This is a genomic window from Paenibacillus sp. Z3-2 (assembly GCF_054161325.1).
The window spans coordinates 6,169,264-6,284,606 of sequence record NZ_CP096397.1 but is presented as its reverse complement, the minus strand read 5'-3'; the positions used below and the strand labels follow the sequence as shown (position 1 = coordinate 6,284,606).

The 115,343-nt window shown below is 48.3% G+C and carries 103 protein-coding genes and 1 pseudogene (2 of these 104 only partly in view); 71 read left to right on the top strand and 33 right to left on the bottom strand.

Annotated elements, in window-relative coordinates:
• A protein-coding gene (locus M1D71_RS28030; RefSeq protein ID WP_458124535.1) for a carbohydrate ABC transporter permease crosses the window boundary here: on the bottom strand, window positions 1-180 show its 5' end (the start). The gene continues 660 nt to the left of window position 1, outside the view; the window shows 180 of its 840 coding nt (coding positions 1-180); it begins with the start codon at window positions 178-180; its stop codon lies beyond the left edge, outside the window.
• Window positions 181-362: 182 nt separating this feature from the next.
• Here M1D71_RS28030 and M1D71_RS28025 point away from each other — a divergent pair, with 182 nt between their 5' ends.
• Both M1D71_RS28025 and M1D71_RS28020 read left to right on the top strand, forming a co-directional pair.
• The gene (locus M1D71_RS28025; protein WP_458124534.1) at window positions 363-1,148 is read left to right on the top strand and encodes an ABC transporter ATP-binding protein; all 786 of its coding nucleotides are present in this window, start codon (window positions 363-365) and stop codon (window positions 1,146-1,148) included.
• 1 nt (window position 1,149) lies between these two features.
• Window positions 1,150-2,817 (top strand): hypothetical protein, encoded by a 1,668-nt coding sequence (locus tag M1D71_RS28020; RefSeq protein WP_458124533.1) that lies wholly within the window; start codon window positions 1,150-1,152, stop codon window positions 2,815-2,817.
• Window positions 2,818-3,279: 462 nt separating this feature from the next.
• On the opposite strand, the gene M1D71_RS28015 is transcribed toward M1D71_RS28020, so the two are convergent.
• Complete coding sequence (locus M1D71_RS28015; RefSeq protein ID WP_458124532.1) at window positions 3,280-4,494, bottom strand: Leu/Phe/Val dehydrogenase; 1,215 nt, start codon at window positions 4,492-4,494, stop codon at window positions 3,280-3,282.
• 356 nt (window positions 4,495-4,850) lie between these two features.
• On the opposite strand from M1D71_RS28015, the gene M1D71_RS28010 reads away from it, so the two are divergent.
• From M1D71_RS28010 to M1D71_RS28000, 3 genes are all read left to right on the top strand, one after another.
• Entirely contained in the window at window positions 4,851-5,366 is a 516-nt protein-coding gene (locus tag M1D71_RS28010) for a DUF2179 domain-containing protein (protein WP_091012544.1), read from the top strand.
• 290 nt (window positions 5,367-5,656) lie between these two features.
• A complete protein-coding gene (locus M1D71_RS28005) occupies window positions 5,657-7,084 on the top strand; it encodes a pectate lyase family protein (RefSeq protein WP_458124531.1) in 1,428 nt (475 codons plus the stop codon).
• Window positions 7,085-7,658: 574 nt separating this feature from the next.
• Complete coding sequence (locus M1D71_RS28000) at window positions 7,659-8,147, top strand: hypothetical protein (protein WP_458124530.1); 489 nt, start codon at window positions 7,659-7,661, stop codon at window positions 8,145-8,147.
• Window positions 8,148-8,220: 73 nt separating this feature from the next.
• Here M1D71_RS28000 and M1D71_RS27995 read toward each other — a convergent pair whose 3' ends face one another.
• The 3 genes from M1D71_RS27995 to M1D71_RS27985 form a co-directional block, all read right to left on the bottom strand.
• Window positions 8,221-9,297, bottom strand: a complete 1,077-nt coding sequence (locus tag M1D71_RS27995) for a substrate-binding domain-containing protein (protein ID WP_458124529.1) — start codon at window positions 9,295-9,297, stop codon at window positions 8,221-8,223.
• Between the two features lie 139 nt (window positions 9,298-9,436).
• Window positions 9,437-10,621: a glycoside hydrolase family 130 protein gene (locus M1D71_RS27990; RefSeq protein ID WP_458124528.1), complete on the bottom strand. Its 1,185-nt coding sequence runs from the start codon at window positions 10,619-10,621 to the stop codon at window positions 9,437-9,439.
• Window positions 10,618-11,808, bottom strand: a complete 1,191-nt coding sequence (locus tag M1D71_RS27985) for an AGE family epimerase/isomerase (RefSeq protein ID WP_458124527.1) — start codon at window positions 11,806-11,808, stop codon at window positions 10,618-10,620. The genes M1D71_RS27990 and M1D71_RS27985 overlap by 4 nt, the downstream gene beginning before the upstream one ends.
• 224 nt (window positions 11,809-12,032) lie before the next feature.
• Here M1D71_RS27985 and M1D71_RS27980 point away from each other — a divergent pair, with 224 nt between their 5' ends.
• The 10 genes from M1D71_RS27980 (at window position 12,033) to nikE (ending at window position 23,126) form a co-directional block, all read left to right on the top strand.
• Window positions 12,033-13,346 (top strand): ABC transporter substrate-binding protein, encoded by a 1,314-nt coding sequence (locus tag M1D71_RS27980; RefSeq protein ID WP_100528225.1) that lies wholly within the window; start codon window positions 12,033-12,035, stop codon window positions 13,344-13,346.
• Window positions 13,347-13,537: 191 nt separating this feature from the next.
• On the top strand, window positions 13,538-14,425 hold the full coding sequence (locus tag M1D71_RS27975; protein WP_017691677.1) for a carbohydrate ABC transporter permease: 888 nt from the start codon (window positions 13,538-13,540) through the stop codon (window positions 14,423-14,425).
• The gene (locus tag M1D71_RS27970; RefSeq protein WP_458124526.1) at window positions 14,422-15,261 is read left to right on the top strand and encodes a carbohydrate ABC transporter permease; all 840 of its coding nucleotides are present in this window, start codon (window positions 14,422-14,424) and stop codon (window positions 15,259-15,261) included. Before M1D71_RS27975 ends, M1D71_RS27970 begins: the two co-directional genes overlap by 4 nt.
• A 229-nt stretch (window positions 15,262-15,490) precedes the next feature.
• Window positions 15,491-16,528: a glycoside hydrolase family 130 protein gene (locus M1D71_RS27965; RefSeq protein ID WP_458124525.1), complete on the top strand. Its 1,038-nt coding sequence runs from the start codon at window positions 15,491-15,493 to the stop codon at window positions 16,526-16,528.
• Window positions 16,529-16,728: 200 nt separating this feature from the next.
• On the top strand, window positions 16,729-17,670 hold the full coding sequence (locus tag M1D71_RS27960) for a glycoside hydrolase family 113 (RefSeq protein ID WP_458127371.1): 942 nt from the start codon (window positions 16,729-16,731) through the stop codon (window positions 17,668-17,670).
• 295 nt (window positions 17,671-17,965) lie between these two features.
• Window positions 17,966-19,597 (top strand): nickel ABC transporter substrate-binding protein, encoded by a 1,632-nt coding sequence (nikA, locus tag M1D71_RS27955; RefSeq protein ID WP_458124524.1) that lies wholly within the window; start codon window positions 17,966-17,968, stop codon window positions 19,595-19,597.
• Window positions 19,598-19,656: 59 nt separating this feature from the next.
• Entirely contained in the window at window positions 19,657-20,601 is a 945-nt protein-coding gene (gene nikB / locus M1D71_RS27950; RefSeq protein WP_458124523.1) for a nickel ABC transporter permease subunit NikB, read from the top strand.
• The gene (gene nikC / locus M1D71_RS27945; RefSeq protein WP_458124522.1) at window positions 20,598-21,428 is read left to right on the top strand and encodes a nickel ABC transporter permease subunit NikC; all 831 of its coding nucleotides are present in this window, start codon (window positions 20,598-20,600) and stop codon (window positions 21,426-21,428) included. The genes nikB and nikC overlap by 4 nt, the downstream gene beginning before the upstream one ends.
• A gap of 39 nt (window positions 21,429-21,467) precedes the next feature.
• Window positions 21,468-22,274 (top strand): nickel import ATP-binding protein NikD, encoded by an 807-nt coding sequence (gene nikD, locus M1D71_RS27940; RefSeq protein ID WP_458124521.1) that lies wholly within the window; start codon window positions 21,468-21,470, stop codon window positions 22,272-22,274.
• Between the two features lie 51 nt (window positions 22,275-22,325).
• Window positions 22,326-23,126 (top strand): nickel import ATP-binding protein NikE, encoded by an 801-nt coding sequence (gene nikE / locus M1D71_RS27935; protein ID WP_458124520.1) that lies wholly within the window; start codon window positions 22,326-22,328, stop codon window positions 23,124-23,126.
• A gap of 148 nt (window positions 23,127-23,274) precedes the next feature.
• Here the strand turns inward: nikE and M1D71_RS27930 are convergent, their stop codons facing one another.
• A complete protein-coding gene (locus M1D71_RS27930; RefSeq protein ID WP_458124519.1) occupies window positions 23,275-23,853 on the bottom strand; it encodes an NAD(P)H-dependent oxidoreductase in 579 nt (192 codons plus the stop codon).
• A gap of 114 nt (window positions 23,854-23,967) precedes the next feature.
• On the bottom strand, window positions 23,968-24,561 hold the full coding sequence (locus tag M1D71_RS27925; protein ID WP_458124518.1) for a TetR/AcrR family transcriptional regulator: 594 nt from the start codon (window positions 24,559-24,561) through the stop codon (window positions 23,968-23,970).
• A 170-nt stretch (window positions 24,562-24,731) separates the two neighbouring features.
• Between M1D71_RS27925 and M1D71_RS27920 the strand changes: the two genes are divergently transcribed.
• The 12 genes from M1D71_RS27920 to M1D71_RS27865 all read left to right on the top strand — a co-directional run bounded on the left by M1D71_RS27920 (window position 24,732) and on the right by M1D71_RS27865 (window position 35,122).
• Window positions 24,732-25,715 (top strand): phosphotransferase family protein, encoded by a 984-nt coding sequence (locus M1D71_RS27920; protein ID WP_458124517.1) that lies wholly within the window; start codon window positions 24,732-24,734, stop codon window positions 25,713-25,715.
• 18 nt (window positions 25,716-25,733) lie between these two features.
• Window positions 25,734-26,732, top strand: coding sequence for a glycosyltransferase (locus M1D71_RS27915; protein WP_458124516.1), 999 nt, complete (start codon window positions 25,734-25,736; stop codon window positions 26,730-26,732).
• A gap of 54 nt (window positions 26,733-26,786) precedes the next feature.
• A complete protein-coding gene (locus tag M1D71_RS27910; protein ID WP_458124515.1) occupies window positions 26,787-27,071 on the top strand; it encodes a hypothetical protein in 285 nt (94 codons plus the stop codon).
• A 113-nt stretch (window positions 27,072-27,184) separates the two neighbouring features.
• Window positions 27,185-27,346, top strand: a complete 162-nt coding sequence (locus M1D71_RS27905) for a hypothetical protein (RefSeq protein ID WP_017691697.1) — start codon at window positions 27,185-27,187, stop codon at window positions 27,344-27,346.
• A gap of 98 nt (window positions 27,347-27,444) precedes the next feature.
• Complete coding sequence (gene abc-f / locus M1D71_RS27900; RefSeq protein ID WP_458124514.1) at window positions 27,445-29,526, top strand: ribosomal protection-like ABC-F family protein; 2,082 nt, start codon at window positions 27,445-27,447, stop codon at window positions 29,524-29,526.
• 406 nt (window positions 29,527-29,932) lie between these two features.
• Window positions 29,933-30,400 (top strand): hypothetical protein, encoded by a 468-nt coding sequence (locus tag M1D71_RS27895; RefSeq protein WP_458124513.1) that lies wholly within the window; start codon window positions 29,933-29,935, stop codon window positions 30,398-30,400.
• The gene (locus tag M1D71_RS27890; protein ID WP_458124512.1) at window positions 30,400-30,684 is read left to right on the top strand and encodes a hypothetical protein; all 285 of its coding nucleotides are present in this window, start codon (window positions 30,400-30,402) and stop codon (window positions 30,682-30,684) included. The genes M1D71_RS27895 and M1D71_RS27890 overlap by 1 nt, the downstream gene beginning before the upstream one ends.
• 4 nt (window positions 30,685-30,688) lie before the next feature.
• A complete protein-coding gene (locus M1D71_RS27885; protein ID WP_458124511.1) occupies window positions 30,689-32,068 on the top strand; it encodes a glutathionylspermidine synthase family protein in 1,380 nt (459 codons plus the stop codon).
• Window positions 32,050-32,454: a DUF350 domain-containing protein gene (locus tag M1D71_RS27880; RefSeq protein ID WP_458124510.1), complete on the top strand. Its 405-nt coding sequence runs from the start codon at window positions 32,050-32,052 to the stop codon at window positions 32,452-32,454. The genes M1D71_RS27885 and M1D71_RS27880 overlap by 19 nt, the downstream gene beginning before the upstream one ends.
• Window positions 32,455-32,700: 246 nt before the next feature.
• A complete protein-coding gene (locus tag M1D71_RS27875; RefSeq protein WP_366347657.1) occupies window positions 32,701-33,648 on the top strand; it encodes a nucleoside hydrolase in 948 nt (315 codons plus the stop codon).
• Between the two features lie 160 nt (window positions 33,649-33,808).
• Window positions 33,809-34,138, top strand: a complete 330-nt coding sequence (locus tag M1D71_RS27870) for a PadR family transcriptional regulator (protein WP_458124509.1) — start codon at window positions 33,809-33,811, stop codon at window positions 34,136-34,138.
• A 6-nt stretch (window positions 34,139-34,144) separates the two neighbouring features.
• Window positions 34,145-35,122, top strand: coding sequence for a permease prefix domain 1-containing protein (locus M1D71_RS27865; RefSeq protein ID WP_458124508.1), 978 nt, complete (start codon window positions 34,145-34,147; stop codon window positions 35,120-35,122).
• Window positions 35,123-35,190: 68 nt separating this feature from the next.
• Here the strand turns inward: M1D71_RS27865 and M1D71_RS27860 are convergent, their stop codons facing one another.
• Entirely contained in the window at window positions 35,191-35,670 is a 480-nt protein-coding gene (locus M1D71_RS27860; protein WP_458124507.1) for a heme-degrading domain-containing protein, read from the bottom strand.
• Window positions 35,671-35,897: 227 nt separating this feature from the next.
• Between M1D71_RS27860 and lspA the strand changes: the two genes are divergently transcribed.
• From lspA to M1D71_RS27790, 14 genes are all read left to right on the top strand, one after another.
• Entirely contained in the window at window positions 35,898-36,389 is a 492-nt protein-coding gene (gene lspA / locus M1D71_RS27855; RefSeq protein ID WP_458124506.1) for a signal peptidase II, read from the top strand.
• A gap of 309 nt (window positions 36,390-36,698) precedes the next feature.
• On the top strand, window positions 36,699-37,889 hold the full coding sequence (locus M1D71_RS27850) for an ABC transporter substrate-binding protein (RefSeq protein ID WP_458127370.1): 1,191 nt from the start codon (window positions 36,699-36,701) through the stop codon (window positions 37,887-37,889).
• 24 nt (window positions 37,890-37,913) lie between these two features.
• Complete coding sequence (locus tag M1D71_RS27845; RefSeq protein ID WP_036606633.1) at window positions 37,914-38,780, top strand: carbohydrate ABC transporter permease; 867 nt, start codon at window positions 37,914-37,916, stop codon at window positions 38,778-38,780.
• Complete coding sequence (locus tag M1D71_RS27840; RefSeq protein WP_458124505.1) at window positions 38,780-39,607, top strand: carbohydrate ABC transporter permease; 828 nt, start codon at window positions 38,780-38,782, stop codon at window positions 39,605-39,607. The genes M1D71_RS27845 and M1D71_RS27840 overlap by 1 nt, the downstream gene beginning before the upstream one ends.
• A 334-nt stretch (window positions 39,608-39,941) precedes the next feature.
• A complete protein-coding gene (locus M1D71_RS27835) occupies window positions 39,942-41,702 on the top strand; it encodes a sensor histidine kinase (protein ID WP_458124504.1) in 1,761 nt (586 codons plus the stop codon).
• On the top strand, window positions 41,692-42,480 hold the full coding sequence (locus M1D71_RS27830) for a response regulator transcription factor (protein WP_458124503.1): 789 nt from the start codon (window positions 41,692-41,694) through the stop codon (window positions 42,478-42,480). The genes M1D71_RS27835 and M1D71_RS27830 overlap by 11 nt, the downstream gene beginning before the upstream one ends.
• A 120-nt stretch (window positions 42,481-42,600) precedes the next feature.
• Window positions 42,601-43,920, top strand: coding sequence for an extracellular solute-binding protein (locus tag M1D71_RS27825; protein ID WP_458127369.1), 1,320 nt, complete (start codon window positions 42,601-42,603; stop codon window positions 43,918-43,920).
• A 38-nt stretch (window positions 43,921-43,958) separates the two neighbouring features.
• Window positions 43,959-44,840, top strand: coding sequence for a carbohydrate ABC transporter permease (locus M1D71_RS27820; protein WP_458124502.1), 882 nt, complete (start codon window positions 43,959-43,961; stop codon window positions 44,838-44,840).
• A 54-nt stretch (window positions 44,841-44,894) separates the two neighbouring features.
• Window positions 44,895-45,758 (top strand): carbohydrate ABC transporter permease, encoded by an 864-nt coding sequence (locus M1D71_RS27815; protein ID WP_458127368.1) that lies wholly within the window; start codon window positions 44,895-44,897, stop codon window positions 45,756-45,758.
• A 232-nt stretch (window positions 45,759-45,990) separates the two neighbouring features.
• The gene (locus M1D71_RS27810) at window positions 45,991-47,400 is read left to right on the top strand and encodes an MATE family efflux transporter (RefSeq protein ID WP_145324756.1); all 1,410 of its coding nucleotides are present in this window, start codon (window positions 45,991-45,993) and stop codon (window positions 47,398-47,400) included.
• 177 nt (window positions 47,401-47,577) lie between these two features.
• Entirely contained in the window at window positions 47,578-48,474 is an 897-nt protein-coding gene (locus tag M1D71_RS27805) for a helix-turn-helix transcriptional regulator (RefSeq protein WP_458124501.1), read from the top strand.
• A gap of 389 nt (window positions 48,475-48,863) precedes the next feature.
• A complete protein-coding gene (locus M1D71_RS27800) occupies window positions 48,864-49,574 on the top strand; it encodes a response regulator transcription factor (protein ID WP_458124500.1) in 711 nt (236 codons plus the stop codon).
• Window positions 49,571-51,085: an ATP-binding protein gene (locus tag M1D71_RS27795; protein WP_458124499.1), complete on the top strand. Its 1,515-nt coding sequence runs from the start codon at window positions 49,571-49,573 to the stop codon at window positions 51,083-51,085. The genes M1D71_RS27800 and M1D71_RS27795 overlap by 4 nt, the downstream gene beginning before the upstream one ends.
• 58 nt (window positions 51,086-51,143) lie before the next feature.
• Window positions 51,144-52,250 (top strand): TolB family protein, encoded by a 1,107-nt coding sequence (locus M1D71_RS27790; protein ID WP_458124498.1) that lies wholly within the window; start codon window positions 51,144-51,146, stop codon window positions 52,248-52,250.
• A gap of 51 nt (window positions 52,251-52,301) precedes the next feature.
• Here the strand turns inward: M1D71_RS27790 and M1D71_RS27785 are convergent, their stop codons facing one another.
• Window positions 52,302-55,517, bottom strand: a complete 3,216-nt coding sequence (locus M1D71_RS27785; RefSeq protein WP_458124497.1) for an InlB B-repeat-containing protein — start codon at window positions 55,515-55,517, stop codon at window positions 52,302-52,304.
• 413 nt (window positions 55,518-55,930) lie between these two features.
• On the opposite strand from M1D71_RS27785, the gene trhO reads away from it, so the two are divergent.
• The 7 genes from trhO (at window position 55,931) to M1D71_RS27750 (ending at window position 63,467) form a co-directional block, all read left to right on the top strand.
• Window positions 55,931-56,818, top strand: a complete 888-nt coding sequence (gene trhO / locus M1D71_RS27780; RefSeq protein ID WP_458124496.1) for an oxygen-dependent tRNA uridine(34) hydroxylase TrhO — start codon at window positions 55,931-55,933, stop codon at window positions 56,816-56,818.
• Window positions 56,819-56,830: 12 nt separating this feature from the next.
• Window positions 56,831-57,478 (top strand): helix-turn-helix transcriptional regulator, encoded by a 648-nt coding sequence (locus M1D71_RS27775; protein ID WP_145324748.1) that lies wholly within the window; start codon window positions 56,831-56,833, stop codon window positions 57,476-57,478.
• 368 nt (window positions 57,479-57,846) lie between these two features.
• Window positions 57,847-58,896 (top strand): ABC transporter substrate-binding protein, encoded by a 1,050-nt coding sequence (locus M1D71_RS27770; RefSeq protein WP_458124495.1) that lies wholly within the window; start codon window positions 57,847-57,849, stop codon window positions 58,894-58,896.
• Between the two features lie 173 nt (window positions 58,897-59,069).
• Complete coding sequence (locus M1D71_RS27765) at window positions 59,070-59,930, top strand: ABC transporter permease (RefSeq protein ID WP_440131299.1); 861 nt, start codon at window positions 59,070-59,072, stop codon at window positions 59,928-59,930.
• Window positions 59,931-59,932: 2 nt separating this feature from the next.
• Window positions 59,933-60,727 carry an ABC transporter ATP-binding protein gene (locus M1D71_RS27760; RefSeq protein WP_036606660.1) on the top strand — a complete coding sequence of 265 codons (795 nt, stop codon included), beginning with the start codon at window positions 59,933-59,935 and terminating at the stop codon, window positions 60,725-60,727.
• A 145-nt stretch (window positions 60,728-60,872) separates the two neighbouring features.
• Window positions 60,873-62,051 (top strand): winged helix-turn-helix domain-containing protein, encoded by a 1,179-nt coding sequence (locus M1D71_RS27755; RefSeq protein WP_458124494.1) that lies wholly within the window; start codon window positions 60,873-60,875, stop codon window positions 62,049-62,051.
• A gap of 69 nt (window positions 62,052-62,120) precedes the next feature.
• Window positions 62,121-63,467, top strand: coding sequence for an MFS transporter (locus M1D71_RS27750; protein ID WP_458124493.1), 1,347 nt, complete (start codon window positions 62,121-62,123; stop codon window positions 63,465-63,467).
• Window positions 63,468-63,505: 38 nt separating this feature from the next.
• Here M1D71_RS27750 and M1D71_RS27745 read toward each other — a convergent pair whose 3' ends face one another.
• Genes M1D71_RS27745 through M1D71_RS27725 form a run of 5 tightly spaced genes read right to left on the bottom strand, consistent with a single transcriptional unit; the run spans window position 63,506 to window position 68,178 of the window.
• Window positions 63,506-63,865 carry a hypothetical protein gene (locus M1D71_RS27745; RefSeq protein WP_458124492.1) on the bottom strand — a complete coding sequence of 120 codons (360 nt, stop codon included), beginning with the start codon at window positions 63,863-63,865 and terminating at the stop codon, window positions 63,506-63,508.
• A gap of 6 nt (window positions 63,866-63,871) precedes the next feature.
• Window positions 63,872-64,543: a class I SAM-dependent methyltransferase gene (locus M1D71_RS27740; RefSeq protein ID WP_458124491.1), complete on the bottom strand. Its 672-nt coding sequence runs from the start codon at window positions 64,541-64,543 to the stop codon at window positions 63,872-63,874.
• Window positions 64,540-65,892 carry a glycosyltransferase family 4 protein gene (locus M1D71_RS27735; RefSeq protein ID WP_458124490.1) on the bottom strand — a complete coding sequence of 451 codons (1,353 nt, stop codon included), beginning with the start codon at window positions 65,890-65,892 and terminating at the stop codon, window positions 64,540-64,542. The genes M1D71_RS27740 and M1D71_RS27735 overlap by 4 nt, the downstream gene beginning before the upstream one ends.
• Window position 65,893: 1 nt before the next feature.
• The gene (locus tag M1D71_RS27730) at window positions 65,894-66,889 is read right to left on the bottom strand and encodes a glycosyltransferase (protein WP_458124489.1); all 996 of its coding nucleotides are present in this window, start codon (window positions 66,887-66,889) and stop codon (window positions 65,894-65,896) included.
• Window positions 66,886-68,178 carry a tetratricopeptide repeat protein gene (locus M1D71_RS27725; RefSeq protein ID WP_458124488.1) on the bottom strand — a complete coding sequence of 431 codons (1,293 nt, stop codon included), beginning with the start codon at window positions 68,176-68,178 and terminating at the stop codon, window positions 66,886-66,888. Before M1D71_RS27725 ends, M1D71_RS27730 begins: the two co-directional genes overlap by 4 nt.
• Before the next feature lie 169 nt (window positions 68,179-68,347).
• Here M1D71_RS27725 and M1D71_RS27720 point away from each other — a divergent pair.
• Window positions 68,348-68,440 (top strand): annotated as a pseudogene (locus M1D71_RS27720) (cytochrome ubiquinol oxidase subunit I); the annotation flags it as partial.
• A 148-nt stretch (window positions 68,441-68,588) separates the two neighbouring features.
• Here the strand turns inward: M1D71_RS27720 and M1D71_RS27715 are convergent.
• From M1D71_RS27715 to M1D71_RS27705, 3 genes are all read right to left on the bottom strand, one after another.
• Window positions 68,589-69,548 (bottom strand): MraY family glycosyltransferase, encoded by a 960-nt coding sequence (locus M1D71_RS27715; RefSeq protein ID WP_145325010.1) that lies wholly within the window; start codon window positions 69,546-69,548, stop codon window positions 68,589-68,591.
• A 117-nt stretch (window positions 69,549-69,665) separates the two neighbouring features.
• Window positions 69,666-70,481, bottom strand: a complete 816-nt coding sequence (locus M1D71_RS27710; RefSeq protein ID WP_458124487.1) for a hypothetical protein — start codon at window positions 70,479-70,481, stop codon at window positions 69,666-69,668.
• 58 nt (window positions 70,482-70,539) lie between these two features.
• Window positions 70,540-70,779 (bottom strand): ArsR/SmtB family transcription factor, encoded by a 240-nt coding sequence (locus M1D71_RS27705; RefSeq protein WP_458124486.1) that lies wholly within the window; start codon window positions 70,777-70,779, stop codon window positions 70,540-70,542.
• Between the two features lie 238 nt (window positions 70,780-71,017).
• On the opposite strand from M1D71_RS27705, the gene M1D71_RS27700 reads away from it, so the two are divergent.
• Entirely contained in the window at window positions 71,018-71,407 is a 390-nt protein-coding gene (locus M1D71_RS27700) for a nuclear transport factor 2 family protein (RefSeq protein WP_458124485.1), read from the top strand.
• Between the two features lie 227 nt (window positions 71,408-71,634).
• Here the strand turns inward: M1D71_RS27700 and gntK are convergent, their stop codons facing one another.
• The 4 genes from gntK to M1D71_RS27680 form a co-directional block, all read right to left on the bottom strand.
• Window positions 71,635-73,185 carry a gluconokinase gene (gntK, locus tag M1D71_RS27695; RefSeq protein WP_458124484.1) on the bottom strand — a complete coding sequence of 517 codons (1,551 nt, stop codon included), beginning with the start codon at window positions 73,183-73,185 and terminating at the stop codon, window positions 71,635-71,637.
• 265 nt (window positions 73,186-73,450) lie between these two features.
• Complete coding sequence (locus M1D71_RS27690; RefSeq protein WP_458124483.1) at window positions 73,451-74,278, bottom strand: carbohydrate ABC transporter permease; 828 nt, start codon at window positions 74,276-74,278, stop codon at window positions 73,451-73,453.
• A gap of 20 nt (window positions 74,279-74,298) precedes the next feature.
• Window positions 74,299-75,165 (bottom strand): carbohydrate ABC transporter permease, encoded by an 867-nt coding sequence (locus tag M1D71_RS27685; protein WP_091013252.1) that lies wholly within the window; start codon window positions 75,163-75,165, stop codon window positions 74,299-74,301.
• 128 nt (window positions 75,166-75,293) lie between these two features.
• Window positions 75,294-76,568, bottom strand: a complete 1,275-nt coding sequence (locus M1D71_RS27680) for an ABC transporter substrate-binding protein (protein WP_458124482.1) — start codon at window positions 76,566-76,568, stop codon at window positions 75,294-75,296.
• Between the two features lie 323 nt (window positions 76,569-76,891).
• Here M1D71_RS27680 and M1D71_RS27675 point away from each other — a divergent pair, with 323 nt between their 5' ends.
• The 5 genes from M1D71_RS27675 to M1D71_RS27655 all read left to right on the top strand — a co-directional run bounded on the left by M1D71_RS27675 (window position 76,892) and on the right by M1D71_RS27655 (window position 83,074).
• A complete protein-coding gene (locus tag M1D71_RS27675; protein WP_076329272.1) occupies window positions 76,892-77,659 on the top strand; it encodes a GTP cyclohydrolase II in 768 nt (255 codons plus the stop codon).
• Window positions 77,660-77,849: 190 nt separating this feature from the next.
• Complete coding sequence (locus M1D71_RS27670; RefSeq protein WP_458124481.1) at window positions 77,850-78,419, top strand: glycerol-3-phosphate responsive antiterminator; 570 nt, start codon at window positions 77,850-77,852, stop codon at window positions 78,417-78,419.
• Window positions 78,420-78,447: 28 nt separating this feature from the next.
• On the top strand, window positions 78,448-79,935 hold the full coding sequence (gene glpK / locus M1D71_RS27665; protein WP_458124480.1) for a glycerol kinase GlpK: 1,488 nt from the start codon (window positions 78,448-78,450) through the stop codon (window positions 79,933-79,935).
• A 407-nt stretch (window positions 79,936-80,342) separates the two neighbouring features.
• Window positions 80,343-82,001: a glycerol-3-phosphate dehydrogenase/oxidase gene (locus M1D71_RS27660; RefSeq protein ID WP_458124479.1), complete on the top strand. Its 1,659-nt coding sequence runs from the start codon at window positions 80,343-80,345 to the stop codon at window positions 81,999-82,001.
• A 68-nt stretch (window positions 82,002-82,069) separates the two neighbouring features.
• Window positions 82,070-83,074 carry a Gfo/Idh/MocA family protein gene (locus tag M1D71_RS27655; RefSeq protein WP_458124478.1) on the top strand — a complete coding sequence of 335 codons (1,005 nt, stop codon included), beginning with the start codon at window positions 82,070-82,072 and terminating at the stop codon, window positions 83,072-83,074.
• Window positions 83,075-83,169: 95 nt separating this feature from the next.
• Here M1D71_RS27655 and M1D71_RS27650 read toward each other — a convergent pair whose 3' ends face one another.
• Window positions 83,170-83,469: a winged helix-turn-helix transcriptional regulator gene (locus M1D71_RS27650; protein ID WP_026081419.1), complete on the bottom strand. Its 300-nt coding sequence runs from the start codon at window positions 83,467-83,469 to the stop codon at window positions 83,170-83,172.
• Window positions 83,470-83,892: 423 nt separating this feature from the next.
• Here M1D71_RS27650 and M1D71_RS27645 point away from each other — a divergent pair, with 423 nt between their 5' ends.
• Window positions 83,893-84,273, top strand: coding sequence for a DoxX family protein (locus M1D71_RS27645; protein ID WP_458124477.1), 381 nt, complete (start codon window positions 83,893-83,895; stop codon window positions 84,271-84,273).
• A 157-nt stretch (window positions 84,274-84,430) separates the two neighbouring features.
• Here M1D71_RS27645 and M1D71_RS27640 read toward each other — a convergent pair whose 3' ends face one another.
• The 3 genes from M1D71_RS27640 to M1D71_RS27630 all read right to left on the bottom strand — a co-directional run bounded on the left by M1D71_RS27640 (window position 84,431) and on the right by M1D71_RS27630 (window position 86,104).
• Window positions 84,431-84,949 carry an AbrB/MazE/SpoVT family DNA-binding domain-containing protein gene (locus M1D71_RS27640; protein ID WP_458124476.1) on the bottom strand — a complete coding sequence of 173 codons (519 nt, stop codon included), beginning with the start codon at window positions 84,947-84,949 and terminating at the stop codon, window positions 84,431-84,433.
• Window positions 84,950-85,055: 106 nt separating this feature from the next.
• Window positions 85,056-85,736 carry an LrgB family protein gene (locus M1D71_RS27635; RefSeq protein WP_336762773.1) on the bottom strand — a complete coding sequence of 227 codons (681 nt, stop codon included), beginning with the start codon at window positions 85,734-85,736 and terminating at the stop codon, window positions 85,056-85,058.
• Window positions 85,733-86,104: a CidA/LrgA family protein gene (locus M1D71_RS27630; RefSeq protein ID WP_145324724.1), complete on the bottom strand. Its 372-nt coding sequence runs from the start codon at window positions 86,102-86,104 to the stop codon at window positions 85,733-85,735. The genes M1D71_RS27635 and M1D71_RS27630 overlap by 4 nt, the downstream gene beginning before the upstream one ends.
• Before the next feature lie 155 nt (window positions 86,105-86,259).
• Here M1D71_RS27630 and cidR point away from each other — a divergent pair, with 155 nt between their 5' ends.
• The 4 genes from cidR (at window position 86,260) to M1D71_RS27610 (ending at window position 89,583) form a co-directional block, all read left to right on the top strand.
• Window positions 86,260-87,144, top strand: a complete 885-nt coding sequence (cidR, locus tag M1D71_RS27625; protein WP_458124475.1) for a cidABC operon transcriptional activator CidR — start codon at window positions 86,260-86,262, stop codon at window positions 87,142-87,144.
• A gap of 111 nt (window positions 87,145-87,255) precedes the next feature.
• Window positions 87,256-88,113 carry a carbon-nitrogen hydrolase family protein gene (locus M1D71_RS27620; RefSeq protein WP_458124474.1) on the top strand — a complete coding sequence of 286 codons (858 nt, stop codon included), beginning with the start codon at window positions 87,256-87,258 and terminating at the stop codon, window positions 88,111-88,113.
• Between the two features lie 77 nt (window positions 88,114-88,190).
• Window positions 88,191-88,865 carry a GNAT family N-acetyltransferase gene (locus tag M1D71_RS27615; RefSeq protein WP_458124473.1) on the top strand — a complete coding sequence of 225 codons (675 nt, stop codon included), beginning with the start codon at window positions 88,191-88,193 and terminating at the stop codon, window positions 88,863-88,865.
• A 46-nt stretch (window positions 88,866-88,911) separates the two neighbouring features.
• Complete coding sequence (locus tag M1D71_RS27610; protein ID WP_458124472.1) at window positions 88,912-89,583, top strand: GNAT family N-acetyltransferase; 672 nt, start codon at window positions 88,912-88,914, stop codon at window positions 89,581-89,583.
• 152 nt (window positions 89,584-89,735) lie between these two features.
• Here M1D71_RS27610 and M1D71_RS27605 read toward each other — a convergent pair whose 3' ends face one another.
• On the bottom strand, window positions 89,736-90,593 hold the full coding sequence (locus M1D71_RS27605; protein WP_458124471.1) for an alpha/beta fold hydrolase: 858 nt from the start codon (window positions 90,591-90,593) through the stop codon (window positions 89,736-89,738).
• Window positions 90,594-90,789: 196 nt separating this feature from the next.
• Between M1D71_RS27605 and M1D71_RS27600 the strand changes: the two genes are divergently transcribed.
• Entirely contained in the window at window positions 90,790-91,683 is an 894-nt protein-coding gene (locus tag M1D71_RS27600; protein WP_458124470.1) for a LysR family transcriptional regulator, read from the top strand.
• Window positions 91,684-91,860: 177 nt separating this feature from the next.
• Here the strand turns inward: M1D71_RS27600 and M1D71_RS27595 are convergent, their stop codons facing one another.
• Complete coding sequence (locus tag M1D71_RS27595) at window positions 91,861-93,783, bottom strand: LTA synthase family protein (protein WP_458127367.1); 1,923 nt, start codon at window positions 93,781-93,783, stop codon at window positions 91,861-91,863.
• Between the two features lie 367 nt (window positions 93,784-94,150).
• On the opposite strand from M1D71_RS27595, the gene M1D71_RS27590 reads away from it, so the two are divergent.
• From M1D71_RS27590 to M1D71_RS27580, 3 genes are all read left to right on the top strand, one after another.
• Complete coding sequence (locus tag M1D71_RS27590) at window positions 94,151-96,463, top strand: ATP-dependent DNA helicase (RefSeq protein ID WP_458124469.1); 2,313 nt, start codon at window positions 94,151-94,153, stop codon at window positions 96,461-96,463.
• A 404-nt stretch (window positions 96,464-96,867) separates the two neighbouring features.
• Window positions 96,868-98,349, top strand: a complete 1,482-nt coding sequence (locus tag M1D71_RS27585) for an alpha-amylase (RefSeq protein ID WP_458124468.1) — start codon at window positions 96,868-96,870, stop codon at window positions 98,347-98,349.
• 385 nt (window positions 98,350-98,734) lie between these two features.
• Window positions 98,735-99,283 (top strand): hypothetical protein, encoded by a 549-nt coding sequence (locus M1D71_RS27580; RefSeq protein ID WP_458124467.1) that lies wholly within the window; start codon window positions 98,735-98,737, stop codon window positions 99,281-99,283.
• Between the two features lie 72 nt (window positions 99,284-99,355).
• Here the strand turns inward: M1D71_RS27580 and M1D71_RS27575 are convergent, their stop codons facing one another.
• Window positions 99,356-100,099, bottom strand: coding sequence for an MBL fold metallo-hydrolase (locus M1D71_RS27575; protein ID WP_458124466.1), 744 nt, complete (start codon window positions 100,097-100,099; stop codon window positions 99,356-99,358).
• 203 nt (window positions 100,100-100,302) lie between these two features.
• On the opposite strand from M1D71_RS27575, the gene uxaC reads away from it, so the two are divergent.
• From uxaC to M1D71_RS27555, 4 genes are all read left to right on the top strand, one after another.
• Window positions 100,303-101,745, top strand: coding sequence for a glucuronate isomerase (gene uxaC / locus M1D71_RS27570; RefSeq protein ID WP_458124465.1), 1,443 nt, complete (start codon window positions 100,303-100,305; stop codon window positions 101,743-101,745).
• 299 nt (window positions 101,746-102,044) lie between these two features.
• Window positions 102,045-102,599, top strand: a complete 555-nt coding sequence (locus tag M1D71_RS27565) for a MarR family winged helix-turn-helix transcriptional regulator (RefSeq protein WP_458124464.1) — start codon at window positions 102,045-102,047, stop codon at window positions 102,597-102,599.
• On the top strand, window positions 102,596-104,323 hold the full coding sequence (locus M1D71_RS27560; RefSeq protein ID WP_458124463.1) for an ABC transporter ATP-binding protein: 1,728 nt from the start codon (window positions 102,596-102,598) through the stop codon (window positions 104,321-104,323). The genes M1D71_RS27565 and M1D71_RS27560 overlap by 4 nt, the downstream gene beginning before the upstream one ends.
• Window positions 104,320-106,200, top strand: a complete 1,881-nt coding sequence (locus tag M1D71_RS27555; RefSeq protein ID WP_458124462.1) for an ABC transporter ATP-binding protein — start codon at window positions 104,320-104,322, stop codon at window positions 106,198-106,200. The genes M1D71_RS27560 and M1D71_RS27555 overlap by 4 nt, the downstream gene beginning before the upstream one ends.
• A gap of 96 nt (window positions 106,201-106,296) precedes the next feature.
• Here the strand turns inward: M1D71_RS27555 and M1D71_RS27550 are convergent, their stop codons facing one another.
• On the bottom strand, window positions 106,297-106,887 hold the full coding sequence (locus M1D71_RS27550; RefSeq protein WP_458124461.1) for a hypothetical protein: 591 nt from the start codon (window positions 106,885-106,887) through the stop codon (window positions 106,297-106,299).
• A 313-nt stretch (window positions 106,888-107,200) separates the two neighbouring features.
• On the opposite strand from M1D71_RS27550, the gene M1D71_RS27545 reads away from it, so the two are divergent.
• Complete coding sequence (locus M1D71_RS27545; RefSeq protein WP_458124460.1) at window positions 107,201-108,097, top strand: diacylglycerol/lipid kinase family protein; 897 nt, start codon at window positions 107,201-107,203, stop codon at window positions 108,095-108,097.
• Window positions 108,098-108,137: 40 nt separating this feature from the next.
• On the opposite strand, the gene M1D71_RS27540 is transcribed toward M1D71_RS27545, so the two are convergent.
• Window positions 108,138-108,728, bottom strand: coding sequence for a GNAT family N-acetyltransferase (locus M1D71_RS27540; RefSeq protein WP_458124459.1), 591 nt, complete (start codon window positions 108,726-108,728; stop codon window positions 108,138-108,140).
• A 189-nt stretch (window positions 108,729-108,917) separates the two neighbouring features.
• Window positions 108,918-109,544 (bottom strand): TetR/AcrR family transcriptional regulator, encoded by a 627-nt coding sequence (locus tag M1D71_RS27535; RefSeq protein ID WP_458124458.1) that lies wholly within the window; start codon window positions 109,542-109,544, stop codon window positions 108,918-108,920.
• Between the two features lie 178 nt (window positions 109,545-109,722).
• On the opposite strand from M1D71_RS27535, the gene M1D71_RS27530 reads away from it, so the two are divergent.
• Both M1D71_RS27530 and M1D71_RS27525 read left to right on the top strand, forming a co-directional pair.
• On the top strand, window positions 109,723-111,954 hold the full coding sequence (locus tag M1D71_RS27530) for an MMPL family transporter (protein WP_458124457.1): 2,232 nt from the start codon (window positions 109,723-109,725) through the stop codon (window positions 111,952-111,954).
• Window positions 111,955-112,223: 269 nt separating this feature from the next.
• Window positions 112,224-113,177, top strand: a complete 954-nt coding sequence (locus M1D71_RS27525) for a nucleoside hydrolase (RefSeq protein ID WP_458124456.1) — start codon at window positions 112,224-112,226, stop codon at window positions 113,175-113,177.
• Between the two features lie 142 nt (window positions 113,178-113,319).
• Here the strand turns inward: M1D71_RS27525 and M1D71_RS27520 are convergent, their stop codons facing one another.
• Both M1D71_RS27520 and M1D71_RS27515 read right to left on the bottom strand, forming a co-directional pair.
• Entirely contained in the window at window positions 113,320-114,066 is a 747-nt protein-coding gene (locus M1D71_RS27520) for a DUF3105 domain-containing protein (protein WP_458124455.1), read from the bottom strand.
• A gap of 451 nt (window positions 114,067-114,517) precedes the next feature.
• On the bottom strand, window positions 114,518-115,343 hold the 3' portion of the coding sequence (locus tag M1D71_RS27515) for a hypothetical protein (protein ID WP_458124454.1). It continues 92 nt past the right edge of the window; 826 of the gene's 918 nt are visible here — the last part of the coding sequence; the start codon falls outside the window, past its right edge; it ends in the stop codon at window positions 114,518-114,520.

Here is a 115,343-nt window from a genome sequence, read left to right as displayed (position 1 = left end):
TTCCGTAAAAATACGGAATATATGTTCCAGTGTTATGGATTGCGGAAATATGGATACTTTAGCAAACAAATCAGACGATTTCTGGGTAGCAATGACGAGCATCCAATAGATCGGAAACAGCGTCCATAGGAGTAAAACCATGAAAGTTCCGTATTTTAGACTTACATTTAATCTGTTCAATCTGTTCTCCTTCCCCTCATATGTCTAGACGTCTATACGACTACTATAGATTTGATTTATTAGCTGAATATCATCGAAATATTAAGTAGTGTTAATTAAGAGAGGATTTCTGTCCCGATATCCAAACTGTGGTAAACTAGTAGAATTGTAGAAATACATAGAGATAGGAGCTGGATAACGAAGTGAGTGGAGAACAAGTACTGTCAATTGAAGGCTTGCGTATGCGGTACAACGGTCGTTATGTGCTGAACGGCATTGATCTGGAAGTGAATCGCGGAGAGATGATTAGTTATATTGGTCCGAATGGGGCTGGCAAGAGTACGACAGTCAAGATTTTACTCGGGCTGGTTGAAGGATATGTAGGCACGGTTCGAATCTTTGGCAAGGATATCGCGAACGGTGATGTGGAATATAAACGCAGAATCGGGTATGTCCCGGAGGTGGCGGAATTGTACGAACAATTAACGCCTGCGGAGTATCTGACATTCACGGGGGAATTGTATGGCCTGTCCTATGAAGATGCGGATTACAAAGCCAAGCTATTGATGGATTGTTTTGGATTGGAAAAATCATATCATTCCCGCATTGCATCCTTCTCCAAAGGCATGCGTCAGAAAGTGCTGTTGATCTCTGCGCTGCTACATGACCCGGATCTGTTGTTCCTGGATGAACCGCTCAGCGGATTGGATGCCAATAGTGTGATGGTGGTAAAGGAAATTTTGTCGCAGTTGTCAGCCAAAGGTACGACCATTTTCTATTCGTCCCACATCATGGATGTGGTGGAGAAGATCAGCAGTCGAATCGTATTGATTGCTGAAGGGCAAGTGGTAGCAGATGGTACATTCAAGCAGCTCCAGCAACAGTCCATGGAAGGCACACTGGAGGAAGTATTCAATCAATTGACGGGTTTCAATGAGCACAAAGTCATTGCTGAGCGCTTTGTATCGATTGTGCAGGAGGTGTACTGATATGGAGGAATCCTCCGACTTCCGCACGCTGAAGATCCTGGATCGCTTTCGGCCAATCATCGCTAGAACAGGGGCGGATTATGATGTGCTTCGCCTGATTTTGCGAGTGAAATTCCAGATGGATCAGCGCAGAGTGCCTACCATTTTGTCATCAAACTCAGCGAAAAAGGAGAACAAGGACGGAAATCAGTTTCTTCGTTCCCTGTGGTTGTATGGATTAATGGGACTGTTGATGGTGCCCTTTGTTGTGTGGGATACGGGGCATTTCATGCTTCAGATGGGTCTTGTGCTCGGTATATTAATGTTTATGATCATGACGTCCATGATTTCGGACTTTTCCTCTGTGCTCTTGGACATCCGGGATCGCAATATTATCATGACAAAGCCCGTTAATGGGCGAACGGTGGGGATGGCCCGAGCCATACATGCAGGTGTCTATCTATTACTGCTGACGGGTTCATTAACAGGCGTACCGCTAATTGCCGGGTTAATTACGCATGGGATCGGATTCTTCCTGATCTTCCTCGTGGACTTAATTCTGATCAACATGCTGATTCTGGTGACAACGTCTTTGAACTATCTGTTTATGATGAAGTTTCTGGATGGCGAGAAGCTGAAGGATATGATCAACATGGTGCAGATTCTGCTATCGGTTGGAATCGCGATTGGTTATCAGCTAGTGATTCGTTCGTTCAGTATTATTGACTTTGATATGGTATTCACCCCCGCTTGGTGGCAATTACTGTTGCCTCCGTTATGGTATGCGGCTGTATTTGAATGGTTGTTCACCGGAAACGGGAACGTCTGGATATACACCTTCTCTGCATTGGCTGTGGTTGTTCCCGTTGTAAGCATGGTCATCTATGTGAAGCTTATGCCTTCCTTCGAGTTGTATTTGGAGAAAATGGCACACTCGGGTCAGTCTTCCGGACGCAGACGCGGAACGTGGGATCGTTGGATCTCCAAGCTGGTCAGCCGTTCCAGAGAGGAGCAGGCTTGCTTCCGTCTATCGGCCAGCATGATGCGCAATGAACGGGAATTCAAGCTGAAGGTGTATCCATCGCTTGGTCTATCATTCGTGTTGCCTTATGTATTCTGGTTCACCGAGTTGCAATCGTCCACCTGGGCGGAGTTTAGGCAAACTTCGTTTGTATACACTTTTTACATTGTTCTGATGCTGGTTGTAACGGTTGTGGTCATGCTGAAATATTCGGGACAATACAAGGCGTTCTGGACCTTTCGCGCTGCACCGATGGCGAATGATAGCGCGTTATATAAAGGTGCGCTGAAGGCGTTCTTGTGCAATATGTTCCTGCCTGTATTTGTGGTGAATGCCCTTGTGTTCACCTGGACATTTGGGCTACGGATTCTGCCGGATATTGCGATAATTCTGCTGACCGCTATGGCGCTTATCCCGTTAGCAGGCAAGTTGTTGTTGCATAAGCCGCCATTCTCTCAATCTTTCAGTGTGGCGCAGCAAAGTGATAGCTGGTATGTATTTGCCGCCCTACCTGTGCTCGCCATGCTATGGGGAGTTCATGTCTTTTTCCGTTCGGTGTCAGGGGGCATCTGGATCTATGGCGCGATTCTGATTGTGGTCAATATGCTCATGTGGACCTTATTATATCGGGTGAAGAAGACAGCGGAGAAGAGGTCGGTCGCAGTTTAAGAATAGCGTATGATAGTAAGAGTAATAGTAAGCACGAACAAGAGGGTGCATGCAACAAGAGGAACAGTTACATGAAAACTAATGCAGTTCCTATAAATAGCGATGGAACAAAAGAGCCAAAGGGCAAGAGTATCGGAAGAATAAAGAAGAGCTAACCTTGACGTTGATGTCGAGGTTAGCTCTTTTTGATAGGTGATCTACTCCAGGGAAACCCTTGTCGTAGCGCTAACGAAACTGAGGAACGCTATCCTTCCGAAAAGTAGCCGTTTAGCTCGAAAAAGGACCAAACTAGGCAAAATAGCGTCGCTGTGATTTGTTAGATATTAGATCCATGCTAATGGGGGCAAATAGCGTTTATCCGATTCGTTAGCATGGAGTAAGGCAGAGGAGGTTCTCTTTCACCAATAGAGTAGTGGAGTATATGTTGGAGGTGTGAATATAATTTGGTGGCGGTGTGGGGATCTATTTCTGTTGGCCTGATCGGAGGATGGATTCTGCCAGCCGATCGGCTGCATCCGCTGTGGAGATTGCAGATTGCGCAGCTTCTGCGTATACCTTGCTCAGCGTGCCTGCAATCCCCGCCACGTTCTGGCGGATCAGGTCAGGCCCGGCGCCTTCCAGCTCGCAGGCGGTGGAGATGATTCCGCCTGCACCCAGCACATAATCAGGCGCGTACAGAATGCCGCGCGCCTGCATGCGGCCTGCAACCAGCTGTCGTTCACTCAGCTGGTTGTTGGCCGCCCCGGCAACGATGGAGCAGCGAAGCTCCTCCACCGTTGCCGGGGTCAGTACGCCCCCCAGGGCACAGGGGGCGAAGATCTTGCAGTCAGCGGCGTGGATATGGGCCGGATCGGCCGAGATGGCGCCGCTGAACTGCACAAGGGCACGTTGTACACGCTCCGGTACAACGTCTGCCACAATGAGCCGTGCCCCGGCTGCATGCAGGTAACGGCACAGGGCATACCCGACCTTGCCCAGTCCCTGGACGGCAACGGGAATGCCCTGCAAAGATGCAATGCCTTGCTGGTGCAGCGAGGTCACAATGCCGATGTGTACGCCGTAGGCGGTCATCTCGGCAGTGAAGTCATCCTGCGCCCCAAGTGAACCGATGGTGTCCGTCACATGTGTGGTCTCCATACGGATCTGGTCCATGTCTGTCGCCGTTGTACCCAGATCAAGACCGGTCACGTACCGCCCGTTCAGCCGCTCCAGACAACGTCCCAGTGCACGGAAGCGCTGCGCCCGCCTGGATACGTCATTATCCAGGCTTTTATCTTTATCAAATGTCACCTGATCAGCAGCGACTTTCCGTTCAGAGGCAACGCGCTCTTGCTGCTCTACCTCTAAGTCTCCAGCGACATGCTCAACGCTCGGAGACCCGTGACTACCTTGATCCGGTTTTGCATTCTTCGCAAAAGGTACATCCCATAGGACCACTTTTCCACCGCCGTACGGTAGTCCAGAGATTGCATTTTTGTACGTCATGCCTTTGGCAAGCTTTACGGCATCCCGAACAGCTTCATCTTCGGACGCATACGTCCAGTAACGGCATCCGCCCAGCGCAGGTCCAAGGGCCGTGCTATGAATGGCAATGACTGCCCTCAATCCACTATCTGCATCATGGCAAAAAATGAGTTCCTCCATGCCTTCCCGCTCCATCTCCTGCCATAACTGCATGACGGTACCCCCTTCTGTTTTGACCCATCCAACCTGGTTCTAATCTGGTTCTAACCTGCTATCTTGCGCGATCGTGCTCGGCTATATGATGATATAACATATTCACAGCCATCGGTTTTCGACCCTGGGACCTCCGCCGGGTTGATAATCGGTACAAACGGTTCTATAATGGCAGTTCCGGCATGCCTGAGAGCAGAAAATGCCTACGGATTTACATTCAACCGTTTAGAATGAGGGTATAACGTCCAATGATGGAGATAGAGCGAACGTACAGGAAGCATGGAAGAAACGAAATCGTTGAGGATATGCAGCAGAGGGCCGAGTTAGCTGTGAAGGCCAGGAAAGAGGGATTGTGATTGTTTAAAATATTGGTATTTATCTTTTTGATCCAGATTGTATACGTATCGGCTTATACATTACGGATGATTCTGACACTCAAAGGACAGAAATATATCGCCGCACTGATCAGCATGGGTGAGATTGTGATCTATGTGCTCGGTCTGAATCTGGTGCTCAAGTATCTAACCCAACCTTCTGCCCTGATCGTCTACGCGGTAGGTTATGGGCTCGGTGTGTTACTCGGGGCCTGGATCGAAGAGAAGATTGCCCTCGGTTACGTTACCGTTAAAGTAATCTGTAACCAGATGGGAAGCAACGTTGCGAATGCCCTGCGGGACAAAGGCTACGGCGTTACGGCCTGGGTGGGTAGTGGACGTGACGGAGATCGGCTCGTGATGGAGATTCTGGCGAAACGAAAAAACCAGAAACTGCTCTATCAGACGATTCTCAGTCTGGACCCCAAAGCATTTGTCATCACCGTAGAGCCCAAACAGTTCCATGGCGGCTTCTGGACACGTTCCATTAAAAAGTAAAATCGAGCAGGTCTGCAGCAGATGCAGTCCTGCTTTTTTGGTTTCATCCCATCCGACATTTTCTAGTTGCCTCGACGTATCCCTGAAACCTCACTCCCCAAGTTAACTCCGTACGATTCAAGGTTGCTTATAGTACAATCCCTTGCTGTACCAGCCATTCCCGCCTACATGTGAGATAGGGATTATTGTTGTAATCGCTTTCAAAATATACATTGAGAACATGTCCTTCGTAACACGGCATGGCAGCGATGGGCGAATGTAATCATTATATTTCGGGAGGAATGGAATCGATGAAAATCAAATTTCGAAGTTTATGCAGCACAGCCTTGGCTCTAACGCTGGGGTTAACTTTATTGTCCGGACCGGCAAATGTGCAGGCAGCGGGCAACGCAGAATACAATCTCACAGGCTTCTCCCAAGGAAACGCAGGTGGCGGGATCATCAGTGAATCGAACACAGCCACGTATAAGAAAGTGTATAATGCGACCGATCTGGCGTTGGCTCTGAAAAAGAACTCCGGTGTCAAAGTCGTTGAGATCATGAACGATCTGAATCTGGGATGGAATGAAATTCCGAGCGCAGCGCAGACTTCTCCTTTTGCCAAGCATAATGATGCGCTGACGCATCCCGTTTTGAAACAGACAGGTGTCAGCAAACTCACGATTGACGGTTTCAATGGACTCACCATTTTCTCCGCTAACGGTTCCAAAATCAAACATGCTGCGATCAGCGTGAAACGAAGCTCGAATGTCATCATCCGCAACCTGGAATTTGATGAGTTATGGGAATGGGATGAATCTACCAAAGGCGACTATGACAAGAACGATTGGGATTACATTACCCTGGAAGAGAGCAGCAACGTATGGATTGACCACTGCACATTCAATAAAGCTTATGACGGACTCGTCGATTCGAAAAAAGGAACCAGCGGCGTGACCATCTCCTGGTCCCTCTTCAAAGGGGATGACGGCAGCTCAAATAGCTGGGTTACCCAGCAGATCAATGAATTGGAAGCAAACAAGGCTTCCTATCCCATGTACAACTACCTGCGCAGCAGTGCGGTTGGTCTCAGCAAAGCAGACATTATCGCTATCTCTGGACCGCAGAAGAAAGGACATCTGGTCGGTTCCACCAGTCTGGAGTCGGCTAACGCCAATCTGTCCATGACGCTGCACCATAACCTGTACAAGGATATTCAGGACCGGATGCCACGTCTCCGCGGAGGTAACGCACATGCCTATAATATTGTGATGGATGCAACCGGAGCACGTGCCGCCAAAGCCAAAATCACCACCGCGATGTCAACAGCGATTGCGTCCAAAGGCTATAAGTTCGATATCATTGGCAATGGGGCAATCTCCACAGAGAGCGGAGCCGTATTGATCGAGAATTCAGTCATCAAGGATGTTCTGTATCCTGTTCGCAACAATCAGACTGATCCCGCCGATGCCAACTATACTGGCAAAATCAGAGTGACCGATACCATGTATTCTCTCGATGGAAGTTCGCTCCGAGGCAGCAGTGATACATCCGGCAGTCCGCTTGCACCGATCCCGGCCGTGGTAAAATCCTTCTCCTGGAACGGCTTCACGTCACTCCCTTACAACTATCAGGTGGATGACCCATCCACGCTGAATGCACGTCTCACCGCTTCCAATGGCGCAGGTTCTGGTAAATTGACCTGGTCCAAGGATAATTGGTTGAAGACAAGTTATTAGACGATGATGTGATTTAAATTCTGAGAACAAAGTGAGGGGGCATCAGAGTAACCTGTTGCTTTTTCATTCTTCAAACAAAGAAAAGAGTGCTCCTGCAGCTACGATAGCCGGGAGTACTCTTTTTATATGAATCAACCCCATAAACAGTTTGGCGGCCGTTTGAAGAATGATTTCTTGTAAGGGTGAATCATTTACAGCATGTTTTGGTCTTCCGGGTGAACGTTGTAAATCCGTTATTCATCTTGATTACCTCTGTGAGTAATTTATGCAAATTATCCATTTATACGAATTCACCTTGTAATTTTACTTACCGGTAAATATAATCTATTAGATTAGAACAGCCGTTTCTGTCTGATAGGGCTGGATATAGGGATGGTGAAGCAGCTTGGATGTATGGATATACTTCGCACTTACTCTTGTTTATTTGATACTTGTTATTCGGATGACCGTCGTTTTGACCCAGAGGAAGCAATGGCTGTCGTATTCCAGTTTTCAGTTATTCGTAGCGTTCAGCTTGGCATATGATAATGGAATTCTTGCTCTAGGTAATATAATAGGGGAAGGGGAACCGCTAATGGTTCTCAATAGCCTTCGATTTTGGCTACATGCCTTTGCTACCCCTACCCTTATTCTTGTGAGCTACCATATCTTGCGTAGTTCAGGTGCCAAGTTTGCGAATAACAGTATAACGAATGTGGCAGCATGGCTGATAACACTGGGTCTGGTTTTCTACCAGATTGCAGGCTTTACTATATCCGAGGTTAAAAATCTCACTGTTATAGAAGAGTATGGAGTACTGAGATATATGGCAGAAGGTCATGGAGGTCCGCCGGTGATGGTTATCATCGTGGGGATTGTACTCTTATTTGTTAGTCTGATCGTTCTTTTTAAACATAAATGGGTATGGCTGTTTGTTGGGACTGCATTATTGTTTGTAGGGCAGTTAATCTCCCTGCCAGTGGAAAGTGGAACTTTAACCAATGTGTATGAGCTGATCCTCATCCTCTCGATTTGGAGAACGACTACATTTTTGATGGATTCAACAGATCGTCGCCGTCCTTAAGCCCCGATGCATCAGAAAAGACTGGCCTGTAAGATAGAGGCCAGTCATCTGTGTTCATTTATTTCATTTTAATTCAGATATCCATGGTATCTGATGAGGCAGACGCAGCACTTACCGATTCACGATAGATGATGTTGCCTTTCACGTGTACACGGCCGAAACTGCGGTTCGGGTTGTCGATCTTCTTGAGCATGGACTGAACTGCCGTGCGCGCCATCTGTTCCACATCCACTTCGACGGTTGTCAGCTTGGGATCGGAGAGCATGGCATAGATATCATTATCAAAACCAACAACAGAGCATTGGCCTGGTACCTGAATATCCATGGAAGTCAGTTTTTGAACCAGTAGATGAGCGACCTGATCACAGTTGCATACAAAGGCCGTTGGCAGTTGCTCGGGCAGGTCGATCTCAATAAACGTACCCCGTTCATCCCGATCATCCAGAACCAGATCCGGATTCATCGGCAACCGATGTTCCAGTAAAGATTTGTAATATCCGAGGAACCGGTCCTGAATGCTGCTCGTGGAATACAGGTTCCCCACGTAAGCAATGTTACGGTGGCCCTGCTGAACCAAATAGTTCGTCAGCTCATAGGCAGCGTAGAAGTTATCGGTAACGACGGAATCGATGTCCGAATGTTCATCGTAGAAGTCGAGAAACATCTTGGGAACATCCATTGATCGCACCAATTCAATATACTCTTTGCTGATCTGTCCGAGCACAATGAAACCATCAACCTTGTTATCGCTGTATAGCTTGGGAAGCGTTAACTCTTCCTCATCCTCCACATTCAGAATGTGCAGAATGCCGTAGTAGCCCTGTTCCTCCAGATGTTTGGTGATACGCTGGAACACGCGTACATAGAACGACTGCGTAGGCCCGGTAAAACGCTCCGGGATAATTACGCCAATATTATGGGTTAAGCCTTCCTTCATGGAACGGGCAGCAGCATTATACCGGTAGCCCATTTCAACAGCAAGCACTTTAATTTTTTCCTTTAATTCGCCACTCACGCCATCTTTATCATTCAATGCTTTCGAGACGGTCACACTGCTGACCCCGAGCCTGTCGGCGATATCCCGCATGGTGATATTGTTCTTCAGTATGGTCGCCTCCTTCAAGCCGGTATAGGCACAATGTGCTGTCATTATGATGAGCGCTTTCTCCATACATAATAACAATCCATATCAGTATACATCGTTACCAACTTGGAATAAAGCCATTCTGACTGTTGTTTCGCTATTTTCAGCATATTTCAGGTTTGCATGAAAGGTTGCTATAGCGATGTTATGTCAATTGTTTCTGTAAAAGCTTCTCATTCTGTTCTATCAGCTGACCCCGCTGGCTGGCACAGTCCAGGGAACGATATGGATCAGCCGGTGTATTGAACGTATAATCGACTAGCTTTTCCAGCGTGGTTGTTGCCACATGACAGCGGGTATCACTGGATGCGTAATAGATAAAGACCTCATTATTTTCGTTGACTACGGCACCATTGCAGAAAATAACATTGGATACATCGCCTACACGCTCATCGTCATAAGGGGCAATGAAGTGGCCGCCCGGCTTGGCGATAATACGCGCCGGATCATTCAGATCCGTAGCGAAGGTGTATAACACATAACGCAGGCCTGCCGCGGTGTTCCGAACCCCGTGAGCAATGTGAATCCAGCCACGATCCGTCTTGAGCGGAGCAGGGCCCTGGCCATTTTTGACCTCATAGACCGTATGATATTGCCGTTCGTCGATAATCGTCTCTTCATGAATGACCGGGTTCAAGATATCCTCACACAGACCGAAGGCAATTCCGCCGCCGCTGCCTGTGGAGATGAATCCGTCCTGTGGACGGGTGTAGAAGGCATACTTTCCATCCACGAATTCCGGGTGCAATACGACATTGCGCTGTTGAGGGGAATTCGTTGTTATGTTGGGCAACCGTTCCCAGCTTGTGAGATCTCGTGTCCGAACCAGTCCTGCCTGTGCCACTGCGCTGGACGTGTCAAATGCAGGTGCTTCCGGGTCTTTGCGTTCCGAGCAATAGATGCCATAGATCCAGCCATCCTCATGTTGAACCAAGCGCATATCATATTGATTGGTTTCATCCGCATCAATATCTTCCCAGACTAATGGTTTACCTGTAAATCGGAATCCGTCGATGCCATTGTCACTCTCGGCGAGCGCGAAGATCGATTTGCGATCCAATCCTTCGGTACGAATAACCATGACGTATTTGCCATTGAAATAGATGGCTCCCGGATTCAGCGTCGCATTAATGCCCAGACGCTCCATGAAATGCGGGTTGGTCGTCTCATCCAGATCGAATCTCCAATGCAGCGGTACATGATGGCGAGTGATTACCGGATATTGATACCGATCATATACGCCGTTGTAGAAGGAAGAATTGATCTCATTGGGGCGAGTAAGCAGCTGCTCCTGTTTCTCCAGTAACTCCTTGTATTTCGGGTGTATCATTCTGATCCCATCCTCTCGATTAGTTCAATACAGAATCTGCTATTGTGATACGGACATTTCCACGGTCCGGCAATTTCGCTCTGATCCGGTGTGCCGTTCCCATCAACCGACCAGTACCATTCCCCACCAGCGCGCTGATCTATGATGTTTTCTTTCGTATAGCTCCACAGGCGTTCCACTCTCTCCAGAAACAGTGGATCACCTGTACGCTGATATGCATTATAGAAACCGACCATCGCCTCGGCTTGAACCCACCAAATTCGCTTCTCATCGATATGTTCACCTTCTTGTTCATTTAGCAGGGAACCATCAGCATTCACGGCTACATTGGAGATGTTATAGGCAATATCTGTTACCATCGCTGCATACTCCGGATGTTGTTCCAGCCCCAACACTTTTAACGTTTCGTCGATCAGCCAGCTGGCTTCAATGTCATGTCCGAACGAGCGCAGATCGATGATGGATTCCCACTGTTTGTTGAAAAATACCCCGAGAAACTTGGTGTCTTGGTCATACACGCGTTCATACAAAATTCCGAGCAGGCGTCCCAGTGCCGCCTTCACTTGTTGATCCGGCCACACTCGATAGAGCGTGGTGTAGGCCTCCAGCACATGGATATGCGTATTCATTGTGTAGTCCGCAATAACCCCATTTTCGCTCAGCATTTCATTGGGCTGTTCCTTCCATGTGCGATCAAATTGTTCCTTGTACGCAGGTAGTTCGGCATCCAGACCTTTGTCCTCGATCAGAGCAAAAAGCGTTTTTGCAAGTTCCAATGCAGAAGCATCCCCGGTAGCGCGATAGTACTCACTGAGTGAGTACACGCCGAATGATTGCGTATACACATGTTTGCTCGTGTCCAGCGCTTCCCCTGTGTAATCTACCATCCAGTACATGCCGCCATATTCGCTATCCATCACATGATCGGCGAGAAAACGGTATGCATGTTCAGCGTGCTCGCGCCATCTCTCGTTTCCGGTAACCCGATACGCTGCTGCAAAAGACCAGAGTTGCCGTGCCGTGGCGATCCCGCCTTTGGGTGCCTGTTGATTAACCTGAAGATCATTGCCGACCCAGCCGTAGAATCCACCGTGGGTTGTATCTTTGAGGTTGGACCAGAAGGGTAAAATCTGCTTTTCCCAATGTTCCTTCATCTCAGATTGGAGCTGGGTTGTTTTGGTATTCATAAGTGAGCACTCCTTCAGAATGTTACATCAATCTCAATCCGTTAAGTTAACGGTAACCTTATAAAACAATATTAGTGCTCAGAAAAACAGATGTCAACGAATTACCTCGCAATTTTTATTGTTAGGTTATAAATAAATGAATTGACAGGTAAGCGTTACCATAATAGAATTCATTTTGTAACCTTAACGATAACTTAACGAATTTAAGAAAGGGGTCGAAACAATTGAGAAAAAACAAAGGTTGGATGATGTTGCTGACGATGCTGCTCATCACTTCGCTACTTGCTGCATGTTCATCCGGAGGTGGATCTTCGCAGGCAGGGGAGGAGATCAGTACAGATCCGGCAGATATCAAAGGTGAAATAACCGTTCTGACGCAACGGACAGATATTGTGGATACCGTGTTCAAAGACTATGCTGCAGAATTCAACAAGGAATACCCCGATGTAAAAGTAAACTTTCAGGCGCTGGCCGACTACGAAGGACAAGTGAAAATCCGTATGAGCACCAAGGATTATGGTGATGTACTGATGATCCCGACCAGTGTTCCGATCGCAGATATCCCGGACTTTTTCGAGCCGCTCGGCACGTACGATGAATTGAAAGACAAATACACCGCCATTGAAGAACGCATGGTGGATGGTCAGGTCTACGGTATCCCTACCGTAATTACGTTCTCCGGAATCATTTATAACAAACAGGTCTTCAAAGACGCAGGCATTATGGAAGTTCCAAAAACACCGGAGCAATTCCAGGCTGCACTTCAATTGGTCAAAGACAATACAGATGCGGTTCCGCTTTACACCAACTATGCATCTGGCTGGGCATTAACCCAATGGGAATCGGATCTGCCAACAGTTGCAGGCAGTGTGGATTACGTTAACGTGGACCAACCGAACACAGATGAGAACTTTGTGCCTGGTCAGCCGCACTACGAACTATATAAGGTGCTCTATGATGCAGCCAAGAACGGTCTAATCGAGAAAGATCCAACGACAACGGACTGGGAAAGCTCCAAAGCGGATCTCGCCAAAGGCAAAATTGCTACGATGGCACTGGGCTCTTGGGCGATCACACAGATCCAAGGGATGACGGATACTCCGGACGACATCGGATTCTTACCTTTCCCAACCAATGCAAGTGAGGTTGTGGTTCCGCTCTCCGCAGACTATAACATCGGCATGAACGTGAACAGTGAGAACAAACCTGCTGCCAAAGCCTGGATTGACTGGTTCCTGGCGAAATCGAACTACGCAGTTGAACAGGGCGGCGGTATGGATGCAGACAAGAATGCTGAATTGCCACCGATTTTGGATCAATATAAAGATGTGAAATTCTCCACGCTTACACCTGCCAAAGAAGGTCAAGAAGGGCTGGTTGACAAGATTGATAACGAAGGCGAAATCGGTCTCTGGCAGCCTGACTTCAAGAAACGCATTATCGAAGCAGGTATTGGGAACCGCAAGGAATCATATGACGACATCATGAAAGATCTGAACGATAAGTGGGTAAAAGCACGAGCAGAACTCACGAAATAACGAGAATGACCTGAGTGGATCTGGCGGTAAAAGGACTGCGGGGGGGCATGTAAGTCCATGTATACATGGAGCATCCGGTACTCGGAAGCATGATGCCAGATGCTCTTCCTCGGCAGTTGTTCCAACAGAATTCCATTGGATGGGAGTCTTTCGATATATAGGCGGGAGAACCGCTTGGAGGTGTGGAGAGCATGAAGTACTTAAAACTTTCGAATTGGGGCTACTCAGCGCAACGCATATTTATCATCTGTGCCTTCTCAATTATTCCGCTGGCGTTGCTGTTCACGTTTGCATACTTACCAGTCATCAACATGTTCAAATACAGTTTCACCGATTGGAACGGATACAGTAAAAGGTTCGATTATGTTGGCTTTGAGAACTATACACGCATATTCAGTGATCCCGAATATTTCAAAGTATTTATTGTCAGCCTGTATTACTTCGTGGCCACGTTCTTACAGATGGGCTTGGCGCTTTACTTTGCCACGATTCTGAGTTTCAAAGTTCGAGGCAAAAACTTCTTCAAAGGCATACTGTTCTTCCCTTATTTGCTGAATGGGGTAGCCATCGGTTTTATCTTCCTCTTTTTCTTCAAACCGGACGGTACACTCGATATGCTCATGCATGCTGTAGGGCTGGGACAATACACGCAGCTCTGGCTCGGTAATCCTAATATTATTAACGTGTCACTCGCAGGTGCATCGGTATGGAGATACATGGGCTTTAACTTTATCATTTTCCTGGGTGCAATCTCCTCCATTCCGAAGGATGTGTATGAAGCATCCGATATTGATGGTGCCAATCGCTGGCAGCAATTCCGCCACATCATCCTGCCAAGCATTACACGCATCCTGCAGCTCAACCTGATCTTGGCGATTAGCGGCGCAATTAGTGCGTTCGATATTCCATATATCATGACCGATGGTTCCAACGGCAGTATGACATTTGTAATCCAAACGGTTCATTTGGCGTTTAAATATGGCAAGCTGGGACTGGCATCCGCCATGGCTGTGGTGCTGCTCTTGATCGTTATTCTCGTTACGCTCGTTCAGCGCGTCACCATGAAAGGGGAGGAATGAACGTGAACCAATTCAAATACACCCTTGCGAGCGTGGTTAAATATGCTTCCCTGGTGCTTGCGGCGTTTATCGCGCTGTTACCCATCGTGGTCATCCTGTTTGCCTCTCTCAAAACCAATGCGGAATACGCTACCAGCAGCCCGCTTGCCCCGCCAGCCAACTGGCTGAACTTTGCGAACTATGCGAAGGCTTTTGTGGATGGCAACATGCTGGTCGGTTTCAAAAATACAATTATTATCCTGATCATCTCCATTATAGGTGCAACCTTAACGGGTTCCATGATCGCGTATGTGCTGGATCGGTTCAAATTCAAAGGCAAGAAAATCATGGTTGCGGCATTCCTGCTCGCTACCCTGATTCCAAGTGTTACGACGCAGGTTGCCACATTCCAGATCATCAACGCCCTAGACCTGTTTAACACGCGCTGGGCAGCCATCGTGATGTACCTGGGTACAGATATCATCGCGGTGTATATCTTCCTGCAGTTCCTGGGTTCCATCTCAAGTGCACTGGATGAATCCGCCATGCTGGATGGCGCATCATACTTCACGATCTACTGGAAAATCATTCTGCCACTGCTGAAACCAGCCATTGTAACGGTCATTATCGTGAAGGGCGTTAACATCTATAACGACTTCTACACACCGTTCCTGTACATGCCGAAGACCGATCTACAGGTCATATCCACCGCCTTGTTCAAATTCAAGGGACCGTTCGGATCGCAGTGGGAAGTCATCAGCGCTGGCATCATGATCGCCATTATTCCAACGATGATCATCTTCTTGCTGCTACAGAAGTACATCTACAACGGCTTCGCGCAAGGCTCCGTTAAATAAAAAAACACGAAAGGCTATATGAAATGCATATGAGATTACACAGAAACGAAGAGGACAGAAAAAAGCTGGAGAAACGAAGTGGTCGCATTTATCCCCGGATTTCCCCCTTTGATAAGGGTATCAAAAAATCTGGGGATAACGGCGATCGGAAGGTTGTTCTGTCATCAAAGTGGTCTAGTGTAATTTTAGTATTCATTTCATAAAGCCTAACCGAAGGGAGAAATGAAAAATGTCAGTTGCCGAAACGAAAAACGTACACATTGTTGGGGACGCTTTGCCGAATATGCCGTGGGAGAACAAACCGGAGGGAACGGAAGGCCCGGTATGGAGACACTCGGCGAATCCAGTGGTTCCGCGTAATCCGGTCAAAGGCGTTGCCCGCATTTTCAACAGTGCCGTTGTTCCTTATGAAGGAAAATTCATTGGGGTATTCCGTGCTGAAACCGTTAATGGCCGTCCGCACCTTCACATGGGAGCGAGTGAGGACGGTTTGGAGTGGACGATTGAAGAAGAGCGCATTGCATTTGTGGATGAGAATGGCGATCCGTTCATGCCGAACTATGCGTACGATCCACGTTTGGTCAAAGTCGAGGATACGTATTACATCATCTGGTGTACAGACTTCTACGGTGCAGCACTGGGCCTGGCCAAAACAGATGACTTCAAAACATTTGTCCGCCTCGAAAATCCAATGCTGCCATTCAATCGTAATGGTGTGTTGTTCCCGCGCAAAATCAACGACAACTATGTGATGTTGTCCAGACCAAGTGACAGTGGACATACACCATTCGGAGATATTTTCCTGAGTGAGAGCCCTGATCTTGTGTACTGGGGCAAGCACCGTCATGTGATGAGCAAAGGCGGTCAGGGCTGGTGGCAATCGGTCAAAATTGGTGGCGGCCCTGCTCCGATCGAAACGTCCGAAGGCTGGCTGATGTTCTACCACGGCGTCACGGGAACCTGTAATGGATTGGTATATAGCATGGGGGCGGTCATTCTGGATCTGGATGAGCCTTCCAAAGTAAAATATCGTTCCTCTAACTTCGTGCTGACACCGGAAAAGTGGTATGAAGAACAAGGCTTCGTTGATAACGTCATCTTCCCATGCGCAACGCTGCATGATGCCGAGACCGGACGTATCGCCATCTATTACGGTGCTGCCGACACGTATGTGGGCGTGGCGTACACGACCATCGAAGAGATCATGAACTATGTGATCGAGACGGACGAGGTTATTGCAGGTGACCGCGAGGAAGGCAAGCTGTAATTGTAGTAAAACCTAAAAAAGTTAATTCACACACTAACGGAGAGTGCAGAACCAATCTGAAGAAACGGAGTGTTCGCATTTATAACCGGATTTTACCCTTTTTAAAGGGAATCAGAAAATCTGGGGATAACGGCGATCGGAAGATGTACTGCACTCGGAGTGACAGGAACGGTGAAAGGGGCTTTACAGTGCAAACATATATGGATTACATCAAAGGATTTACATTTGGCTGGATGAGTGGCAAGGGTGACTTCCGCAAGCCGGAGGCCAAAGAATCCTTGCGTCTGATGGCTGAACGCACAGGCAGTTCACATGTTATTTTTGCACTGGCGGCACATCAGGATCATCCGCAGGCGGTAGAAGTGAAGTATCGGGGTGCACATCTGGTGGAGGATGATGAACTGGTCGACATGATTCGTTATGCCCGCACACTCGGGCTGCGTGTCATTCTGAAACCAACCGTCAACTGCACCGATGGTACATGGCGTGCACACATTAACTTTTTTGATATCGATGTGCCGTGTGAGCCGAAGTGGAAGGATTGGTTCCGCAGCTACACGGCATTTCAGAAGCATTATGCAGCGATTGCAGAGCAGGAAAAGTGCGAGATGTTCATCGTAGGCTGTGAGATGGTGCAATCCGAGCGTCGGGACCAAGAGTGGCGCGAGGTGATCGCTGGTGTGCGTGAAGTGTACACTGGACTGGTGTCATACAACACAGACAAATATCAGGAAGGTCATGTGAAGTGGTGGGATGCAGTGGACGTGATCTCTTCCAGTGGTTATTATCCCATTGGAGATTGGGAGGCGCAGCTGGATCGAATTGAGCAGGCGATTGCTCCCTATGGCAAACCCTTTTTCTTCGCGGAAGCAGGCTGTCCCAGCCGCGATGGATCAGCCCAGGTACCGAACGATTGGGGACTGGAAGGCGAAGTGAGCGCTGAGGAACAGGAGCGTTTCTATGAAGCGATGTTCCGGCATGTCAGTCAGCGTGACTGGGTACGCGGGTTCGGTCTATGGGATTGGAGCGCACATCTGCATGCGGAGAAGAATGCGCTGATTGACGACGGTTATGGGGTGTATGGTAAGCCTGCGGAGAAAATGATTCGTCGGTTCTATGAAGGCATCACTGTAGAAACTTAAACGAGAAACAAGAAGGTGTATGTGAAGATGAATCTCAGTGATATATCTCCATATGTACTTTGATGATTTCCATGCTGTGAGCAAGGAATAGCAGATATTGGTGGAACTTATTTTTCCAGTTGTAATTCACATTCAGATCAAAAAGCCTTTCCTCCTACAGGAAAGGTTTTTTGGCTATTTTAGTAACAACACATACCATGTCGAATTTTATTGACAAAAGGAGGGCTCCTGCCTATTCTTAATGAATGAATATGAGAATCATTATCATGAAATAGAGAAAAGGGGTTCTACATCCATGATTGTACAACATCGCAAATCTTCGGCTCTCACACTGGCAACTATGCTCTTGTTGCTATTGGTTATCGTGGGCTGCAGCAATACAGGAAGTGCAGATCAATCCTCATCTGCTGCTTCGGATCAAACATCTACGAAGTCGATTACGATGTCATGGCCACGTGATATCGGTACAATGAATCCGCATACGTACAATCCTTCGCAATTATTTGCCCAATCCATGCTCTATGAGCCGCTGATCAGTTACCAGAAGGACGGAAAACTGGAACCTGCCCTGGCAGAATCATGGACCATCTCCGATGACGGCAAAGTATATACATTCAAGCTTCGCCAAGGTGTGAAATTCTCAGATGGCACGCCATTTAATGCTGAGATTGTGAAAAAGAATTTTGATGCTGTTATGAAAAATAAAGATACACATAGCTGGCTGGGTATTGTAGGCGTGCTCGACAAGATGGAGGTTGTGGACGATCAGACTTTCCGGTTGACACTCACAGAGCCGTATTATCCGGTCTTGCAGGATTTGTCTGTAGTTCGTCCTTTCCGCTTCCTGGGTGAAGCCGGATTCCCGGATGACGGAGATACTTCCCAAGGCATCAAAGAGCCGGTGGGTACTGGCCCGTGGATGCTGGCTGAATACAAGCAGGACGAATATGCCGTCTTCAAGCGTAACCCGAACTATTGGGGAACAGCACCGAAGGTAGATCAGATTACGGTTAAGATCATTCCTGATGGGGAGACCCGTGTTCTTGCTTTTGAAAAAGGTGATCTCGACCTGATCTACGGTGAAGGTGTGATCAGCCTGGATGCATTCCAACAACTTCGTGACAACGATGAGTATGTAACCCAATTGTCTGATCCTGTGGGAACTCGCAGTCTGTTGCTGAACTCTTCCAATCCGAAGATGTCTGATGTCAGAGTACGGATGGCACTCCAGCAAGGATTCAACAAAAAGGCGATGGTGGAAGGCGTCACTTCCGGTTTGGAAGAGCCAGCCGATACCGTATTGTCCAAAAACTATCCGTACACCAATGTAGACCTGGAACCGATCACGTATGACGTGGAGAGATCCAAAGCATTACTGGATGAGGCGGGCTGGAAGTTGCCTGCAGGTGGTACGGTTCGTGAGAAGGACGGTCAGCAGCTTGATTTTGAGATGATTTTTGACAAGACGGACCCGATTCAGAAAGCGATGGCTGAGACCATTCAGGCGGAATGGAGCGAGCTTGGGGTTAAGGTAAACCTCACTGGACTGGAACTGACGGTACAGATCAAGCGCTTGAAAGCCAATGATTTCGACCTGTATTTCTGGTACAACTATGGTGCGCCATATGATCCACATTCCTTCATTAATGTTGTGGCGAACCCTGGATTTGGGATTTCCGAGACCTTGAGTGCGTTGCCGATGAAAAAGGAACTGGACGATCAGGTGCATGCAGCCCTGTCTTCCACAGACGAGACGAAACGCCAGGAACTATATGGCTCCATCCTCAAGACGCTTCAGGAGCAATCGGCCATCGTACCGATCTCTTATATTAAGAAAACGGCTGTATATCAGAAGAAAATTTCCAACTTTATTTTCCCGGCGAACCGTGACGAAAATCCGTTTGTGGGCATTGAATTGGGCAATTAATAAGTAGTGACTTTGAGAGTGGTAAGGTCATGTAGCTTGATAAAAGGGAGGAACGTTTGGTGATCGGTTATATTGGTAAACGAATGATCGCGATCATTCCTATCGTTTTTATTGCTACACTTGTGACCTTTGCGCTTATTCATATATCGCCGGTTGATCCGGCCGAGGCTTATCTGACAGCCGCTCATATCTATCCAACACCGGAGCTGCTTGCGCAAAAGCGGCATGAGTTCGGTCTGGATCAGCCTATGTTAACCCAATATGTGCATACGATTCAGAAGATTGCCAAGCTCGACTTCGGCACCTCATATCTCACCAATAAACCCGTATGGGATGAAGTGAAATTAAGGCTCCCGGCTACGGCTGAACTAGCCCTCTGGAGTATATTGTTATCGGCTTTGGTGAGTATTCCTTTAGGAATACTGGCGGCGGTGTATAAGAATAGCTGGATTGACATGGTCAGCCGTGCGATTTCCTATTTTGGAGCATCTATTCCGCAATTCTGGCTCGGTTACCTGCTGATCTTCTTTTTCTCGGTGAAGCTGGACTGGCTCCCTGTGGAGGGGCGTGGATCGTGGGAGAATCTGGTTCTGCCTACGATTACACTCTCCTTGATTCTTATTGCGATCTACACCCGATTATTGCGTTCCAGTGTACTGGAGCAATTGCAGGAGACATATGTACAGTATGCGAGAACGCGCGGGATTCGCGAACGAGTCATTATGCTGAAACATGTCCTGAAAATCGCCATATCGCCCCTCATTACGGGGATGGGTATGAGTATGGGCAAGCTGCTCACAGGCACCATTATTGTGGAGCAAGTGTTTTCCTGGCCTGGGTTCGGACGATACTTTGTCGATGCGATATTTAATCGGGATATTCCCGTTATTCAATGTTATGTCTTCCTGGCGGCCTGCCTGTTCATCGTATGCAATCTGCTCGTTGATCTGGTGCAACTGGTGATGGACCCACGGATTTCAGCGAAAGGACGGGCAGAACATTGATAAACAAATGGCGTGCGGTATTTAAAGGACAGAGAGCCATCCAGATATGCTCGGTGATCATATTGCTTTTCTTCATGGTAGCGTTATTAGCCCCATGGATTGCTCCTCATGACCCTGTGAAGGTGAATCTGTTACAGAAGCTGGCGAGTCCATCCTTTGAGCATTGGCTGGGAACGGATCATCTGGGACGCGACAATCTCACCAGGTTAATATATGGCGCTCGGGTGTCGCTCGGATTTGCTACCCTGATCTTTCTGTCTTCTTTGCTCATAGGTGTCATTGTGGGTTCGATCTCCGGGTACCTCGGTGGCTGGGTGGACAGTCTGCTGATGCGCTTGTGTGAAGGCATTATGGCGTTTCCGAATCTGGTGCTGGTGCTGGGCATTGTAGGGATCTTTGGTCCAGGTCTGATGCAGGTTCTTCTAGCCCTCATGATGGTACAGTGGGTGTATTATGCACGCATCTGCCGGAATATGGTCGTTAGTCTGAAGGAACGGAACTTCATCGCAGCGGCGCGGATTAGCGGCTCCTCTTCATGGACGATTATCCGCAGACATATCATCCCCAACGTACAGCGTCCCATTGTAGTGATGGGCACGTTGGAGATGGGCTGGGCGATTATGGATATATCCGCTCTGTCCTTCTTGGGACTTGGTATTCAACCACCGAATGCAGAATGGGGCGCCATGATTCATGAAGGAACGGGTTATATTCGCAGTCATCCGGAGTTGATGATCTACCCGGGTGCATTAATTCTGCTGGTAGTTATTACGTTCAACATTTTGGGTGAAGCGTTATCCGAGCGTTATGGCATTGCAAAAAGGTAGTGGTTCGAAACCAAAGGTAATATGGAGGTGAATGTAACGATGGATGATGCAGCGAAAGTACTCGAAGTTCGTGGTCTGCAAGTGAATCTTAGAACAGCGGAGGGTTCAGTCCCGTTACTGGAGCCCATTGATTTCGAATTAAAAAAAGGTCGTGTCTTCGGTCTGGTCGGTGAGAGTGGCAGCGGCAAGACCGTTACGTGTAACGCGTTGCTCCATCTGCTTGATCCACGCAGGATGGAAGTGTCGGGCAGCATCCGTCTGAATGGGCGGGAGCTTAGCTCATTGTCAGGTGAGGAGATGCGACGCATCCGCGGCAAGGACATCGGATTTATTATGCAGAATCCGATGAATGCTTTTACACCCGTATATACGATTGGATCTCAATTCATTGAAACTTTACGTACGCATACAGAAATGTCCAAAGCAGCGGCCCGAGAGCGAGCGATTGCTGCCTTGGCAGATATGAACTTGCCCGAACCGGCCAAGCTGATGAAGCGATATCCCTTCCAACTGAGTGGAGGCATGTTGCAGCGGGTGATGATCGCCATATCGATGTGCCTGCGACCAGCCCTGGTTATTGCCGATGAACCAACGACGGCACTGGATGTCGTGAATCAGTTGAAGGTGCTTCAGGAATTGGATCGGCTACGTACGGAATATGGCACATCCATCTTGCTCATCTCCCACGATCTGGGCGTGATCTCGCAAATGGCGGATGAAGTCGCGGTTATGCAGAAGGGACGAATAGTGGAGCAGGCGGATGTGTACCAACTGTTTGATCACCCGCAGCATGAGTATACCCGGATGTTGTTAAATGCCAGGCCCGTTATGTCTTTGGGACAATAGCGAATGACAGATGAGTTGCTTCTGTCAAGTACAAGAGAGGAGGATGACCTGATGCTTCAGGTACGTGAAGTAAGCCATAACTATGGCAAACGCAATTGGCTGGATCGTTCGGGAGCGCGTCCTCCTGTGCTGGCAGACATTTCGCTTACGATTGAAAAGGGTATGTGTCTGGGACTGCTGGGTACGAGCGGGGCGGGTAAAAGTACCTTGGGCAAAATCATTCTTGGGCTGGAGAAGCCTAGCCAGGGTCAGATTTTGTTTCAGGGTCAGGATATCTATCGATCCAGCAAACCAGTGCTTAAGGGATTACGACGTGATCTGCAAGTCGTGTTCCAGGACTGTTATTCGGCTGTGAATCCGCTCATGACTGCCGCGGAGATCATTGGGGAGCCGCTGGATAATTACGAGCGTTTGTCGGCAAAAGAACAACTTCGTGTGATTGGACAATTGCTTGAGCAGGTTGGACTTACACCTGAGGATGTAAACAAGCTTCCGCACCAGTTCAGCGGTGGACAATTACAGCGAGTTAACATCGCACGAGCCATCGCTCTCAAGCCAAAGTTAATCGTACTGGACGAATCGATCAGCAGCCTGGATATGGTGCACCAGACGCAAATCCTATCCTTATTGGCTGAGTTAAGAGCGTCCTACGGGTTGTCGTACCTCTTTATCACGCATGACATCCGGGCTGCCATGACGATATGTGACCGCATTGCGGTAATGGATCAGGGCAGGCTTGTCTATAGCGGTGATGCGGGGGATTCGGTAATGCAGTCGGATCATCCTGCTGTCCAGCAGCTGGTTACAGCTATTTTGCCTGAGCATCCGTCAGGCCGTATTTCGTTTGGGTAATGCGTTGCTCGTACTGTTGCGGGATCGTGTAAATAACGTGTGCAAGGTTCGTTAGACTATAACGAACGCAACAAAGGGGTGTCCCGTCTTGAACATGACGCAGGGACATCCCTCTGTTGTTTTATTTAGGAATAGGCAGTTTTCTGTCTTACCCCATCCTCCGCCCAAGTTGCTCCATCTTATCCAACCAATTCTTTCTCTGTTCATCTGACTTCTTCCCAACTTGATCTACCGTTGTTATCCGCACAGGCTTGATGCCAGTGAGTCCCAATGTGGAGATCTTCATCATCTTGTGTGCGGGCTCACCATGGAACCATTTGAAGTACCAACTCGGGCCATCCATGGTAGTGATCATGCGAGCGGTGCGGCCTTTGAGCAGCTGATCCGGGAAAGGTTTTCCTTTTTGATACTTGAAGGCGTAACCTGGCATGAAGATCCGGTCAATGAAACCTTTCAGCAGGGCAGGTGGTCCTCCCCACCAGATTGGGAATACCCATACGAGATGCTCGGCCCACTTGATCGCTTCTTGGGCTTGTAGCAAATCCGGTTCGAGTGGAAGTTTATTACGATATCCTCCCTCCAGATTCATGTTGAATGCCAACTCGTTCAAGGTGATCATGCGGACATCGGCACCCGCTTGCACTGCACCTTTACGATATGCCTCAGCTAGTGCGCCGTTATAACTGGGTGAGACAGGATTACCTTGAATAATTAATATTTTCTTCATAGAAGATGACACGTCCTGACTATTTTAGTTAATGAACACTAACCTCATGTGCAAAAAGAAAAGGTCACGTATGACCCGATAATCCATCTGTATATCCTGATGGTATGTTGACGATTATTTTTTTGGGGGTACCTGCCCCAACATTGATGCAAGACGATGAACAGTCTCGCCCGTATAAGGTACCAACAGCTCCGGCAGCTCACCTTGCATACTGGAGACCGCCATACGTGTAATCGCACCAATAATCAGTACGCCTGTGAGCCTCGAATCCTGCTGAGGAAGCTCCCCTCGCATGATTCCCTGATCGATCAGATCCATTAACGCATCCAATGGCTGACGGTAATCCTCGCTGCTTCCAGCTTCAATGAATATTTCATGATTCTGTGAAATCAGCAGCAGTCCGTAGGGATCTTCATCATGCAGATGGAGCACCTCGGTAACCAGTTGCTTGAAGCGTTCCAGTACGGGGCCTTCCCGGCGAACATACCCGTCAATCAATGCAGTATAGTCGACACAGTATTGAGTGAAGGCTTCCAGGGCAACGGCATCTTTGTTTTTAAAATGTTTGTAGATCGCCGCGTCGGTTACTCCGGCGGCGTCACCGATCTCTTTGACGGATATGCCGTCAACGCCTTTGGTTGCGAACAAGCGCATAGCCGCTTGTAAGATATCTTTCTTTTTGCTATCCACATGAGGTTTGTTCTTCATGATTGTATAGTAAGTGATTACTAACTAAAATGCAAGAAGCACTTTTGAATCCTCTGACTTGATTCCTTGAATAGGCACTTACGACCTAAGCTTGCAGGCTTGTGAGCGGCAACGTATGATGGATAGAAATCATAACATGAGGATACGAACAGCAGGGAGAACGAATATGGATGGTGGGTAGCGTGTATGAAGAGAAGGATGCACACAGCTGGGTGACGCCTGAAGGAATGCTGAATGATCAATATGTAACCAATCGGGAACCGTTATATAAAGGAATGAACGGACGATATGTGGAGCGATTCACTGTTCCTACCGGTGGAAGTTATATTTTCAAACCGCTGACGAATCCTGCGCAGCATGGGCGGGAACGATGGATGTACGAGCGTGTGATGTCTGGATTACCGCCGTTCTACCCGCAGCTTATTGCTGCGTCTGATCTTACCATTGCACCAGCACAGAGCTGGATGATCTACGAGGATCTGGGGCAGCTTGTGCATAATTCGCAAGAAGCGACGATGCTCGGCGCAGCGGCACATATGGCAGCGTGGCATGCATTGCCTGTTACGGATTGGAGCGAGCTGCCTCGCGTGGGCCAGAAACCGTCCATTCGCACGATGTTGGATGAGTTGCAAATGCAGAAGCAATCTACTGTTGATCTGTTGTCCAGACTGGACATGCAGCTGTCCGCATCGGATTGGGACAAGATCACCAGGTTGATCCTCACGGCAGAGGAAGAACTTCCAACCGTTCTTTGTCACGGAGATTTGCATCCTGGTAACATGGCGGAGGTGGACGGCAGACTGGTCATCTTGGACTGGGAGCATGCCCATCTGAATACGCCGCTGTGGGATGTGTACCATCTGGTGGATCTCTCGCATCCGCTGTTTCCCAGAACGGTTACGCCTGCCCTGCGAGAGCGGGTTATGGATGTTTATTTGGACAAACTGGGGAGCTTGGGCGTACAGATTGAACGGGTTCTTTTTACAGGATGGTACGATGCCTATGCTATTGTATTCTCGCTCTGGATGCTGCGTTTGATTGACGGTGATCTGAGGAGTGAGGAATGTGTGTGGCCGAAGGAGCAGCTGCGAAGCCAGTGGCACGAGACGGTAGCGACGCTGGAACAGTGCATGAAGCATATGCGTGAGGAATAGAAATGAGAGGTGAGAAGTTTGCGTAAAGTCGGACTTGTTATGCGTAAAATTCAATTTACAGAAGCTCAGGGGCCGCGCGTATTTGCGGATCGGCTGAAACAAATTGGTCTGGAGTTGGGCGTGGATATTGTGTTCATCTCGCCGGAGCGTCATGTCAGCGGATATGACTGGTTGCCAGGTTATGAGCATGAGAAAGGCGACCTGGTGAACTATGATATCGTGCTGGATCAGATTCATAGCCAAAATATAGAACATGTCATCTACACCGTGTCCGGGTTTACGTTTTTGAAGATGTTCTTACCGAAGAGCGTGTTGTTCCCGCACAGTTTCCCCGATCCCGCGCTGACGGGATATGAGATGATGAAGCCATTTTATACGATGGTGGATAAAGCCATTGTACAGACGGAGTTTTTGAAAACAGAGTTGGGCCGCAATTTCGGTGTACATGACGTGAACGTCATTCCGATTGGATTTAGCGAAGAGCTGGCGAACCGGCACTATGACCCGAGTCAGGTTGTGCATAATCGTGTGCTCTGGATCGGTCGGGATGAAGCGAACCGTCGCCCGGACTTGGTCCTGGAATATGCGCGGCAGAACCCGGATAAGGAAGTGTACATGGTGTTCGGGGGTGTACGCTATCAGGAAAGCATGAAGAAGTACGACATTCCTGCCAACGTGAAGCTGAAGTTTGCGCTCACTCAGGATGAGATTTTTACCCTGATGAACTCATCGAAGGTCTACTGGAGTTGTTCGGCCTTTGATACGTTTGCAATGCCACTGACGGAAGCGATGGCGATGGGCAAAATGGTCGTGAAGCCGGAGCATGCCTGCTACGGTCACATTCGATCCACACATGCCTTTGCAGGCAATGAGGATAACTGGTTTGAACTGGTGAACATGGCTGCGGCTGCACCGCGCAGTGTCTCAGAAGACAACCGGGAGTATGCGTTTAGTGCTTTTTCGCGCACGAAGATGAAAGAAGGATACCGGAACTTTTTCTCGGATTGGTTGAAGTAAAGGAAGGTCTGTAACGAAGGGCTTGATCCATCCAAGCAACAGGAGGGGAACCTTATGGAAGTACTGATCATGTGGACTTTGGGAATGTGGGCGGTGCAGTTGCTGATTGAATGGCTTATCTACCGGATGCAAGGACGGCGAATGACGTGGGTTCAGTATATATTGCCATGTGTGGCTTTGCTTGGCGGTGCCGTTGTAATCATGATCAGCATCAATATTGGCGGATGGAATGGCATCGGATATGCTCTGCTCGGTGTATCATTCGGTACCGCGGGAATGTTAACACTCATTACGGTGGCGATCAGGGATGTGATGCTTCGGCGACGGGGCAGGGATTAAGCGGAAGAATGAAACTACTGTACAGTAAGATTAAATTGGGCGATAGGATGGTTGCAGGAATACATTCGTCTGTGATATATTGACATTAATTATGACAAGGGAGGTGAAGACAGGTGAATCACGAGATGCTTAACAACCGTATAAGCCAGCTGCCGATTGCTATGGCTGGCATTGTTCATACTTTTCTGACCAACGGGAGAAGTCTGTCCAATTTTGAATATACGGAAGTTAACATTTGCGAGAAGATGCCTGCCTTGACCTCATTCGGACGATAAGCGATATTGCTTGAATTCTGAAGGGCCGCGGAGCTAACCTCCTGCGGCTCTTTTTGTGTTGCGGTCAGGATCTTCCAACCTATAGGAGGAACCTTATTATGATAATTATTAGCGCGCAACAACTGACTCAATACCACGGAGCACATCTGGTGCTGGACGGCATTACATTTGAAATTATGGAAGGCGACAAGGTCGCACTGATTGGCCGCAACGGAAGCGGCAAGACAACACTTATGCGCCTGATGGCAAGGCTGAACAAGCCGGACGAGGGTCAATTGATGATAAAGAAAGATACACGAATGGGGTATGTGGCCCAGGTTCCGGAAGGATTGGATGACCATACCGTACTGGATGTATTGAGTCTTGGATTCAAGGAGCTCATGGTATGTTCCACGCAAATGAAGGAAATGGAGCAGCAGATGTCCGATCCGGCATGCGCAGCAGACCCTAGTCAATTGGAGCGCCTGCTGAAACGTTATGCAGCGCTGCAAGACCAGTTCGAGCGTGAGGGTGGATACGAAATGGATGCCCGGATCGATCAGGTGGCGGACGGTCTGGATATCGACAAGGCGCATTATGGTTGGCGCTTCGGTTCTCTGTCCGGTGGGGAGCAGACTCGGGTAGTGCTGGCTTCACAGCTAATCGTAAGACCCGATCTGTTATTGCTGGATGAGCCGACGAACCATCTCGATCTGGAGCGGGTCGAGTGGCTGGAAGGATATTTACGAGAATACCCCGGCACCATTGTCCTGATCTCGCATGATCGCTATTTTCTGGATCGGGTCGTGAATCGAACACTGGAGCTGGAGGATGGAGAAGCAGAGACATCTGCTGGTGGTTATACGGAATATATGAAAGTGAAGGAACAACGGCTGTTGCAGCAATTCGAGGAGTTCAAAGAGCAGCAGAAGGTTATCAAGAAAATGAAGGAAACGATTCGCCAGCTGGAGGAGTGGGGCCGAATTGGTGGGAATGAAAAGTTCTTCAGGCGGGCGGCTTCGATGCGTAAAGCAATCGAGCGGATGGAACAGGTGAAGCGTCCTGTACTGGAGCGTCGCAATGCCGAGTTCGATGTGCGCCCTACGGATCGAACGGGTAAACGGGTAGCCGTATTGGAACAGGTCGAGAAGAGCTATGGCGAGCGTGAAATCCTGCGCGGAATCTCGGGTCTGCTGGAATATGGGGATAAAATTGCACTCATTGGCCGCAATGGTTCCGGTAAGACGACCCTGTTCAAGCTGTTGCTTGGTGACGAGCAGCCCAATGCTGGCAAGCTGGAGTGGGGGGCACGTGTGGATGTAGGGTATCTGGCTCAACAGGAGGAACCCACGAATCCGAAGCTGAATGTACTCGAATACTTCCGTCTGGAAGCGGGCGTGGAGGAAGGCGAGGCTCGCGGAATTCTGGCCCGATACCTGTTCTACGGTGCGGATGTATTCCGCTCTGTCGGGCAATTATCCGGCGGGGAATGGACGCGTCTACGGCTGGCTCTGCTGGTGCAGCGCAAACCCAATGTACTGCTGCTCGATGAGCCGACCAACCATCTGGATATCGCATCCAGAGAAGCGCTGGAAGAGTCCTTGGTTGATTTTGAAGGAACCGTACTTGCCATCTCGCATGATCGGTATTTCGTCAATCGCCTCGCTTCCCGTGTCTGGGAACTGGAGGACGGACAGATGACCGCTTATCTCGGAGACTATGAGGCGTATCGTGAGAAGAAACTCGATTTGCAAGCTCGTGCAGCGGCGACAAGTCAGTCTACAGCAGGATCGGGAGTTTCTTCTCGCGGGAACGTCAAGTCAGAGATGAAGTCAGGTTTAACGTCCGCGCCCGGCGGGACTGCCAGATCAGGGAAGAAACCAGAAGTAACCTCGACATTGAACGGTTCCACTGTTGCGGCCACCGTTGGAAGTCGTGATCATGAAGATTCAACAGGATCAGGCAAGTCGAATGCCTCTTCGGCAGCAACTGCATCGAATCATAGAAGCAGCAACGGCAATATACTGTCTGCGGAGAAGCTGGAGAAGACCCTGGCTCGTCTTGAGGCAGAGATTCAGGTGCTGGATCAACAGTTGGAAACGGTACAGAACAATCCGCTTGAACTGGAACAAATCTGGAATGACCGGGAGCAATTGTCCACTGAATACAATGATGTTTTGGCCCAGTGGGCTGAGTTATAAGTCAGAATAGCACGAGCATAAGATTGAACAAGCGAGGTCGGAGAGTCTTCTCCGGCCTTTTTGCACCTGGGTTACATACCAAACGCGGAATCTGCGTGCTAGCCAAGCAAGCGTTAAATCACGAATGTAGCATCATCGACGACGCCTCGAACAGTAGCTTTTATTACATGTCATGGTGAATAGAATCAATTTCATAACTCATTAAAAATGGAGTTTTGTAACTAGACATAGACAAATTAAACCATTTTAATCTATGTCTAGCCTTGATTTGAAGCAGCTAAAGGTAATATGAAATTGATTCACTAGTGTAACTTTTTTCCTTCTGATGCGTTAAATACGTTTGTATGAATTGAAACGGCTCATCTAAGAGCTCGCAAAAAGGGAGGTTACCGGTATCTATTATTCATTGACGTATCGGAGTTGGTCGGATGATCGACAGGCGGAGACAGGGGTGCTGGAACAGACTTCAGTCACGCGGGATGAACTGTTCATGCGCAAATTGGTGGATGCCACCCTGGTGAAAAACAAACTCTGGGCGCATCTGTCCAATGAATGCCAGGATGGGCGGGAACATGCAGTATACGTGACGGCATATGACCAACAGATGCCGGACGAGTACGGTGCAGCCATTGCGGATGCTGCGCTGGCGATGTGCAAAATGTCTTCCATGTACAGCGCAGAGTATATGCTGTGGAATGGAAGTTCGTTTCAGGAGTTGGAGCTCACAGCGTCATCCACCTATGTGATGGAGCTTGCCGAGCAACTGCTGGACCATTACATGGTTCGCGGTGGCAAGACGTATGAGTTCCTGTATTCCGTGCTGGATGCGGATCGCAAAAAAGTGTTGTTTTATATGAAAGAGGTGGATCTGTGATGAGTGACCAAAAGCAGGGGCAAGCATCCAAACCCGGATCAAAAGCGAAGCTGGTTGCTTTCTCCCTGATGCTGGCGGTTCCTGCCGTGTTATCCGGTTGTGGCAGCAACAATGATGAATGTGACCCGGAGTATGATACCGGATGTGAATATGATTCCAGTAGCGGACACTATTACTACGGTGGGTCGTCGTATCGAAGCAACAAGGACAGTAACAGCTCCTATAGCAAATCCAAGTCCAAATCAAGCGGCTTCGGTAGCTTCTTCCGCAGTTCGGGAGGATAACCGGATGAGGCAAGTGGTTCAACTGCCGTTTAGTCACGAAGAGGTATTTCAGGGTGAAGCGGAACAACAGATTCCATATCATCGAATGTACGGGAAGCAATATTGTGTGCCTGCATTGACGGTCTATTCTCCCTCGGAGGTACAGGAGCTGCGTGCGGCAGCCGAGGCGGTAGACGGCATTTACTGTAAAGTGATGCGATTTATCCAGCAATATATGCCGGATTCTTTTTTAGAGCATCAGCTCGGGATCCATCCGGGGCTTATTCCGACGGCACGTATGGAGATGGTGACTGGAGGTATTACCCGTCAGGATTGGATTATTGGAGAAGCTGGGCCGAAGTGTATCGAAAATAATACGGACACCCCTACGGGTATACCGGAGGCTGCTGCACTGGAAGATATCCTGGTCGCTCTTGCTGAGGATGCTGCGATCACTTCGCCATCTGCAGAGATGGATGCACGTATTCGCGCGTGTTTCAAAATGTGGCTGGAATTCTATGCAGAGCAGGGATTGCAGAGTCCGGTGACGTTTACTTCTTTTGGCGAACATGTCGAAGATCGAACGAATACGGAATACCTGATGAGATGCTGTCAGGAAGCCGGATACGATGTCTTCTATGCCCCACTGGAGGAACTGGAGATTGTTCCTGGTGAGGCGCTTTACCACCAGGGTCGGGAGATTAACCTGCTGTACCGTCTCTATCCACTGGAGTATCTGATCGATGATCGGGATGAGACGACAGGTGTGGAGATTGGCGTAGCTCTGCTTGATCTTGTACGGGAGGGACGACTAGGCCTGATGAATCCCGTGCAGCATGTACTGATGCAGAGCAAAGGCTTCATGGCGGCAATCTGGTCGCTCTACGAGCGTAACGAGCAAACCCCGGATTATTGCGGGTTTACCCTCTTTGATGAAGCGGAAATGGACGTGATTTCCCGATATCTGCTGCCCACCTATTTTTCGGCAGAGCCTTTCGAGCTGAATGCCATACCGTATGTGTCCAAAAGTTATTGGGGACGTGAGGGCAGAGGTACTCTTTTGCTGGATGGAAGTGCAGTTCAGGAGGAAGAGTCGGCTCACGATTCAACCCTGAGGGTGAAAGACCAAGCCAAAGAGGATGAAGAGGAAATTACAGCTTATTACGAAAACCAACCCAAAATCTATCAGCAGCTGGTTCCGATGGAACAGGTTGTGATCGAGACGGAAGCTGGAGCGTACAGCGGCTATCTGCTTACAGGGGTGTTTGTTATCGGGGGGCGTTTGGCTGGGTTGCTACCACGGGTCGGGGAGAAAGTAACCGGAGATATGGCCTATTATTGCGCGGCTACGGTTCGTGAACGGATGAATGATGAGGAGGAGAAGGAATGGAGAACTTGGGATTGAACTTGCTGAATGTTGCGGTGGGTATAGGCATTCTGCTGGTGGTATTGGTGTGTGGATATTTCGCGTTTAGCAAATTGACCCGGTATAACGATAGTGAGGAAATCGCCAAAGGTAACGAGGCGGCAGGCATGTATATGGGCAGCAAATTGCTGGGACTGTGTATTATCGTGGGTATGGTGTCTTTCTCAACGCATTCGTGGCTGGATATGCTGCTGTGGTCGGCGCTTGGAATTATTGTGTTGTGCCTGGTCTATATTATATTTGATTTCCTTACGCCTAAAATGCGAGTATGCGAAGAAATCGCACGAGGCAATATGGCGGTAGCACAGCTGCTGCGTTCGATTATCATCGGCGTTTCCATCGTCATTGGTACGTTTTTGATGTAAAATAAGACATAGGGATTAACGATAATTTAGAATAAATATAGTGTTTACACGTAAACGAAGAGGACAGAAAAAATCTGGAGAAGCGAAGCGTTCACATTTATCATCGGATTTTTACCTTTGACAGAAGGTATACAAAAAATCCGAGGGTAACAGTGATCGTAAGATTATTCTGTACGCAGAGTTATTAAGTGTAATCTTGTATTTTTGTTCTAAATGAATATCAAACGGAAGAAGGAGCGCGGCATCATGAGAAGAGTCATCATCGATACAGATACAGCAGGAGACGATACGATTGCGATCCTGACGGCATTGCACCACTTTCAGGTGGAAGGCATCACCATCACGGGAGGTAACGTACAATTCGACCAGGAAGTTGAAAATGCACTGTACACGGTACAGGTTGCTGGACATGGCGGCAAGGTGCCTGTATATAAAGGTTGCGAGCGTCCGCTAATGGCCTATGGAAAGGCTCAGCACCGCACAGTGGAAGATGTGCATGGCGATGACGGCATGGGCGGCGCGCATTTTCCCAAGGCGGATCAACGTCCCGAGAGCGGGCACGCGGTTGATTTTATCATTGAGAAGGTGCATGCACATCCGGGTGAAATTGAGCTCTTGGCGATTGCTCCGCTAACTAACATTGCAATGGCAATTCAGAAGGACCCCACGATTATTTCGGAGATTGCTCATCTGTACATCATGGGCGGAACGAATAATGCACTGGGCAACATCACACCGGCAGCGGAGTATAACTTCTACGTGGACCCGGAAGCAGCGAAAATTGTACTGCATGCAGGCATCCCGATCACGATGGTTGGCTGGGAGATGTGTACGCAATATTCAGTCATGGACGATGATGATCATGCAGAGATTGCGGCTCTGGGCACATCCGGTGCTGATTTCTTCACAGCCATTAACAAAGTGGTTATGCAGTTCAACAAGTCGGTACATAAGCTGAATGGCACCACTCATCCCGATACATTGCTGATGGCTGTAGCCGCAGATGAATCCATCATGACCAAGTCAGGTCAATATTATGTGGATGTGGAAGCGGCAGGAGAGCTGACACGCGGATACAGTGTGGTGGATATCAACGGACGTTTTGGCAAAGAGCCCAATGTACGTGTATGTGAGGCCATTGATCGGCCCAAATTCAAATCCATGCTGCTGGATGTTCTCTCAGCGATCCAATAAACGCAGTAATTAAACTGCAGGTAAAAGAAAAAAATCCGTACCTTTTCCAGGTACGGATCTTTTATTGCCCATTTTTAGCAGAACTACTTCACCTGTCGTAGTAAGTTGTGCTATACTTCAACTACTACGACAGATGAAGTAACGAGGAGGAGTAACTTTTGTGATCAGCAGTGACGTTATACGTGGCTACAATGATACGCTGATCCTCTACATGCTGCTCGAAGGGGAGTCGTACGGCTACGAGATTTCCAAGAACATCAGGCAGCTGACAGAGGAAAAGTACGTCATGAAGGAGACGACATTATACTCGGCCTTCACGCGATTGGAGAAGAACGGTTATATTGAATCGTTTTACCTGGATGAGAATAGTCTGGGAAAGCGCCGTACCTATTACCGGATTACGCCGCCTGGCCTCGACTATTACAGACAGAAGTGTGAGGAATGGAAGGTTACGCAGGAGGTTGTTAATCTATTTATCAGGGAGTTGTGACGGAACATGGAGACAATTATGGTGTATCTGGAGAACATGTTTGCTGGTCTGCCGAAGACTCCCGAGGTGGAGCATCTGAAGCAGGAGCTCCTTTCGGGGATGGAAGATAAGTACCTGGAATTGAAGCGAGAAGGCAAGTCAGAGAATGAAGCCATCGGCATTGTGATCTCGGAATTTGGTAACATCGAGGAGCTAACAGCCGAACTCGGTATTCAGTCAATCAGCACAGAAGAGGCAGTACCTATACTGACGGAAGAAGAGATTTACGCATATACCACTGCGAAAAGAAATGCTGGATTTTGGATTGGACTGGGTGTTTTATTGTGCGCGTCGGGTGTGGCATTTCTGATTTTCATGGATACCTTGTTTGAGAGTTATGCCTATTTAGCTGCAAACCGTTCGGAAGAAACGGGCGCTGTACTGGGCTTGATCGGCATGTTCGTACTGATTGCCATTGGGGTTGGCATGTTCATTCATAGTGGCATGAAGCTGGATCGCTTCAGTCATATGGAGAAGGGCTTTCAACTTTCCTATACACTTAAAATGAGTCTTCAGCGTAGCCAGGAGAACTTCGCCCTAACTTATCGTGTAGCCATCATTACGGGTGTCTGCCTGTGCATTCTGTCTCCTGTTTTTATTTTCGCAGCCGCCTCTTTCAACGAAAACTACGCTTCTTATGGTGTATCTGCCTTTATGATCATGGCTGGGGTAGGGGTATTCCTGTTTGTATACTACGGCAATATTCAAGGGGCTTACACGAACTTGATGGATAAGCACCAGCTGACGGCAGAAAAGAAGCAAGAAGTAAAGGTTGTAAGAGCCGTAGAAGCTATTGTATGGCCGCTGGCGACAGCCATCTTCTTGTTCACAGGCTTTGTATTTCAGCGGTGGGATATCAATTGGGCCATATTTCCGATTACCGGTATTCTCTCCGGCAGCTTTAGCAATGTGTACCATATTATGAAAAGCAAAAATCCGTCATGAGCATGCTGCTTGGCTAGTAAAGCCCACCCGATCTATATAGAGCGGGTGGGCTTTTTTACACGTTTAATCTAATTCTGCTGCAACAAAAACGAGCGAATGCCGGTCGTGACCAGATCATGGTCTTCCTCATCAGGCAGACCCGATACCGTAATGGTGCCGACCTGTCTCTCATTTTCCAGAATCAGCGGGAAAGCCCCTCCAGCCAGTACATAATCAGATGCAGACAGGTTGAAGTCATGCTCAAGTGTCTGATTTTCATTTCTCAACCGCAGGGCAGTATGCCAAGAGCTAGAGAAAAAGTGATTAACAACATTGTTCTTGCGGCGGATCCAATCTTCGTTATCGGGATGAGTGCCTTCCATGGCGTGCAAAAAAAGGCGATGTCCCTTCAGGGTGATGTCAATAGTTACGGCTTGTGAACGACGTTTCGCTTCCTCAACCAGATGCAGGCCAAGTCTAAGCGCCATTTCAGAATCAAATGTGCCAAATACCAAGTCCTGTTCTTCCTGCTGCATTTCCTTTAATTTCTCTGTCATGGTCAGGTTCAAATTACAGGCAGCCCCTTTACATATATGATTTGATGTCTACATTCGACATGGATGGGTGTAGTCCCTTCTCGATGCAGTCTGAACGATGTTAGTAGATCTTTTATGCACAGTTAAAGACCGCTCATTTGGAGACCATACATCGGCTGTGTTAAAGTGAAGGGAACCTAATATACAAAACTCTTAAAGTTAAAATAATTTGTCGTTCAGTAGGCAGGAGGAGAGGCACGATGCTGTTTTATTTTGTAGCACTGCTGGTAACTTTGGTGGATCAGGGAACCAAAATTGCAGTGAGGATGTATATGGAAGTCGGTGACGTGATGAGACTGGGTGACTCCGGCATGCAATTGCAGCATTACGAGAATAGCGGAATGGCTGGCAGTCTGTTTCAAGGGAATGCGCGTCTCTTCGGCGTGATCGCTGTTCTGTTCATAGCAGGCATGCTGTATTACCGCAGAAAGGGTGAAATTCGCGGTTTCTGGATGCAGGCTGGCGCTGGTTTTATGGTTGGCGGGGCCTTGGGAAATGCGATCGATCGATTTATCTATGCCCGGGTAACGGACTTCCTCGTGTTTCCGTCAGGGCGGGGAATTCTGAATCTCGCCGATGTCGCGATTAATGTGGGTGTGGTCATGATCATCATCGGCATGTTGATTCGTGCATTTCAGAGTTATCGGGCCAAGCGTTTACGCAATGCTTTGCCGAAAGTTGAGCGTTCCTAATCGAGGATAACAGCATGGCTGTAACCCGCTGATTACTGAATATATGAAGGACATTGGATATAATCCGATGTCCTTTTTTGTGTTTTCTTGGTGATTTTTACAAGTCAGCTACTTGATTCAAATTTAGCGAAACCGTTTTAGGAATAATAAAGGCTTGTATAGCCAACGCTCATAGTACGAGTATGTGGAAGTATTAACCAAATGGTTATTTCACCATTTGAATGGGTAAATCTTTACGTATAAAGCTGAGGGAGGTACAACATGAGAACAACGCTTACCAAGGCTCTCGGGACAATGTTGCTGTGTGGAATGATGGCTGTACTTCTATCTTCCTGTACCAGTGGGGATAGTGCGAACGGCAAAGTGCAGATTGAATTTTTCCAGAACAAGCCTGAAGCCAAAACAACCTTTGATGAATTGATCAAGACGTTCAACGCGGAGCATGACGATATTCAGGTGACACAGGTGAATCCGCCCGATGCGGAGACGGTATTGAAGACGCGTGTCGTCAAAAATGATATACCGGATATTATGGCCATGGGCGCAACCGACACCTATTCCATTTTGGCCCAGAGTGATATTTTTACCAATCTGACGGACAGCTCATTACTCCAGACGATTGATCCTAACTACATACAAATGCTGAAGGATGTCACAGGGATGGACGAAGTGACAGGGGTTCCTTACGCAACTAATGCGAACGGCATCATGTACAACAAAACGCTGTTTAAGGAAATGGGATTGGACGTACCCAAGACGTGGGATGAACTCATTGCGACCGCCCAAAAGATCAAGGATGCAGGTGAGATTCCATTTTACTTCACATACAAGGATGACTGGCAGACGAGCCTGCCCTTCAATGCACTTGGCTCCAATCTGGTCGGTATTGATTTCTACCAGGAACGGCGTGATAACAAAGTGACGTTCAAAGAGGAATACCGCGAGGTAGCTGAGAAGCAGCTGGAACTCATGAAGTACGGTCACGGCGATAACTTTGGTAAAGCCTATTCGGACGGTAACCGTGCTTTTGCAAACGGTGAAGCCTTCATGTACATCCAGGGTACCTGGGCCATCTCGGAGATTCGCAAAGCGAACCCGAATGTCGACATCGGTTTCTTCCCATTCCCAACGGGCAACGATGCAAGTGAAATCAAGCTGGTGAACGGAATTGACTCTCTGTTTACCATCGCAGCGGACACGCCTAATCGCGAGCAGGCAGAGACATTCATTGCGTTTCTGTTAAAGCCTGAAAATATCGGAAGATACATTGGTGAACAGACGCTGTTCTCTGCGGTAGAAGACGTGAAGCAGGATGATCCTGCCGTACAGGAATTGATGCCTTATATTGAGCAGGGTAAGGTCGTTGACTTTGCCGATCACTATATACCGGCTGCCGTGCAGCTGAATTCCATCGTACAGTCCTTTCTGCAGAACCAAAACATCGACAACTATCTGGATACACTCGACAAAGAATGGGACAAGGTCGCGAACCGGCGTTAACCCTTGTCTGAAGGAGGATGGAATATGAACAAGCGTATCGCACCTTATTACTGGATGACGGTTCCGGCGGTAGTATTGTTCTTCGTATTTATGACACTGCCGGCCCTCCAGGGCATCTATTATTCCTTTACGAATTACAACGGATTCGGGAAAGAATATGATTTTGTTGGCTTCAAAAACTATTTCAACTTGTTCCAGGATGACAATGTAGGTAACGCCTACTGGTTTACGTTCAAGTTCGCGATCGTTGTGACGATCCTGACCAATATCCTGAGCCTGCTCATTGCACTCGGGCTGAATGCCAAGATCAAGTTTCGTAACTTTTTCCGCGGCATTTACTTCCTGCCCAATATTCTGAGTGTGCTGATCGTAGGTTACATATTTAACTACTTATTCTCCAACGTATTCCCGATCTGGGGACAAAATCTGGGTATCAACGCGCTATCCACGAACATACTTGGTAGCGAAAGTCTGGCTTGGATCGGTATCGTCATTGTTGCAGTATGGCAATCCGTGGCCCTGAATACGATTCTGTATTTGGCTGGTCTGCAAACGATACCAACGACACTGTACGAGGCATCCAACCTCGACGGCGCAGGCAAATGGCGTGAATTCTGGAGTATTACCTTCCCGCTTATTGCCCCATTCTTCACCATTAATATGGTGTTGGCGATGAAAAACTCGCTCATGGTCTTCGACCAAATCGTAGCCTTGACCAACGGTGGTCCCGGACGGGCGACGCAGTCCATCTCCCACCTGATCTACACCGGAGGATTTGAAGGCGGCGAATATGCGTATCAATCTGCGAACTCGGTTATTTACTTCATCGTTATTGCGGTGATTTCAATTCTGCAAATCCGGTTCCTGCAAAGAAGGGAGATGGATCTGTAATGAGAAGCCGTACACGAATCAATTGGCTCGTTATGCTGCTCGTTGTGCTGGGTACCCTGTTTATCCTGTTCCCATTGTATATGACCGTTACGATTGCTTTGAAAAATCCGGAACAGATGGCCCAATCGGTCTTTGCCATTCCGACAACGTTTCACTGGGAGAATTTCGCGAGGGCCATCGACATGACGAACTTCTTCCAATCGTTCCGTAACAGTGCGATCGTTACCGCATCAACTGTGCTCTTGACGTTGCTCAGTAACTCGATGGTGGCCTATGCGATTGCGCGGAATATGGAAAAACGCAAGTTTTTCAAAGGGCTCTATTATTACTTTGTCAGCGCGATGTTCATTCCGTTCCCGATCATCATGCTGCCGATTGTTAAGCTGACCTCATCGCTGGAGATGACGAATCTGGTAGGGCTGATCCTGCTGCATACGGTCTATGGTCTGGCATTCAACGTATTTGTGTACGTTGGATACATCCGGTCCATTCCGGTAGCGCTGGAGGAAGCGGCTTTTGTGGATGGAGCGACGACGTGGGGCACGTTCTGGAAAATCATTTTCCCGCTCATGGCGCCCATCAGTGCCACGGTTGGAATTCTAACTTGCCTGTCCACGTACAACGACTTCTTGCTGCCACTCATTATTATCAGTGATCCGGGACAGTACACGCTACCGCTGGTACAGTATGTATTCCAAGGGCAGTTCAATACCGAGTTTAACCTTGCATTTGCATCCTACCTGCTCGCGTTACTGCCGATGATTATCATCTATCTGTTCGCACAGAAGTGGATCATCAACGGGGTTACACAAGGGTCCGTGAAATAACGGATAGATGTGGGAAAGAATAGCATCGGTGCAAGAGATACAGATAAGAGAGGTGGACTTTAAGAGTCCCCTCTCTTTTTTTGATCATTCTCATTTATCGTTCGAAAGCTTTTCAGGTGGATTGATTAACCTGTAAATCTATGCTATTTTTTAGTCGTTAGTTTAAACGGTAAACAAAGACTAGAAGAGAAGAAGATTAAGGTTCGATTTTGCAAGCGCTTTAACGAATGAACTGAATACGTGGATGAATCCGGCATCGTTTGTACCCAGTCTTCAAGAGCGCAGGCGTAGGTTGGCGGTTTCTTTTACATGCAGAGAGAGGAGAATGGGAAAGGTGCAGGGGAAAAAAGGACATTTTAACTCACTCCGCAATCAGATATTCATTGGTTTCGTTATGGTGATGCTCGTTGTTCTGCTGCTCGCAGGCATATCTGCTTATGACCGGGTGGCCGCTCTGCTAAAAAGCAATGCCGAGAAACATATCCATCAAACCGCAGTCCAAGCCAGTGGCAGAATGGATGCACTCATTGCACAGGTGAACTCCCTGACAGCCCAGGTTGCGGATGATTCATATGTACAGCGTCTGCTCAGCGATGAGAAGCAAGGGAAAGCGGCAACCTTTAATCAGCGTCAAGCTCTCTTGCAGATTGCAGGTAGTTATCAATCTTTCATCAACGGCGCGCAAAGTATGGAGATATACACTACGGGTTATAATCGGATCTTTCCGATGGATGACCGATCCCTCGATCTCAGGGTAGAGCGTAGCTGGATCACCCAAGCGGACGAAGGAAAAGGCAGAATGGTGTGGGCAGGCTCTGATCCGGAAGATCCGGGAGTGCTTCTGGCGATTCGAAGGATTAATCTACTGGATCATTCTTTTGAACATGGAGGCTATGTTGTGGTGCGGATGCAGCGGAGTTTTTTTCAACTCAATGATTCGAATGGGGCAGATAGTTCGCAGGACTCCATCATGCTCTTGGACGCAGAAGGAGAGGTAGTGACTTCTGATCCGAAGATTAATCTCGACCCAAAGGCCATACTCTACAGCGGATCTGTCGTCCAGAACGGAGAGGAATCCTATATCGTCGTTCGACAAAAGTCTGAATTAACCGGATGGACACTTGCTGTCCTGACACCGCTGCGGGAGACAACGGAAGGTGTGTCCATCTTGAGGACGGCGCTGCTCGTCTCGGGAATAATCGGTGTTATTCTGTTCCTCGTCATGTCGTTCTTTCTGTCCACGATGATTACACGTCCGTTAATCCGGCTAATGCGAGCCATGCGTGGTGCACAGCCGGGAGCGATGAAGCCCAATCTGATGGTCAGCTCTACGATGGAGATCAATGAACTCAACGAGGTTTATAATCAGATGGTCTACAGGCAGAACGAATTGACCCGGGTGGTTCATGAGAAGGAAGTCATGCAGTCCCGAGCTGAGTTAAAGGCGCTACAATCTCAGATTAACCCCCATTTTCTATTCAATACACTGGAAGCGTTCTATTGGTCCCTTGAGGAGAAGGGAGATGAGGAGATGGCACGTATGGTCGTGGCGATGTCCAGATTATTTCGCTACATTATCTCCAGTTCCCAGCAGGATGAATGGGTTACGATGGCCGATGAGTTGGAACACGCAGAGCGTTATCTTCGAATTATGCAGATGCGGTTGGGAGAAAGAATGCAATGGGAGATTCAGCTGAGCGATGCGGTGTGTAAGGTCCCAATTCCGAAACTGCTCATACAGCCCTTGGTCGAAAATGCGATTCTTCATGGGATTGAAAGTAAACTGGGCCCGGGAAAGATAATCGTCCATGTGGCTTCGACCGAGGAGAATCTGGTTCGCATTGAGGTTCGGGATGATGGTCCTGGGATGGATGAATCCCGGCTTCAATCTGTCATTCATGCCTTACATGGCGGTCCCGCTGTATCCAACAAGGGTACAGGCGTAGGTCTGATCAACGTACATCGGCGGCTGAAGCTTTACTTTGGCAGCCAACTCGGTGAACGTTGCAGGCTGTCCATTACGAGCAAGGTTGGGGAAGGGACCGTTATTTGCTATGAGATTCCGAAGGGAACGGAGGGTGCATATGATTCATGACAAAACGATTCTTATCGTTGATGATGAACCTCGTACAAGAGAAGGCATTCGCAAAACACTGGAAGGATGGTCGGCAGGACGAAATCACATTCAGACTGCAGAAAGTGGCGTCGAGGCCGTGGAATGGCTCAAGAAAAAGCCGGCAGATCTGTTAATAACGGATGTTCGCATGCCGGAGTTCTCCGGCTTGTCTCTGATTGAAGCCATTCAGCATTTTTCGAACAAGCCTGTTGTCCTAATTATGTCGGGACATGCCGATTTTCAGTACGCCCAGCAGGCTATTAAGCTGGGGGTCGTGGAGTATATGTTGAAACCCATTGATAAGGAACAGTTGCTTCAGACCGTCGAGAAAGCCCTAAAGTTCAGCGAACAACAGCGACGTATTCAAACGATGCAGGAAATGGTTGACCCCAAGCTTCTGGATGCCAAGGAGCGCGGGGAACAGAGGCTTAATAGCCAGATCAGTGAAGCTTTGGCTTATGTGGAGACTCATCTGGGTGAACATGTGACCATGCGTGATATTGCTGATTTACTTCATCTAAACTCCAGTTACTTCAGCGTATTGTTTAAGGAGCAGGTCGGAATCAATTTTAGTGAGTATCTTACCCGCAAACACATTCAGCGTGCCAAGGAGTTGCTTGTGCAGACGACTATGCCGATCTCGGAGATTGCGGAACAGGTCGGTTATCAGACGGATAAGTATTTTATCAAGGTATTTAAAAGTCTGGAGGGGCTTAGCCCAAGCAAATATCGTCATTCCCTCAATAATACAAGGTAACAATTACCTTAAAAAAGTGGAGTTTTTCCAAATCGTCCTAGTCTTATGGGTGTGTTGGGTGAGTGCTACAATTTGGTTAAAGCGGTTACATTAACCGAAAAAACCAAGGGGGTTGGGATGATGAGCAAAAAGACGATGGCCATGCTTCTGTCATGGACGCTGGTTCTCGCAGTGATTTTATCCGGATGCAACAATTCAAGTTCTGATCAAGAGGGGGAAACGGGCGGCAATGGTACAGATGGAAAAGTGACCCTTAAATTCATGCACCTCTGGCCAGCAGGTAGTTCCGCACAGCAGAACAAATTGGTCAACGATATCATTCAGCAGTATCAGACGGATCACCCGAATGTGACCATTAAACAAGAAGTGCTGGAGAATGAACAATACAAGAACAAACTGAAAATCCTGTCTGCATCCAATGAACTTCCCGATGTGGGTGTAACTTGGGCTGCTGGATTTCTGGAGCCTTATGTGAAAGGCAATCTGTTCGCACCGGTGGATGATCTGTTGAGCGGCTCACTGGGCGAGAAATTCATAGCCGGCACAACCGAAGCCTATGCAATAGACGGCAAAACATATGCGTTACCCATTGAGCTGAATATCTCCCCCATTTATTATAACAAGGCCATTTTTGCCAAATATAATCTACAGCCGCCAGCAACGTACGATGAATTCCTGAGTGTGCTGAAGACCCTGGCAGAGAACGGTGAAGTACCGATCGCACTGGGTAATAAAGACCGCTGGACGGGCTCGCTCTGGTATATGTATCTGGCGAATCGGTTAGGTGGAGATGCATTGGAAAAGGCTATCAATGGCTCTGGCAAGTTTGACGATCCTGCTCTGACGCAAGCTGCTGCGGAGGTACAAAAGCTGGTGGATATGAATGCCTTCAACAAAGGCTTCAACGGGTTGTCTAACGATGAGGGCAAATCCGAATTCATGAACGAAAAAGCTGCCATGTATCTGATGGGTACCTGGGAACTGCCGAACTTCACGACGAACCCGGACATTCCACAGGAATTCAAGGATAAGATCGGATTTTTCAAATTCCCGACGATTGAAGGCGGTAAGAGCGACATTAACAGCTGGGTAGGTGGTCCAGGCGTAGGGCTGTTCGTGGCCCAGAACTCCAAAGTGAAGGAAGAAGCGCAGAAGTTCGTGCAATACTTTGTGGAAAAATGGGGCGAGAGCTCGGTGACTGAAGCCGGCGTCATCCCGGCTACCAAAGTGGATACGGCTCAAGTACAGTTGCCACAGCTCTACACAGACCTGCTGAACGAATTGAATCAGGCCAGCAGTCTTACGCTCTTTGCAGACGTGCAGATGAGACCGGCAGCCGCTCAGGCACATCTGGACATGATTCAGGCGTTGTTTGGCAAAGCAGTTACACCGGAGGACTTTGTGAAGAATCATCAGGCTGCGATTGATAAAGGCAATTGACGTACACACGCTTGAACGCTTGAAGGGAGGATAATGTGATGGACAAAGTCATGTCCAACCGTCTCGTTGCTGCGTTGTACGTGCTTCCTGCACTGCTTCTGCTGCTGGTCTTGGTCTACATCCCGATCGTGCTCACCGGATATTATGGTTTGATGCAATGGGACGGGATCGGTGCAATGACCTTTATTGGATTGGATAATTACGCCAGATTGCTTCAGGACGGAACATTCTGGCAGAGTGCGAATCATACCTTTTTACTTGCTTTATTCTCCGCGCTGAGCCTGATCGGTTATCTCATAATTGCTCTGGTGCTGTCGGGCAAGATCAAGGGCGCGAACTTTTTTCGAAAAATATACCTGATCCCGATGCTGTTGTCTTCCGTAGCCATCGCACAGCTATGGCTGAAAATATATCATCCCAGCAACGGGGTGCTGAATACATTCCTGGAGGCGATTGGATTCAGCAATCCACCAGCCTGGCTGGCCGAGCCATCCCTGGTACTGTATGCATTGTTCGTGCCAATTCTGTGGCAGTATGCGGGCTTTTATATTTTGATCTATTATGCGGCGCTCAAAAATATTCCGGAATCCCTGGTGGAAGCCGCCCGGATTGACGGGGCAAGCCCGTGGCAGATCGCTTTTCGAATCAAGCTGCCGCTAATTACAGAAGTCATCAAGGTGACCGTGGTGCTGGCTGTGGTGGGCTCGCTCAAGTATTTCGATCTCATCTACGTGATGACCGATGGCGGACCGAATGGCTCCAGCGAAGTGATGGCCTCCTATATGTATCGTCAGGCGTTCCGTAGCTTCGACTTTGGTTACGGCAGTGCTGTAGGTTTCTTCCTGCTCTTGATCTGTCTGCTCGTTACCTGGTTGCTTCGAAAAGCGACAGCATCCAAAGATACGATTCAGTATTCCTGACGTAAGTGAAATGAAAGGAGGTCCATCCCGGTGAAGACGGATACGGCCGTTAGATTGCCAACTTACCCGGGGACAGACCGAGGTTCTGCATGGCTCAGAAGATTCGGCTATGTTCTACTATATTTCCTCTTGTCCCTGGTAGCTGTACTGCAAATTCTGCCCTTGGTATGGTTGCTGTTATTCTCGCTTAAAAATAATCAGGAAGTATTCGACATGGCGCCTTTTTCCCTTCCTGCTACGCCGCGTTGGGAGAACTATGTCAAGGTATGGACTGAAGGCAATATCAGCTTGTACTTCTTCAACAGTGTATGGATCACAGTGGTCTCGGTGGTGTTCACCGTGCTGTTTGCCAGTCTGGTGACCTTTGCCATTACACGTATGCGCTGGAAGGGTCGTTCACTGGTGCTGGGGCTATTCATGGTAGGTCTGATGATTCCGGTACACTCCACGTTGATCCCGCTGTTCAGCTTATTCCTGAAGCTTCATCTAACGGATCATCCTTTGTCAGTCATCCTGTCCTATATTGCATTTAATATGCCAATTACCATTATGATTCTACTCGGATTCTACTACGCGCTCCCTCGGGAGGTGGAAGAAGCCGCTGTAATGGATGGTTGCTCCGTGCATCGGATTTTCTTCCGGATTGTGCTGCCGATGACATCTTCGGTCATCTCCACAACGGCGATCATTAACATGATCTATAACTGGAATGAATTCATCTTCGTCAATACGTTCATCAGTACAGATGCGTATAAGACCCTGACTGTTGGGGTGCAGAACTTTATCGGTCAATATACAACGGATTGGGGAGCCATTGGTGCGACGCTGATGATCAGCATTATGCCAATCCTGATTGCTTTTCTCATTCTGAGTAATCGAATCGTGGAGGGAATTGCTGCGGGTTCTGTTAAAGGTTAAAAGGTCAAGGACTCTTCTATTACTTGCTTAAAAGGCAAGTAATAGAAGAGTCTTTTTTTGTCTTCTGAAACGTCTGGTAAGCGTACGGAAGATGGGCTTGATGAAAGCGATAAAAATTCCTATTTATGGGATTACAAAAAACTTTCAACTATTTTCGCAAAACTACTGCATTTTCAAACTACCTGTGCTAACATACCCTAAGAATTAAAGCCCACATGGGAAAGGTGAGAAAATGACAGCAATATCCTCAACCAAAGAGTCCCTTCGGTCTGATGCCAAGGATTTGAATCTGATTCGGCTGACATGGCCTATTTTCTTGGAACTCTTCTTATTTATGTTGATGGGGAGTGTAGATACGCTCATGCTCAGCTCGGTGTCCGATAACGCGGTCTCCGGCGTTGGAGCAGCCAACCAGATTATTTCTATCGCTATACTTGTACTGGAAGTCATTGGACATGGTGCTGCGATTGTAGTGGCACAATATATTGGATCGAAAAAGCTAAGTGAAGCAGCACAGGTTACAGGTAATGCCATTACACTGAACCTTATTGTGGGGCTGGTCCTGAGCGGAATCTTTCTTCTGTTCGGAGGACATCTGTTATCACTCCTGAACATTCAAGGCGAAATTTATGATTTTGCCCGTTCGTATATAAATATCGTCGGGGGCGGTATCTTCCTCCAGGCACTCATTAATGCACTGGCTGCGACGATCCGTACACATGGTTATACCAAAGAAACGATGTACGTCGCTGTATTCATGAACGTGATTCACGTGGTTGGTAACTATGCATTGATCTTTGGTCACTTCGGTCTGCCAAAGCTTGGGGTGGAAGGGGCAGCCATCTCTACGGTGGGAAGTCGTTTTATCTGCCTGCTGATCTTCTTCTGGTTGTTGTATCGTGTGAGCGAGGTGCGGGTGGATTTCGAATACTACATTAAATTGTCCAAACATTTTATTGGCAAAATTCTGCGGATTGGCATTCCGTCTGCGATGGAATCCATGGTATATCATTCCTGCCAGCTCGTGTTCACGCTGTATGTGACCTATCTGGGCGCAGAAGCCATGGCAACCAAGCAGTATGCGGGTAACATCTCCAGCTATATCTACTTGTTCAGCATGGCGATTGGTATGGGGACATCCATCATTGTAGGCCGGCTTGTGGGTGCACGGCGCAAAGATGATGCGTACAAACGTGTTTTTGACAGTGTAAAATGGGCGCTTCTGGCTACGGTTATCATTGATGTGATCATCATTCTGTTCCGTGTGCCGCTGATGAGCATATTCACGGATAATCCTGAAATTATCAAGTTGGGCGCTCAAGTGATTTTACTGAGTCTTTTACTCGAAACCGGACGTACCTGCAATATTGTGATTATAGGTTCCTTGCGTGCGGCAGGGGATGCAAAGTTCCCGGTATACATGGGTCTGATCTCCATGGTCTGCATGAGTCTGCCACTGGGGTATCTTCTTATATTCCAGCTTCATCTGGGGCTTGCGGGTGTATGGCTTGCCATTGCGGCAGATGAGTGGACCCGAGCGGTTATTATGTACTTCCGCTGGAAGAGCAGAGCCTGGGAGAAACATGAACTGGTGGAGCATGATGAAGAAGAGTCGGGTGCACAGCCAGTACCGGCTGTCTGAGGAAGAATGATGTACGAATAAATAAAAGGAGAGTCAATGACGGAAAGGATATAATCCGTGATTGGCTCTTTTTTGCGTTCTCGGTAGAGTCAATAGAATCCAACTTAGCAAAAATGATCAAAACGGCGATGACATCGTTCACGTATAGTAAGGATATGGAAGGGGGCTTTACCTCAGTTGAGCCGTTACCGTGCAATGATTCAGCAAAGTTTGTTCTATATTGAGACCCATCTGCATGAGGAGATCGGGCTGGAAGAAGTGGCATCGGAGGCGTTGTTGTCGCCTTATCACTATCACCGGATTTTCCGTAATGAGGTGGGCATGACCGTCGTGGATTATATCCGCAATCGCCGGATGAGTCTGGCGTCCACGGCCCTGCGAACCACGGATGCAGGCATTCTGGACATTTCCCTAGCATGTGGATTTGAGAGTCAGGAAGCCTTCACCCGCGCATTCCGCAAATTATATGGCATGCCACCAGGACGTTTTCGCAAATTGTTCGATCTGAAATTATTCGAAGGAAGAACCAGAGGAGGAGAATTACAGATGAATCAGACGTCAACGATTACAGGATGGATGTTAACCGGAAGTCACCCGCAGAATTATGAGATGGGTATTGATCCTGCTGAAGTGCATCAGGGGAAAGCTTCGGGGTATTTGAAGGCCGTTACGCCGATGGAGTCTAACGAGTTCGCAACGATGATGCAGCAGTTCAGGGCGGACAAGTATGTGGGTAAGCGGATGAAGTTATCGGGATTCGTGAAGACCGAGCGTGTGGATGCCTTCTGCGGATTATGGATGCGCGTGGATAATAACGTCCATGATGTACTTCAATTTGATAACATGCATGATCGGCCAATCACGGGTACGCAGCCATGGAATCAGTACAACATTGTACTTGATGTGCCGGAAGGCAGCGCGGTTATTTCGTTTGGGGTTATTTTAAATGGTAAAGGAAAAGTTTGGGTCGACAGCTTCCGCTTCGAAGAAGTGGATCTGAACACACCGCTGACGCATATGGAGACAGAATACGAGATGTCGGACGAGCCGCTGAATCTGTCATTTGAGGAATAGATGCAGAGGTGATCAATAAGCGGTTGCCTAAACAGTAACATGAATTGGGAATCTATAGACCAAGGGCTGATCCAATCAAGGATTGGCTCTTTTTGTTGCCTTTAGGGTATAAAGAAAGTAGAGCCAAGTCCAAGCTGAGAGGATACAAGTTTCTCATGCAAATTGCAAACTCATCCATAGCTAATTAACATAGACCTTGCTAACATAAATAAAAAGAACTGAATATTTACACGAAAACGAAGAGTGCAGAACCATTCGAAGAAACGAAGTTCAAAGCTTTCTGTAAGAAAGCTACTTCGGAGCATATGCTACGCCCTTTATCAACTAATAGCGATCGGAAGGCGGTACTGCACTTGAAGTTATCTCGTGTAACGTAGAGGATGAATCCCATGAATAAAAAGGTGCTCGTGGTAGATGACGAATCAAGCATCGTCAGTGCCATTGCTTACGCGCTGCGGCGCGAAGGATATGAAGTAGAGACCGCGAGTGACGGTGAAGAAGCTTTGGTCAAGGTCGCATCGTTTCACCCGCAGGTCATGATTCTGGATGTGATGATGCCGAGACTCGATGGATACGGTGTCTGTCGCAGGCTGGAGGACCGGGAGGATATCGGCATTATTTTACTGACCGTCAAAAATGATATCGTGGACAAAATCGTTGGCCTGGAAATGGGCGCGGATGATTACATGACCAAACCATTCGAGGTCCGTGAACTGCTCGCAAGGGTGAAAGCGCTCATGCGCCGTGTCGAGAAGAGCAGTCCACCACCTGATGATTCGAAGAACCAAGCTATCGTGAATGGCGATCTGCGTATTCATGTTGCTCACCGCACGGTGACCGTAAATGAAGCGAAGCTGGATCTGACACCAAAGGAATTCGATCTGCTGACCATTCTCATGTCCAATCCTGAGCGGGTGTACACGCGAGACGATCTGCTGGATCGGGTGTGGGGGATGGAATATGCGGGTGGAACCCGAACCGTGGACATTCATATTCAGCGTTTGCGCAAAAAAATCGGAGATACGCATCAGCAAAAATTGCAGACTGTATACGGGATTGGCTACAAAGCAGCTGGGCATGAATCGGGCGGGGTCGTATGAGAGTCAGCATCAAGCTGAAATTCAGTGTTTTTCTGGCGGCATTGCTCATCCTGACGGTGGTGGTGCTCAGCTCACTTGTACTGCGAGGTATTGAGCGTAATCAGCAGTCACAGATTGAAGGGATTCTGTCTCAGCAGACACGGTTGGTCAACTTGAATGTGCGACAGTCCTACTACACCGAATCCGTTCATCTGGAACAGGAAGTCTTTTTACAACAAAACGGACGCAGGCTTGCACAGGAACTGGCCAATTCCACCGGATTGCCGATAGCGCTCTATGATATGAAAGGCCAGCAAGTTGGTTCATCGATCAGCTCCGGGGAGAGTGAGATTGTTCAGGAGACGCTCAACTATGCACTGCAAAATAAAATTGCCTATCATGAACAAGGGGACACCTTGCTCTACTCCGCACCACTGGACGGTCCGGAGGGGCAGATGGGTGCCGTATGGATGCAGTATCCGGTCCAGAGTTATCAAGATTTTTATGCCCGTATTCTTCAATTGTTCATGTGGGCGGGGATTGCGGTTGTGGTGCTGAGCTTCATTCTGGGGTATCTGTTCTACAATCGGTTTGCCGTCGCTATTACCCGGCTGAAGAAGTCCGCAGATTCCATTCGGGAAGGCGACTACATTACGGAGTCTCCGGTCAGACGCAAGGATGAACTGGGCGAGCTTGGACAGGGCATCTATTATATGAGTACATCCATTCAGCAGAATATCGCAGCTATGCATGCGGAGCAGCAGAAGCTGCAGCTGGCGATTGAGAAGCTTCAGGCGCTGGAACAGCAACAGAAACAATATATCGGTAACATCAGCCATGAGTTCAAGACGCCGCTGACGTCGATCAAAGCCTATGTCGAGCTGCTCGACATGTATAAGGATGATCCACAACTGCTTGATGATGCCACGAATAATATTGGCAAAGAATCCGAGCGGTTGTACGAGATGGTGGAGAAGGTTCTACATTTATCTGCCTTGGAGAAGTACGACTTCGAGAACCAGGCCGAAGATGTCGAGGTCAGTGCTCTGCTGGCAGATGCCTGTGGTCGCATGCGGGGGAAAGCGGAGAAGTTTAGGTTAAACATGGAACTGGAGCTTGAGCCGACGGTGATCCGCAGTGACCGGGAAAGTCTTATGCATATTTTCATCAACCTGTTGGATAATGCCATCAAATATAACGTCCCGGATGGTGTAATCCGGGTGAAGAACGAACTGCGGATGCAGGATCACCAAGCGGTCATTCGCATCTACAACTCGGGTACGCCGATTCCGGCAGAGGCACAGGAGAAGATTTTTGAACCTTTTTACACCGTGAACAAAGACCGGGCCAGAAAAACGGGCGGAACTGGACTCGGACTATCTCTCGTGAAGCAGTTTGTTGAAAAACAGGGCGGTACAATCACTTTGCTTCCAAGTAATCTGGGCGATTCTCAGAACGAAGAAGGTGTGACGTTCCAGCTCATATTCCCTCTAGCTGATGCAAGTTTACAAGTTCGAAACAAGTCTGAATAACTTTGGAAGTATGTAGTGTGTATGCTTGGTCTATAGCAGAAATTAGGAGGGGACCATAATGAATTGGAAACAGACAGCACTAGGATTACTGGGAGCAGTCGCTCTTGTGTCAGCAACAGCATGTGAGGGCACAGCGGAGCGGGTAGAGAATGAAGCAAACGGGAAAACAGGCACGGATATTACCGTGAAGGAAAATTTCAATCCATCGGTGTACCAGAGTTTCAAGCTCGAGAAAATTGATAAGTTGCCTAATATGCGCGGTGTGGCCTGGCTGAGTGATGAATGGATTGTAACGAACAAACGCAACACGTCGATGAAACCCGTCATGGCTGAAGATGAGGAGAGACACCCTAATAACTTATATATGTATGATCTGGCCAAAGGGACCGATACACCACTCAAAGAGAGTGAGGTTAACTTGAGCTCTCCGCTCGTTTCCCAAGATGGTCAGTATCTGTTCTACCGGGAGTCGCAGGAAACGACGGGCAAAGGTTTCTTTCTGAATCTGGACAATGGGGAAACGGTGAGTGCAGGCAATGAAGAAGGTTTTATTTTTGAGGGCACATGGCTGGATAACGAACATGTGGTCTTTCCGAACATGAAGGGCGATCTTATTTCAGCGAACGTGGATGGTACTACCGAAGTATTGGTCGAAACCGGCAACTTCAACGTACGGAGTGTTAAGGCTTCTGGGAATATGATCTATTATACTACCGGCGAAGACGGACAATTGAATGCCTATGATACAACTACAGGAAATGTGAAGCAGGTCCTGAAAAGCGTTGAGTGGGTCATTCCGTCCAATGATCGAACAAGGCTGGCCATTGTGAAAAAAACAGCGGATACCAAACGGGCGCTGGTGCTCACCGATCTGGAAGGCAATGAGAAGGCCACGCTCGCCAGAGGCACGCAGATCTTCGGCACAAGCTGGTCGGGTGATGATTCCAAGATTGCGTATACAATCAATTCCGAGAATGATAATGAAAAAGGGCTGTTCGTTTCCAATACGGAGTCCGCGGAACAATTCCAGATCTCGGCCGATATGGACAACATCTCCGATTCACTCGCCTGGAGCCCGGAAGGCAATAAGATTCTGTTATCGCAGGCGATATTGGAGAATGAATCGTATCACTTTGTAACCTCGGTCATTACGATCTCGGAATAAAACAATCAGAAAAGCCTGTTCCCGGAAGGAACAGGCTTTTAGATATACACACTAATTTTTTGCGTTCAACAGTAGTTTGACCGCTTCTGCACGCGTGGTTTTATCACTTGGAGCAAAGGTGTTGAGCCCTTTACCGTGCAGCATCCCGGCTTTTTGCATGCCAGCGACAGCTGCTTTGGCCCAAAGCGGAATCTGTGCATCGTCTGCAAAGGTTGAGCTTGTGCCAGTTAGCGCTTTTAATTGAAGCGTACCGGCTACCAGGACAGCCATCTCAGCACGAGTTATAGCATCATTGGGGCGGAAAGCTCCCTTGGTATCTCCCTGAATAAACCCTGCTTGCACGGCACGAGCGACAGCAGACTCTGCCCAAGTTCCTATTTTTGCATGATCGGTAAAAGTTATTGCCGCTTCAGTGTATTCTGTTTTCAGTGTATTCATTAGCATCACCGTAAATTCTGCACGCGTAACGGATGCATTAGGCTTGAAGGACCCATCGGAAAATCCACTCACGATACCTTCACGAACGGCTTCCTGAATGAAATCCTCTGCCCAGTGCCTGTCAACATCGCTAAATGCAATCTCTGCTGGCGCCTTGGGTTGTTCAACCGCAAAAACAGCAAATTTGGTGAAATGGTCTACGTCTACGTTGACTTGATTGTCATGAATTGATGCTTCTCCCGCAGAGATCCACAACTTGTTTTGTTCATCAAAGTAGAATACTTCAGCACGGTGATTGGTTGGCAAGCTTGATGTATCAAATGTCAGATTCAAGGTTACGTATTTATTGAAATTATGTTGAACATTCTTAAGTAACTCATATACCGGGCTGATCAGTTTAGTCTGATTAGTTAGCAAGTCCGAAGAATCTGTAATCTGGTCAATCGTGATCGTCATTTCTTGATTAGTTGCTCCAGCTGGGATGGTTACAGTAATGCCATCGCCTAAACTCACTTGCCCAGCCTGCCCTGCAGCAAGTGTTAAACGTCCATTCGTGGACGAATGGGTTATGGTATTAGGCGGCGAAGGGGTACTGCTCGACCCGTTGTTATTCTGGTTACCAGAGCCTCCGCCGCTACTGTTACCATCATTACCACCTGATGGTGGCGTGGAATTAACACTCCATTTGGCATATAAGATCAGATCGGCTGTAATCTCTGTTTGAGCAAAGTTGAATGGAGTCTTCAACTCGGGGTCTGCATACCAGCCTGCAAACGTATAGCCGGAACGGCTTGGCGAAGCAGGAGCTGAAAGTTTCTGACCGTATTCAACAGCTGCATCGGATACTGCTGATCCTCCAAGTGTATTGAACGTTACCTTGTATGTGTTTGGTGCCCATTTTGCATACAATGTGGTGTCCTGGACAATCGATCTAGTATTCAGGTCAAATGGCGTACTCCATTCAGGCTCAGTATACCAGCCAGCGAAAGTGTGTCCTGCTTTGATTGGATCATCAGGAGCTGCCGCCAACTCAGCATACGTGACTGTCTGATCAGGAACGACTGACCCACCATTAGTTTCGAAGTTAACGGTATAGGAGTTGACCGTCCATTTCGCATATAAAGTGATATCAGAGGTCACGGTGGTAGTCTCGAAATCAAAAGCCTGACTCAATCCTGAATCGGTAAACCATCCAGCAAAGGTGTGTCCAGCTTTAGTTGGATTTGCTGAAACAATAACCTTGTCACCGTAAGACACTGTTTGTTCAGTTACCTCAGAACCGCCATTACTGTTATACGTCAGAGTCCGTGGCGCATAAAAGCTGAAATGGATTGTTGTCGTATTGCCTGCCGCATCGGTAACGACCAGCACATGTTCACCTTCAACATTGAACGTCTCCCCGCTGAGGAATGGAGAACCATCAAGGGTGGCTGTCCCCTCATTAAAGGTGATGGTCGGGCTTGCATCGTATATTCCATCATTGATGACGCCCGTTACAACAGGAGGGACCGTATCAATGGAAAAGTGGACTGTTGTACTGCCAATGTGGTTGGTTACCACCAATGTGTAATCTCCATCTTCTGTAACCGGAGTGCCGCTAGTGAATGCAGAACCATTCAGGAGTGCTGTACCGCTATTAAATGTAGGCGTGACCGTTTGATTATATATACCCTCGTCTGTTACCCCGCTGACGATCGGCGCCAAGTCCTGCTCAACTGTTATGGTAACTAACGCAGGATTACTCGTACCCCATGGATTGGTGGCTGTATATTGAAAATGGTCTGTTCCTACAAAATCAGTATTTGGATTGTACATGAATGAACCATTAGGATGAATTACCATTGTTCCATTCATCGGCAGAGTATCTAAGGAGACGGTAGAAGCATTAATGTCGTTGGCCATCAATCCTGGCGATGATACCGTTAGAGCCGTGTTTTGGCTGGTTGTATAAGTGTCTGCTATTGCAATGGGCGGAGTACCACCTCCGAAGGTAGGGAATATGCCTGTTTTGACAACATAATACACCAATACAGATGGTGTGTTGTTCAGATTAGGTACGTTAAAACTCACCGGGGCATTACCCCCATACCTGTTGCCCAAAAGGCTGTATAAGGCCTGATTTTGGCTGCTGGGCAGTGATGATCCATCTGCAAGTATCCAGTGTGCAGGCGAGAGATTAACCAGCATGGGAATGATTTCACCTGTATACTCGCCTCCCGTACCACCAGTCTCGGCACGGTCCGTCGAGTCCGTAAATACAGCGTAATGCATGATGTCGCCTTTGATTTTAGGTAATGTAGGTAATTGGAAGGTTTCCGTCCCATTTCCACCGAAGGTTGTGCCAATCATATTGAAAAGTTCAGTGTAATCAGAGATGTTGAGAGACTGCCCCTCTACACGTAACCACCCCTGAGGTGTAAAGTAGTAAGGAAACAGGCGAACCTCACCAAGTACAGCATTTTTGGTAACATCGTAGTCCTCATTACGGGGTGGAAAGGTTCCAGTGATAGCTATGTAATATCCCAGTCCCTCGGGTGAAACATCTGTGAGGTCAGGTAATGCAAAGGTTGTTTTTCCATCTCCGCCATAATTATTGCCTAGTAATGAAAACAGAGCTGTGTTCTGCTCCCATGGAAGTGTTCGTCCATCCGCTAGCATCCAGTTGTCGGGAGCGGCGTTGTAAGGGAATAACTGAATTTCCCCAATGAAGGGTACTTTTGCGGCGGCATGAGCCCGTTGTACCAACCCTAACGTATTCCATAGACCGCTGAATCCGATCAGGAATACCAACCAGATAATGCTCACTTTCTTGACCAATGTTAAATTCACAAATTCATCTCCATTTTCCTTTAGATATGTACACGTTAAGCTTATTCTCCTCCACTATATTTTCTAATTCATAGTGGTAAGCCATATAATGATGAGCATAGTTTAATGGATATGAAAGCAAAAATGAATATGATTTTAGTTCAAATTCGAAATATTTTTTTGGATTATCCAGAGACAAATCATTTATGGTTGAAATGTTCCATAACTTTCATCCCTTTCTATACATTTATATTGACTAAGCTATTCCGCTTCCGATAAACTAGAATGCAGGAATAAAAGTCGAATGTCAGGCAGCAGTTCGAGACGATGTTTCGGGCGGCTGTTTATTTTCTTTTTAACAGTAAGGGTGCAACGTAGTCGTCATGCCGGATGACCCGGCTAATAACAACATGGAATAGGAACAGGTGATATACATGTGTAACAGCGCGTACCGCGTGCTTTTATATTATAAGTTCGTGAAGATTGAAGATCCCGAGACGTTTACACAAGAGCATCTGCAATACTGTAAGGACCTGGGTGTGAAAGGCCGTATTCTGATCGCATCTGAAGGCATTAACGGCACCGTATCCGGAACGCCTGAACAGACAGAGCAGTACGTGAAAGACATGCATGCCAACCCGCTTTTCAGCGACATGGTGTTCAAGATTGATGATGTGGAAGAGCATGCGTTCAAAAAGATCTTTGTTCGTCACAAAGCAGAGCTGGTTACGTTCCGCGTGGACGAAGATCTTGATCCGAATGTGATTAGCGGCAAACGCCTTTCACCGAAAGAGTTCCATGAACATCTGCAACGTGATGACGTCATCGTTATCGATGGTCGCAATGACTACGAATACGAAATCGGTCATTTCCGCGGGGCCATTCGTCCAGATGTCGAGTCGTTCCGTGAGTTTCCGGAGTGGATTCGGGAGAACCTGGGTGACATGAAGGACAAAACGATCATTACCTACTGCACTGGCGGCATTCGCTGCGAGAAGCTGACCGGGTTCATGATCAATGAAGGATTCCAGGACGTGGCTCAACTGGACGGTGGTATTGTCACGTACGGTAAAGATCCGGAAGTACAAGGCCATCTGTTCGATGGCAAGTGTTACGTGTTTGACGAGCGGATCTCTGTACCGATTAACCGGACAGAAGAAGATATCGTCATTGCCAGCTGTTATCACTGTGGAACGACACATGACCGATATATTAATTGTCCAACCTGCAACCTGCAGCATGTAAGCTGTGAGGATTGCGAAGAGACGCATAACCGCTTTTGCTCGGATGCTTGCCGGGAGGCAGCACCGGTACACGCATAAGCAGGAGAGCAGGTGCTGATCGTGAAGCGCGAAGAGGAACGAACGACGCGTGAACGGATTTTGTTCATGCTGAAGCAGCAAGGCACAATGACTGCGAGGGAAATGACCGCTGAGCTCGGTCTGACCGGCATGGCCATTCGTCGTCATCTGACGGCATTGGAGCAGGACGGCTGGATTGAAGTTGGGGAAGCCCGGGCTACGGCTGGACGTCCGTCCTCGGTGTACCATCTAACGGTACGCGGGGACAGCTATTTTCCAAAATCATACTCGTCCCTGACGCTGGAACTGCTTGAAGAATTGTCGGACTCAGCCGGGAGCGGTGTGGTGGATACGTTGTTCGAGAGTCGCCGGGACAAGCTGCTTCGCAGCGGATTGCCACAGATGGAGGGCCAGGATCTGGCCGGACGGGTGGAGGAACTCGCGCGTATTCAGAATGCCAACGGATATATGGCGGATGCGTCAAGAGAAGAAGATGGAACCTACGTTATTACGGAAATGAACTGCCCAATTGTGCAAGTCGCGAGTGTCTACAAGCAGGCTTGCCGCTGTGAACTGGAACTGTTCCGCTCGTTGCTTCAAGCCGAGGTGGAGCGTACCGAATGTTACGCCGATGGCGGCAAAAGGTGCAAGTATGAGATTCGCGAAGCGTCGGGGAATTAATTGAATAAGACAAGAGAGACTGTTTCGATTCGTCGAAATAGTCTCTTTTTTTGAATAAAAATGACGTAAAGGTGGGGTGCTTCTTTGCCGTTATGTAATGTTTTCTATCACAATCATACGATGAAACTAAATTGGAAGCGGTTCAACCATTGACGGAAATCGGGACGCACCTTAATATTAGGGAAACAATATTACAGCAACACAGGTCATGGACTTCAGTCGCATGAGGAAAGTCTATATTTGTCTGCTTTTGTCGATCAAAGCAACAATGCGTTGAAGCGTTCGTTTTGTCCCGCCCTATCGTGCCAATGGAATGGCGATAAGGTAAGGGTAACTACATTTTATAAGATGGAGAGGGGTTCTCACACATGAAAAAGAAATTCTGGATGTCACTGATGATGGTTGCTTCAATGATCGTTGCGGCAGGTTGCGGAAATAACAGCGGTACAGGTTCGGAATCCGAAGGATCGGAGACTACAACAGGTGGAGGCAGCGAGGAAAAATCATACCAGATTGCCATCTCGCAAATTGTTGAACATCCATCTCTGGATGCTACACGTGAAGGATTCATCGCAGCCCTGAAGGAGGCAGGCATTGAAGAGAACAAGAACCTCAAAATCGATTACAATAACGCGCAAGGTGATTCGACGAACAACCTGTCCATTGCACAGAAAATCTCGGGTGATTCCAAAAACGATCTTGTACTCGGCATCGCAACACCATCTGCACTGGCGCTGGCTCAACAAGTGAAGGAAAAGCCATTGCTGTTCGCAGCGGTAACAGACCCACTGGGTGCCAAACTGGTGACTGATATGGACAAGCCGGGCGGCAACGTTACAGGTGCATCGGACACGAATCCGGAGGCCATCGTGCAATTGGCTGACTTTATCGCCAAAAATCTGCCGGATGTGAAAACGGTAGGTTTGGTCATTAATGAAGGTGAACCGAATGCGGTGGTTATGGCAAGTAACGCAGAAAAAGCACTGGCAACACATAATATCAAGCTGGTGAAAGCACCAGTTACGAATACATCTGAAGTAAAACAGGCAACGGATTCTCTCGTTGGCAAAGTGGATGCGTTCTACATCACGCTCGATAACTCTGTCGTGAGTGCGGTTGACACCATTATCCAAACGGCGAACAGCAACAAAATTCCGTTCTTCTCCAGTGACCGGGATACCGTTGAAAAAGGAGCTTTCGCAACCGTTGGCTTCAAATACTATGACCACGGATACCAGGTTGGTGAGATGGCCGCGGACATTCTGAAGAATGGTACGAAACCGGGTGACATGAAAGTCACCGTTCCGGACAAACTGGATCTGATCCTGAACCTGAAAGCGGCTGAAGCCCAAGGCATCACGGTTACGGATGAGATGAAGGCGGAAGTGCAAGACCAGGACAACAACATTATTCAATAGAGAGTTATGGATTGATTCAATAATTGGACCGGATCGTAATCCGGCAGTATGGATGCGAGGCGGACGTGCAACGGGTTCGCCTCATTCTTTTCGATAGACAGGGAGGAAGTAGCGTGAGTATAAGCTGGAATTCAATTGAAGGGGCAATCGAGCTGGGGCTTCTATACGCACTGATGGCACTTGGTGTATATATTACGTTCCGCATACTCGATTTTCCTGACCTTACCGTAGACGGAAGTTTTACAACAGGAGGCGCAATCGCGGCGGTTATGATATCCAATGACTTCTCTCCTTGGCTCGCTTGTTTGGCGGCAATGGCTGGAGGCATGGTGGCTGGGGCATGTACAGGTCTGCTTCATACCAAAGGCAAAATTAACGGATTGTTATCCGGTATTTTGATGATGATCGCGCTCTACTCCATTAACATGCGTATCCTTGGCGCACCGAATAAATCCATTATGGGCATGGATAATCCATTCTCGGGTGAACATGTCATGGTGCTAATTATCATCGTAGTGCTGGTATTTAAAATCATGCTCGATCTGTTCATGAAAACAGATATTGGACTTGCGCTCCGCGCGACAGGTGATAACAAACGCATGATTCGCAGCTTTGGTGCAAATACGGATGTGACTACGATTGTAGGTGTCAGCTTATCCAATGGTTTGGTTGCCTTGTCTGGTGCATTCATCGCACAGCAATCCGGCTTTGCAGACATCACGATGGGCATCGGTATGATCGTCATCGGTCTGGCTTCGGTGATTATCGGTGAGGCCATTCTTGGAGCAAGAACAGTATTCTGGGCCACACTTGCAGCAATCGTTGGTTCGATCATATACCGGATTGTGGTCGCGCTTGCCCTTCAAGTGGAATGGTTCGATACATCTGATCTGAAGCTGATCACCGCTGTGATCGTCATTATCGCGCTTGTATTCCCAACGATGCAGCGCTCCATGAAGCAGCGAAGTCTGGCTCGCAGGCGAACGGAAGAGTTGATGCGATCCGGGGGCCAACAGGCGAAGGGAGGTATGTGATCATGCTGGAGATTACGCAAGTAACCAAGCTGTTCAACCCAGGTACAACAGATGAGAAGACCGCGCTGGTTGGTGTGAATCTTACGATGAATCCGGGAGACTTTGTGACGGTGATTGGCAGTAACGGAGCCGGAAAATCCACGCTGATGAACATCATCTCGGGTGTGATGAAGCCGGATATGGGTGATGTACTGATCAATGACCGTTCGATTAAAAACTTGCCGGAGCATAAGCGCAGCAGTTGGATTGGCCGGGTGTTTCAGGACCCGATGGCAGGAACAGCACCGCATATGTCCATTGAAGAGAATATGGCGATGGCATACAAACGTGGTAAAGGACGCGGACTGGGCTTCGGCGTGACCCGTGCCAGACGCGAGATTTTCAACACGCAACTGGAGAAGCTGGGAATCGGACTGGAAAAGCGGCCTAACGCGAAAGTCGGTCTCTTGTCAGGCGGGGAGCGGCAGGCACTCAGTCTGCTGATGGCGACGTTTACCCAGCCGCAGATTCTGCTGCTGGATGAGCATACGGCAGCTCTTGATCCTTCACGTGCCGAACTGATCACGGAACTGACAGAGACACTGGTGCGTGAGATGAGATTGACTACATTGATGGTGACGCACAATATGGAGCAGGCGATTCGCCTGGGTAACCGTTTGATCATGATGGACAAAGGCCGGATTATTCTGGACGTCAGCGAAGAGCGTAAACGTACGTTGACGGTACCGGAACTACTGGGCGAATTCGAACGTATTAGCGGCAAAAAAATGGCAGACGATCGTGTCGTGCTGGGCTAAGATAAGGTAATAACTTGTTCGAAGAACAGATATACGTGATGTACAATCTAAACCATCTACACGACAGAAACCTTTTGCGTTCTCGCAAAGGGTTTTTGTGGTATGTTGAACACACGATGAGAAGAATACATAGGAGGAACCAGACATGTCTTTGCAATTGGATGAGGGGACATATACGGTAACACGGCGAACGGAATCCATTCGTCTGCTGGCGAAGGAATTTGCACTTTTTCGTTTTTTGTATGAAAACAAGGATAAAGCCTTCACTCGCAGTCAATTACTGGACCGGGTATGGCCGCTGGAATATCCGGTTGAACGCACCGTGGATGATCATATCTATCGTCTGCGTAAGAAACTGAAACGCTGGGACGAGATCAGTCTGGATACGGTACGGGGATACGGTTATCGGCTTGCTGTGCAGGAGAATAAGTCCGCTCTACCCGCTAGCCCTTCTGCTCAGAACCCAGAAATGCAGGAAGCCATCCACGGATTACTTCGTAAATATCACTTGTTTGGACAGGGAAACGCCATACAGACCCTGGTTCAACAGCAGGAAGCACTCGGCATTCAGATTGTCCCTTATTATCAGTTGTATATCCGTTTTATACAGGGAGATCTGGCATGGTTGATTACAACGAAAGAAGTTGCTTTCGAAGAACGCTTGTACTGGTTATTAATCTATGTTCACTCGCTAATTGAACCATCCGTAAGCTTACCTATGTATGAGCAGGCATTGAGTTCATCTGCATTGTCTGCCGATCAGCTTCGGGAACTCCGCATTTTGAACATAATCGAAGTCTATGTAGAGGTAGGCCAATATCAAAGGGCCAAAGCACAGCTGGAAGAAACGTATCGTGTAATAGAGACAGACGAGCTCAAGAATTTCAGACTGCCTGTAGCACTTGCAGCGTTGTATGTGGAACTGTGGGGTGGCAGCAGCGAAGCTGTTGAGGCTCAGATGGCAGTAATGCGAGCAGGGTTGAAGGATGCACCCTATCTGCGAGAGATCGGACGTTTTCAGGTGATGGAAGGATTATGGTTACTTCGGCAGGGACGGATTCGTGAGGCAGAGTTAAGAATGGATGACGGTCTGGATGTATTGAAAATGTCGCTGAACGCACCGCTATATCTGAATGCTGCATATCAGATTCTCCTATTCCTGGGTCATCACCGAATTGAAGGCAGACTTCGCAGCAAATATCGTCAAATGTATGCAGAGATCGGTAAAAGTTACGGTGTTCCCACCTATGGACAACAAATTGTAGATAAGGTACGCCACTTTTTGTCTTCTGTATCCCCACCCTCTGATCTTCCTCTGATATAACTCCCTTATGATTACAGCCAAGGAACATACAGACCACAAACGGCTGTAATCAAGGGAGGAAGTACATGTATGACCGTCATTTTAAATGAGTCCACATCCAATGTATCAACCGAATTACCAGATCCATCTGCTGAACCCTCCAGAAGCCTATGGACCAACCTCCGGTTTGTCCGCATGTTTATCGCATACTCTCTGGCTACGTTTGGAGACTGGTTCGATACACTCGCCATCCAGGTGATGGTGGCCTACCGTTGGGGTGCAGACCCGCTGATCATTGCGCTTATTCCAGTATGTATGGCTGTCCCGGGCATATTGCTGGGCTCCGTTGCAGGTGCATTGGCTGATCGACTTCATAAAGTGAGGATCATGATGCTGTGTGATGTGATTACGGTTGCCCTGACCATTGCCATTTTGTTTGCGCCAAGCCCGTTATGGTTGCTTCCACTTCTCGCCTTGCGGGCCATGATGAATGTATTCCATGTTCCAGCCCAGCAGGCCTTAACGCGTCAGGTGGTGGCAGAAGAGCATCTGTTCCAGGCATCTTCCCTGAACGGTTTTGTGAGCCAGTGCTCGAAAGTGGCGGGACCACTTCTGGGCGCAGTCATTTTGGCCTTTTTCTCACCACAGATCTGTGTTGTCATTAATGCCTGTACCCGTCTGTTGTCGGGGGCCGTGTTGTGGCCTTTGCGGCGGTTGACGGAGAAATCGGAGCCTGTTGAACCAGACGGAAGTGTTGATGGTACAGAGGGTGCATCGGAATCTTTGTTCACCCAGTGGCAGCAAGGTTGGCAGTTTATACGGAGCAGCCGTGTCGTACTGAGCACGATGTTGTTTGGCTGTTTTGGACTCATGGCCATTCTCATGATCGATTATCAGTTTACGACCCTGTTCCGGGAGATCAAGCCGGGTAATGAATCGCTGCTAGGTTGGTTGGGTTCATCGGCAGGTGCCGGAGCGGTGGTCATCATTCTATTATTAAATCGGCTTCCGAGAATGGGATATGGTTGGGGACTCGGTGGAGGATATCTTTTCGTGGGTGCCGGAATCGCTGCATTGGGATGGATCAGCCCAGATACACCCGAAATTTGGGTCATCATCTGGGGCCTCTGTATCGGGATAGGGAATGGACTCTTTATGGTGACACTGAATTATTTACTGCAAAAAGAAACCCCTCCTGCCTATGTAGGACGTGTCTTTGGTATTCAAAATTCACTGTCCAGTGTGGTACTCGTGATTGCTCCACTCGCTGGCGGTGCCCTGATTCGTGCCACAGGGCCGAGTCCGACCTTTCAATATATCGGTCTCGTTACATTGGTAATCGGCCTGGCCGGCATACTGCTGCAGCGTGTCTTGTGGGAGGTGAAGCAACCTCCCATGTCTGAAGCCAAAGAGATCATTCCGCAGGAATTGGCCTGACAGCCTTGACCTGATCCATAACATCATTGTATCTACAGTCAGACAAACAGCCGCTTCCGGTAGACACCGAAGGCGGCTGTTTGCTGTGCTGGAATGTTGTACATTGCGCAATCACACCTCCCGTCAGGAAAAAAATTGGAAGTTGAAGCCATTAGTCCTCCAACTGAAAGTGAACCGCTAACAGTCAGATTGATAGCATCATTGGATAGAAAAGGACCTGCTGCAAGCCCTGCCGCCTCGTGGCGTGCTGACGTTGCCACAGCGCCTTCCTCCTGCGGAACATGCGCTATGCGGCATGCCGGACGGCGCACAGCAGCCCCATGCGGACGAAGTGCCCGCCCCGGAGCGGGCGGTTCACGCGCTCCTTTCCACTCTGCACTTAACTCAAAGCAACCCAACCAGTCTCAACCCTTGCATATCACAGCCCGGAAACAGCGAATCGGCGTGCCGTACATGTCTGACCAGATGGCGTCGTCCGGCTCTTCCACATTCAGCTTATCTTCAATGGTTAGTCCGGTAACGGCCATGATCGTCTCCAGTAGATCAGGGCGCATCTCCGGCACATCGAAGGTGGCGATCAATTGTCCGTCCGGCTTCAGCACCCGGGCGAATTCACGAAAAGCCCGCAGCATCGTGCCCGTATCCAGATGTTCCAAGACGGAGATACAGAACACCCGATCAAACTTACCAGACTCATACGGAAGCTGGGCCAGATTGGCCTGCGCACGATGTAACCTGACGAGAGCCGATTCCGGCAGATCCTGAGCGGCCTGCTCGCCAAAATCCGCAGCAATATCCAGTCGGATTGCCTCTTCAGACAAAATACGTTCATCCCAGTCGCAGGCGTGAACCTCACGGCAGTGTTCTGCAAGCCAGAATTTGAACGGGTGGGAGATGCCGCAGGCTGCATCAAGAACGACATCGTTCGGGCGTGCAAAACGCCGGGCCCATTCATATTCATAAGGACGGCTCCACCATGCCGGATGCAGGGGGAAGACCAGTGTGTCCGTTTTAGGGTCACTTTGCCGAATGTATCTTGATTCCATGAATTCCGTTGCCTTGGGCGTATCCATCATCCCCGTATTCCCTCCTTCAATCCTGTCTCTGCCAAAAAAGATTCCAACACCATGCTCCACCGGCTCCGCCACTTGGAAAGATCATAGGACAGTGCGGTCTCGCGCGCGTAGATCCCGAGTCGTTCACGCTCGGCTCGATCCTGTACGAGACGTACCAGTGCTGCAGTCAATTCCTGCTCGCCAGGAGGCACTAGCAGCCCATTAAACCCGTCTTGAATCAGATCATTCAATCCGCCAACATTGGACGCAATCACCGGAAGTCCGCAGCTCATCGCTTCCAGACAGGCATAGGAGGTTCCTTCCGAGAAAACCGTTGGAATCACAGCGATATCTGCCTGATGGTAGGCCTCCCGAATATCCCGAAAATCATACGTGCGCTGGTTAATTCGCTCTGCATGTGGATGAGTCCGATGCCAATAACGAAAGGCTCTTCCGACCGTACTGCCTTCGACCAGCTCCCCTGCAAATTCAATCTCTAGATCGGGAAAGGCCCCAAGTAGCTTATCTGCTGCCAGCATCATCGGAATAATGCCCCGCTCCATGCTGATGCGGCGCGGATATATAATGCGAAGGGGACGGGCTGAGGTCACACGAGCATCCACAGCTTTCTTTTCAACCTGATCCTCTCGGTCGCTATCTCTCTTATGCTTACCACTGTCCGCTCCATCACCAATCGTTTTACCCTTGCCTTTCACATCTTTTAATCCTGATATAACTGCATCAGCATTCTCCTCATGACTCTCCAGATCGGTCTTCCAGGCGGCAAGCCATTCGTCTTCGCGTTCCTGCTCCAAGGTGCGCGTTGGCGGGGCTGGTGTGAAATAGGATGTATCCACTGCATTGGGAATCAGGACAACCTGTCTTGGATCGGTATAGGTGCATGCGGCCCGGCAAAAGGTCTGGAAATGGGAATCCACAGACACAATGCGTACAAGTCCATCCAGAGCCAGCTGAATATGTTCTGCTATTTGCTGTTTGGTCTCCAGTGGCAGTCCGGGACGATCCCAGTTAATGCCGTGGCAGATGCCAAGACTTCCGGGTTTATAGGTGATGGGTTGCCACAGACAACTGGCGTAGATCACAGGTCCGCGCGCTGCGGCTGCCATCCGGTCGAAGGCTTCGGGTACATCGTTCATGTCGTAGGCATAGCCGAATACATCGATCTGCTCCGTCCGGGTCTGAAACGCTTCAAAATAGGAGAGCTGATGAACCTCGGGAATGTGCCCGAGTCCACGAATGACACTGCACAGATCCAGAATGTAGCGCTCCAGTCCACCGCCAAATACCCGGCCAAATTCCCGATTGTACCCATCGGTGAAGCTATGGGTCAGAATACTCACCACGCCCATCTCACTGTCCCTCCTTCCAGGGAAGCAGCCGAGGTTCCGGATCAAGGATCGACTCGTAATGTGCAAGATTACCCCACTCACCGCTCGGATCAATACGTTTGTAGCGCAAATATTTACGAACCCGATCCTCCAGGCTGCCGGCCCAGCCGAGATGCTGAACCTTCAGTTCCGTGCTGACCCCAGGTAATACGGTGCAAGACAAGGGAAGACGGGGAACGTGATGATTCTGTTGTGGATAAAAATAAGGATATCCAGGCATATACCGTACAAGTGAAGCGGTATGCCGTTTGTGCAGACACCAAAGGTCATCTTCCCGGTAGTGGGTCCGGCCGCCCCACATATCATAGAAACGGAATGCAAACCAGTCCGCATACTCCTGATTAATCAGAGCGCGTATGGCTTTCTTGGCCTCTGAACTGTATAACTCATCCGCGTCAACCGAGAGCAACCAGTCGGGACAAGTGCCCACCGCTGCTTGCCACAAGGTGTTGCGAAGTCGCCATTCTTCGGCGAACAACGGTTTCTCCAGCACCTCCAGACGAACCACCTTCGGATAGGCTTTGCATAGATCCGGGGTTCCGTCTGTGCTGGCATCGTCCACAATGACGATCTCGTCTACGAACTCACTCAGATCATGCAGTACTTCTTCAAGGTATCGGCCGCGTTCATTGCGAACCTGGAGCATGGCGGTGAGCTTGTTGCCTTTGCTTTTGCGAACCCGACGAATGGAGAAAGGCTCTTTGAATACGCTCGTTTCCTCGTTTATATCAGCAGTATCCTGATCGAACTGACCTTGTGCGTCAGTCCACAGATGCACTTGGCTTCGGGAGCCTTGTGATTGTTGCGCATGATCCGGCGTGTGATCACCATTTTCCAATGAGTCTGTATGTGTCCGATCCACTGTTTCTGTTGGTGTATACGCCGTTTCGGTTCGGATATCGCTGTGCACCATCGGCCCATTCACCTGTTGTCTACGCTTCTTCGGGTCCAGCATCATGGCACCTCCCCAAGCAATTGCTGCACAGCATGATCTAACAGCTCCAGCTCGACAATCCGGGCCAACGCATCTTCATCCTCCAGTGCCGTCTCAAGGAAATGTCGGACTGCCCCGTGTCGTTCCCCTCGCAGTGCCAGCGCACTTCCGGATAATTGCTGATAATCCCGACGACTGGCATCATCCTGAATATCGACTGCATGCACCAGAGCCAGTGCCTCTTCCACACGTCCAGTCTCCTGGTAGATGCGGAATTTCCAATGTCTCGCGGTTTCTCCGCCAAGTTCGTCCAGGATACGCAGGGCGTTTCCGTAATCATCGTTCATACGTAGCAATTCTGCTCGCACAAGTTGATCTTCTCCCGCCTCAAACCAGCGACATAGCTGTTCATAATGATACCGTTCCTGTTCGTCGCCTGCACTGATTCCGTATACCAGCAGGGCATCCTCCAACTTTCCGGCCCGGGCATGAATGGCAGACAGGAATCGATAATGAGAGACTACACAATCACTGCAACCGTTCATAACCGCGTGGGTGAAGGCCTCCTGAAGTGATGTGGTGGCTCGTGGATCCTCAAGCAGATACTCATAAGCTGCCAATAAAAAGGATATTGTCTCATGGGCCCCTGCCTTGGCCCGGAGCTGGCGGTAGAAGTCGGCACGTACACTGCATTGAAGCAGGGTGACGCTATCCAGCGTTCCGGACAGGATCTGCCGCAGCGCATGCAGGAAGAACAGTTCGTAGTCCCGAAGAGGGACTTCAAGATCATCCTTTTGCATCGTACCCGCGGGTGAAGGGTCTTCGCCGCCCAGCCAGATAGCGCGTACGCCTTGGAATAGCAGCTTCATGTAACGTGTTTCGGAGGATGTACCCGCCAGATCGGCGATGCCGACCAGTTTGGAAATACTGCTCTCCCACAGCGGAGATTCTGCTTCATTTCCAGCAGGCTCAGGGAGCAGGGCGATACAGAGCTCGGGCTCCAGCGAAGCTGTAGCCATTAGCCAGTAGGGATGGGTGACCACTGCTACGGTGCGAGGTTCCAACAGTAGTTGTTCGGCTTCAGGGAGGGAGATGACGGTGATGGCCGCAGGTACATCCTCTGTCTGCTTCAGGCTGCTGACATAATAGACATCTCCCTCGATCGACAGCAGCGCAGCAATATCGGGATAGGGAAAGGAGGACCAGCCCCCTTTGCGAGGGAAGAGAATATACCGGACAGGCGACTGGGCTGTACTGTCCTCAATCGGGCTGGATTCGGGATCTACCCCTGGTAATGGCGCAGGTTTTTCCATGACTGCTTCACCTCACCTTGACTGTATTATGGTGTATCATTCTCTCTGCATGTGCTTCATGCTTTCACTTCATATGTAAAGCCCTCACGGCACTTCGCATGATATGCCTGAGACTAACATATGGGCATTCCGTACCAAACATGAGTATCTTCCATGAATAGATGAAGTGGGCAAGCTGTTCCTGATTAACTTTGCCGTCGGGGTAGTCACAGGTATTTTGCAAAGGTTCCAGTTGGGCATGAACTGGTTAGAAAACTCCCGGCTAGACAGTCCAAACGACATAATGAGTTCGCACGGTAGCTGCCTTCGGTAGAATATCATGGGAGCATAACAAAGAGACGAGCCAAGAAATCTTGAGCTCGTCCCTTTTCCTATTCGATATGACCGCTTTCGTTGCGGATAATTACATTTTACATTTCTACTAACATTAAAATAATGGAGGAAAGGCAAAGACAAGTGCTGACGAGATAGAGCACAGCAACAACCTGTTTGTGATTCAATCCTGCACGCAGCAGCCGATAATGGGCTTGACTTGCATCGGCCTGGTAGATCGCTTTGCCTTGAATGAAGCGTTTGATAACAACAAAGATGTTGTCGAAGATCGGTACACCCAGCGCCAGAATCGGAATGAAAATGGACAACATGGTTGCTTGTTTGAATGCACCATCCAGAGCAATAACAGCCAGAATGAAACCGAGGAACGTAGCACCTGCATCGCCCATGAACACTTTGGCAGGAGCTTTGTTGTACTTCAGATAACCGATCGTCACACCGACCAGAATGATCGACATGAGTGCGGAATCACTTTGACCTTTGGCTAGGGCCACGATGAACAGGGTAATAGCCGAGATGGCTGATAGTCCGCCAGCCAGTCCGTCCATGCCGTCCGAGAAGTTGATGACTGTTGTCACCCCGAAGATCCACAGGATCGTGAGAATGAATTGCAGCCAGATCGGGAGCATGACATATTCCGCGTTGAAGGGATTCACGAATCCGGTGAATGCAATGCCCGAAGCAAATACGAGAACTGCCGCAGAGACCTGTACGAGCATCTTGGGCAGGGCAGGAAAATCTTTGCCTTTTGTTTTGTACCAGTCGTCGACGGTACCAATCGTTAGCAGAAGCATACCGCCAGCAACTAAAGCGGCCGTTTCCCATGTGATTTCTTTCGTAAGAGCAATGTATGTCAGGAAAAATCCAGTAAATATCGCGTAACTCGCCGTGAGCGGGATAGGTTGCCTGTGCAGCTTACGCTCCACATCTTCCCGGGGCTTGTCCACAAAATCGAGCCGGTGAGCCAATCGACCAAGCGGCGGAATAAGCAGAACCACGACAGCAAAAGACACTATAAAAGCCAGTATGTATACCATAAACTCGCTTGTTTCACTCCCATCTACCAATTTCCCCTTATTATACGAGTTAAACAGGAAATCTGTCGATGTCATTATTGTAACCAGACGCACGTCAAGGTGAGCAAAAATCGGATTCTATTGCTTTTGAGGAAGATAGTTGCCGAAGTAACGGAGGGCTGTTTCTATATGATATCCATCATTGCCTTGCCAAGTTGCTGCAAAGACGAAATCACCGGAGCCACCCTTGCCTTTTCTCGGTTTATCTCCAGGGACCAGTATACCGGCTGCGGCCCAAATTTCCAGCAGGGCATCCCGCTCCTGTTTGCTGGAAGGGAAGAGATCCTTCCACTTTTTCTCCAGTGAACGTGCACTGTCCTTGGGATCTTCTGTCTGTGCTGCTTCAAGAAGATTTACAAGGATAGCCTGATCTTCAGGTGTCACTTCATAGTTTGTATCCTTGTCCTGTAGCAGTAATTCCAGATCCATCAGGCAGTAGAGTAACCAACCATGACGCACGCCACCCCACTTAATCCGTTCAAAATTCAGGACGTTCAAGTCGACGTTGGAATATTCCTTGTCTGACTGCAAACGCAGGAAATTGCAATCCCCACAGGCACTGGTGTTAGCGTGAAGGGCAGGGCGTTCCGCGTAGGTGTGCAAAGGCATATTCGATGTTAAAGCCCAGCTCGATAATGCGCTGCGCAGGTGAACTTTTTTGGTGGACAGACTATGTAGAAAGGCCGAAATCACGCGTTCCTTGAAGGAGTCATCCTGGTGCATGGCGTACAGACGCTGGATAATCTCATCATGCGTGATCGTGAGTGGGTCGAACATAACGCCTTTGCTTTTGGCATACTCAAATTCATCTCCAGAAAAGGGTGCGGAAGTTGTTTTCCAACCGCCGCCTCCCCAGAACGTGCTCAGCAGTATCTTTGCGGCTTTTTTGTCCATATGTTGAGCCTCCTGTATCCGAATTGCGATCAATGTGGTTCTTCATCTCAGACCTGCTTTAATGTGCGTATTCCGTGGTTGTATTCAGGATCATCTCGACCAGTCCTGGAAAACGCGTGTTCAGTTCTTCCTTTCGTAGGGAATAAAAATGCTGTTTACCTTCAATGCGCGGCTGAATCACGCCAGCTTCACGTAAAATTTTGATGTGATGGGACAACGTGGATTTGGAAATATGGTCTACTTCGAAGGCGGAACAGTTTTTCTCGCCAGAGCTGGCAAGACAGTGTACAATTTTCATGCGGATCGGATCACCCAATGCATTGCAGACCGTGGTCAGCTTGAATTCCGAAGCCATAGGTATTGTTGGAGTTCTCATATCTATGACGTTAGCATATTCGGCTTTCTCTTTCAATGTTTGAAAAATTTCGAACTATACCTTGCGGGGAGTATAAGTATGTTACATTTCTTTTCAGTTAGTTCGAAAATATTCGAACTGAAAGATTGGAAAACGGCTTTTTATTCTAGGAGGAATATGAATGAGTACCACAAGTATCACTACGATGTTGAACAACTATTTCCGTTTATTTGATGCTTCACGTACAGACGAGCGTGCCATGGAAGATTTGTTATCTCTTTTCACACCGGACGCACAGATTGTGCTTAACGGCACCAGCCGAACAGGATTCGACGGTTTTATGAAGGTTTTCTACGAGTACAATAAAGACGTAAAACATATGTGGGACGGTTGGGTGCAACAGCCTGATGGCAGCTACCAAACCAACTGGGCGGTATGCGGACAAGCGGGGGACGGAACGGTATATGCCAAAGCAGGCATTGATATTGCGCGTGTGAATGATGCGGGGCAGATCGTGTACCTGGAGAATGTACAGGCCGATCAGAATGCGTTCAGCAAGTATAATCAGTAATAGCGCAGAAGCCCCACAGTCTTTCAAACTGTTTGGCTTTTTTTTGTGGCATATTTAGCTAATTTGAAAGGCACTGAGGACGAGGGCTTCATCTATCCAATAGCACAGTTTCTGCAAGAAAATGGGTACATAAAAATCGTACATGAAGATCTGTACATGAAAAAGGACCCTCCCGCATGTCCAAAACATGGCGGGAGGGTCTTCTTAAACGTACTTGCATGCCATTCCTATCCTTGCATCGTCTTATTCTGAAAAGCAGCGATATCCGCATACTCCTCTTCGAATTTGCGGGAGATGCGGATGAAGATCGGCAGCAGTTCCCGATAGACGCGGACACTGTCAGGGTCCGGCTGGTGCCGATGTGTTGATCCGATCATGCCGGAGACGGCACTCAGGGAATCGATGCGGCCAAGGGCGTACAAGCCCAGTACAGCTGCGCCGAGGCAGGAGCTTTCAATGCTTTCGGGAATGATGACATCCTGATCGAAAATATCCGCCATCATCTGACGCCACAACTCAGAGCGGGCGAAGCCGCCAGTCGCCTGGATTTTTTTCGGACGACCGATCTTTTCTTCAATCGCCAGCATGACGGTGTACAGGTTGAACAATACACCCTCAAGTGCAGCGCGAATCATATGTTCCTTCTTATGATGCAGCGTCAGACCGAAGAACGAGCCGCGTGCGTTCGGATTCCAGAGCGGAGCCCGCTCACCCGTCATGTACGGATGGAACAGAAGACCTTCCGAACCCGGAGGTACATTTTCGGCGACACGAGTGAGCACTTCATACGGATCGATGCCAAGTCGCTTCGCCGTTTCCACCTCGGAAGCCGCAAACTCGTCCCGAATCCAGCGGAAAATAACACCGCCGTTATTCACCGGCCCGCCAATGACCCATGCATCCTCCGTGAGCGCATAACAGAAGAAACGTCCTTTTGGATCGGTCACCGGTTTGTCCACGACCGTACGAATTGCCCCGCTAGTACCAATGGTTACAGCCACGACGCCTGGATCAATGGCATTCACGCCCAAGTTGGAGAGCACGCCATCACTGGCCCCGATAACAAATGGTGTGGTGACCGCAATGCCCATCTCTTTGGCGTACTCCGGGTGCAATCCCTGTTTTAGCAAATGTGTGGTCGGTACAAGTCGGGATAGATGCTCCGGCGTAACACCCGCCACATGAAGCGCTTCTGCATCCCAGTTGAGTTTCTCCAGATTCATGAGTCCGGTGGCTGAGGCCATCGAGTGGTCGATGACGTATTCAGAGAATAATTTATAGAAGACATATTCTTTCATGGATATGAATTTATGTGTCTGTCTGAATAGTTCCGGTTGATCTCGGGTAAGCCACATGATCTTGGTGAGTGGGGACATCGGATGAATCGGCGTGCCTGTTCTCAGATAGATTTCGTGACCATTCATCTCCGATTTGAGTACTTCGGTCCACTCCGCACTGCGATTATCTGCCCATGTCATGGCCCGCATCAGCGGTTTGCCGTGTTGATCGACTGGCAGGATGCTGTGCATCGCTGAACTGAACGATACAAACAGGATATCCTCTGGCTTCACTCCCGCTTTGGAAGTGGCCTGTTTAACGGATTCGATGACTGCTTTGAAAATATCCTCCGCATCCTGCTCCGCAATCGCAGGTGTGGGGGTGTGCAGCGGATAATCGGCACTGCCTTGAGCCACAATGGTTCCGTTCTGTTCGAACAAGACGGCCTTGGTGGAGGTCGTGCCGATATCTACGCCGATCATATAGGGTGAAGAAGCCATTTTGTCATCCCTCTTTCTTGAATATATAAGTGAAATGAATGCTGTTACACGTTAACACTTCGGGTACAGAAAGCCTTCCGATCGCGTAAATGCGAAGCATATGCTTTCGAAGTAGCTTTCCTCTGGAAAGCTTTTAATTCCATTTCTTCAGGCCCTTTCTGTCCCCTCCGCGCACGTGGCGCTATTCATCCAACTTATATGGCATCTGGTATTTATCTATAGATAAGAATATCAGACTTGAGGGATGGATCAAAATGCCAGAATCTTAATCCTTCACTGCTCCTGCGGCAATATCCGAGATAAACTGGCGACTGATGAACAGGAACATGACGATAAGCGGAATGACGGCGAGCAATGTACCCGCGATAACCATGGCATAGTCTGTGTTATACAGCCCGTTCAATTGAGACAACGCAATCTGCAACGTATACTTACGTTCATCTGTCAGGACGATCAAAGGCCACAGATAATCATTCCATACCCCGATAAAGGTGAACGCGCCGAGGAAAGCAAAGGCAGGTCGCAGAATGGGCAGCGCCACGTTCCAATAGAGTCGGAAGAAATTACAGCCGTCAATGCGTCCTGCATCCAGCAGATCATTCGGAATCGACTCCGTGGCATACTGGCGAATCCAGAAGATGCCGAAGGCGTTCACCATGCCCGGAATAATAAGGGCTTTGAAGGAACCGACCCAGCCGAACGTAGCCATCAGCACGAAGGACGGCACCAGCGACAGCTGGGAAGGAACCATCATGGTGGCGAGCAGCAGGATGAAGAGCCACTTTTTGCCGGGAAAATCAAACTTCGCAAACGCAAACCCCGCCAGCGAGTCAAAAAACAGCACCAAAATCGTTACGAGGCCTGACACAAACAACGTATTCAGAAAAGCCCCCCAGAAATCAATCTGCTGCATCACCCGCGTGATATTATTCCACAGTTCACCCCCGAACCAGAGCTGGGGCGGGAACTTGTAGATATCGGACGTTGTCCGGGTAGACATTACAATCAGCCAATAGAACGGGAACATGGATATGAGCATGCCCCCGATAAGACCGGTATACAACACCAGCGATTTGAGGTGTTTGGTCGCCATGTGCGCTCCCCCTTATCACATCAGGATGATTTGCCTTGAACAAGCTTCCAGTTCACAATCGAGAACAGGGCGATAATGAGGAACATACCCCAGCCAACAGCAGCACCATATCCAAAGTAATTGTTAATGAAGGATTCACGGTAGAGGTACAGTACAATCGTCATGCCTGCTGCACCCGCGCCACCATCATTGCCTACCAATACTTGCGGCTCGGTGAATAGCTGCATACCGCCAATCGTTGATGTAATGACCGTAAACAGGATCACAGGACGCAGCATCGGAATCGTAATTCGAAAAAAGGACTGTATCGCTGATGCGCCATCAATCTTGGCTGCTTCGTATAACGTCTGCGGGATACTCTGTAGCCCGGCCAGATAGATGACGGCGTTATATCCAGTCCAGCGCCAGACCACCATGGAGGAGATTGCGACTTTGATGCCCCATGGTGCATTCAACCACTCCACAACCGGTAATCCGACCGACTGCAACAGATAATTGAGAAAGCCATAATTGTTGGCAAACAAGGCACCGAAGATGATGGCTACCGCCACGATGGACGTGACGTTCGGCAGGAAATAACCAACCCGAAACAGGGTGCGGAACTTCACAAATGGTGCATGCAGCAGAAAGGCAATAATCAGGGCGAAGAAAAGCATCGGAATCGTCGAATAGATCCAGATCATGAACGTATTGCCCACGGCTTGCCAGAACTCGGCATCAGTCAGCATGTATTTGAAATTGTTGAACCCGTTGTACGTCATGACACCGATGCCATCCCATTTATGAAAAGCCAGATAGAGTGAGAATCCGATCGGGAACAGGCCAAATACCGCAAACAGAATATAAAACGGCGATATCGCAACATAAAGTGCACGATGCTCCCACATCCTGGACCACAGTGACTTCTGCCGATCCAGATCAGGTCTTGCATTTCCGGGATCGGGAGTAAGACGAGGTTCAGTTACAGCCATATGAATTCCTCCTTTGCGGATAACGAAACCACACGTTCTTCAGGTTAACGCTGTAATTCCCGCTCGACGCGGTGCACCGTATCCGTCCAGACCTGCTGGGGATCGGCATTTTGCTTTGCGACATCATTCAGCCTTCGAGTAATAATGTTGTGTACGGAGGGGTATCTTTCTCCAAAAAATGCATCCGGCACTTGCTGTGCCGATTCGGCAAATACTGGTCCTGTTGCCTGTCCGCCAAAGAAAGGTTCCTCTTCTTTCATGGCAGGGTCATCAAACACACCTGGAGCAGAAGGGAACAGGTTCAATGTCTGATATTGCTCCAGCTGATTCTCGGGACTTTGCAGCCAGCGAACCAGTTCGAAGGCTTCCTGAGGATGTTCACTCGACTTCAGGATGGACAGGAATGATCCCCCGTTATTGCCATCTCCCCCTGGTGCCCGAGCGACCCGCCACTTCCCGGATGTATCTGGAGCGGCTTCCTGAAGAACTTGCTTCATCCAGACAGCACCTACGAACGAGGCGATCTCGCCATTATTCATCGCGGCGTTCCAGCCTGGTGTCCAGCCGTCTGCGTTGGCAAGCAGTCCCTTCTCTTTGAAAGCTATGGATGTATCCCAGCTTGTTCGAACCAGAGCAGAATCCATACCGATGAATGAACCATCCGGACGGAAATAACGTTCAGCTCCTTGCGACAGCACTTGATTGTAAACGCTTCCAATGTTATCGGTCAGATATACCTTGCCTCCGAATTTCTCCTTGAGCTGTTCTCCAGCAGCGGCATATGCATCCCAGTTGTTGATCTGGCGTGTGACATCTTCGGGTTCAGATGGCAATCCGGCCTCCTTAAACAGATCTTCTCGGTAGAAGAGGGCTGTTGGTCCCGTATCCATCGGGAACCCGATCATCTGTCCACTTGGCGTAACGCCTTGCTTCCATTTCCACGGCAGATATTGGTCTTCAATATCTCCAGCACCGAGATCATACAGATTATAAAAACGGTCCTCACTGGGGAATAGCTCCATGATCCAGTCGTTCAATGCCACAATGTCTGGTTCACCTGAGCGTGCAGCGAGTGTTGTTTTGAGCTTTGCTTTGAAATCACCGCCGATTTTCTGAGCTGTTAGTTCAATATTGGGGAACTTTTCCTTAGCCCTGGCAATCAACTTATCATCGATGGAACGGTTCCAGTACCATAATGTAAGCGTTACCTTTTTGTTGTTCGCTGAATCGTCCTGTCCGGGCCAGATGGAGCATCCGCTTATGAGCAGGACGCAGACCATCAATATGGCTGTCCAGCATGTTCTTTTCCGGCGGATCATGTGCATAACCCCCTCATCGTTAAGTTCGAGGCATGAAGTGCTTTGGACTACAACATTAGTGTATGAGCAGTTTATAAACTCATACCCAATATTCCTGAAATGAAACACATATTTGTGTCCGTTGCGTAACATAATTTTAGTAGTTACTTTAAAAATAAAAGTTACTTGACACTTTATAATTTTTATTTTAAACTAACTTACATAAAGTAACTAATGATAATGAGAATAATATAGATACGTACTATATAATATCCAAGTGATCCATTTTTGCTCAGGATGCGAATCAATCAATACACAAGTTGGCCTAAACAGGAGGAACGACAATGATCAATTCACATATTATTCAACTGCTTGCCCCCAAAATCCAGACTTTTCCGAGTGGAAAAGAGTTTATATACCTCGTAGGGCCGATTAAGCTCCCGGTAAACCTTGATGGAGAGACCAAGACATTCCAGTGGTACAGCTGGATGAAGTCAGACAAAGCGATGGAGAGCGGGGAGTTGATTGAATCCCTTGCTGAGGCTGAGCTGGCAGAGCGTCAACAATCCAGTGTTCTGGTGTATGGTGACTTTGCCGACGCACAAGAAGCGCTGATCCGGATGCATAGTATCTGTCATACAGGCGACATCTTTGGCAGCAAACGTTGTGATTGCGGCTTCCAATTGGAGCAATCCATGAAAATGATCGCTGCTCACGGAGCGGGTGCACTGTTCTACCTTGCCAACCATGAAGGACGTGGCATCGGTCTGTTCAGCAAAGCGATGGCGTACATTTTGCAAGAAGAAGGTCTGGATACGGTAGATGCGAACTTGCAGCTCGGATTCACAGACGATGCCCGCAATTATGACGATGCGATTGCCGTATTGCGTGCGCTTCGCTCTGCTCCGGTTACACTGATCACCAACAATCCACGGAAGCTGGCTGCCTTGCAGGAAGCGGGATTGAATGTGGGTGGACGTGTGCCATTATGGGGAGATCGTTCTGCTTTTAACGAGAAGTATCTGCAAACGAAAGTGAATCGTTCCGGTCACTTGGCAGAAAGTGATGGCTGGGCTGGGGCAGAGACGTTGCTTCCGCATGCGCAGGCTTAATCATTATATAGATGTATGCGATTAGCTGATTAGCCGTTGTTGTACTCTCCGTTATGGAGAAGTGCAGTAACGGCTTTTTGGTATGGATAACAACATAGCGTTCAGATCTTCCTGATTCACGGAATGGCTTGCCGTTCGCACGGCATGGATTATACAATATAGGCATCTGATGAATGCGGGAGGAACCAAGGTGCCATTTGAGGGACAACGTATGTTGCCGGCTGCGAAAAGCATGAAGCAGTTTGAGGCGATCATTGAAGGCCCTTATACTTATGGGGTGATGCTGGAAACTCATATTGCACAGCTTCAGAGTGTAATGGACGAGGCGCGGCGGTATGACAAAAAGATACTTTTGCATGCAGATCTGGTACAGGGATTGAAAAACGATGAGTATGCGGCAGAGTATCTGTGTCAGCACATTCGCCCAGCAGGACTGATCTCTACAAGGGCAAGTGTAATCCAGAAGGCGAAGCAGAAGGGCATTACAGCCATACAACGTATTTTTCTGCTGGACACCCATGCTCTGGAGAAAAGTTATCTGTTGCTGGCCAAAACCCAACCGGATTATATTGAAGTACTACCTGGCGTCATTCCGCATATTATTGCTGAAGTATCTGTGCGTACAGGTATCCCCATTATTGCGGGGGGACTGATCCGCTCACCGGAAGAGGTTGAACTTGCGCTTGGCGTCGGAGCAACGGCAGTGACCACTTCCAACACAGAGCTGATCCGACATTTTGAGAAATCGCTTACACCTTAAAAAGAACCCACAACAGGAGGTTGTCTGTATGGAAAAATATATATTGGCTCTGGATCAAGGAACGACTAGCTCCCGGGCCATTTTGTTTAACCACGGCGGAGAGATTGTGCACATTGCTCAGCAGGAATTTCCCCAATATTTCCCCAAGCCGGGCTGGGTAGAGCAGAATGCCAACGAAATCTGGAGTTCCATTCTTGCCGTAATGGCTTCATGTCTGGCAGAGAGCGGGATCAAACCCGTCCAGATTGCCGGAATTGGAATTACGAATCAGCGGGAGACCGTTGTGGTATGGGACAAAGAAACAGGCAGACCCATCTATAATGCGGTGGTATGGCAGTCCAGACAGACCGCAGACATCTGTGAAGAATTGAAGACGCAGGGACTCGGGGACCTTTTTCGCCGCAAAACAGGATTATTGATCGATCCCTACTTCTCGGGAACGAAGGTCAAATGGGTTCTGGATCATGTCCCTGGTGCCCGAGAGCGGGCAGAGAAGGGTGAACTGTTGTTTGGCACGATTGAGAGCTGGCTGATCTGGAAACTAAGCGGGGGTACACACGTCACGGATATATCCAATGCCTCACGTACCCTGATGTATAACATCTATGATCTGCAATGGGATGACGAATTGTTGGGTATTCTCGACATTCCTAAGGTCATGCTGCCAGAGGTGCGAGGTTCATCCGAGGTGTATGCACACACAACAGACTATCATTTCTTCGGTCATCGGATTCCGATTGCGGGGGCAGCAGGAGATCAACAGGCAGCGATGTTTGGTCAGGGCTGTTATACCAAGGGCAGTATGAAAAATACATATGGTACCGGATGTTTCATGCTCATGAATACGGGAGAGAACCCGGTACAATCGGATCACGGACTAATTACGACCATTGCCTGGGGGATGAATGGCAAGGTTGAGTATGCGCTTGAAGGCAGTATTTTTGTTGCAGGCTCAGCGGTTCAGTGGCTGCGTGACGGTTTAAGAATGCTTCGCTCTTCAAAAGATAGTGAGGACTACGCCTCACGTGTGCCTTCGACAGACGGCGTTTATATGGTACCTGCATTTGTGGGACTGGGCAGTCCGTATTGGGATAGTGAGGTTAAGGGTGCGGTGTTCGGCCTGACCCGGGGCACGACGAAGGAACACTTTATCCGTGCTACACTGGAGGCATTGGCGTATCAGACGAAAGATGTACTGGAGGCGATGGAATCCGACTCGGGTATACCCGTGCATGCTCTGCGTGTCGATGGCGGCGCGGCGGCCAATGATTTCCTGATGCAATTCCAGAGTGATATTCTGGGCATTCCCGTCGAACGCCCTACAGTGAATGAAACAACTGCATTGGGTGCGGCTTATCTGGCAGGTCTGGCGGTGGGGTATTGGACGAACGCGGATGAATTGACCGATCATGAGAATACCGAGCGTGTCTTCCATCCTGTTATGGCTGAGGAACAACGGACAGAACTGTATGCAGGCTGGAAGTGTGCAGTGAACGCAGCGATGGCCTTCAAATAAAAGATATATGATTAATCTGCAATTCTCTCGATGTGGGCATTTGTACTTTATCACTAAACTTATGTTATAAATGATATTTACTGGTGGAAAATGATGCATGATTTACAGGGGAATTCTTCCTGGGGAAGCGAAACCATATGCCCACTATAAGGAAAAAGTTAAGGTTAGTGGATTCATTTGAAATTCCATCCTTTGGCAGAACGACTTTTTGAATTTTTTTTGAATAATGTGTCATTTCAGGACTTCACGCCGTCAAAAATCTGTGATAGGATAAAGGCACAAGTTAAAAAATGATGTCTGGAGATCGGGAGGGACCACGTGCCGCTCAGCAATTGCTGAGCGAATGACGTGGTCCTTTTTTTTGTTTTTTTGCGGATACATCAAGGGAATCAATAGGGGGTTCAAGGATGGCAGAAACGTTCTCGTCAGCACACCGGACCGAATATTTGGAAAGAATGGCGAATGCACATTTTGACATATTGATTATTGGCGGCGGGATTACAGGTGCAGGGATTGCATTGGATGCGGCTTCCCGTGGATTGAAGACAGCGCTTGTAGAAATGCAGGATTTTGCAGCAGGAACATCCAGTCGTTCGACCAAATTGGTCCATGGCGGTTTGCGTTATTTGAAGCAATATGAAGTGAAAATGGTTTCGGAGGTAGGACGGGAGCGGGCTGTAGTGTACGAGAATGGGCCGCATGTGACAACACCGGAACCGATGTTGCTACCAATCTACACGGCAGGTACGTTCGGCCGCTTCAGCACATCCATTGGTCTGATGGTATATGATCGGCTCGCCGGGGTGAAGCGCAGTGAACGACGCCAAATGCTGAATGCCGGTGCAGTGTCGGATAGTGAACCTTTGCTGCGCAAACAGGGATTGTTGGGTGGTGGACTCTATGTGGAGTACCGGACAGACGATGCCAGGCTCACCATTGAAGTCATGAAAGAAGCTGTCAAACGTGGGGCACAGGCAGTGAACTATGTGAAGGCAACAGGTTTCCTGAAGGAGAATGGCAAGATTACAGGTATTCTTGCCGTGGATCAGATCGATGGTCAGACCTATACGCTGAAAGCAAGCAAGGTGATCAACGCTTCCGGTCCCTGGGTGGATGGGCTGCGGGAATTGGATGGTTCACGCCAGGGGAAAACGCTACAGATGACCAAAGGTATTCATTTGGTTTTCGATGGTGAACGGTTTCCGCTAAGACAGGCGGTTTATTTTGATACGCCAGATGGTCGAATGGTATTTGCTGTCCCTCGTGATGGCAAAACCTATGTGGGGACAACCGACACCGTATATCAGGACGATCCTGCACATCCGCTAATCTCCGACTCGGACCGCGATTATGTGATTGATGCAGTCAATGGCATGTTTCCGGATGTACAGATTGGTATCGAGGATGTGGAATCCGGATGGGCGGGTGTACGTCCATTAATTCATGAGGAAGGCAAGAATCCTTCCGAAATTTCACGTAAGGACGAAGTCTGGGTATCCGATTCCGATCTGATTACCATTGCCGGGGGCAAATTAACCGGATACCGTAAAATGGCCGAGATGGTCGTTAATCTGGTCGCGCGCCAGATGGAGCAGGAGCACGGACAATCCATAGGTCCTTGCGTAACGAAGAAGATGCCCATATCCGGCGGGGACGTAGGAGGTTCGGCTGGATTCGCATCGTATGCGGAGCGCAAGATCAAGGATGGTGTTGCCTTGGGGCTTACTCGACCTGCTGCGGAGCGGCTGGTCCGCACGTATGGTTCCAATGTGGAGGCCCTGTATGAGCGAATGCCTGATCCACACACCAAGGCCGAGCTTCATGGCCTATCACAGGAGCTACTGCTGATGTTACGTTATGCGATCGAAGAAGAGATGGCAGTAACCCCGTCTGACTTTTTGGTACGAAGAACAGGAGATCTATTTTTCCGTATTGATGAGGTCCGTCGTTATAAGGCAGCGGTTATCTCCTATATGGCCGGGCATTTGAACTGGTCTGAAGAGCAAGTGGTTATGCATACACAGGAACTGGATCAGCTGTTGTTGGAAGCATCCGGCAAAATCTGAGGCAGGATTTCGCAACTGAAAGTCGAATGGAACATGTAAGCGTGTAACACAGAGAGGGGATTACATCCATGACATTACAGATCGGAATCATTGGAACAGGCTGGTTCAGTAAGGTACATGCAGATATTCTCGCACGAATGGAAGGTGTTCGTGTTGCGAGTGTCTGTGGAACAACGTTGGAAAAGGCAGAGGCTATGGCCTCCGTCTATGATGCTGTTGGTTACGGTGAACTTGAACATATGCTGGATGGTGAGAAGCTGGATGCGGTGTATATCTGTGTGCCTCCGATGTCTCACGGATCGATTGAGTCGGAATTGAATCGTCGCGGAATTCCATTCCTGGTCGAGAAACCGCTGAGTACTGGAATGGACGTTCCGCGTCAGGTGCTCGCTCAGGTACAGAAGAGCGGCTTGTTAACCTCAGTCGGCTACCATTTCCGTTATCAGGAGGCTGCTCAAGTATTGCAACAGGCCATGAAAGAACAGACGGTTGGCATGGCACTTGGCCGCTGGATGGGCGGAATGCCAGGAGTTGCATGGTGGCGGCGCCAGGATGGTTCAGGTGGGCAATTCGTGGAGCAGACCACACATATCGTAGACTTGCTTCGGTATTGTGCAGGAGAAGTTACGGAGGTGTACGCCGTAGCAGCTCAGCGAAGCATGCATGAGAAGCATGAGCATGTTACTGTTGCCGATGTAGCGAATGTGACGCTCAAGCTGGAAAGTGGAGCGATTGCAAGCATCGCCAATACCTGTCTGTTGCCAGACGGAGAGGGCGGTGCAGGGCTGCAGTTCTACACGGATGCAGGGGTGTGGGATTGGACGCCGGAACGTTTGCTTCTGCCAAGTGCTGCAACACATGCGATGGCAGGACTGGAGATTCCGGCAGGACATAATCCATATGAGCGTGAAAATGAAGCGTTCATTCACGCCCTGCGTACGGGAGACCGTTCACGAATTCTGTCCGATTATGCGGATGCCTGTCGTACACAGGAGATTACGACGGCTGCGCTGGTATCTGCAGATTCCGGCCTGCCGGTACAGCTTCAGCCTTCAAAGCATCTCTCTCATTAAAAATATAAATACGCCTGAATCGGGGATTGATCCGCAGATCAACCTGATTCAGGCGTATTTGTGTTGAGTGGAAATAAATGGTAAAGGAGTCCATATTACTCGGATTTCTGCTGTTTCAACCAGTCGGAAGACCAGCTGTAGATCTGATCAATGACAGGCTCAATGGCTCTGCCTTTGGGTGTTAACTCATACTCTACACGAGGAGGAATCTCGGGAAACATATGCCGGGTTACGATACCTTCTGTCTCCATTTCCTTCAATCGCTCCGATAAAAGTCGTCCACTGATGGCCATCTCTGCTTCAAGCTCCGTAAACCGCTTCGGTCCGGACAACAGTTGGTACATAATTAACAGTACCCACTTCTTGCCTATAATGTCTATGGCCTGAGTGATCATACAGGGACTTGGTGCTTTTACTTTTTTAAGCTTCAACGTATTCACCTCGATTCAAGATCATTTTTTTCGCTGATGTATATGAAAGACATGGTTTCTGCCGCGCTAAGATTGGTAGAACATTCAGTTTAATGACGGTCACTACAAAATATACTGTAACATACCTTTTGTATGTATTATACATCATACAGTGAAAAATTACTTGAAGAAATTATCTTATCATTGTATACTAACTTCATAAAAGTAAGTTAGTGATAAATAATATGCATAATATACACATGTACTATTTCGAAAGTGAACTTAGCTAAATAGATGAAAACAGAGTTACCTTCGGGGAACTTTTACATAGATTCTTTTTTTACTATTTATCGCCAAAATAATCATTACATAGTGGGAACATTCAATTCGCTATAGGAGGATATACATATGAACAAGATTTTGGGTTATATTTTTCTGGTTGTGCTAGCAGGTGTATTCGTCATGACAGGGTTTAACAAGATCAGTGGAGCAGACATGATGATTCAGACCTTCGAAAGTTTCTCTTATCCAACATGGACCATGTATCTGCTTGGTGCTGCCGAGTTGCTCAGTGCAGTGGGGCTGCTGATTCCACGTACTCGCATCCTGGCTTCTGGCATACTGACATTCATTCTGATTGGAGCTGTGGGAAGTCATCTGATCTATGCACAATATGATGCTGTTCCGTTCCCGGCTGTGTTGTTGGTAGCTAACATGATTGTCCTGGTTGTGGGCATGCGCAGATTGGAAGAGGAAGAAGAAGGAGATATGGATGCCATTCAGATGTAAAGGAAAATGAATAGAAGATCTGAAACGATATCATGAGATGGCCGCTGCAGATGAGCATAAAAAAAGAAGAACCCACGAAAAACAACGGGTTCTCTTGCAGCGGGACTTCCTGAATCGGAAGGTCTCCTGAACTATAAATGATCGAATACCATTCTTATTATAGTAACTTTTTTAATTGAGAGACGCGTCCTTGGCTAATGCCAAGCTTTTCCGCAATTTGCTGTTGAGCCAAACCGGGATTCTGTTCAACAATTTCTTTCATCTGTTGCAGCATGCGTGCCGTCTTGGGTCGCAGGTCCGGGTATTCTTGGTTGTCAGCAGTGGTCCCTTCTTCCCTAGCGGGAGATGAGACTGAGGCGGATTTGGTAGCAGGACGCTCCACGGGTGCAGGAGCCTGTTTGTTCTGAGGTACGAACCAGTCGGGAGAGTCATCCGGGTGTTTTAATTGAATTGCACAAGCCCGGCAGATGAATTGTTCTTTGAAATACATTTCCGTATCTACATCACCACAAAAAATACATAATGTTGATTTGTACTTTCTTAAAATCAGCTCTTTCCCTTCAATGAAAAACTCAAGCGGATCGCCGATATGGATTTCCATCGTATCCCGCATTTCTTTGGGAAGGACAATTCGTCCAAGACGGTCCAGAGATCTCTTCATTCCGGTTCTTTTCATCGCATCTCCCCCGCAATATTCACAATTAAAAACCTGTCCTTATTGTAAGGAAGAAAGGGCTTTAATACAACAATAATATTTCAAATAAGTGGGATTATTCCATCTATTATGGGAAAATAAGTTTGGAAAGGATGGGTGCAACGGCTAAAGTGAACAATGCGGCCAGCACCATGGAGATACTGGAGATGGTACCTGTCAAGGAACTCAGTTCAAATGCTTTGGATGTCCCTGTGCCATGGGCACCGGTTCCAAACAGCGTGCCTCGTGCAATCTCGCCATCGATGTGCAGCATCTTAACAATAGTAGGACCCATAATTACTCCGAGCAGACCGGTCATTATGACAAAAACCGCTGTAACTGCCGGAATTCCCCCGATGGTTGCTGATACGTTCATGGCAATTGGCGTTGTAATGGAGCGCGGGATCAAGCTATGGATCAGCCCTGAATCCAGTTGCAACCATTTGGCGAGCAGGGCAGAAGAAAGCACGGCAACGACCGAGCCGGTCATGACACTGAAGACGATCTCGGAAATATGTTTTTTGAGCACATGGAAAAAGGTATACAGCGGTACGGCAAAAGCCACGGTGGCCGGTTGAAGCAGGAGGCTCAGCCATTTGCCGCCGCTGCTATACGTGGTATAATCCGTTCCCGTTGCGAGCAGTATGCCTACGACAAGCAGTGGCGTAATGAGCAGCGGAGACAGATAAACTTTTGGCAGATTGCGATACATTCGTTTGGCAACTCCGTATATACCGACGGTTAACAACAGGCAGAGGAATCCAATCATCCGGTGTGACGCTCCTTTCGTTTCGCAATTCGTGTAGCCACCAGTCCTGTACAGGACATGACCAGAAATGTACTAAGCAGTACGATGAATAAAATCTGCAGACCGTCATGCTCCAGCATGGGCATATAGTTCATAATGCCAACGGCTGACGGAATAAAAAATAACAATAGTTCACCGAGTAGCCAGGCAGCTCCAACTTCAATCCAGCGCAGCTTCACGACACGGGTCTGAAGCAGAATGAATAGCACGACCATACCGAGTATCGAACCCGGTACAGGAAGATGGAGAGTACGGGCCAACAGGTCCATAATCAGTGAAAAAACCATTAAGAGCGCAACCTGTGCAATACCAAGGCCCCATTTTTTCACTTTAATCCCTCCTTGTATAATCAACGTAATCGTTTGAGTAATTATGAAAATGATTCACTTGATATCACAAATTTTACATGGCATTCTTTCATGAGTAAAATGCATATTAAGAATGTTTACTATTCCATTTATCTATGAGAGGTGGGGATCAACCGATGGATATCCGCCATTTGCAATATTTTCTGGAAGTCGCCAGGCAACAGAGCTTCACAAAAGCCGCTGAAGTGCTATATATCACCCAGCCCACCATCAGCAAGACCGTCAAGAGTCTTGAAGAGGAATTGGGTATCACGTTGTTGGATCGTTATGGTAAGAAAGTGGAACTAACGGATGCAGGTCATGTGTTTTTTCGGCAGGCACTGGAGATTGAAAAATCGTTCCGCAATCTGTCATCCGAGCTGGATGACCTGATGAACTTGAAGAAAGGCCATCTACGAATCGGCTTGCCGCCGATGGTAGGGTCCAGCTTTTTTCCCATGATCATTGGCGAATTCCACAAAGCTTACCCGCAGGTGACTATTCAGCTATTTGAGGATGGGGCCAAAAAAGTGGAGGCCGATGTGATCAGCGGTGCACTGGATATTGGCGTTGCAGTACTGCCAACCGTGGATGAGCTTTTGGATCATTTTGTCTTTGTCAAAGAGAAGCTGAACCTGCTCGTGCACCCTTCACATCCACTTGCGGAGAAAGAATCGGTTGCGTTGCATGAACTGGAAAACGACGCCTTTGTATTGTTTCGGGAGGATTTTGCGTTGCATGACCGGATTATTGCGGCCTGTCAGGAGGCCGGGTTCCAACCCCGGGTGGTGTATGAGAGTTCTCAGTGGGATCTGCTCAGTGCGATGGTTGCCGCCAATCTGGGGGTAGCCTTGCTACCGGAGACCATCTGTCGTGAGGTGGATCATATGCGTGTGAGCATCATCCCCGTAACGGAGCCTGTGATTCCATGGCAACTCGGCATGATCTGGCGGAAAGACCGCTATCTGTCTTTTGCAACGAGAGAGTGGATCGGATTCACGCAGTCGATGCTAGGCGAGTAAGGAAGCGATCGGAAGGTGGTTCTGTCATTGTAGTGCTCCGTGTAAATACTCTTTTGTTGACCCTGGATCGTTGTTACAATGGAAGCATAATCATGGTGGAGGTGTAGGAAAATGAAACTGCGGGTATCCGCTGTACAATACCAATTGCACACAATCAGCTCATTTGAGCAGTTCGCCGCTCAGGCTGAGCATTACATACGGACAGTGAGCGAATACGGAACTGAATTCGTACTGTTCCCGGAATTTTTCACAACGCAATTAATGTCCATTGGAGACGAACAAGGCAATGCACTGACGATTGAGGATCTGCCGAACTTTACGAAGCAATATGAACAACTATTCACATCACTTGCTGCCAAGTACGGCATGCACCTCATCGGGGGAACCCACGTCATTCGCCGTGAAGGGAAGCTGTACAATACAGCCCACATGTTCTACCCGGATGGTCGCATCGCGCGCCAGGACAAGATTCACATTACACCAACCGAAGTCCAAGAATGGAATATGGCTCCGGGGAATGGACTTGAAGTATTTGACACGGATAAAGGCCGCATTGCAATGCTGACCTGTTACGATATTGAATTCCCGGAGATTGTGCGGATGGCTAAAGCCAAAGGTGCAGATGTGATCTTCTGTCCTTCCTGTACGGATGATCGCCATGGTTTCTATCGTGTACGCTATACGAGTCATGCCCGCGCGGTAGAGAATCAGGTGTATGTTGTGTTAACCGGAACGGTGGGTAATCTGCCGACCGTTGATTTCATGCGTGCCAACTATGGACAGGCAGCGATCATTACGCCGAATGATATCCCGTTCCCGCCACGTGGCATTCTGGCCGAGGGTGAAATTAACAACGATATGATTGTAACGGCCGATCTGGATCTGGACTTATTGTATGAGGTGCGCGAACGTGGATCGGTAACGACCTGGCGTGACCGCCGTACTGATCTATATACCGATTGGGAGTAGGCAGCAACGTTTATAACCGAATGGAACAGAGCAGAGCAGGAAATTCATTTGTCAGTGGAAAGGGGCGACCCGGCAACATGTATACCAAAGAAATGCTGATCACCGACCCGGAGCGAAGTGGCAAAAGGGTAAAGGCCGTCGTCCGCAATTATGTTACAGCCGACTTTGAGGAACTCATTCGTATTCAGGCAGAGAGTTTCCCTCCACCTTATCCGGAAGAGCTGCTCTGGAGTCACGAGCAGCTCAACAGCCATGTAGGGCATTATCCAGAGGGCGCGGTCTGTATTGAAGTAGATGGAGAACTAGCCGGATCGATGACTTCCTTACGGATGCAATGGGACTCTGCACATCCAGTAAGTCATACCTGGGCCGAAGTAACGGATGACGGCTATATTCGTAACCACCAGCCGGATGGCAACACGCTGTATATTGTCGATCTCTGTGTTCGTCCAAAGTACCGCAAGTGGGGACTGGCTCAGCTTATGATGCAGGCGATGTACCATCTTGTCATTGCACAGGGGATGGATCGGTTACTAGGTGCGGGTAGAATGCCGGGTTATCATCTGGTTGCAGACCAGCTGTCTGCGCAGGAATATGTGGACCAGGTGGCTGCGGGAGAGAAGCGTGATCCGGTGATATCGTTCCTGCTTCGTTGTGGCCGCATGCCGGTAGGAGTAACTGCAGACTATCTGGATGATGAGGAGTCCTGCAACTATGCTGCCCTGATGGAGTGGCGGAATCCATTCAAATAAAGAAATATCCAATGAAATATATCATCGATCGAGGAGGCATTTATCCATGGAATTCACGCGTATTACATCCATTCAAGATCCACTATTTGCCCAAATGCACAAGCTGATGCAGGAGATTTTCCCGCGGGAAGAAGTGCTGGACTTCCCCCTGTGGGCAGAACCGTTGGAAGATCCGGGTATTCGGGTGTTCGTGGCTGTACATGAAGGACAAGTTGTTGGGGCGACAGAGTACCGTTATTACGAGGACTGGAACGTCGCCATGACGGACTTCACGATTATTGGGCGCGAAGGTCTGGGGATCGGCAGTTTCCTGGCGAATCACCGTAAGCGTGATCTGCAGAAGCTGGCTGCGGTAAATGGAAAAGAATTGTTCGGCATGTTTGCCGAAATCTATAATCCTTATCTGAGTCAGGATCACGAGTTCGGTGGCATCAAGCCAATGGACCCGTATGTACGTCGTGAAGTGCTATCCCATCTGGGGTACCAGCGTCTGGACTTTCCGTATGTTCATCCATCTTGGCAAGGTGACGGTGAAGCGGTTGGCGGACTGGATCTGTGCTTCATGCCAGGCGATGAGTCACTCGGTGAACTGCCAGCCAGCCTGGTGGCTGATTTCCTGAATCGATATTATGCAGTGTTACCAAACAAACCGCAGGAATGGCTTGCCATGGTAGAGCAATTGACTGCTCGCGAGACCGTTGCGTTATTGCCGTTGTAAACGGGAGCAGAATGGAACAACGTTGCAAGTACCATGACGAATGATGACAGTAATACAAAAGCCCGTAGAACAGGCCATTTTTGGACCTGCTTTCTACGGGCTTTTTCTATTTCATTAGTTCAAGGTTGAGATTGAGCCAATTTAAGTTTGTTTTAAAATAAATTTTTTAAGAATTGGTCAATGAGCTCATGGATCTCTGTAACATGTGTTTCGAGAGCAAAATGCCCAGTATCAAGTAAATGCACTTCTGCAGATGGGATATCGCGCTTATAAGCTCCAGCTCCAGCAGGAAGAAAGGCAGGATCATTTTTACCCCATACAGCTAGAAGATGAGGTTGATAATTGCGGAAATAGGCCTGAAAGTCAGGATAACGATCCAAATTTGTTCTATAATCGAGGATCAAATCCAGTTGGATTTCTTCAGCTTCCGGGCGCGACATGTAGGCAATGTCCAGTGAATATCCGTCTGGTGAAACAGCGCTGGGATCAGTGCCATGAAGATACTGAAAGTTCCGGATAGTTTCGGGGGTCAAAGAATCACGACATGCCTCACGATTTTCAGGTGTTGGAGAGTGCCAATAAGTCTCCCAGGATTCCCATGCGTCACTAAATCCTTCGATATATGCGTTACCATTCTGACTAATAATGGCTTGAACTTGTTCCGGGTGAGCCACTGCCAAACGATAACCAACAGGTGCCCCATAATCAAACACATACAATACATACTTTTTGAGAGCTAATGCTTCAGTAAAACCTTCAATAACTCGGAACAGGTTGTCAAATGTGAAGTCAAATTGACTACGCGGTGGAGTCGTTGTGAGACCGAACCCGGCAAGATCAGGCGCTATGACACGGTACTGCTCTGCCAGTTTGGGAATTAGATCACGAAACATATGACTAGAGGATGGGAACCCGTGTAATAGTAAAATAACTTGACCATCTTTAGGACCAGCTTCGCGGTAAAAAACGTCGACATCTTCAACCTGCTGTTGCTGATAACTAATCTTCATTTTTACATCTCCTCCTGGATTGATTAAGAGTCCAATACAATTCCTCTCCGTTTTCTCAAGTTCAAAGCGTTATGTTTCTATTGCGGTGGTACTAGTAAAACTGGTGATGATTTTATTGTATAATTGAAATGTTTATGTGACTAACGAATAGATTGCATACTAGCTATTTCAAATTAAAATACAAAGGGTGAAAGATGTGATAAATTCCTTAGAGGGTCGTTTTTTTCAGGCATTTATTGCGTTGCTTGAAGAGAAGAGTTTCAGTCGAGCTGGGGAGCGCTTAGGTTATGTCCAGTCCACAGTAACAACTCATATTCAACAGCTGGAGAAGATCTGCGGACAGAAACTGTTCCATCGATTTCCACGAGGGGTAGAACCTACGGAAGCTGGAAAAGTATTTTCCAAATATGCGTATCAGTATGCCCGCTTAAGTGAATCTCTTAAAGAAAGTATGAACGAAATGAATCAACCGTGCGGAACAATAAATATTAGATTACAGGAATCCTTTTTTCTTACACGGATGCTTCCATTTGTACAGGAATATACGAGAAACTTTCCGAGCGTAAATTTGCGGATTGAACAAGGGACGCATCAAGATATTCTGAAAGGTGTGCTGGATTATGCGCTGGATTTTGGCATTGTTCCGCAGAACCCCGAGCGACATGACATTCTCTTTTATCCGATTATGGAAGAGACCATTGTTTTTGCTGCATCTGAGGATTTGGCTCGGAAAGTAGAAAGTGCAGGTGTGCAGATTCTAAACGAAGAGGTTTTTATCAGCAGTGGCACGTCTTGTCTATATCATACGACTGCTATTGATGTTTTAAAGAATCAGGGGGTTGTGGTTAAAGAGGCGTTAGAGCTATCAAGTCTTGAGATGATCAAGCAACTTGTATGCTGCGGTAAAGGTTTTGTCTTGGTCCCTGAAATAGCGATTAGGAACGAACTAAAGACGGGTGGCCTAAACATTCTTCCTTTTAATTCTAAAATAAGTTTTACGCATGGTCTAATTGTTCATAAAAATCGTGAGCTTAGTTTTACTATACAAAATTTTCAATCAGAACTACTGAATTATTTCAAACAATATTGATCGATCATCTCTTATAGCCTTCGAAACGGAAAAGAACGCCGATTGCGTGAGATTCAAATAACGCACATGTCCATCCTCGCAGGATTGATCATGTGCGTTATAGGTGTATCATCTTGAAGAATCATCAGTACTTGTTGATTCGCTATAAAGCTCTTTTTAGAATATATAAAAATAAAATCAGTTCGTGTCCTTTCGGTCCGGTAACTGGCTTAAATAACTGTTGGACAAGTGTGCAAGAGCCAATGCCCGATCATATTGTTCCTTCGTAATAAACCGCGAAGAGGAAACCTCACTTTTATTGGAGCTGGCTATAGTTGGAGATCCCTTTCCTCCCGGATTCTCCGGCGTCTCTTCTGAAGGGGCGTCCGTCAGTTGCTGTCTTGCATCCTGCCTGCCCGCATCAGCTAGGGAATAATGCGTTCCGTCACCATATCCGGTCGCTGGAATGAAGAGAGAAGCATCGTTCAACACCGACCCGGAAGGAAGGTAATAGCGTTCAGGTAGCAGATTCCCGCCTTCATGCAGCAGATCCTGTCCAAAGTGTAATTGGTCATCTAACGATACTCCGGTGAGTCCAGCAATCGTTGGCAGAATGTCCACTTGGCCTCCGATCTGTTCCAGTTGTATGCCCGGGGTAACGCCCGGAGCCGAGATAATGAGTGGAATGTTAATCATATCTGCCGATGTATATTCCCGACCATACAACTCTTTCATAAGAACTTCGTCATCCCGGTCCAGTGAATAGATGGGAAGCCCGAGGTGATCCCCATACAAGACGAACAGACTATTTTCCCATAATCCCCGTTCCTTCAATCCCGCAATCAACTGTCCAACCGCCTGATCAGCATAATGCTGGGATATCAGATAATCGCCGGGCAACGTATCTTTGTAACGCTCAGGCAGCGTCAGCTTGACCTTGTTATCAGGCAGAGTGTACGGGTGGTGGGCTGACATGGAGATGATATGGGCATAGAAGGGATCACCCGAAGACTGCATGGATTCCAGCTTATCCAGTGTTTTGGAATACAGAACCTCATCCGAAGCCGAAAAGGCGATGGAGTCCTGTGTGCCGAAATAATCGAAATCATAATATTGGTCGAATCCAAGTGCCAGGTATAGCTGATCCCGATTCCAGAAACGAACATCATTCGTATGGAATGTGGCTGTCTGATACCCGTTTGCAGACATCAACTTGGGTAGGCTCGGCAGGGCTTTATCTGCATATACAGTCGTTGCTGCCCCGTTAGGCGGGGTATAAAATGATGTATTCACAACAAATTCTGCATCTGAGGTATTTCCTTGCCCCACTTGCTGATAGAAGTTCGGAAAATACAGGCTATGTCCAGCCAATTGATTCAGATTGGGTGTGATCTCCTGTCCATCTACCTCTAATCCAATCAGGAAGTTCTGGAACGATTCCAACTGGAGCATAATCACGTTACGTCCGCCTGCTGCGCCCTGCTCCACAATCGCAGGAAGTTCGGTCGTTTGCTTCAACTGGTCAATGTCAGCCTGATCAATGTGGGCGATGGGCACAAGTTCATCGGGTCGATCCAGAATAGTATAGGCTTCATAACCGAGAATGCCCATCTGTTCTGCTTGTGTAATCTCACTCATGCTGGCCCGATTGGGATAGATGTTGAGCATGCACAGAATCATGGACAGGGTCAGAATGACCGAAGCAACACGTCTTCTGGCACGTCGTTCAAGCGGAATCCGGTCTGGGCGCTCTGTACTCCCGTGTTTGATCCGACGACGAATGAGTATCCCCCCAATAATCAGAACGTCTGCAAAAATAAACAAATAATAGGGGTCCAGCAAAGAAAACATGCTGCTCTTGACAGAGGTCACCTGATTCACCTGTGCCAGTGCGTGATAGTTAACGATTACGCCATAGTATTTGTAGTACATGATGGCTGCAAAGAAAATCCCTGAGAGCAGCAGATTCACGGCAAGGTATATCCACATCCGTCGTTTGGCAGCAAACCACTCAATCACACAGAAGCCGATCCAGATGAGCGGCAATTCGGTCAGTAGTGGTTTCCAGACAGGGATGTCATCGAAGATAACAATCCAGGCCAGTGAGCTTTTGATCATCATGATGATGGTAAAGAATATAAACGGTCCGCTTAGAAACCGGGTGAGTGAACTGCGTGACAAGGTACCGCCTTCCCTTCCGAAGTTTCATTTAACAAGTATTATCCTATCTCAGCATGTCCATGTCAAAAAATGAAAGCCGCCATTAATCGACAACAAAAAACCTCTTCCCTGCTGGAAGAGATGTGGCAGTACCGGGTTACTCTAATGAAAGCCGGATATAATTAGATCGTTATTCTATAGTGTACGTTGTAACGTAGGAAGGTCTGGGGAAGCATCCGGAATTGGTGAGTCCAATCGGAGGATCAACTGGTTTGAGCATGTCTTTTCATGATAAAGTATAGTCACTACAAACAGAACGGGTGATCGTATGACAACAACAATTCGGATATCGGTTAGACCTTTGGTGGAGTATGTGTACCGCAGTGGCAGCATACGTCCAGGGTTCCGGACCAATGCATCGATGCAGGAGGGGACTCGAATCCATCAGCGGGTACAGAAGGGATACACCGAAGAAGATCTGAAAGAGATCGTACTCGAAGCTGAGATTCAACATGGCGATCTGACCTATGTGGTGGAAGGGCGATGTGACGGTCTGATCCGGTTGGAGGGTCAGTTAACGGTGGATGAGATCAAATCCACTGCGGGCAATCTGGACGACCTGGGTGACGGACTGCCCGTGCATTGGGCGCAGGCGATGATGTATGCCTACATGTACGCCGTTCAGCAGGATGAACCGCGAATGCAGGTTCAGCTTACGTATGTGCATTCGGTAACCCATGAAGAAAGACGTTTTCGCCGAATGGCAGAGCGACAGGAACTGGAACAGTTTGCGGCAGAAGTGATTGCCGGCTATGCGCCGTTTGCAGAGATGATCGCTGCGTATGAAGAAGAGCGTGATGTCAGTGTGCGAGAGCTGCCGTTTCCTTTTCGTAAATACCGGGAGGGACAGCGGAAGCTGGCAGGAGCCGTGTACAAGACCATTCGTGAAGGCCAGGGATTGATGGCCAAAGCCCCAACAGGCATTGGTAAAACGATGTCCGTACTGTTTCCCACGGTCAAAGCGATTGGCGAAGGCGAAGCCAGCCGACTGTTCTATCTGACCGCGAGGACGACGACACGGGTGGCGGCAGAAGAAGCTTTTGCCCGGATGCAATCGGAAGGATTGAAGATGCATGTGATCAGTCTGACCGCGAAGGACAAGATCTGTTTTAAAGAAGAGGAAGCTTGTGATACGGGACAATGCGGCATGTGCGAAGGATATTATGACCGTATTAACGGGGCCGTGCTGGATATGCTGGAACATGAGACATTAATGACACGTCCGGTCATCGAGCAGTATGCACGCAAACATCGGGTGTGTCCGTTTGAGTTTTCACTGGATGCGGCATATGCTGCCGATGCGGTCATCTGCGATTATAACTATATTTTTGATCCACGTATCTCTCTGAAACGAATGTTGGAGGAGCAGAAGCGTAAGACGGTGTTATTGGTGGACGAGGCCCATAATCTGGTCGATCGTGGCCGAACGATGTTTTCCGCAGAGCTGGAGAAAGCGGTGTTCCTGGATGTGAAAAGGGAGTTCCAGCCCCTGAACAGCAGTGTGTCGGCAGCCAAAGCCATTGTTGACTACACTGGAGCCATTGATAAGTATCTGATTACCCTTCGCAAAAATGGTGGAGATGAAGGGAAGATCATACAGCAGGAGGCACCGGAGGAACTGATTGAATTACTGGAGCCTTTTGTTATGGTTGCGGAGCAATGTCTGGTCGAAGGTGGTTCGGGGAATGCAGAGACGGATCAGTTGCTGCTCGATGCCTACTTCACGGCACAGAATTTCCTGCGCATTGCCAAGCTGTATGATGAACGTTTCATCACATATGCAGAGTGTGTGCGGAGTGAAGTGAGAGTGAAGTTGTTCTGTCTCGATCCCTCCGTGCTGCTTCGTCAGACGGCCAAAGGATTCCGCTCACTCATTCATTTCTCGGCAACCTTGTCACCTCTTCGCTATTATCGGGATATGCTGGGTGCAGAGGAAGAGGATTATACATTGCAGATTCCATCGCCATTTCAGCGTGAGCAACTGGATGTAAGGCTTCTACCCTTATCTGTGCGATATAAAGACCGGGAGCAATCCCGGCGACCCATTGCGGAGATGCTGCAACAGCTGGTGGCCGAATGGCCGCGCAGTAATCTGATGGTGTTCTTCCCTTCTTACCCTTATATGCGAGAAATATATGAAACCTATACACAGCTTCCAAATGAAGCAGATACGGTTATACAGAAGCAGGGCATGAACGAACTGGAACGGGAGCAGTTTCTGGATGCGTTCCAACCAAACCCTGAACGAACACGATTGGTATTTGCCGTCATGGGTGGCGTATTCTCGGAAGGTGTCGATCTGCCGGGAGACCGCTTGAATGGCGTCGTTGTGGTAGGTGCGGGGCTACCGCAGATTGGTCTTGAGAACAATGTACTTCGTGATTATTATGACCGTACAGGGCGCAATGGGTTCAATTATGCCTATATTTTCCCCGGTATGAACAAGGTGCTGCAGGCAGGAGGAAGGCTGATTCGAACGGAAGAAGACAGGGGCGTGCTGGTGCTGGTTGATGATCGGTTCACGCAGGAACCCTATCGTTCCCTCCTGCCCGAGGAGTGGCAGGATTATAAGCGAATGTGATAAACGAACTACGTTTGAAATGATGCCTGTATATAAGTTGAACTAATCATTTACACGATAACGGAGAGGACAGAAAAAACCTGAAAAAGCGAAGCGTTCGCCTAAAAGCTTTCTGAAAGAAAGCTGCATCGGAAGCATACGCTATCCTCGGATTTTCCCCTTCGAAAAAGGGAATCAAAAAATCTGGGGATAACAGCGATTGGAAGGTTACTCTGTCATCGTAGTGTCAGTGTAAATAATCTTTAGTTCAGCTTATGTAACATTTATTTTTCGATTTTGTCACTTTTACATGATTGAAGGGTAGGGTGAAAGGGTTATAACTTGGTTAGCAACGAACGAACAACGGCGAATACCCTATCCGTTCCGCGGTCCGCTTCGAAAGCAATCAAGGAGGTCGGTTTATAATGAAGAGAAATCATACCATGATGCAGTTTTTTGAATGGCACCTGGCTGCAGACGGAGATCATTGGAAGCGACTGGCTGAAATGGCCCCGGAAATGAAAGCCAAAGGCATTGATTCGATATGGATTCCTCCCGTAACCAAAGCGGTGTCCGCTGAGGATACAGGCTATGGTGTATATGATCTGTATGATTTAGGTGAATTTGACCAAAAGGGGACCGTGCGCACCAAATATGGCACCAAGCAGGAACTGGTGGATGCCATTGCTGAGTGTCAGAAGAACGGCATTGCCGTCTATGTGGATCTGGTCATGAACCATAAGGCCGGAGCAGATGAGACGGAAGTCTTCAAAGTGATTGAGGTGGATCCGAATGATCGGACAAAGGAAATTTCCAAGCCGTTCGAGATTGAGGGCTGGACCAAATTCACATTCCCGGGTCGCGGGGATCAATACTCCTCTTTTAAATGGAACTCCGAGCACTTCAATGGCACGGACTTTGATGCCAGGAAAGAACGAACAGGTGTGTTCCGGATCGCAGGAGAGAACAAAAAATGGAACGAGAATGTCGATGATGAGTTTGGTAACTATGACTATCTGATGTTCGCCAATATAGATTATAACCACCCGGATGTAAGGCGTGAGATGATCGACTGGGGGAAATGGCTCATTGATACCCTCCAGTGTGGTGGTTTCCGGCTGGATGCCATTAAGCATATCAACCATGAATTCATTAAGGAATTTGCAGCAGAGATGATCCGCAAACGCGGTCAGGATTTCTACATTGTAGGCGAGTTCTGGAACTCGAATCTGGATGCATGTCGTGAATTCCTCGATACGGTAGACTATCAGATTGATCTGTTCGATGTGTCTCTCCATTACAAGTTGCATGAGGCCTCTCTTGCAGGCAGAAACTTTGATCTCTCCAAAATTTTTGATGATACCTTGGTTCAGACCCATCCTACCCATGCAGTAACTTTTGTAGATAACCACGACTCCCAACCTCATGAAGCGTTGGAATCATGGATTGGAGATTGGTTTAAGCCGAGTGCCTATGCCTTGACGTTATTACGTCGAGATGGTTATCCGGTTGTGTTCTACGGCGATTATTATGGCATTGGCGGACCTGAACCTGTGGATGGAAAAAAGGAAATACTGGATATTCTGCTGTCTGCTCGTTGCAACAAGGCGTATGGAGAGCAAGAAGATTACTTCGATCACGCGAATACGATTGGCTGGGTGCGTCGTGGCGTAGAGGAAATCGAAGGCTCCGGTTGTGCGGTAGTTATCTCCAATGGGGATGATGGTGAGAAAAGAATGTTCATTGGTGAGCATCGTGCTGGTGAAGTCTGGATAGATCTGACCCTTAGCTGTGAGGATCAGATTACTATTGAAAAAGACGGCTGGGCTACTTTCCATGTGTGCGGTGGAGGTGTCTCGGTATGGGCCCTCCCAGAGCAGAATGAGGACTGTACTGACGCTGAGTAACGGTATATGCCAGGCAGTATAAGAAAAGGTACACCGATTGATATGAAAACAGTATATAAATCGTTAAACCACCTGTACAGGCGAGCTAGTACTCCTATGTTCAGGTGTTTTTTTTGCACTTTTCTAGGCTAGGTGCACTATACGCAATGGGAAATTTATTGCATGTTAAACAAGAAAAGAAAAAGGAATTAGTTCAGTTTCATATTAAATATATGGTACAATAATCCAAATATGGGTCGTTTATCGAACAACAGAATGGAATGAGCGTATCTTTTTCAGAGGGTTGAGAGGAGTGGTGGCATGAAACCAAAAAGAGAGATGAACCGTTTTTTTTTCGTTGGTCATGTATCTATTTGTAATAGCCATGTGTCTGGGGGCTTGCAGTTTGGGACCAAACCAGGGGCCAGCGGGTGAACCAAAGAGAACCGATGACTATACGTTTAATTCGGAGCGAAGAGATTTGAATCAACGGGTTAGGAAGGACCCGGAATCGTTTCAGGGGCATCCGCCAGATGAGTATACTTTGACCGCAACGGTGGATGTGAGTCATGAATCTGGAGTTGACCGGATTTCGTATGAAATTTTGGTGAATGAGGCCCGTGTACCCATGTCTAATGTTATTCAGTCCTTCACCCTCGACCCCGACATGATGAATCGAATCGATGCCGCAGAACTGATTAATTCTAATGTGAGCAATACATACGAGGCAAGTCTGGAGCCGGATACGGAACCGCTTGGATTGAGTTTGGGCAGGAGTTATATCTTGAAACCAGAGGTAGAGATCGACAGTAATTTCATCCAGAGTTATGCGGGTATGTATATCAAAATTTCCTATGGGCCGAGTGATCAGCGAAAGGAAGAGTATTTTTATATTCAGGCCGAGCCGTCTCCGAGGACGACTGAGTATATGAAGTCATGGGAGAAAGGAGAATAGAAAAAGGCAGCACCCACCAGACCCAAGTTAGGATTCTAAGTAGATGCTGCCTTTATTAGACCCTCCGTTTACTTACTCCAGTTCAAATGATTCCAGCGTGCCAACCATCCGCAGATCATGCTCGCGGTTGAATTGTTCCCGTCTGTCCGCATCAGCATATTCATCATGATAATGCATTAACACGGTTTTCTGTCTCACTTCGGCAGGCAGTTGTTCCAGATCTTTCAGTGAGGTGTGTGACTTGATCACCAGATCATGCATATGGCATTCATGGAAAATAAGCTGCACATCAGAGGCGGCCTGTTCCACCCGTTCCTGATCGAGTGTACTGTCTGCACTGTAATAGAAGTAAGGCTTGGCGAGCAGTCCGTTACTGACCATACCGGGAACATGCTGAGTCCGAAACGTCTCAAACGTCACGCCCCCCAGTTGGAATGTGCCTCCATCGGGCAGTGGAACTACATCGTAGTAATCGTCCATGGTACGTTCACCATCGGTTGTGTAGCGCATACCCGGGGATAGAATGTTCCAGAGCGGCTCTACCAATTGTTCGTGGATGAACAGACGGGGTTTGCGGTCGCCTACAATCTGTGCGTAATAACCCAACATCTGTACACCGTTAATATGATCCTCATGCAGATGGGTAATAAAGACGTTGTGAATATCGGTCATTGGAAAACCGTACTCCTTAAGCGCTTTGGCATTCGATTCCGGAAAATCAATGACCAGATGCGTCTCTCCGAATTCAGCCAGCATACTATTGTGGTGCTGCTCCACGCTGAACATGTCTCCTGTGCCGAGAAATGTGATTTTCATTGCATTTCATCTCCTTGTGTCATCTTCAGATCAGCATTCTTACGTTAAAAACAGTATACCTTGTTTAAGGATGTATGCCTAAATCAACCTTTTTTGATAACGCTATCATTTTATATTGAACTTTGGGGTTAAACAGTGTAGCGTAAAGATGGGAAGTGAACCCATATGAACGTAAACTCACCTAAAGGGAGCGTGCGAGGCGAATGAAATCTTTTCTGGATGAACAATTTCTACTGCACAATGAAACGGCGATCAAGTTATATGAGGATTATGCCAAAGACATGCCGATTATTGACTATCATTGCCATCTCAGTCCTCAGGAGATCTACGAGAACAAAACCTTCAGCAATATTACAGAGGCCTGGTTATACGGTGATCACTACAAGTGGCGGCTCATGCGCGCGAACGGAATTGAAGAGCAATATATAACCGGTGGTGAAGGGGTGACGGATTACGATCGTTTCCTGGCTTACGCCAAAACGGTACCCATGATGATTGGTAATCCGCTGTACGCGTGGTCTCATCTGGAATTACAACGATACTTCGGCGTGTACGAAGTACTGAATGAGACAAGCGCACCAGCCATTTGGGAAAAAGTAAATGCCAGGCTGAACAGTGACGGATTCGGTGCACGTGATCTGATTACCAAATCCAATGTGACCGTGGTCTGCACAACGGATGATCCAACGGATTCTCTGGAGTATCATCTTAAGATTCAGGAGATCGAAGGTTTCGATACAGCGGTATTGCCTTCTTTCCGCCCGGATAAAGGGTTGGAATTGAATCGAGATACGTTCACCGAATGGGTGGGCAAGCTATCACAGGCATCCGGCACAGCGATTTCCGATTATGAATCATTCCTTGCTGCGCTAGAGTCCCGGGTGGAATTCTTCCATTCTGTAGGCGGCAGAGTCTCTGACCATGCACTTGATTATGTCCCTTATGGCGTGGCTACACGCGAAGAGGCGGGTGCCATCTTTGCCAAGGCACTTGCGGGTCAGAAGGTAACTCGTGAGGAAGAGGACAAGTACAAGACGGTAACGCTGACGTTCCTTGGCAAACTGTATGCAGATCGGGGCTGGGTGATGCAGTTCCATATCAATGCAGCCCGTAACAACAACACACGGATGTTTGCCAAACTTGGGCCGGATACCGGTTACGATGCGGTCAATGATACGCCGCTGTCATCGGCAATGATTGGTTTACTCGATGCGTTGGAACAGCATCAAGCACTACCCAAAACGATTCTGTATTCCCTGAATCCAAGGGACAACGAAGTGCTCGCGGCGATTATCGGCAGCTTCCAGGGCGGAGGCATTCCGGGTAAAATTCAGCTTGGTGCCGCCTGGTGGTTCAATGATACGAAGGATGGCATGTTAGCCCAGATGAAAGCCTTGGCGAATGTCGGTCTGCTCAGCCGCTTTGTCGGCATGTTGACTGATTCACGCAGCTTCCTGTCCTACACGCGGCATGAGTATTTCCGTCGTCTGGTCTGCAATCTCATTGGTGAATGGGCTGAACAGGGCGAAGCACCGCAGGATATGGAACTGCTCGGTCAGATTGTCCAAGGCATCGCCTACAATAATGCGCAGGAATATTTCCCGTTTGCCTCTGCGCTCAAAACGGTCTCTGCCTCGCAGTCCTGATGCTTATCCAGCGCACCTAATACTGCATTAAGAGAGTGCCATTTCTTAATATAAAGTGCTCCCACTTCATACCCCCGGTCATCTTCAACCGGAGTATAAAATGGGAGTTTTTTAATGAGTTTAAAACGCAAGTCTTCAAACAATATGGGTTGTTTTTAGTTGTTTGACTTTTGTTTTTTACGATAATATACTTAGTAGACCTAATTAATTGTACATCTATTTAATCGTACTGCTATTTAATAGTTATCCTATGATATTGGATGTCTATGGAATGATAAAGAAACAAGGAGGGACCCATTATGACTGGTATAGATCCGGTCGCCCAGAAGCTTTTATACTCCATCATGCAGTTCAACAAAGGCAAATGGAGGCAACATAAACCTCATGGACGCAATCACAATGAAATTATGGTGTTGGGTTGTTTGCTCCACGGGGTGCACCCGGGAGAACAATTGAACTGGAAGGACAATCCGCCTAATTTCAATGACACCATCCAGTCCAATCATCCCGGGATGAAAGTATCCGAAATTAGTGCTTTGCTACGAGTGAAGTCACCAACCATTACACCGGTTATTCGGGGTCTTGAAGATGAGGGGCTGGTCAAGCGGACAATGGACCCGGAGGATCGACGTGCTGTCCGCATCACGATTACTGAAGCAGGCCGTGAAGTCATTCGGGCTGCTCATGAAGAGCGCATGGAGATATTCAACAAACTCGTTAAACACCTGGGAGAAGAAGACAGCACTCAGCTGGCTGAGCTATTGACGAAGGTATACACCTTTTTTGATACACTGACTTCTTCGCAAAAGGATGATTCTTCACATGATTCTACACAAGGAGATGATACGCCATGATGAAACTGTTTCGCATGTTGAAGCCATACAAAGTACCCATTTTCTTCATTCTGGGTCTGATCATGTTACAATCTTTGGCTGAACTGTACCTGCCTACGTTAATGGCGGACATCGTGAATCACGGCATTATTAAAGGAGACATCCCGTACATCTGGCAGATTGGCGGTTGGATGCTGGTCATTGCGATTGCCGGAACAGCGTGTTCGATTATTGCCAGTTACCTCTCTTCCCGTACAGCGGGTGGATTTGCCAAACAACTGCGTAGCAGAGTATTCCGCCATGTGGAGAACTTTTCGCTCCAGGAGTTCGATAAGATGGGTACAGCTTCACTGATTACGCGTACAACGAATGATATTACACAGGTGCAGAACGTACTTACAATGATGCTGCGCATGATGATTATGGCTCCGCTCATGTGTATCGGGGGTATCTTCATGGCGGTATCCCAGGATGCCAAATTATCTACCATCTTTCTGGTTGTGCTTCCTGTGTTGGGGGGAGCCATTGCGTTGATTGGGGCCAAAGGTTTACCTTTGTTCAAAACCATTCAGAAAAAACTGGATCGTCTCAACCTGGTTCTTCGTGAACAGTTAACAGGAATTCGCGTGGTTCGTTCATTTAATCGCGGGAAACATGAGCGTGTCCGCTTTAATGGAGCCAATTCAGATCTGAGAGATGTGTCCATTAAAGTAAATGTGCTTATGGCAACCTTGATGCCTGTCATGATGATTGTAATGAACTTCTCCATGATCGCCATCCTGTACTTTGGAGGACATCGGATCGACAGTGGGAATATGGATATTGGCTCACTGATTGCGTTTATTCAGTATGCTATGCAGATTATGTTCTCCCTCATTATGGTTTCCATGATCTTCGTCATGATCCCGCGAGCATCGGCTTCGGCAGAGCGGATCAACGAAGTGCTTGATATGCAACCTGATCTTAGCAATCCAGATCAGCCTCGCGCCATGAAAGCACTGCAAGGTACGATTGAGTTCGATAATGTGACTTTCCGTTACCCAGGTGCGGAGAATCCGGCATTATCCAACATTTCATTCACAGCTCGCCCAGGTGAGACCACAGCGATTATCGGAGGTACCGGTTCAGGAAAATCCACATTGCTCAGTCTCATTCCTCGTTTCTATGATGTGACAGAGGGCAGTGTTCGAGTAAATGGAACGGATGTGCGTGAACTTCGGCAGGAGGATTTGCGCGGGAAAATTGGTTTTGTACCGCAAAAGGCAGTTCTCTTCACCGGAACGATTACGGAGAATATTCGTCACGGCAAAGATGATGCCACGATGGAAGAGATTGTTCATGCAGCTCGGACGGCACAGGCGGAGAATTTTATCTCCGAGATGAAAGACGGATATGACAGCCTCATCTCTCAAGGGGGTAGTAATGTGTCTGGTGGGCAAAAACAGCGTTTGTCCATCGCTCGCGCACTCGTTCGTCGTCCGGAAGTCTATATCTTTGACGACAGTTTCTCGGCCCTTGATTTCAAAACAGATTCCCGTCTTCGTGCTGCACTGAAATCTGAAACGACAGAGTCGGCTGTGCTCATCGTGGCTCAGCGTGTAAGTACAGTTATGGATGCAGATCGCATTTTGGTCATGGATGAAGGACGAATTGTCGGTTCAGGAACACATAAAGAGCTGCTGGAGCACAATGAAGTGTATCGCGAAATTGTATCCTCCCAGCTGACTGAGGAGGAGATCGCATGAGTGAACGTACAGAGAAACACAAGGCACCCCGTGCCTCTGGCGGACCGGGACCAGGTCCCGGAATGGGCATGCGACCTCCCGCCGAGAAAGCGAAAGACTTCAAAGGCACACTGCGTCGCTTAATTCAATATCTTCAGCCTCACCGTTATCTACTGTTAGGTGTGCTGATTGCAGCTATTCTAAGTACCGTATTTAGCATCATCAGTCCGAAGGTCATGGCGGAAGGTACAGATATTCTCACTCAAGGCGCGATTGCCATCCTTCAGGGTGTGCAGGGAGCAGGGATTGATTTTCCGGCATTGATCAAAGTGTTATACCTGCTTGTCGGGCTCTATCTGTTTAGTGCTGCATTTATGTATCTACAACAATACCTGATGGCCGGTGTGGCCCAACGGGTTGTATATGATATGCGTGAGCAGATCAGCGAGAAGGTTGGACGGTTGCCACTGAAATATTTTGACTCTCGTACCCATGGGGAGACTCTCAGCCGTGCCACGAATGACGTGGACAACATTAGTAATACGCTGCAGCAAAGTTTGGCGCAATTCATAACGTCTGTAGTAACCATTGTCGGTGTAATTATCATGATGCTGACGATTAGTCCGTGGATGACCCTGATCACCATTTTGACGCTGCCACTCAGTGTGGTAGTGGTTATGCTGGTGGCATCCCGTTCGCAAAAACACTTTGCGGGTCAACAGAAATCGCTTGGTGAATTGAATGGTCATGTCGAAGAGATGTACACAGGGCACAAAGTCGTCAAAGCATTTGGACGTGAAGAAGAATCGGTACAACAATTCGAGAAGGTTAATGAGGAGTTGTATGAGTCCGGCTGGAAAGCCCAGTTTATCTCGGGTATCATTATGCCGCTCATGAGCTTTGTCGGTAACCTGGGTTATGTGCTGATTTGTGTGGTCGGCGGGATCTTCGTTACACGCGGAGCCATCTCCATCGGGGATATTCTGGCCTTCACACAGTACTCCCGTCAATTCACCCAACCAATTAACCAGATCGCGAACATCTCCAATATCATTCAATCGACGATCGCTTCGGCGGAGCGGGTATTCGAGTTGCTGGACGAAGAGGAAGAAGTTTCGGAGTCCAAACAACCCGTGCAATTACAGCAGCCTAAAGGCGCAGTTGCATTCCAAGGTGTTAATTTTGGATATAAAGAGAATGAGTTGCTCATTCGCAACATGAATATTGATGTGAAACCGGGGCAGACGGTAGCCATTGTGGGACCAACAGGTGCCGGTAAAACAACCCTGATCAACCTGTTGATGCGTTTCTACGAAATTCAGGATGGTCAGATTACGATTGATGGTGTCAATATTCAGGATATGGAACGCGGCAAGTTGCGCAGCCTGTTTGGAATGGTGCTTCAGGATACCTGGTTATTCAACGGAACGATTCGTGACAACATCGCTTATGGACGAGAAGGCGCAACGGAAGAGGACGTCTTCAAGGCAGCCGATGCAGCCCATGCGGACCACTTCATTCGTACACTGCCTGATGGATATGATACGGTGCTGAATGAAGAGGCATCGAACATTTCCCAAGGACAGAAGCAGTTGCTGACGATTGCGAGAGCAATTCTGGCGAACCCGGCCATTCTGATTCTGGATGAAGCGACGAGTAGCGTAGATACACGGACTGAAGTATTTATTCAGAAAGCGATGAATGATCTGATGAAGGATCGCACGAGCTTTGTCATTGCACACCGCTTGTCTACCATTCGCGGCGCCGATCTGATTCTGGTGATGGATCATGGTAACGTGATTGAACAAGGCAATCATGAGGAATTGATGGCAAGTCAGGGCTTCTATGCGGATCTGTACAATAGTCAGTTTACGGAGCAACAACCGCAGGCAATTTAATAATGGATTAACAAGAATAGCCGGGACTACCCTTTAAGGGTTCCCGGCTATTTGTCATGTATTTTGAGCATTGATGATATGATATGCAGTATTCATTTACTCATCATTTGACTTTTTATCAGGTACATCAGTGCCGTTACTGGAAGGTGTCCTCACTTCCACCTTTGCATCATCGGTAGCTTCATCCAGTGCAGACGGAGCCGGCTCACCCGGGATCAATTCGCGCTGCTCAATCATGCGTTTGACGACGTCATAGCAGTCATCGACATGTTTGTTACCCACGTAGCGCATGGCCGTGAAGCTGAGTGCGGCAGCCAGCCCCTGTCCTGCAAATGGAACGAATTTGGCGACCGATTTGGTAGCAACGCGAACCCCGACTCTTTTCAGAACCTGTACGACCAACTCCTTGGTTACCATGCGTCCAATTACTTTGCTACCGATGGACATCACGAATCCATAGATCATGGATTTGGTCTCGGGGTCCATACCATCCAGCTGTTTTTGCGATAATCCGAATTTATTGTTAATGGCAGGCAACAGCTGCATCAGCATCCCCACATCAGCCAGTACGTCTGTACCGGGCAGCGGAACGAGTGTTGTACCTACGGAAGCAGTAGCTCTTTTGCGAACCATGGTGCGGCATTCCTTGCGAACTTGCTCCAATTGTTCCAACGTTGCCGGAATCATAGGGAATCCCTCCATTCGTATATGGTATAGATATAACCGTTTTGACTCGCTTTGAATGGGTTATCACCAGTAAAAATTTGCGGCCTTATGACATAAGGTGTGGAGAAACCATTTTTCTCATGCATACATTCTGGTTAAACAAGGAAATGAGTTGAACTTATATAGCTATTACGAATGAATGACGATTAGGATGCATACCTGATTGGGGAACCTATTTTGGATCATGATGAGGAGGTACTTAGCGAAAGGCTTGTTTACGGCCTCAACCTTTCTGGGTAAAGGTTAACAAGCATTGGAATGGAGGAAGAGAAGGATGGAGTTTAACAAAGCCTTGTTAATTCATCATCATCATTCGGGCAAGGCCAATCGAGAGAATGCAGTTGGTCTTGTAGCTGGCGTGCTCGCTCCCGCTGTTCACGAACTCGTTATTGTGCGTACGGATGGACCGGGTGAAGGAGAGAAGCTGTGCCTTGAACGCGGAGAACAATTTGATGTGGTGTTTATCCTGGGCGGGGATGGCACGGTGCATGAATGCGTGAATGGACTGGCTGATCTGCAACATCCTCCGTTGATTGGCATATTACCTGGGGGCACCTGTAATGACTTTGCGCGTTCGCTCGGTATTTCACCAGATGCAGAGACGGCGGCGCAGGAAATACTGGCGGGTCGTGTGGTGTCCATTGATGTTGGACGCGCGAATGATCGGGTGTTCACGAACTTTTTTGGCATTGGCTTAATCAGTGATACATCGCAGAATAATAATGAGAATCTGAAAGGCGCGCTGGGGAAGCTCAGTTATTTCATCAGCACGTTACAGACGATTAGTCATACAGAGCCGTTTCATTATCAAATGGAGGCGGATGGGAAAGAGATGGAGGGCGAAGCTGTGATGATCTATGCAGCCAATGGCCGTTTTCTGGGCACCAATGCATTACCTTTTGCACCGGATGCGTTGCAGGATGGTGAGCTGGACGTGCTCATTATTCATGAGACAGGCATTCCGCTGTTGCGAGAGATTCTATCGCATAAGCCTGAGGGCGATTGGCAACCTCAGAATGGAAGCATTTCATACTTCAAGGCATCTATGCTCAAATTGAAGACGGATGAACCGATGTCAGCCGATACGGATGGCGAGTTATACATGAAGACACCCGCCGAGCTGTCCGTGCTGACGGGTCGTTTGAAGTTTCTTACCGGGGAGGGGTACTAAATCTCCCGGTTTTTTGGTTTGATTTTGGCTGATCGGAAACTTAATTATTCCCTTCCTGATCATCCATATGACGTTGCCGGAACTCATCTTCCAGCAGGCTCATCTGTATGGAATCATGATATTGGTGATTGTAGTACAAAGCATCCCGCTTCACACCTTCGCGCTGAAATCCGAGTTTCTCATACGTGCGAATGGCTCGCTCGTTGAAGGCGTAAACCTCAAGCTCGACTCGATGCAGGTTACAGATGCCGAAGCCGTAGTCCAGCATAAGCAGCAATGCTTCGCTGCCGTAGCCTTTGCCTTGATGCTCCGCCTGATCGATGGCAATCCGTATGTGTGCACTACGATTCTTGGCATGCATGTCCATCAGGACGACATCTCCAATGATCTGATCATTTTCCTGCAAAGCAATAAGCAACATGAGTCTGGAGTCATCCTGTACTGCGTTTTCAACATAACGTTCAACCTGAGTGCGTGTGAAGCTGTTCTGTGTACCCGTCAGCCTACGCATCTCGGTGTCAAACAGACCAGGGAAATAAACATCCACATCTGTAATCTCGAAAGGACGCAGGTATATGCGCTGCGTTTCCAGCAGACGGGGGATACGTTGGGATGATTTTGGTTGGGGCATATTGTTTCCTCCTATAGTTCAAAGCGGGACAGATTGAGATGCCCTGCCTCTTCAAGTAGCGTTACATATTGATGGGAGCGAACCAGTAGATGGCAAAAGAGAGTTCATTATCGGTTTTGCCGGAATAGAACCGGAACGCATTGACCCGGGTATTGCTGCATTGGCCAGAATCTGGAGCTAGCATCAGCATCAGTTCCGCCCAACAGCTCCATCCAGAAACAGATCCACCAGTTCCTGGGCGAGTTCCTCAATGCTTCCGCCATTCATGTTGCGCACATCTTCGCGGTTCGCGAGCATCAGCAGTGACGTAAACGCATGGGCAAGCAGCATGGGACTGGCGGCCCGCAAATAACCGTTGTCCATCTCCTTCTGAAAATGAGTGGCTAGTACTTCAAAAATACGAACCTCTGCTTCCCGAATCTGAGTAAGTTGCTCCATGTCCAGATGTTTCTCGGCTTCACGCATCATGGTCTCCGTTTCAATATGGGAGTGTTGCATCTTCGCTTCGGCAACCTTAACCAGCCGTTCTTGCAATGAGCCGGGTTCATCCAGACGAAGAGAGGTCTGCTGCATGCCCATCGCCATCATGCGGGTGATGGCAACGGTGAACAGCTCGGCTTTGCTGGAGAAGTGATAATAGATCGATGCTTTGGTCACATTACATAACGAAGCGATCTGCTGAAGAGAGACGGGTTCATACCCGTATTCCATAAACAGACGTGACGCGGTCATCAATATGTTGGTTTGGACAGATGCTTGATCCACACCTGCTTTGGGTCTACCCGGTGAACGGGGAATGTTTGTTTTTTTGCTCATAGGTGCATACCTCTTTACGTATTTAATTGCTTGTTAGACGTGTTCACAAAATTAGGCATTGCAAAATTAACCTTCCGGTATATATAATTAACTCGATTATACTATGACCCGTGGTTCATTACTACACCATCATATATATTAGGGCTTCATAAAAACAGAATAGGGAGATGAAGAGACAATGCAGGAAGGTTCGGGTTACGGCCGCTGGGTAGCCGGCAAACGAAGCAAATGGATTACGCTGTTGGTATGGATCATTATCGCCGTTGTGCTTGGCATGGTATGGCCTGCTGTAGGTGATCGTGAAACTAATAACGCACAGGATCTGAGTGAATCCAAACCATCGGTTCAGGCAGCTGCACTTGCCGAGAAGGAATTCCCTGGTGGTGAAGGACTGCCCGCACTGATCGTATGGCGTCAAGCCGGCGGTCTGACGGATGAGCAGATTCAGAACATTCAGGCGTTAACGGAGCGGCTGGATCAAGATCCGGTAGGACAACAGCAGTCCGTTGTGCCACTCTATCAATTGCCACCACAGGCATTGAAAGGCCAGCTTTCGGAAGACGGAAGTACCTTGGTTATGCCACTTTTCTTCAATGAAGGTGCTGATGCAGAACAATTGAAGGAAGCTATTGAAGCACTTGAGCAAAAAACACAAGACATCTTCGGGGCCAACCCGTTCGATGTAGCCATAGATGATACCAATACACTGATTGCCCGTGTAACAGGGCCTGTAGGAATATCCATTGATGCGAGCGGACTGTTCTCCTCTGCCGATGTATCCTTGCTTATCGCTACGGTTGTACTGGTATTAGTACTGTTGCTGTTGATCTACCGTTCGCCGGTATTGGCAATTATCCCGATTATTGCGGTTGGATTCGCGTATATGGTGACAAGCCCCATTCTCGGATTCATGGCAGATCAAGGCTGGATCACGGTGGACGCACAGTCGATCTCAATCATGACCGTCTTGTTGTTCGGAGCAGGTACAGATTACTGTCTGTTCATGATCTCCAGATATCGCCAAATTCTCTATCATGAGCCGGACAAAAAGAAAGCCATCTTCCAGGCAATTACCGGATCATCTGGCGCCATTGCCATGAGTGGATTCACGGTCGTTGCAGCACTGCTTGTGCTGTTGCTGGCTGAATACGGTGCATATCATCGTTTTGCCGTACCATTCAGTCTGTCCATCTTTATTATGTTTATTGCAAGTCTAACGCTGGTTCCGGCGCTTCTCGCGATCTTCGGTCGGGGTTCATTCTATCCATTCGTACCGCGTACACATGAGATGGAAGTAGAACGTGCCAAGAAAAAAGGCAAACCGGCTCCGGCTCCGCGCAAAATCAAGGAAAGCTGGATTGGCCGTGTTGTAGTAACGAAGCCATGGACCGTTCTTGCGATTACCTTGGTATTGCTGGGAGGACTGGCTGTATTCTCTACTCAGGTTAAATTCACATATGATCTGTTGTCTTCCTTCCCGGAAGATGTGCCTTCCCGCGAAGGGTTCACAGTCATTGGCGAACAGTTCTCCCAAGGTGAGCTGGCTCCAGTGAAAGTGATCGTTGATGCCGAAGGCAAAGAAACTGATCTGAAGCAGCGTCTCGAATCGCTGGATTACATTAGCAAAGTAGGCGATGCCCAGCATGGGGCCGAGAATGCCAACATTACCGCTTTTGATGTGGAATTCAATCTGAATCCATATTCCATGGAGGCGATGCAACATATCCCGGATCTGCGGGCTACTGCGGAACAGGCGCTTCAAGATGCTGGTGTAGCTAATGTGGACAGTCAGGTCTGGATCGATGGTCAGACGGCTGAACAGTATGATATCGAAGTGACGGGAGAACGCGATGCCAAGATCATTATTCCGGTAGTCATCGGCATGATTACATTGTTACTGCTGTTGTACTTGCGTTCAATCGTAGCCACAGCGTACCTGATCGCGACAGTCGTTCTATCGTATTTCTCTGCACTGGGGCTCGGTTGGATCATTATTCACTACGGACTTGGCGCAGATGCCATTCAGGGAGCGATTCCGCTGTATTCCTTCGTATTCCTCGTAGCCTTGGGTGAAGACTATAACATCTTCATGATCTCTAGCATCTGGCAAAAACGCAAAACGATGCCGCTCCGTCAAGCCATCAAGGAAGGGGTAGGAGAGACTGGATCTGTTATTACCTCTGCCGGTCTGATCTTGGCAGGAACATTTGCGGTACTTGCTACATTGCCAATTCAGGTGTTGGTGCAGTTTGGTATTATCACAGCTGTAGGTGTGATGCTGGATACCTTCCTGGTCCGTCCGTTCATGGTACCGGCTATCACCGCATTGCTGGGCAAAAGGGCTTTCTGGCCAGGCAAGTATATGCCGATTGCAGAGAAGAACGAGGAGAAACAAAACCAGTCCATGTAATCCATGGATTGGGTGAGATGGACGGCGGGGCTTTAAGCCCGCTGTCCATTTCTTTATTTTTCGGACAATGACGGCGACAACCAGTTGTACTCCTGAGATGGAATGGTGGAACTGTAAAATATCCGCAGGATGAGGCATGATCCCTGGTTTCTTTGGATGGGGAAGGTTTACGTAGCCAAGGGTTATGGGACATAATAGAGGGAGCGTCGGCCTTGAGCAGACGGATGATCAACATCAATGGGACAACCAGGGGAAGGATGAAAGCAAACATGACGAACCAACTTAATGTGTATTTTAACCATGACGGCGGTGTGGATGACCTCGTATCGCTGTTCATGCTTCTGCAAATGGACAATTTACATGTAACCGGCGTATCGGTTATTCCGGCAGACGGATATCTGGAGCCAGCAACAGATGCCAGCCGTAAAATCATCGATCGTTTCGGTACATATTCCGTAGAGGTATCCAAATCCAACTCCAGAGGGAAAAATCCATTTCCTGCGGCTTGGAGACTGCATTCCTTCTATGTAGATGCACTTCCTGTACTGAACGAGTCGGGCAAAATGGAAGCACCACTCTCTGCCGTTCCAGCTCATCAGCATCTGATCGAGAAAGTACGCAATACCGAAGGCAAAACGCTGCTTCTGTTCACAGGACCACTGACAGACCTTGCGCGTGCGCTCGACGAAGCACCAGACATTGAAGAGAAAATCGACAAGCTGGTATGGATGGGTGGCACATTTGAGCGCGGTAACGTAGAAGAGCCCGAGCATGACGGCACAGCTGAATGGAACGTATTCTGGGACCCGGAAGCGGCTTATCGTGTGTGGCAGAGTGGTATCCAGATCGATCTGGTTGCACTGGAAAGTACGAACAAAGTACCTCTGACTCCAGCCGTTCGTAACCGCTGGGCAGCAGAACGCCGCTTCGAAGGCGTTGATTTCCTGGGGAACTGTTACGCAGGTTGTCCGCCACTGGTGTACAGTGAGACGAATTCCACATACTATCTGTGGGATGTGCTGACAACGGCTTCCGTTGGACGCGAGGACATCGTGAAGAAGAAAACCGTAAACTGTATTGTCATCCCGGATGGTCCTAGCCAGGGCCGCACGGTGGAGCAAGCAGACGGACGTCCAGTACAACTGGTGTATGATACCGATCCGGAAGCGTTCTTTACGTACATGACGGATTTGGGTAAAAAAGCTGCTCCGCAGCGCTACTAATTCAGGCAGCCTCAGGGCGTGCCTAAATTAAAGGTACAAAAAATAAAGCCGCAGACAGTGGTCTGGATATGGGGTTGAACCCATAATCCCGTCCCTGCCATGCGGCTTTTTTGTTGTGGGCTGATCTATCGAGGCAGTATAACTACATCGTTCCGCCGCCCTGGCGAATGGAGGCAGGTATCTTTTCAGGTCCCTGATTAATATATTTATGGATAAAAGTACCCAATTTGGCATCGTCGAATTGGTCAAGCTTCATCGTTTTGGTCCATGCCGTCACGACGACTTCACTGCCTTCGGGAATATCCTTGTTGGGCACAGCCAGAATACCTGCTCCGGCTTCGCGGAATTTGGCAAGATACTTCAGACGTTCTTTCAAATCTTCGCTTGCGTTCTCACGATAATAGATGATGATGTCCCCGTGCTCCAGATTATGAACCAAGTAATTATAGCCCGGGAAGTCGGTGTAAAATCCAAACTTGATATCATGCGGATTATGCGGTCCCGATGTTGGGATTTTCATCTCATACTGGATCGGGTCTTCCGTATGGTCTGCCCCATAGTATTTATCGTCAGTCACATCGATTGTCGCTTCGGAGTCCAGATCGGCTACATTATATGTTTTTCCTGCACCTTGCATGAAGAACAGGCCAAACGTAATAATCGATACAGCCATCAAGGCATGTGCAGCCAGTCGAAGGGTACGACTTTTCTTCTGAATGTCGGCCCGTTCTTTCTTTTTCATGTGACTCAGGATCTTGCCCTGCGTACGTGATGCCCAGATGTAGGCGGCGATGGAGAACAGCACCACAATTGTACCTACGATGAGCCACAGATAGGATGTAACTGCCTCGTGCTCCATTTGCATATGATTCATATGAGTCATGTCCATAGAGAGTCCTCTGCTTTCTTTGTAAAATGAGATCATTGCACTACGAAATGTAGTGTTAGTGGCAATGGTGAACCCTCTCATTACGTAACGGGAGTTACTGTTTCGTGTTTATTACGTAAATAAGAACATACCTATTGCACTACACATTATAGTGTATGAAACATACCCAGCGCAATGCTGCCTTAGAAAATCAAAAAAGACCTTCCCCACGTGAGCAGGGAAGGTCTCAATATAAATCTAAAGAGTCAGGAAAATTTATATCTATTGGAATAACCATTTGCACGAAAACGTAGAGGACAGAAAGAACCTGAAGAAGCGGAGCATTCGCCTTTATCGCCAGATTTTCACTTTGCAAAAGTGAATTAAAAAAATCTGGAGATAACAGCGATCGGAAGGTTGTTCTGTCATCGAAATAACAAGTGTAAATAAGCTTTATTCCAACTGAACTATTTTACAGACGACCAAACGGCGAAAGCATCAGTCCGATCAGCCCAATAACAATCTCACCCAACAATCGATACAGAATAAAGAACACGACCACATTGGCGATCAGCACGCTGTACATGCTATCGATGGCTGCTTTGGTGCGATTCAGTGGATATTGGAACAGTACCGAGTTCAGAGCGACAAAGATAATGATATACGAGACAGCGAGCAATGAAATCGCGATGGAATACGAGATGATAATAAACAGATTCGCCAGAACGAGGGATACGACAGCAGGAACAAGCAATGTACCGAACTGGGCAACCAGTGTTTTGGGACGGAATGTTATTTTTTCAATCTTCAGAATAGCGTACATCAGTGCAATAGAGGCTATCAGGATAATGGCGGTGAACAACAGTGGCCGGATAAATCCACCAATGAACAAGCCGTCCATGCCTATGCGACTATAGGTAATTAAGAAGTATGTAGAAGATAAGACTGCAATCAGCGCCATCGTCAGCCAGCCGTTAAGGGAATGCTGGTCACCAACGGTTTTCATCGTTTGATAAGGACGGGCCAATACACTGAGAAAATAGGATAGATACTGTTTACTTACTTCTTTGGCTTGCTGAACTTTCTCATTCTGCACGATATTATTCCACTGATTGGAACTGTTGTCTCCTGTAGAAGCGTGGTCATTGGTGTTTGTTGATTCTGTTGAGTGTTGCTTTTGAGTCGAGACGGATGGTGTGTTGGGCGGAACCGGTGCCTGGGAAGATGTGGCCTGTGTACTGGACCAACGGGTGTATTTCGGTTCGGAAGAAGCAGCAGGTTCCGGATTCGGTACAGGA

What these genes read in the sequence shown, in the direction of transcription:
- M1D71_RS27650 (WP_026081419.1), bottom strand. Translation starts at nt 83,469, where the DNA reads ATGATCACTCAGGCCATAGACATTATAGGCAAGAAGTGGGTACTGTTA.
- M1D71_RS27765 (WP_440131299.1), top strand. Translation starts at nt 59,070, where the DNA reads ATGGCACTTGGTGTATATATTACGTTCCGCATACTCGATTTTCCTGAC.
- M1D71_RS27520 (WP_458124455.1), bottom strand. Translation starts at nt 114,066, where the DNA reads ATGGACATGACTCATATGAATCATATGCAAATGGAGCACGAGGCAGTT.
- M1D71_RS27965 (WP_458124525.1), top strand. Translation starts at nt 15,491, where the DNA reads ATGTCAGTTGCCGAAACGAAAAACGTACACATTGTTGGGGACGCTTTG.
- nikE (WP_458124520.1), top strand. Translation starts at nt 22,326, where the DNA reads ATGCTTCAGGTACGTGAAGTAAGCCATAACTATGGCAAACGCAATTGG.
- M1D71_RS27550 (WP_458124461.1), bottom strand. Translation starts at nt 106,887, where the DNA reads ATGATTCCGGCAACGTTGGAACAATTGGAGCAAGTTCGCAAGGAATGC.
- M1D71_RS27540 (WP_458124459.1), bottom strand. Translation starts at nt 108,728, where the DNA reads ATGCCCCAACCAAAATCATCCCAACGTATCCCCCGTCTGCTGGAAACG.
- M1D71_RS27930 (WP_458124519.1), bottom strand. Translation starts at nt 23,853, where the DNA reads ATGAAGAAAATATTAATTATTCAAGGTAATCCTGTCTCACCCAGTTAT.
- M1D71_RS27770 (WP_458124495.1), top strand. Translation starts at nt 57,847, where the DNA reads ATGAAAAAGAAATTCTGGATGTCACTGATGATGGTTGCTTCAATGATC.
- M1D71_RS27640 (WP_458124476.1), bottom strand. Translation starts at nt 84,949, where the DNA reads ATGAAAAGAACCGGAATGAAGAGATCTCTGGACCGTCTTGGACGAATT.
- M1D71_RS27535 (WP_458124458.1), bottom strand. Translation starts at nt 109,544, where the DNA reads ATGAGCAAAAAAACAAACATTCCCCGTTCACCGGGTAGACCCAAAGCA.
- M1D71_RS27730 (WP_458124489.1), bottom strand. Translation starts at nt 66,889, where the DNA reads ATGATGCTGGACCCGAAGAAGCGTAGACAACAGGTGAATGGGCCGATG.
- nikA (WP_458124524.1), top strand. Translation starts at nt 17,966, where the DNA reads ATGATTGTACAACATCGCAAATCTTCGGCTCTCACACTGGCAACTATG.
- M1D71_RS27845 (WP_036606633.1), top strand. Translation starts at nt 37,914, where the DNA reads ATGAACAAGCGTATCGCACCTTATTACTGGATGACGGTTCCGGCGGTA.
- M1D71_RS27645 (WP_458124477.1), top strand. Translation starts at nt 83,893, where the DNA reads ATGAACAAGATTTTGGGTTATATTTTTCTGGTTGTGCTAGCAGGTGTA.
- M1D71_RS27705 (WP_458124486.1), bottom strand. Translation starts at nt 70,779, where the DNA reads ATGAAAATTGTACACTGTCTTGCCAGCTCTGGCGAGAAAAACTGTTCC.
- M1D71_RS28015 (WP_458124532.1), bottom strand. Translation starts at nt 4,494, where the DNA reads ATGCAGTTATGGCAGGAGATGGAGCGGGAAGGCATGGAGGAACTCATT.
- M1D71_RS27595 (WP_458127367.1), bottom strand. Translation starts at nt 93,783, where the DNA reads ATGATGATCAAAAGCTCACTGGCCTGGATTGTTATCTTCGATGACATC.
- M1D71_RS27850 (WP_458127370.1), top strand. Translation starts at nt 36,699, where the DNA reads ATGATGGCTGTACTTCTATCTTCCTGTACCAGTGGGGATAGTGCGAAC.
- M1D71_RS27635 (WP_336762773.1), bottom strand. Translation starts at nt 85,736, where the DNA reads ATGATTGGATTCCTCTGCCTGTTGTTAACCGTCGGTATATACGGAGTT.
- M1D71_RS27555 (WP_458124462.1), top strand. Translation starts at nt 104,320, where the DNA reads ATGAGTGAACGTACAGAGAAACACAAGGCACCCCGTGCCTCTGGCGGA.
- M1D71_RS27985 (WP_458124527.1), bottom strand. Translation starts at nt 11,808, where the DNA reads ATGAATACCAAAACAACCCAGCTCCAATCTGAGATGAAGGAACATTGG.
- M1D71_RS27925 (WP_458124518.1), bottom strand. Translation starts at nt 24,561, where the DNA reads ATGAAGAACAAACCTCATGTGGATAGCAAAAAGAAAGATATCTTACAA.
- M1D71_RS27610 (WP_458124472.1), top strand. Translation starts at nt 88,912, where the DNA reads ATGGAATTCACGCGTATTACATCCATTCAAGATCCACTATTTGCCCAA.
- abc-f (WP_458124514.1), top strand. Translation starts at nt 27,445, where the DNA reads ATGATAATTATTAGCGCGCAACAACTGACTCAATACCACGGAGCACAT.
- M1D71_RS27530 (WP_458124457.1), top strand. Translation starts at nt 109,723, where the DNA reads ATGCAGGAAGGTTCGGGTTACGGCCGCTGGGTAGCCGGCAAACGAAGC.
- M1D71_RS27920 (WP_458124517.1), top strand. Translation starts at nt 24,732, where the DNA reads ATGGTGGGTAGCGTGTATGAAGAGAAGGATGCACACAGCTGGGTGACG.
- M1D71_RS27545 (WP_458124460.1), top strand. Translation starts at nt 107,201, where the DNA reads ATGGAGTTTAACAAAGCCTTGTTAATTCATCATCATCATTCGGGCAAG.
- M1D71_RS27700 (WP_458124485.1), top strand. Translation starts at nt 71,018, where the DNA reads ATGAGTACCACAAGTATCACTACGATGTTGAACAACTATTTCCGTTTA.
- gntK (WP_458124484.1), bottom strand. Translation starts at nt 73,185, where the DNA reads ATGGCTTCTTCACCCTATATGATCGGCGTAGATATCGGCACGACCTCC.
- M1D71_RS27690 (WP_458124483.1), bottom strand. Translation starts at nt 74,278, where the DNA reads ATGGCGACCAAACACCTCAAATCGCTGGTGTTGTATACCGGTCTTATC.
- nikD (WP_458124521.1), top strand. Translation starts at nt 21,468, where the DNA reads ATGGATGATGCAGCGAAAGTACTCGAAGTTCGTGGTCTGCAAGTGAAT.
- M1D71_RS27910 (WP_458124515.1), top strand. Translation starts at nt 26,787, where the DNA reads ATGGAAGTACTGATCATGTGGACTTTGGGAATGTGGGCGGTGCAGTTG.
- M1D71_RS27990 (WP_458124528.1), bottom strand. Translation starts at nt 10,621, where the DNA reads ATGATACACCCGAAATACAAGGAGTTACTGGAGAAACAGGAGCAGCTG.
- M1D71_RS27620 (WP_458124474.1), top strand. Translation starts at nt 87,256, where the DNA reads ATGAAACTGCGGGTATCCGCTGTACAATACCAATTGCACACAATCAGC.
- M1D71_RS28000 (WP_458124530.1), top strand. Translation starts at nt 7,659, where the DNA reads ATGGTTCTCAATAGCCTTCGATTTTGGCTACATGCCTTTGCTACCCCT.
- M1D71_RS27575 (WP_458124466.1), bottom strand. Translation starts at nt 100,099, where the DNA reads ATGAAAATCACATTTCTCGGCACAGGAGACATGTTCAGCGTGGAGCAG.
- M1D71_RS27875 (WP_366347657.1), top strand. Translation starts at nt 32,701, where the DNA reads ATGAGAAGAGTCATCATCGATACAGATACAGCAGGAGACGATACGATT.
- M1D71_RS27760 (WP_036606660.1), top strand. Translation starts at nt 59,933, where the DNA reads ATGCTGGAGATTACGCAAGTAACCAAGCTGTTCAACCCAGGTACAACA.
- M1D71_RS27755 (WP_458124494.1), top strand. Translation starts at nt 60,873, where the DNA reads ATGTCTTTGCAATTGGATGAGGGGACATATACGGTAACACGGCGAACG.
- M1D71_RS27675 (WP_076329272.1), top strand. Translation starts at nt 76,892, where the DNA reads ATGATCAATTCACATATTATTCAACTGCTTGCCCCCAAAATCCAGACT.
- M1D71_RS27740 (WP_458124491.1), bottom strand. Translation starts at nt 64,543, where the DNA reads ATGATGGATACGCCCAAGGCAACGGAATTCATGGAATCAAGATACATT.
- M1D71_RS27810 (WP_145324756.1), top strand. Translation starts at nt 45,991, where the DNA reads ATGACAGCAATATCCTCAACCAAAGAGTCCCTTCGGTCTGATGCCAAG.
- M1D71_RS27560 (WP_458124463.1), top strand. Translation starts at nt 102,596, where the DNA reads ATGATGAAACTGTTTCGCATGTTGAAGCCATACAAAGTACCCATTTTC.
- M1D71_RS27750 (WP_458124493.1), top strand. Translation starts at nt 62,121, where the DNA reads ATGACCGTCATTTTAAATGAGTCCACATCCAATGTATCAACCGAATTA.
- M1D71_RS27655 (WP_458124478.1), top strand. Translation starts at nt 82,070, where the DNA reads ATGACATTACAGATCGGAATCATTGGAACAGGCTGGTTCAGTAAGGTA.
- M1D71_RS27685 (WP_091013252.1), bottom strand. Translation starts at nt 75,165, where the DNA reads ATGTGGGAGCATCGTGCACTTTATGTTGCGATATCGCCGTTTTATATT.
- M1D71_RS27725 (WP_458124488.1), bottom strand. Translation starts at nt 68,178, where the DNA reads ATGGAAAAACCTGCGCCATTACCAGGGGTAGATCCCGAATCCAGCCCG.
- M1D71_RS27615 (WP_458124473.1), top strand. Translation starts at nt 88,191, where the DNA reads ATGTATACCAAAGAAATGCTGATCACCGACCCGGAGCGAAGTGGCAAA.
- M1D71_RS27865 (WP_458124508.1), top strand. Translation starts at nt 34,145, where the DNA reads ATGGAGACAATTATGGTGTATCTGGAGAACATGTTTGCTGGTCTGCCG.
- M1D71_RS27995 (WP_458124529.1), bottom strand. Translation starts at nt 9,297, where the DNA reads ATGACAGCACATTGTGCCTATACCGGCTTGAAGGAGGCGACCATACTG.
- M1D71_RS27970 (WP_458124526.1), top strand. Translation starts at nt 14,422, where the DNA reads ATGAACGTGAACCAATTCAAATACACCCTTGCGAGCGTGGTTAAATAT.
- M1D71_RS27800 (WP_458124500.1), top strand. Translation starts at nt 48,864, where the DNA reads ATGAATAAAAAGGTGCTCGTGGTAGATGACGAATCAAGCATCGTCAGT.
- cidR (WP_458124475.1), top strand. Translation starts at nt 86,260, where the DNA reads ATGGATATCCGCCATTTGCAATATTTTCTGGAAGTCGCCAGGCAACAG.
- M1D71_RS27975 (WP_017691677.1), top strand. Translation starts at nt 13,538, where the DNA reads ATGAAGTACTTAAAACTTTCGAATTGGGGCTACTCAGCGCAACGCATA.
- glpK (WP_458124480.1), top strand. Translation starts at nt 78,448, where the DNA reads ATGGAAAAATATATATTGGCTCTGGATCAAGGAACGACTAGCTCCCGG.
- M1D71_RS27890 (WP_458124512.1), top strand. Translation starts at nt 30,400, where the DNA reads ATGAGTGACCAAAAGCAGGGGCAAGCATCCAAACCCGGATCAAAAGCG.
- M1D71_RS27840 (WP_458124505.1), top strand. Translation starts at nt 38,780, where the DNA reads ATGAGAAGCCGTACACGAATCAATTGGCTCGTTATGCTGCTCGTTGTG.
- M1D71_RS27825 (WP_458127369.1), top strand. Translation starts at nt 42,601, where the DNA reads ATGAGCAAAAAGACGATGGCCATGCTTCTGTCATGGACGCTGGTTCTC.
- M1D71_RS27790 (WP_458124498.1), top strand. Translation starts at nt 51,144, where the DNA reads ATGAATTGGAAACAGACAGCACTAGGATTACTGGGAGCAGTCGCTCTT.
- M1D71_RS28005 (WP_458124531.1), top strand. Translation starts at nt 5,657, where the DNA reads ATGAAAATCAAATTTCGAAGTTTATGCAGCACAGCCTTGGCTCTAACG.
- M1D71_RS28020 (WP_458124533.1), top strand. Translation starts at nt 1,150, where the DNA reads ATGGAGGAATCCTCCGACTTCCGCACGCTGAAGATCCTGGATCGCTTT.
- M1D71_RS27605 (WP_458124471.1), bottom strand. Translation starts at nt 90,593, where the DNA reads ATGAAGATTAGTTATCAGCAACAGCAGGTTGAAGATGTCGACGTTTTT.
- M1D71_RS27680 (WP_458124482.1), bottom strand. Translation starts at nt 76,568, where the DNA reads ATGATCCGCCGGAAAAGAACATGCTGGACAGCCATATTGATGGTCTGC.
- M1D71_RS27830 (WP_458124503.1), top strand. Translation starts at nt 41,692, where the DNA reads ATGATTCATGACAAAACGATTCTTATCGTTGATGATGAACCTCGTACA.
- M1D71_RS27525 (WP_458124456.1), top strand. Translation starts at nt 112,224, where the DNA reads ATGACGAACCAACTTAATGTGTATTTTAACCATGACGGCGGTGTGGAT.
- M1D71_RS27660 (WP_458124479.1), top strand. Translation starts at nt 80,343, where the DNA reads ATGGCAGAAACGTTCTCGTCAGCACACCGGACCGAATATTTGGAAAGA.
- M1D71_RS27820 (WP_458124502.1), top strand. Translation starts at nt 43,959, where the DNA reads ATGGACAAAGTCATGTCCAACCGTCTCGTTGCTGCGTTGTACGTGCTT.
- M1D71_RS27585 (WP_458124468.1), top strand. Translation starts at nt 96,868, where the DNA reads ATGAAGAGAAATCATACCATGATGCAGTTTTTTGAATGGCACCTGGCT.
- M1D71_RS27735 (WP_458124490.1), bottom strand. Translation starts at nt 65,892, where the DNA reads ATGGGCGTGGTGAGTATTCTGACCCATAGCTTCACCGATGGGTACAAT.
- M1D71_RS27960 (WP_458127371.1), top strand. Translation starts at nt 16,729, where the DNA reads ATGGATTACATCAAAGGATTTACATTTGGCTGGATGAGTGGCAAGGGT.
- M1D71_RS27565 (WP_458124464.1), top strand. Translation starts at nt 102,045, where the DNA reads ATGACTGGTATAGATCCGGTCGCCCAGAAGCTTTTATACTCCATCATG.
- M1D71_RS27880 (WP_458124510.1), top strand. Translation starts at nt 32,050, where the DNA reads ATGGAGAACTTGGGATTGAACTTGCTGAATGTTGCGGTGGGTATAGGC.
- trhO (WP_458124496.1), top strand. Translation starts at nt 55,931, where the DNA reads ATGTGTAACAGCGCGTACCGCGTGCTTTTATATTATAAGTTCGTGAAG.
- M1D71_RS27710 (WP_458124487.1), bottom strand. Translation starts at nt 70,481, where the DNA reads ATGGACAAAAAAGCCGCAAAGATACTGCTGAGCACGTTCTGGGGAGGC.
- lspA (WP_458124506.1), top strand. Translation starts at nt 35,898, where the DNA reads ATGCTGTTTTATTTTGTAGCACTGCTGGTAACTTTGGTGGATCAGGGA.
- M1D71_RS27715 (WP_145325010.1), bottom strand. Translation starts at nt 69,548, where the DNA reads ATGGTATACATACTGGCTTTTATAGTGTCTTTTGCTGTCGTGGTTCTG.
- M1D71_RS27885 (WP_458124511.1), top strand. Translation starts at nt 30,689, where the DNA reads ATGAGGCAAGTGGTTCAACTGCCGTTTAGTCACGAAGAGGTATTTCAG.
- M1D71_RS27590 (WP_458124469.1), top strand. Translation starts at nt 94,151, where the DNA reads ATGACAACAACAATTCGGATATCGGTTAGACCTTTGGTGGAGTATGTG.
- M1D71_RS27795 (WP_458124499.1), top strand. Translation starts at nt 49,571, where the DNA reads ATGAGAGTCAGCATCAAGCTGAAATTCAGTGTTTTTCTGGCGGCATTG.
- uxaC (WP_458124465.1), top strand. Translation starts at nt 100,303, where the DNA reads ATGAAATCTTTTCTGGATGAACAATTTCTACTGCACAATGAAACGGCG.